Here is a 113,795-nt window from a genome sequence, read left to right on the forward strand (position 1 = left end):
CACCCGCTGAGCGGGCTTGTCTGGCTGGCGATGGCGGTGATTTATCTGCCGATCCTGCCCGCCGGCGCCATGCTGCTTGCCCCGGCGTTTTCGGTGACAAACTGGCTGTGGCTGCTGAACGATCCGCAGCTACCTCAGGCGACCGTCGCCACGCTGGTCTCAACGCTCATCGCCACGCTGGGGGCGTTGCTGATTGCCCTTTTCCTCGTCAGCCTTCTGTGGCCTGGTAAGCGCTGGCGACGTCTCACGACCCGCCTGCCGTGGCTACTCGCGATCCCCCATGTGGCGTTCGCCACCGGCGCGTTACTGCTGTTTGCCGAGGGCGGTCTGTATTATCAGATCTGCACCGTCTGTTCTCCGCCGTTTGACCGCTACGGCGTCGGTCTGGGCCTGACGCTCGCGGTCAAAGAGAGTACGTTTGTCCTGTGGGCCATTTACGCCGTCCTGCCGGAAAAACGGCTCGCACTGCAGAAGACCGTCCTGCAAACCTTTGGCTATGGGCGTTTTCAGACGCTCAGCTGGCTGATCCTTCCGGCGATTGCGCCCGTTCTCGGCGCGGTGATGCTGGCGGTGCTGGCGTGGTCGCTGTCGGTCGTGGACGTGGCGATCGTGCTCGGGCCCGGAAACCCGCCTACCCTGGCCGTGCTGGCCTGGCAGTGGCTGAGCCAGGGCGACGCGCAGCAGCAGGCAAAAGGGACGCTGCTGTGCCTGCTACTCCTCGTGCTGCTAGCCGCGCTTGCCGCACTTGGGTACGGTTTATGGAAGGCATGGCGCCGCAGGGTTCCTGTCCTCAGCGGGACACGCCGCAGGTCTGAGCGCGTTCTGCCTGTACGTACACTCAGCGGCTTTCTGCCCGCGTGTGGCATCCTGTGCGCCGCGGTGCTGCTGATGCTGGCGCAGCGGGACGACGTAGGTCCCGTGGGGACCAGCCTTTCCTTCGGGCTGCTTTCGAGCCTGATCGCCCTGCTCATCAGCGTTCTCTGGCTGGAATGGGGCCCGCAGCGCGGCACACTGTGGGTATGGTTACCGCTCGCCCTTCCGGCGCTGCCGCTCGTCACCGGCCAGTATGCCATTGCGCTGCATCTGGGACTCGACGGGCGCTACGCCGCCGTACTCTGGAGCCACCTCCTGTGGGTATTACCGTGGACGCTGCTGGTGCTGCAACCCGCCTGGCGGCGGATCGATCCCCGACTTGTTCTTACCGCCAGAACGCTCGGCTGGCGACGGGAAAAAATATTCTTGCTGCTGAAATGCCCCCTGCTGGTGCGCCCTGCGCTGCTGGCCTTTGCCACCGGCTTTTCCGTCAGCATGGCACAATACATGCCGACGCTGTGGCTGGGCGCGGGGCGTTTCGCCACGCTGACCACCGAAACCGTCGCGCTCAGCAGCGGAGGCAGCATCCCGATTCTCGCTAACCGGGCGCTGGGATTACTGCTGGTCACGGGCACGGTGTTTGGTCTTGCCGCCCTGTTATCCCGGCTCGCGGGCCGCTACCGTCAAGGATTACGATAATGCTGAAGGTAAAAGATCTCACCATCGAACCGCTTTTCCGCGAGGTCAGTTTTTGCGTGCCCCGCGGGGAGATCGTCACCCTGATGGGGCCGTCCGGCAGCGGCAAATCGACCCTTTTTGCCTGGATGGTCGGCGCGCTGTCAGACGATTTCCAGGCGCGGGGCGAACTGTGGCTCGACGCGCGTCGCTGCGACGCTCTTCCCGTGGAGTCCCGCGGGCTGGGTATTCTCTTTCAGGACGCGCTGCTGTTCGACCAGTTCAGCGTCGGGCAAAATTTGCTGCTGGCGCTGCCTGAGCGGATCGCCGGCAGCGCGCGGCGGGAAGCGGTCGCGCAGGCACTGGATTCCGCCGGGCTGAGCGGCCATTACGCCAGCGATCCGGCCACCCTTTCCGGCGGGGAGCGCGCACGGGTCAGCCTGCTGCGGGCCCTGCTCGCGGAGCCGCAGGCGCTGCTGCTGGATGAACCGTTCAGCCGCCTCGATAAAGCGTTGCGGGCCTCATTTCGGGCATGGGTGTTTGACGCCGTCCGCGCGCGCAATATTCCGGTGGTGCTGGTCACGCACGATGAGGACGATATTCCACCCGGCGGCGAGCTGATTGAGATTTCTCGCTAGCAATAATGTGCTAACGCAATGTTTTCCGATTCGGGAGAGACGACAATGCCCCCCTGTTTTACTGACGTCAGGTTATTCGATGAAACGTGTTTCTCAACTGACCGCGCTGGCCCTGCTCTGCGGCCTCGCTTCTTTTTCCTCGCTGGCGGCTGATATGCCCAACGCCATCACGCTGTCTCAGCTTCAGGCACAGCACGGCACGCCTGTCGACACCCGCGCCAGCGCGTTTTACAACGGCTGGCCGCAGACGCTCAGCGGCCCCTCCGGGCATGAACCCGCCGCACTCAACCTTGCTGCCGCCTGGCTTAGCGCTATGAGCGACGAGCAGATTGCGCTTTGGGCAAAACAACATCAGCTTACCCCTGCAACGGCCATCGCCCTGTACGGCGACGAGAACGATAACCTGGCGGTAAAAGCCCGCCTGGAGAAAGCCGGTTACCGCCACGTTTCGCTGCTCAGTGACGCACTGCAGACCCCAGATCGCCTTCAGCGTCTGCCCCACTTTGAACAGCTGGTTTACCCGCAGTGGATCCACCGGCTCCAGCAGGGTAAACCCGTGACCGCCGCGTCGTCGGGTGACTGGAAAGTGATCGAAGCCGCCTGGGGTGCACCGAAGTTTTACCTGCTGAACCACATTCCCGGCGCGGGCTATATCGACACCAACGAGGTGGAAAGCGAACCGCTGTGGAATAAAGTATCCGACGACAAGCTGAAAGCGATGCTGGCGAAGCACGGGATCCGTCACGACACCACCGTCATCTTGTATGGCCGCGACGTCTACGCCGCCGCGCGCGTGGCGCAGATTATGCTGTATGCGGGCGTGAAGGATGTGCGTATTCTCGACGGCGGCTGGAAGGCGTGGTCAGATGCAGGCCTGCCGGTTGAGCGCGGCACGCCAGGTAAAGTAACGCCAGCCCCCGATTTTGGCGCGCCGATCCCCGGTCAGCCGCAGCTGATGGTGGATATGGAACAGGCGCGCGGCATGCTGCACCGTCAGGATGCCTCCCTGGTCAGCATCCGCTCGTGGCCGGAGTTCATCGGCGAAACCAGCGGCTACAGCTACATCAAGCCAAAAGGTGAAATTGCCGGTGCCCGCTGGGGTCACGCGGGCAGCGATGCTACCCACATGGAGGATTTCCATAATCCGGATGGCACCATGCGCAGCGCTATCGACATCGCCGCCCAGTGGAAGCGCTGGAATATTCTGCCGGAACAGCACGTCGCGTTTTACTGCGGCACCGGCTGGCGGGCGTCCGAAACCTTTATGTACGCCCGGGCGATGGGCTGGAAGAATATCGCCGTCTATGACGGCGGCTGGTACGAATGGAGCAGTCACCCGCAGAACCCGGTGACGACCGGTGAGCGCGGGCCTGAAAGTACGCTCTAAGGGTTGAGTGACTTCAGCGTCACGTAGCCGCTCCAGACGCGCGTTGTGGTGGTCAGCCAGCACAGCGCGCCGAATATCCACGCGAATAGCGTAAAGTGCGCCGGGAAGAGGCAGCACAGCACAAACAGCGCGATGGTCTCCGTCCCTTCCGTTAACCCGCCGATGTAATAAAACGACTTGTGCGCATAGCCGGGGTTGTCGATGTCGTGCTTCGCGGCCAGCGCCGCAAACGCCAGAAAACTGCTGCCGGTACCGATAAACGCAAACAGCAGCCATGCGGCCGCCAGCGCATTTTCCGCTGGAGCCGCGAGCGCAAAGCCAAACGGCACCAGGGCGTAGAACAGAAAATCGAGCGCGATATCGAGAAATCCTCCCGCATCGGTCAGCCCTCTGCGGCGCGCCAGCGCCCCGTCCAGACCGTCCAGCAGGCGGTTAAGCACGATGGCGACCAGCGCAGCAGGATACCAGCCGAGGGCCAGAAACGGCAGCGCCAGCACGCCAATGGCAAACCCGGTAAGGGTTAATCCGTCGGGCGTAATGCCCGGCCTGTCCAGCACGGAAACCAGACGATTCAGAACGGGCTTTACCCGCGGGTGCAGGTGACGGTCAAGCATGAGGCATCTCATTAAACGTGGCGCACAGCCCCTGAGCCGGAATATCCAGCGCGGCATTAAAGCGGGCGGAGAGATTCTGAAAGGCAATGAGCGCCGTCATCTCGGTGATGGCGTCATCCGTAAAGTGGCGCTTCAGCGCCGTTCTGATGGCCTCATCCGCCCGGGGCGGCGTGGCGGTCACCGCCTCGGCGTAGGCCAGCGCCGCGCGCTCCTGCTCGGTGAACAAGGCGGAACCCTGCCAGTCGCTCACGGCCTGCACCTTATCCAGCGCGCCGCAGCGCTCGGCCAGCCGCAGGCTGTTGGCATCAATACAGAAAGCGCAGTGGCAGAGCTGGGACACCCGCGTCATGAGCAGCGAACGAAGCACGGGCGTCAGGCGCGCGCGACGACGCTCCAGAAAACCGACAAACAGCGCCACCAGCCAGAACAGACGCGGCATGCGCCCCCACCAGCGCGTGGGATTCAGCACGGCGCCAAAATGCTTTTTCTGCATCACGGCAATGGGTTTAAGGCTGGCGGGAAGGGATTCGATAGGGGCAACCCAGGCGGTAGTCTCTTTCACCTGATTCTCCTGATAGGTGGACTCTGAGAAAGGGCACGATAATATGTCTTTTTTCGCTATCAATTATTGACGACCATGCTGAAAACACTCGATGTCGTTGCCGCCATCATCGAAAAAGACGACAAAATTTTACTGGCACAGCGCCCTGCCCACGCCGACCAGCCGGGCATGTGGGAATTTGCAGGCGGCAAAGTCGAGGCGGGTGAAACCCAGCCCGAGGCGCTTATCCGCGAGCTGCGTGAAGAGTTAGGTATTGAAGCACGCCCTGCGCAATACGTGGCCAGCCACCAGCGTGTAGTCTCGCAGCGCTTAATCAACCTGCACGCCTGGCACGTTCCTGCGTTTAGCGGCGAGCTCACGGCGCACTACCACAGCGCGCTGGCGTGGTGTACGCCGGAAGAGGCGTTTGGCTACGCCTTAGCCCCTGCGGATATTCCCCTTCTGGAAGCGTTTATTGTTTTACGCGACGCCAGACCAGCGGGTTCGTGCCAATAACGCGCTCGTCGCGCTGGCACTGCAGCAGAACGCCCTCCGCTTTCACCACGGCCCCTTCCGAGTAGTTCTGATTCTGATAGATGCAGCACTGATTACAGGGCTGCACCGTTTGATTCTCGCCGCTGGAGCTAAACACTTCCGGCGGCACATTCACTTCCACGTCCGGGCGAATGCGGTCAGCCTGCGCACCTGCGGTAAAGATCACACACAACGCGGTGAGTAGATAACGTTTCATAGACACATCTTCCTGTTGTTCCCTTGATAATGACTATAACGGTAAACCAGCGCGGAACCTTTAATATATCTCGTCATCGCTTTTAGTTATGACGCAGCTCATTTCATTAATTTCCCTTTCGCCCTGAATTTCTGCTTGCCAGACAAAGCAGTACGGGTGGTATAGTCAAAAAAACAACACAAAACGCATAAGTCATATACAAACATTATTATAAGAGGTTCTTATATCTATGGATCAGACACGCTCTCTGGAAAGTTTCCTTGCCCACGTTCAGCAGCGCGACCCGCACCAAAGCGAGTTCGCCCAGGCCGTGCGTGAAGTGATGACCACCCTGTGGCCCTTCCTTGAACAAAACCCGCGCTATCGCCAGATGTCTTTGCTTGAACGCCTTGTCGAGCCAGAGCGCGTGATCCAGTTCCGCGTGACGTGGGTGGACGATCGCAACCAGGTGCAGGTTAACCGCGCATGGCGCGTACAGTTTAACTCGGCCATCGGTCCGTTTAAGGGCGGCATGCGTTTCCATCCGTCCGTGAACCTGTCGATTCTGAAATTCCTCGGCTTCGAGCAGACCTTTAAAAACGCGCTGACCACGCTGCCCATGGGCGGCGGGAAAGGCGGCAGCGATTTCGACCCGAAAGGCAAAAGCGAAGGCGAAGTGATGCGTTTCTGCCAGGCGCTGATGACCGAACTCTATCGCCATCTTGGTCCTGACACCGACGTGCCTGCCGGTGATATCGGCGTGGGCGGGCGTGAAGTAGGCTTTATGGCCGGGATGATGAAAAAGCTCTCCAACAACAGCGCCTGCGTCTTTACCGGCAAAGGGCTATCGTTTGGCGGGAGCCTGATCCGCCCGGAAGCGACCGGGTACGGTCTGGTTTACTTCACCGAAGCTATGCTCAAGCGTCACGGCTTAGGCTTCGAAGGTATGCGCGTCGCGGTGTCCGGCTCCGGTAACGTGGCGCAGTACGCGATTGAGAAAGCGATGCAGTTTGGCGCTCGCGTAGTGACCGCCTCTGATTCCAGCGGAACGGTGGTGGATGAAGCGGGCTTCACGGCAGAGAAGCTGGCGCGCCTGTGTGAAATCAAAGCCAGCCGCGATGGACGCGTGGCGGATTACGCCCGGGAGTTTGGCCTGACCTACCAGGAAGGGAAACAGCCGTGGGGCGTGCCGGTGGATATCGCCCTGCCGTGCGCCACGCAGAACGAGCTGGATGCTGAAGCCGCGCGCACGTTGATTAGCAATGGCGTAAAAGCGGTGGCCGAAGGGGCGAACATGCCGACCACGATCGACGCGACGGACCTGTTCCTGGAGGCGGGCGTGCTGTTTGCACCAGGCAAAGCCGCTAACGCGGGTGGCGTGGCGACCTCCGGCCTCGAGATGGCGCAAAACGCCGCGCGTCTCGGCTGGAAGGCGGAAAAAGTCGACGCGCGCCTGCACCATATCATGTTGGATATTCACCATGCGTGCGTGGAGTACGGCGGTGAAGCATCGCAAACCAACTACGTGCGCGGGGCGAATATCGCCGGGTTCGTGAAGGTAGCGGATGCGATGATTGGGCAGGGTGTGATTTAAGGTTTATATCGTGCGGCCGGGTGCCCTCACCCCGGCCCTCTCCCACAGGGAGAGGGAGAAAACCGGGCGTATCAGGCCGCGCTCTTCTTCTTTTTAAACGGTTTCTTCGCACCCGCGCCTGGTGCAACCATCCCTCTGAAGCGCTTCACCGGCGTGCTGCGCGCCTGATCGATCAGCTGGTAAAGCGTCCCCACCAGCGGCTGCATAAAGTCCTGATAGCGGCACTGCTTCTCGCTGATCTGCGTCAGCACCGACTCCCAGTGCGCGGTCATGTCCGGCCTGGCGGCCAGCTCAGGCAGGGAGTGAATCAGCGCGCGGCCCGGCTCGGTCGAATGGATATAGCGCCCCTTTTTCTCAAGAAAACCGCGCTTAAAGAGCAGCTCGATGATCCCCGCGCGGGTTGCCTCCGTACCCAGACCGTCGGTGGCGCGCAGGATCTTCTTCAGATCTTTATCCTGCACGAACCGGGCGATGCCGGTCATCGCGGACAGCAGCGTCGCATCGGTAAAATGGCGCGGCGGCTGGGTCTGGCGTTCCACCACTTCCCCTTTTTCACACAGCAGCTCATCGTCTTTGGCAACGACGGGCAGCGGCGTGCCGTCGTTCTCCTCGTCACGCTCTTTATTCCCCAGTAGCGTGCGCCAGCCTGCTTCAGCAAGGAAACGGGCTTTCGCAATGAATTTCCCTTTCGCGATTTCCAGTTCGATCACGCATTTGCGGAACACCGCGTCCGGACAGAACTGCATCAGGTACTGGCGGGCGATCAGGTTATAGACCTTTGCTTCGTTGTCGGTCAGGTTGACGTTGCTGGCGCGCGCCGTCGGGATAATCGCGTGGTGGGCGTCCACCTTTTTGTCGTCCCAGCAGCGGTTATGGGTGTCCGAGTTCACCACCGGCTGCGGCAGCAGATCCGGCGCATGCACGCTAATGGCGTTCATCACAGAATGACGACCGGCAAAATGCTCTTCCGGCAGATAGCGGCTATCCGAACGCGGATAGGTGATCAGCTTGTGGGTTTCGTAGAGCTTCTGGCAGATATCCAGCACATTCTGCGCGCTCAGGCCGAAGCGCTTCGCGGCCTCAATCTGCAGGGCCGACAGCGAGAACGGCAGCGGCGCGGGTTCTGATTCCCGTTTATCGTTATAGCTGGTAACGATAGCCGGCTGTCCGGTAATGCGGTTAACCACATGATCCGCCAGCGGGCGGTGCAGCAAACGCCCCTCTTCATCCTGATACGACTCGCAGGCATCGCTCGGCTGCCAGACGGCGGTGAAGCGCTCGTCTTTAGGCGTGACGATATGCGCTTTCACCTCAAAGAAATCTTTAGCGACGAAGTTCTCAATCTCTTCGTCACGACGCACGACCAGCCCCAGCACCGGCGTCTGCACGCGCCCCACGGAGAGCACGCCCTGATAGCCCGCGTTGCGCCCGAGGATGGTGTAGGCGCGGGTCATGTTGATACCGTACAGCCAGTCGGCGCGGGCACGCGCGAGCGCCGAGACGCACAGCGGAATAAACTCGCTGTTGGCGCGCAGGCGCGAAATGGCTCGCTCGACCGCCTGTGGGTTGAGGTCGTTGATCAGACAGCGCTGCACCTGCTGGCGCTTTTCCGGCGCCAGCTCCAGATAGTCCAGCACCTCATCCACCAGCAGCTGCCCTTCCCTGTCCGGGTCACCCGCGTGCACGATTTCAGCCGCTTCATGCAGGAAGCGCTTGATCACGTTCAGCTGTTTGGTGACCGAAGGCCGGGGCTGCAGGCGCCATTTTTCCGGCACGATGGGCAGATCGTTTAAATTCCAGCGGGCGTAGCGGCTGTCATAGACATCCGGCTGCGCCTGCTCAAGCAGGTGACCGATACACCAGGTGACCACCTGCCCGTTACCGCATTCGATAAAGCCGTCGCCCTTGCGGTGCGGCTTGGGCAGCACATCGGCAATGGCACGGGCCAGGCTCGGCTTTTCGGCAATAAACAACCGCATCGAATTAACGGATCTCAATCATCGGTCGGCCACCGCGCGCGGTTACCAGCTCGCCGATCGCCGTCAGGGTAATGTCAAACTCGGCGGCCGTGGCCTGGACCTCGGCTTCGGATTCCGGCGTCACCGCCAGCAGCAGGCCGCCGGAGGTTTGCGGATCGCACAGCAGGTTGCGCCATTCTTCTGGCATTTCGCCCATCAGGTGACCGTAGCTGGCGAAGTTACGCTGGGTACCGCCCGGGACCGCGCCCTGAGCAATGTACTCCTCCACGCCCGGCAGCTTCGGCACGTCCTGATACCAGACCTGCGCCTGCACGCCCGCGCCCTGACACACTTCGGAAAGGTGCCCCAGCAGACCAAAACCGGTCACGTCGGTCATCGCCTTCACGCCGTCGATATTGGCGAACGCCGCACCGGCGAGGTTCATCTGGCACATGACTTCGGTTGCCAGCCCTTTGTGCTCCGGTTTCAGCAGGGACTTTTTCTCGGCGGTGGTCAGCACGCCAATACCCAGCGGCTTGGTGAGGAACAGCTTGCAGCCCGCCTGTGCGGTGCTGTTGCGCTTCACGCGTTCGGTCGGCACCACACCGGTGACGGCCAGGCCGAAGATAGGCTCCGGCGCATCGATAGAGTGACCACCGGCCAGCGCAATTCCTGCCTGCTGGCAGGCGAAACGGCCGCCATCAATCACTTCACGGGCCACTTCCGGCGGGATGGTGTTGATCGGCCAGCCCAGAATGGCGATCGCCATAATCGGCTTACCGCCCATGGCAAAGATATCGCTGATGGCGTTGGTGGCCGCAATGCGCCCGAAATCGAACGGATTGTCGACAATCGGCATAAAGAAGTCGGTGGTACTGATAATGCTGGTGCCGTTACCTAAGTCATAAACTGCAGCATCGTCGCGCGTTTCATTGCCGACAAGCAGGTTCGGGTCGACAAACTTCGCCTGTTCACTGTGCAGGATGGTCTCCAGCACTTTCGGGGAAATTTTACAACCGCAACCGGCTCCGTGGCTGTACTGCGTTAAACGAATGGTTTGCTCGCTCATGGACGTCTCCTGTCATCTCAATCGCGCTATGGTAGCGCTCATTCCATAAAGAGGTAAGTATGACTGTCTGAATTCTGCGGCAGATGCTCAGAATCCAGACAGTTTAGCGTGCGTTATCAGAAGCGGCTGACGAAAGGCGTGGTGTCCGGCACGCTGATGGTGCTGGAGGCTTTAAGCTGCGGGGTGCCGAGGTAGAGGAAACCGACAATTTTGTCATGCTCACCGCAGCCAAAACCGTCACGGACCGCCGGGCTTTCGGTCAGCGCACCGGTGCGCCAGATACCGTTGAAGCCTTGCGCGACGGCGGCCATTTGCATCGCCATCACCGCACAGCCCGCAGACATTTCCTGTTCCCAGACCGGAACTTTATGATCCGCCTGGCATTTTGCCACGACAGCGATGATCATCGGGGCGCGGAACGGGGCATTACGCGCCTTGTCGATCCCCTTCTCATCCTGCCCTGCGGCCACCGCCCCCTGCTCCAGCAGCTGGCTGAAACGATCGCGTCCTTCGCCTTCAATTACAAAGAAGTGCCACGGCTGCAGTGTGCCATGATCGGGGGCACGCATGCCGGCACGCAGAATGTTCTCCAGCTGCTCGCCTGCCGGGGCAGGTTCGGCCAGACGGGAAGCGCTACGGCGGTTAACAAGCAGTTCGAGTGCGTCCATTGGTTAACTCCTTTCTTGAAATTTACTCACAAAATTAACACGGCGGCAGATTTTGTTACAGCCTGGCAGGCGATTCCTGCTGACAAGTGGCGGTTGGGTCATTACGATAACCCAACATTACCGTCCAGTGGCGACGGAAACAGTCATTTTCTGGTTAGGGAGAATACATGCGAACCCTTTGGCGAATCATTGCCGGTTTCTTTAAATGGACGTGGAGACTGCTCAACTTCGTCCGCAACCTGGTGATGAACATCTTCTTCATCTTCCTGGTTCTGGTTTGCGCGGGCATCTGGATGCATATCAGTAATGCGAATCAGGCGCAGCATTCAACGCGCGGCGCGCTATTACTCGATATCACCGGCGTTATCGTTGATAAGCCGTCCACCAGCAGTCGCCTGAGCGTGATTGGTCGCCAGCTGTTTGGCGCAACCTCAGATCGTCTGCAGGAAAACTCCCTGTTTGATATTGTCGATACCATCCGCCAGGCCAAAAACGACCGTAACATCACCGGGATCGTGCTGGATCTGAAAGATTTTGCCGGAGGCGATCAGCCTTCAATGCAGTACATCGGTAAAGCGCTGCGCGAATTCCGCGACAGCGGCAAGCCGGTGATTGCCGTGGGCGACAGCTACAGCCAGGGGCAATATTATCTGGCGAGCTTCGCCAATAAGATCTGGCTCTCCCCGCAGGGTACGGTGGATCTGCACGGCTTTGCCACCAACGGCCTGTACTACAAATCATTGCTCGACAAGCTAAAGGTCACCACCCACGTCTTCCGCGTCGGTACCTATAAATCCGCCGTTGAGCCGTTTATCCGCGACGATATGTCCCCTGCCGCCCGCGAAGCGGACAGCCGCTGGATTGGCGAGCTGTGGCAGAACTATCTGGGCACCGTTGCCGCGAACCGTCAGATTACGCCTGAGCAGGCGTTCCCTGGCGCGCAGGGCGTGCTGGAAGGCCTGCGTAAGGTTGACGGCGATACCGCGAAATATGCGCTGGATAACAAACTGGTTGATGCCCTGGGCACCAGCGCCGAGATTGAAAAATCCCTGAGCAAGCAGTTTGGCTGGAGCAAAGAGGATAAAAACTACAGCGCCATCAGCATGTATGATTACTCGACGAAAAAGCCGGATGACAGCGGTGACAGCGTCGCGGTGGTCTTTGCCAACGGTGCGATCATGGACGGTCAGGAGACCCCGGGGAACGTGGGCGGCGATACGACCGCGTCACAAATCCGCGATGCGCGCCTGGATCCGAAAGTGAAGGCGATTGTCCTGCGGGTCAACAGCCCTGGCGGCAGCGTGAGCGCCTCCGAGGTGATCCGCGCTGAACTGGCTGCGGCGCGCGCCGCCGGTAAGCCAGTCGTCGTCTCAATGGGCGGAATGGCCGCCTCCGGAGGTTACTGGATCTCAACGCCAGCCAACTACATCGTGGCTAACCCAAGCACGCTGACCGGTTCGATTGGTATCTTCGGGGTGATCAACACCGTAGAGAACAGCCTGGATTCCCTGGGCGTGCATACCGATGGCGTAGCGACCTCTCCGCTGGCGGATGTGTCGGTGACCAAATCTCTGCCGCCGGAAGTCTCTGAGATGATGCAGCTCAGCATTGAGAACGGCTATAAACGCTTTATCACCCTGGTCGCAGACTCGCGTAAAAAAACGCCTGAGCAGATCGACCAGATTGCGCAGGGCCACGTCTGGACCGGTCAGGATGCGAAGAGCAACGGACTGGTGGACAGCCTGGGTGACTTCGATGACGCGGTGAAGAAAGCCGCCGAACTGGCGAAGCTGAAGCAGTGGCATATCGAGTATTACCAGGACGAACCGTCGTTCTTCGATATGGTCATGGACAGCATGTCCGGCTCGGTACGCGCCATGCTGCCGGAGGCGCTGCAGGCTTACCTGCCTGCGCCAGTCGCCACGGCGGCAAAAGCGATGAAGGCGGAAAGCGATAAGCTTGCGGCCTTTAACGATCCACAGAGTCGTTACGCGTTTTGCCTGACCTGCGCGAACGTCCGTTAAAAACCGTCCCCTCTTCCCGCGAAGAGGGGATTTTTTTCTTTTGAAGAACAAGAACTCACTACCATGCAGAAGAAATCGATTTATGTAGCCTACACTGGCGGTACCATCGGTATGCAGCGTTCCGAAAACGGCTATATCCCCGTCTCCGGCCACCTTCAGCGTCAGCTTGCACTGATGCCAGAATTCCACCGTCCGGAAATGCCTGACTTTACTATCCACGAATACGAGCCGCTGATGGACTCCTCCGACATGACGCCGGAAGACTGGCAGCACATCGCGGATGACATTAAAGCCCATTACGACCAGTACGACGGCTTCGTGATCCTGCACGGCACCGACACCATGGCGTTTACCGCCTCGGCGCTCTCCTTCATGCTGGAGAACCTGAGCAAGCCGGTTATCGTCACCGGGTCGCAAATCCCGCTGGCGGAGCTGCGCTCCGACGGGCAGATCAACCTGCTGAACTCCCTGTACGTGGCGGCGAATTACCCGATCAACGAAGTGTCGCTGTTCTTTAATAATCGTCTGTATCGCGGCAACCGCACCACCAAAGCCCATGCCGACGGTTTTGACGCCTTCGCCTCCCCTAACCTGCAGCCGCTGCTGGAGGCCGGGATTCATATCCGTCGTCTGGGAACCCCTCCTGCGCCGAACACCGCCGGCGAGCTGATTGTGCATCCGATTACTCCGCAACCGATTGGCGTGGTCACCATCTATCCGGGTATCTCTGCGGACGTGGTGCGTAACTTCCTGCGCCAGCCGGTGAAAGCGCTGATCCTGCGCTCCTACGGCGTAGGCAATGCGCCGCAGAACGGTGAATTCCTGAAAGAGCTTCAGGAAGCCAGCGAGCGCGGAATTGTGGTGGTGAACCTGACCCAGTGCATGTCCGGTAAAGTGAATATGGGCGGCTATGCCACCGGCAACGCGCTGGCGCATGCGGGGGTCATCAGCGGCTTCGATATGACCGTTGAGGCAACGCTGACTAAACTTCACTATTTACTGAGTCAGGATCTGGACATTCAGTCCATTCGCAGCGCGATGATGCAAAACCTGCGCGGCGAGCTGACCCCGGACGAATAAGGAGTGCTCATGAAGCAACGCGCCCTGCTACTGGTCGATTTGCAAAATGATTTCTGCGCGGGCGGTGCGCTGGCCGTCGCTGAAGGTGACAGCACCGTTGACGTGGCCAACACGCTGATAGACTGGTGCAAAGCCCGCAGCGAAGCGGTTGTCGCAAGCCAGGACTGGCACCCGGCGAACCACGGCAGCTTTGCCAGCCAGCATAACGTCGAGCCTTTCACTCAGGGAGAGCTCGACGGGCTGGCGCAAACCTTCTGGCCGGATCACTGCGTACAGCAGACGGAAGGCGCGGCGCTGCATCCGCTCCTGAATCAGAGAGCCATCGACGCGGTGTTCCATAAAGGTGAAAACCCTGCTATCGACAGCTATAGCGCGTTTTTTGATAACGGGCATCGCCAGAAAACGGCGCTGGACGCGTGGTTACGTCATCACGAAATCACGGAGCTGATTGTGCTGGGGCTGGCGACGGACTACTGCGTGAAGTTCACCGTGCTGGATGCGCTCCAGCTAGGTTATACCGTCAGCGTCATCACCGACGGCTGCCGCGGGGTGAACATTCACCCGCAGGACAGCGCTCAGGCGTTTATGGATATGGCTGCGGAAGGCGCGACGCTGTATACGCTCGAAGACTGGCTGGAGACGCAGGCGTAAGCCTTTTAAGCCGGGTGGCGCTGACGCTTACCCGGCCTACCTTTCCCCGTAGGCCGGGTAAGCGTCAGCGCCACCCGGCAAAACTCCCCCTCCGATCCCTCATAAAGTGAACTCCCTCGCATCCTCAGCGAAGCGGCAATGCTATTCTCTTTAGGCTGTTTTTTCGCCACGCCTTTTCCGTGGCGTGGTTAATTTTATTAAGTCAAAGAGGAACTTGTATGAAACGTTTGCCCTTGCTGGCAGCATTACCCTTGCTTTGCGCGTCAGTTGCCTCCGCCAGTTCCATGATGTCCGTGGGCTACTTTAACGGGGGTGGCGATGTCACCGCCGGACCGGGTGGCGATATCAACAAACTGGACGTTCGCCAGATCACCCACCTGAACTACTCGTTTGGTCTGGTCTATAACGACGAAAAAGACGAAACCAACGCCGCGCTGAAAGATCCGGCTAAGCTGCATCAAATCTGGCTATCGCCAAAAGTGGCGTCCGATCTGGCCTTAATCCCCACTCTGCGTAAGCAAAACCCGAACCTCAAAGTGCTGCTTTCCGTCGGCGGCTGGGGCGCGCGCGGCTTCTCTGGCGCAGCGGCAACCCAAGAGAGTCGCGCGGTGTTCATCCGCTCCGCGCAGGAGATTGTCGACAAATACGGCCTGGACGGGATCGATCTCGACTGGGAGTATCCGGTCAACGGCGCCTGGGGGCTGGTGGCAAGCCAGCCTGCCGACCGGGGTAACTTTACCGCCCTGCTGAAGGAGATGCGCGACGCGTTCGGGCATAAAAAGCTGGTCACCATTGCGGTAGGCGCGAATGCGGAAAGTCCGAAAAGCTGGGTGGATGTTAAAGCCATTGCGCCCCTGCTCGACTACATCAACCTGATGACCTACGACATGGCGTACGGCACGCAGTATTTTAACGCCAACCTGTATGACTCCAGCACCTGGCCGACGGTGGCCGCCGCGGACAAATACAGCGTGGACTTTGTGGTGAACAACTATCTGGCCGCCGGACTGAAGCCGCAGCAGATGAATCTCGGGATTGGTTTCTATGGCCGCGTGCCGAAACGCGCCGTAGAGCCGGGGATCGACTGGACCAAACCGGATGCGCAAAAAAATCCGGTTACCCAGCCCTACTTCGGGCCGCAGGAGCTCGGGTTGTTCAAGTCACTCGGCTATGACCTGACCAAAGATACCTACGTGAAGTACAACGATATCGTGAAAAAGCTGTTGAACGATCCGCAGAAGCGCTTTACCGGGCACTGGGACGACCAGGCAAAAGTGCCGTGGCTGTCGGTGAAGGGTGCCGATGGCAACGCGCTGTTTGCGATTTCCTATGAGAACCCACGATCCGTTGCGATCAAAGCGGACTACATCAAAGAGAAAGGTCTTGCCGGGGCGATGTTCTGGGAGTACGGGGCTGATGACAACAATCAGTTAGCGAAACAGCTGGCGGAGTCGCTCGGGATCCCGCATAAGTAGTAAGACAATCAAGCCCTCTCCCCGTGGGAGAGGGTTGGGTGAGGGCATCAACCCGCACCGTTATTGCATTTTCATCGTCGCAATCGGCTTCGGCGTGATGCCAAAGTCTTCTTTCAGCTCACGCTTGCTCTTCATCACCATCTGGCCACGGGTGTCGATCGTCATGTGCTGCGCGTCAGTGTTATTGCGCGCCTGCCACAGCATCACCAGCTGCAGGCTGTTCTCTTTTTGCTCCGGGGTCAGCGCGACGCCATCGGGCCATTTTCCCAGCTCTACGGCGGTCACCAGACGCTGATAAATCTCCGGCGTCATACCGCTAATCATGTCATCAATATTCACAATCCCGCCCTTTCAAAGGAATAATTTGCTGAATCGTTTTTTCAACCCTTCACCTGGTCGCCGTTTTCGTCGTCAGTGAAGCTCATTGAGGCTGAATTCACGCAGAAACGCTCGCCCGTGGGCTGAGGGCCATCCGGGAAGACGTGCCCAAGGTGCGCATCGCAGTTGCCGCAGCGAATTTCCGTGCGCACCATGCCGTGTGACGAGTCGGTCAGGTAGCGGATGGCCTCATCGCTCACCGGCTCGTAAAAGCTCGGCCAGCCGCAGCCAGAATCAAATTTCGTTTGTGAATTAAACAGCGGCGCGTCACAGACAAGGCAGTGGTAGACGCCGTCCCGCTTGTTGTGCAGTAAACGCCCGGTGAACGGCGGTTCCGTCCCGTGATTCTGCGTCACGTAAAACTGCATTTCTGTGAGGTTTTTTTTCAAATCTTCAGGGTTACGTTGGTTCGACATATGCTTACATCTCGCTGTAGAAACAGACATCTTTTAACCCGGATTCTAACAAAACATTAACACCCTTGCGTGCACTTTTGATCTAAACTTATGTGTCGCGAAAAGGCGGTCAGGCAATTGTGATCATGCTCACATTTTTATCCTGCGAGGCCTTTAAAATCCCGGCGCAGCCCCCATATGGGTGCAAGCTCAAAGGGAAAGTGAGGCGAGTCAGTCGCACAAACGTTAGTCACAGGATTGATTTGTCGCAATGATTGACACGATTCCGCTTGACGCTGCGTAAGGTTTTTGTAATTTTACAGGCAACCTTTTATTCACTAACAAATAGCTGGTGGAATATATGACTATCAAAGTAGGTATCAACGGTTTTGGCCGTATCGGCCGTATTGTTTTCCGTGCTGCTCAGAAACGTTCTGACATCGAAATCGTTGGTATCAACGATCTCCTGGACGCTGAATACATGGCGTACATGCTGAAGTACGACTCAACTCACGGTCGTTTCGACGGCACCGTTGAAGTGAAAGACGGCCACCTGGTTGTTAATGGCAAAACCATCCGCGTTACTGCTGAAAAAGACCCAGCTAACCTGAAATGGAACGAAATCGGTGTTGACGTTGTTGCTGAAGCAACCGGTATCTTCCTGACCGACGAAACTGCACGTAAACACATCACTGCGGGTGCGAAGAAAGTTGTTCTGACTGGTCCTTCCAAAGACAACACCCCAATGTTCGTTCGTGGTGCAAACTTCGAAACTTACGCTGGCCAGGATATCGTGTCTAACGCATCCTGCACCACCAACTGCCTGGCACCGCTGGCTAAAGTTATCAACGACAACTTCGGCATCATCGAAGGTCTGATGACTACCGTTCACGCAACCACCGCTACTCAGAAAACCGTTGATGGCCCGTCTCACAAAGACTGGCGCGGCGGCCGTGGCGCGGCTCAGAACATCATCCCATCCTCTACCGGTGCTGCTAAAGCTGTAGGTAAAGTACTGCCAGAACTGAATGGCAAACTGACTGGTATGGCGTTCCGCGTTCCAACTCCTAACGTTTCCGTTGTTGACCTGACCGTTCGTCTGGAAAAAGCTGCTTCTTATGAAGAAATTAAGAAAGCAATCAAAGCTGCTTCCGAAGGCGCAATGAAAGGCGTTCTGGGCTACACCGAAGACGACGTTGTATCTACCGATTTCAACGGCGAAGTGTGCACTTCCGTGTTCGATGCTAAAGCGGGTATCGCACTGAACGACAACTTCGTTAAACTGGTATCCTGGTACGACAACGAAACTGGCTACTCTAACAAAGTACTGGACCTGATCGCTCACATCTCTAAATAAGTTGAGATGAGTGCTTGATCCTAAAAGGCGACTTCGGTCGCCTTTTTTATTTATAAGACAGAGGATTGCTTAATGATTAATAAAATTTTTGCACTTCCGGTAGTCGAACAACTTACCCCTGTGCTTTCCCGCCGTCAGATTGACGGTGCCGACGTTATCGTCGTTGACCATCCACGCGTTAAAGCCTCCGTGGCGCTGAACGGCGCCCACCTGCTCTCCTGGAAACCGGAAGGTGAAGCCGAAGGCTTATGGCTGAGCGATGCGACCTCCTTCAAAAAAGGGGCGGCTATTCGCGGTGGCGTACCGATCTGCTGGCCGTGGTTCGGCCCGTCCGCCCAGCAGGGTTTGCCTTCTCACGGTTTTGCCCGTAACCAGCAGTGGACGCTGAAAGCGCACAACGAAGATGACAACGGCGCCGTGCTGACCTTTGAGCTGCAGGCTAATGATGAAACCCGCGCCCTCTGGCCGCATGATTTCACCCTGTATGCCCGCTTTAAGCTTGGTAAAACCTGTGAAATCGAACTGGAAGCCCACGGTGAGTTTGAAACCACCGCAGCCCTGCACACCTACTTCAACGTAGGTGATATCGGCGCAGTGAAGGTGAGCGGTCTTGGCGATACCTTTATCGACAAAGTGGATAACGCCAAAGAAGGTAAACTGAGCGACGGTATACAGACATTCCCTGACCGTACCGACCGCGTCTACCTGCACCCGGAAGCGTGCAGCGTGATCCACGACGGCGCGCTGAACCGCGGAATTGAAGTGGTCCATCATCATCACAGCGACGTGGTGGGCTGGAACCCGGGCCCGGCGCTGTCCGTCAGCATGGCCGACATGACGGATGAAGGGTATAAAACGTTTGTCTGCGTGGAAACCGCCTGCGTGAGCACCCCGCAAAAAGCGAGCGACGAAAAACCGTCTCGTTTAGGGCAGACGATCCGCATTGTTAAGCGATAATTTTTCTGCACCACATCAAAGCAAACGGGGCGCGCGCGCCCCGTTTTAATGCATCAATTGCACAATATTAGTGCGCAATCAGAACTTGTAGCTCACGCCGACAGAGAAAATACCTGCCCATGACTTGTCGACCATCGGGCTATCCTTCACTTCGTCGCTCAGACGCTCATAGCGGCCGGTACCGTACACGCTCCAGTCGCCGAGGAAGTTATAGCTCGCGGTCAGCTCCAGGTACGGATCCCAGCCGTCATCTGCGCTGTAGCTCTTCAGACCACTGCGGCGGGACTCGTTTTTAGACACGCCATAGTAATAGTCGTTGTAGTTCTCGCTGTTGTACTGCACACCAATACCCGGCGTCAGGGTCAGACCACCGTTGGTATAACGGTACAGCCACGCCAGATCCCAGATAAAGCCGTTGCTGTTATCCAGCGTATCGCCTGCCAGGGCCGTACGCAGGAAGCCATACTGGGTGTTATGCACGTATGAGAGGCCGGCCATCATCGAGCTTTTGCGCTTGTCGAGCTGGCGAAGCGCGTGGCTGTCGCTGTCACCCGGCTTGAAGTGCGTCGGATCATAGTAGGCCATGATGGAGAGCTTATCGGCCGTATCGTTCCAGAGATAGTAGCCGCCGCCGAGCCCGCGGAACCAGACGTTATCGCCTTCATAGGTGATAACGGGAACAGGATAAACGTCACGGTCATACTGTTTGTACGGGCTGTTAATGACGCCAACACCCGCGCCAACCGTCCACTGACTTTCCGCCTGTGCGGTGTTCACTGCGGTCGCGGCAAGGATGCCTAATGCCAGAAGTTTGAGTTTGGTCACAATCCATTCTTTCCTGTAGTCAAATAATCAGCGGATGAAGTGTAACCGCCATTCCCGTACATCCCAAAATTTTTTGCCTGCTAATCAGCCTGATTAACCCATTATTTTTAACTTATCAGATGACAGCCTGCTTTCATTTATATGACCGCTGAATGAAAAACGTGCATTTGTCTTATAACGACAGTGGAAATTTTTGGATGAGTTATTGATATGTCATTGAAAGTAGATTTTCTGGGCATGCAAGTTTTGCAAATGCCATCTACGCTTTAATTTAAGAAGAGTTTTCCTGAACACCTGCGGTTCTTAGCGTCTGACCTGGCACACAGGTTGCTGCTCTGGCAGTGAGGTGCGAGAGATTCTCTTCCGGGAGCCTCCACTACTCATACGAACGGCTCTTATCCTGTGCTAAAAAACGAAAGGACGGCATGCCATGAATATATTCGATCACTATCGCCAGCGCTATGAAGCTGCCAAGGACGAAGAGTTCACACTGCAGGAGTTTCTTACCATCTGTCGGCAAGATCGCAGTGCCTATGCCAATGCGGCAGAACGGCTATTGATGGCTATTGGTGAGCCAAACATGGTTGACACTGCCCTGGAGCCTCGGCTTTCCCGTCTCTTTTCGAATCGGGTGGTCGCCCGATACCCGGCGTTTGAAGAGTTCTATGGTATGGAAGATGCCATCGAACAGATTGTCTCCTATCTGAAGCATGCCGCTCAGGGTCTGGAAGAGAAGAAACAGATCCTCTATTTACTCGGCCCCGTGGGCGGCGGTAAATCCTCGCTGGCGGAACGCCTGAAGTCGCTGATGCAGCGCGTGCCTATCTATGTGCTGAGCGCCAACGGTGAACGCAGCCCGGTGAACGACCATCCGCTGTGCCTGTTCAATCCGCAGGAAGATGCGCAGATTCTGGACAAAGAGTATGGCATCCCGCGTCGCTATCTCGGCACCATCATGTCGCCGTGGGCGGCAAAACGCCTGCACGAGTTTGGTGGCGATATCACCAAATTCCGCGTGGTGAAAGTCTGGCCGTCTATCCTTGAACAGATCGCCATCGCCAAAACGGAACCTGGCGATGAGAACAACCAGGACATCTCGGCGCTGGTGGGTAAAGTCGACATCCGCAAGCTGGAAAACTTCGCGCAAAACGATCCGGATGCCTACGGTTACTCGGGCGCGCTGTGCCGCGCGAACCAGGGGATTATGGAGTTCGTCGAGATGTTTAAAGCACCAATCAAGGTGCTGCATCCGCTGCTGACGGCGACTCAGGAAGGCAACTACAACGGGACGGAAGGTATCTCCGCCCTGCCGTTTAACGGGATTATTCTCGCCCACTCGAACGAATCTGAATGGGTGACCTTCCGTAATAACAAAAACAATGAGGCCTTCCTTGACCGCGTGTACATCGTCAAGGTGCCTTATTGCCTGCGGATCTCCGAAGAGATCAAAATTTACGAGAAACTGCTTAACCACAGTGAGCTGGTGCATGCCCCCTGCGCGCCCGGCACGCTGGAAACGCTGTCACGCTTCTCCATCCTTTCGCGTCTGAAAGAGCCGGAAAACTCCAGCATCTATTCTAAAATGCGCGTCTATGACGGTGAAAGCCTGAAAGATACCGACCCGAAAGCGAAGTCGTATCAGGAATACCGCGACTATGCCGGGGTTGATGAGGGGATGAACGGTCTGTCCACGCGTTTCGCGTTTAAGATCCTCTCCCGCGTCTTTAACTTCGACCATGCGGAAGTGGCGGCCAACCCGGTTCATCTGTTCTACGTGCTGGAACAGCAAATCGAGCGCGAGCAGTTCCCGCAGGAGCAGGCTGAACGCTACCTTGAGTTCCTCAAAGGTTACCTGATCCCGAAATACGCCGAGTTCATTGGCAAAGAGATCCAGACGGCTTACCTGGAATCCTATTCAGAATACGGGCAGAACATTTTCGACCGCTATGTTACCTACGCTGACTTCTGGATCCAGGATCAGGAGTACCGCGACCCGGATACCGGCCAGCTGTTTGACCGTGAATCCCTGAACGCGGAGCTGGAAAAAATCGAGAAGCCTGCCGGGATCAGCAACCCGAAAGACTTCCGTAACGAGATTGTGAACTTCGTCCTGCGCGCCAGAGCGCATAACAACGGGCGCAATCCGAACTGGACCAGCTACGAGAAACTGCGCACGGTCATTGAGAAGAAAATGTTCTCCAATACCGAAGAGCTGCTGCCGGTGATCTCGTTTAACGCCAAAACCTCAACCGATGAACAGAAAAAACACGACGATTTTGTCGACCGTATGATGGAAAAAGGCTACACCCGCAAACAGGTCCGCCTGCTCTGCGAATGGTACCTGCGCGTGCGTAAATCGTCTTAAAACAAGTGCCCGGCAGCGTTTAGCGCCTGCCGGGCCTACAAAATGCAAGTTGGCAAATGCAGTACGGGGGGTATATGACCTGGTTTATTGACCGGCGTCTTAACGGCAAAAACAAGAGCACGGTGAACCGCCAGCGCTTCTTGCGTCGTTATAAAGCGCAAATTAAACAGTCTATCTCCGAGGCCATCAACAAACGCTCGGTGACCGACGTCGACAGCGGCGAATCTGTCTCCATCCCCACCGATGACATCAGCGAACCGATGTTTCATCAGGGGCGAGGCGGCCTGCGCCATCGCGTACACCCAGGTAATGACCACTTCGTTCAGAACGACAGAATTGAGCGCCCTCAGGGCGGCGGCGGTGGTTCAGGAAGCGGTCAGGGACAGGCCAGCCAGGACGGTGAAGGCCAGGACGAATTTGTCTTCCAGATTTCGAAAGATGAATATCTCGACCTGCTGTTTGAAGACCTGGCGCTGCCGAATCTGAAAAAGAATCAGCATCGTCAGCTTAATGAATATAAAACCCACCGCGCGGGCTATACCGCCAACGGCGTACCCGCCAACATCAGCGTCGTGCGTTCGTTGCAGAATTCGCTGGCGCGACGCACGGCCATGACGGCAGGCAAACGTCGCGAACTGCGCGAGCTGGAGAGTAGCCTGAAGGTGGTGGAAAATACGGAACCGGCGCAACTGCTGGAAGAGGAGCGCCTGCGTAAAGAGATTGCAGAACTGAGGGCGAAGATAGAACGGGTACCGTTTATCGACACCTTTGACCTGCGCTACAAGAACTACGAAAAACGCCCTGAGCCCTCCAGCCAGGCGGTGATGTTCTGTCTGATGGACGTGTCCGGCTCGATGGATCAGGCAACCAAGGATATGGCGAAGCGTTTTTATATTCTGCTCTATCTGTTCCTGAGCAGAACCTATAAGAACGTGGAGGTGGTCTATATCCGCCACCACACTCAGGCGAAAGAGGTGGATGAGCATGAGTTCTTCTACTCGCAGGAGACCGGCGGGACCATCGTCTCAAGCGCCCTGAAGCTGATGGATGAAGTGGTGAAAGAGCGTTACGACCCGTCGCAGTGGAATATTTATGCCGCGCAGGCGTCGGACGGCGATAACTGGGCCGACGACTCACCGCTGTGTCACGAAATCCTGGCGAAGAAAATTCTGCCGGTGGTGCGTTACTACAGCTATATCGAAATCACCCGCCGTGCACACCAGACCCTGTGGCGGGAGTATGAACATCTGCAATCGATGTTCGATAATTTTGCCATGCAGCATATCCGTGACCAGGATGATATTTATCCTGTGTTCAGGGAGCTGTTCCACAAGCAATCTTCTACCAGCAACGCATAATCAAACAGCCAGCGAAAGCGCTGGCTGTTTTCTTTCGACCCCGTTCATCCCGTGCTAATGTAGAACGCTGCATACTGGATTATCACCGGGAAATCGTTATGACTGACGACGTTATTGGGGCAGGAACCCACCAGCAACTGATTACCTTACTCACCGAGCAGGGCGCGCGGTTTCGCGTCATGGAGCACGAGGCGGTCGGGAAATGTGAAGCGGTAAGTGAAATTCGCGGAACCGATCTGCGGCAAGGCGCCAAAGCCCTGGTCTGTAAGGTGAAGGGAAACGGCGTAAAAAAACACGTTCTGGCGATCCTCGCCGCCGATCTACAGGCAGACCTGAGCCAGCTTGCCAGCCATTTTGGCGGGCTAAAGGCCTCCCTCGCCAGCCCGGCCGAGGTCGATACCCTGACCGCCTGCGTTTTCGGCGCTATCCCGCCCTTTAGCTTCCATCCTGATTTGGCCCTGGTTGCCGACCCGCTGCTGTTCGAGCGTTTTGACGAAATCGCGTTTAACGCTGGCCTGCTGGAGAAATCCGTGATTATGGATACCCAGGATTACCTGCGCATCGCCCGTCCTGAGCTGGTAACTTTCCATAAAGCGTAACTGCGATGGCTGACGCCCTGTCAGCCTTTTCTTTCCAGGAACAGCACGGAGGCGACGAGAATAACGGCAATAGCGAAAAACGATGAGGAGATAATCAGCGTTTCCACAAACATGTGATCGTTCATGATGGCGACCCCTTTTGCGATATCTGCCTCCGTTTTAAACCGCGTAAATGACAAGGTTATGACAACAATAAAATCTTTTTAAAACTGTCCTGCATCGCATTTGCGCGTACAGTAAGCAGGTTAATTATTCTGGCAAGGATTCCCTATGTTTGACCCTACTCTGCTCATTCTTCTGGCACTCGCCGCGCTCGGCTTTGTCAGCCATAACACCACCGTCGCCATCTCGATTCTGGTGCTTATTATTGTTCGCGTGACCCCGTTAAATACCTTTTTCCCGTGGATAGAAAAACAAGGCCTCACCATCGGGATAATCATTTTAACCATCGGGGTAATGGCGCCCATCGCCAGCGGTACGCTTCCTGCATCAACCCTGCTGCACTCGTTCGTAAACTGGAAATCGCTGGTGGCGATCGCGGTGGGGATTTTTGTGTCGTGGCTGGGCGGACGCGGCGTCACGCTAATGAGCAGCCAGCCCTCGCTGGTGGCGGGTCTGCTGGTGGGCACCGTGCTGGGCGTGGCGCTCTTCCGCGGCGTGCCGGTCGGCCCGCTGATTGCGGCAGGCCTTGTCTCTCTGTTTATCGGGAAGTCGTAGTCAGGCTGGCCATATAACGCGCTGGCGTCTGGCCCAGCCCCTTCCTGAACATGGTGATAAACGCGGTGGTCGAGTCATAGCCCAGTGACTGGGCCACCTGCTGTACCGATTTCCCGCCGATCAGGTGCTGTAACGCCACGATCAGCTGCAGCTGGTGACGCCAGCGGCGAAAGCTTAAACCGGTCTCTTTCACCACCAGCCGCGCCAGGCTGCGTTCGCTCATGGCAAAATGGCTCGCCCACTGCGCCAGCGTCTGCCAGGCGGCGGGCTCTTCCGCCATCTTCTCGCTCATCAGTCGAATTTTAGGATGGGGCGAGACGGGCAGCTGCAGGTGCTCCTGTCGCTGGAGCGGCAGCTCGTCAAACAGGACGTCCACCAGGCGCGACGTGGTCGCAAGAGGAAGCTGCTCACGCGATTTTTCCGCCAGGGATAAAATCAGCTCCCGCACCAGAGGAGAGATTTTCAGGGTACAGCAGCGTTCGGGCAAGCTTGCCGCCCCCGGCTCAATAAATAAAAAGCAGAGCTGCGCGCCCGGCGTGGCTCTGTTGCTGTGCGGCATCTGGCCGGGGATCCAGACGGCGTACTGGGGCGGAACCATCAGCATCGCATTTTCCACTTCGCAGGTGATTGCGCCGCCAAGGGCCAGAATCAGCTGCCCCTTACGGTGATGATGCCGGGGAATATATTGTTCCTCCGCCACCACCTGAATACGAAATGCGACGGCCGCATCGTACTGGCTATCAGGATCGTAGCCCTCCAGTCCCAGACCAATCATCAGTTTGTCCGATATTAGCGATAAACTGTCATTTTAGCCTGATTTCAACCGCTGAGAAAATCGGTATTGTGTGCCCTCGCTTGAACGTATGAGAACATAATGACTACTGCTATTCGCACCTCAGGAAAACACGGCGCGCTGTTGATTGCAGGCATCCTGATGATTGCCACTACGCTTCGCGTCACCTTTACCGGCGCAGCGCCGCTGCTCGACACTATTCGTCTTGATTATGGCTTAAGCACGGCGCAAACCGGTCTGCTGACCACCCTGCCTCTGCTGGCTTTCGCCCTTATCTCGCCGCTCGCCGCAGGCGTTGCCCGACGTATCGGCATGGAGCGCAGCCTGTTTATCGCCCTGCTGCTGATTTGCGCCGGAATTGCGGTTCGCTCTCTGCCTTCCGCCGCGCTGCTGTTCATCGGTACGGCGGTCATTGGCTGCGGTATTGCGCTCGGAAATGTGCTGTTACCCGGATTAATTAAGCGTGACTTTCCGGGGCAGGTGGCGAAGCTCACCGGTGCTTATTCCCTGACGATGGGCGTCTCGGCGGCGTTTGGATCAGCGATGATTGTTCCCCTGGCGCAGGGGAACGCGGGCTGGCATGGCGCCCTGCTGATGCTGATGGCGTTTCCGCTGGTCGCGCTGCTGCTCTGGTTACCCCAGTGGCGTCAGAAACACGTTGCAGCGGTGACGGGCGCTGGCGCGCTGCATAATCGCGCCATCTGGCGCTCGGCGCTCGCCTGGCAGGTGACGCTCTTTTTAGGGATTAACTCGCTGATTTACTACGTCATCATCGGCTGGCTGCCGGCGATACTGCTGAGCCACGGCTACAGCGAAGCGCAGGCCGGCTCGGTGCACGGTCTGCTGCAGCTGGCCACGGCCGTGCCGGGGCTTGCCGTTCCGCTGATCCTCCACCGTCTGAAAGATCAGCGGGCCATTGCAGGCGCAGTGGCGCTGCTGTGCGCGATAAGCGCGGCGGGATTATGGTTTATGCCAGGCATGGCGGTGATGTGGACGCTGGTGTTTGGCTTTGGCACAGGAGCAACGATGATCCTCGGCCTGACGTTCATCGGTCTGCGCGCCAGCTCCGCGCACCAGGCTGCGGCGCTGTCCGGCATGGCGCAGTCGATTGGCTATCTGCTCGCCGCCTGCGGCCCTCCGCTGATGGGGAAAATTCACGATAGCGCAGGAGACTGGCGGATCCCGCTTCTGGGCTGCGCCCTGGCCGCGGTGATAATGGCCCTCTGCGGCATCTTAGCCGGGCGAGACCGGGAGATCGCGCCCCGTTAAACAGTGTGGCAGACCCTCGGGTCTGCCTTTTTTAACCGCGGGCCGCGCGCAGCATCGCCTGCACCAGCACGACCGGACGTCCTTCCAGCGCACCACGCTCGTGCTGGAATAAGGTGATCACGAAGAACGGGTGCGTGACCAGTTCTGCGGCGCGAATTTCTCCCTGGTCGTCCCAGCCCGTAACATGCATATCACCGCTTTCCAGCGCCTGCGCAAACGCCGGCGACACGCCATAGTTACAGTGATATCCCTCTTCAATTTCCGGCTTGCCGTACGCTTTGGCGATCAGCGTATTTTTGCGCAGTTCAATCGCATCGGTTTTTTCCACCAGCGAGCAGGTCAGCGGCGCAATCACCATGGTGCCTTCGGTATCCGTCTCAGCGTGTGCCGCATCAGCCCAGCCCAGCACGTTTCGGGCATACTCAATCAGCGCATGCTGGAACCCGCCGCAGGTGCCCAGGAACGGGATGCTGTTTTCACGGGCATAGCGCGCGGCGATAAAAGCGGCCTCGGTGTTTTTATAGGGGCTGGCGGGTACCAGCCAGATGGCATCGTAGCCCACCAGATCTTCAGGGCTTGTCAGCTCCGTGGTGGCAAGCCAGTCGTAATCGGCGGTGAGGTCAAGCACTGCGGCGGCGTCGTCGATGGCCAGCGGGATCGCCTGATGCGCAATTACACTGGGATTGTAATCGCCAACCAGCGCAATGCGCAGCGTCGTTTTAACCGGGAGGTGTTCCATGAAAGGTTCCTTATGCCAGAGTATTATCAGATAACATAAGGAACCTCAGACTACCGATCTTTTGCAATTATCACAATACCTTAAATTGGGAGGGTGGAATCATGATTCAATGCAAACGCGTGTACGAACAGGCAGGCCCTGACGACGGCTATCGGGTACTGGTGGACAGGCTGTGGCCGCGCGGTGTTAAGAAAACGGACCTCGCGTATGACGAATGGTGTAAAGCGCTCACGCCCTCAACTGAACTACGCAAGGCCTTTCATAGCGAAACCATTGATTTCGCCGCCTTCAGTCAGGCCTATCGGGAAGAGCTGGCGCAGCATGCTGACGAGGGCGTGCGTCTGGCAACGCTGGCGCACAGGCAGACCGTCACCCTGCTCTTTGCTGCCAAAAACACGGAGCAAAATCACGCCCTGGTCTTAGCCGACTGGCTGCGCCACCTGTGATCAGCCGATCGCCAGCTCATCGAGGATTTGCGGCGCTTCATCGGGGGTGAGCGGCATCAGATGTTCGGCGCGGACAAACGCAAAGCCGTGCTGATTGTCAAAGGCGTAGACATCCCCCGTCACCAGCCAGAGCGCACGATCTGCGGTGGTCGGTAATTGCGTCATCACGCCGTTGACCGGGTTAACGAAGCGCAGGCCAGGCTGGCACAGGCCAAACAGCTCAACAGATTTACCAATATTTCGACGGCCTGACGCCGTGCGGGCACCCACGATCATCGCCATGCTGCCCGGTTTTAGCTGAAACATACTTCTCTCGCGGAAACGAACGCCAGAAACTGGCTAAGATTAATCCTAAAGAGAAGTGTATCGCAGGCGGTATCCGTCTGTCACCTGGTGGGTTGTGGATGATCGCGACGATAGAGCGTCCATTCATCGATCACTTCGCCGCCCGGTAATTTGCACTCGGTGCGAACGCCCTGCGGACTTTGAACCGGGATCTGTTCCCCGCCTTTCTCCAGGCAGTAGACGGAGGCCGGGTTCGCCATACCGATAACGTGCGGCGGTTTCGGTGCATCGGGTGGCGTGGTTTTTGCGGTGCAGGCGGCCAGGGGAAGCGCCAGCGCCAGAAGCAGAAATCTCATCTCATTGATCCTTGTGACATCATGACAGTCTAAGGGTAACGGGTCATCGCCGCGTTCTCCATGATTTCTCCATTTTAACTGCACTTTTCAGCACTATAGTGTGGCATGTTCTCGATATGACCAGAGAACATCATTCCGTAATCAAGATGTCTTTGCCCCGGTCTCAACAACGGGGCTTTTTTTCTATCCTGCTGCCCGCTCCCTGCATATATTAAATTTTCTGTATTCATGTTTTACTATGCCAGAAGCCTAAAAACTCAGCATAACATGCAGATGCAGACGTCTTCTGCCTGGGAGTCATTCTACGTCATGTCGGATCTTATCCTCGCTCGCGTTTCAGAAACCCTTGCCACCGAGCAATCCCTTGAAAGCCTCGTTCGCCAACTGCTGGAGATGCTGGAGATTGTCACCGACATGGAGTCGACCTACCTGACGAAGGTGGATATCGAGGCGCGGCTGCAGCACATCCTCTATGCCCGCAACAGCAAACAGATGACGATCCCGGAGGGGTTGAGCGTCCCATGGGATGAGACGCTGTGCAAACGCGCGCTGGACAGTGACACGATGTTCAGCAACGACGTGCCCGAACGCTGGCCCGAGTGTGAAGCTGCAAAAGCGCTTGGCATTACCACCTACATGAGTATTCCAGTCCATCTTGCGGATGGTTCACTTTACGGAACGCTCTGCGCCACCAGCACGGCCAGAAAGCCGCTGAGCGAGCGCGGTGAACAGGTTCTGAAGCTCTTCGCCGGGCTGATTGCCCAGTCGATTCAGAAAGAGTCGCTGGTGACCCAGCTTCGCGAAGCCAATGCGGCCCTCATCGCGCACTCCTATACGGATGCCCTTACCGGTTTACCCAACCGTCGCGCCATTTTTGAAGATCTGACCACCCTCTTTTCTCTGGCCCGACACCTGAAGCGTAATGCCATCATCGCATTTATCGATCTGGATGATTTCAAGCTGATTAACGATCGTTACGGCCACGAGGCTGGCGACCAGTTCCTGATAGAAGTGGGCAAGCGTTTGACCGAAGAGAAACAGCAGGACGATATTATCGGTCGTCTGGGGGGTGATGAATTTCTGGTCGCGTCGCTGAGCCAGCCCCACCAGGACGGGGATAACGCGCAACTTACGTTGCTCAAAACGCGCCTCAGCGCCTGCATCGCCGGCGAATACTGGCTGGGCAGCGTTCATATTATTTATCCGGGAGCCAGCTTCGGCGTTATCGAAGTGGACCCTGCCGCAACCGATCCTGACAGCGCGTTACGCGCCGCGGATGTGGCGATGTATCAGGATAAGAAAGGAAAAAGCAAAACACGCTTTCTCACCATGGATTAACCCCGTACACTCTACGGCGTTATTGAAACCGAAACAGGTGATGGTATGAGAATAGGGATCCTTTTCCCGGTCGTTATATTTATAACGGCGGTGGTTTTTTTAGCGTGGTTTTTTGTCGGCGGCTACGCGGCTCCGGGGGCATAAATGCGGAAGACAACCGTCATTATGCTGATCGTTGCCATTGCGGCGTTTGCCGGCACGCAGCTTGGCTGGTGGTAAACCCGATACGTAAAAAGGCCGCCATCCGGCAGCCTTTTTCATCGCTTTCAGAACTTAGCTTTTGATCTTTCTGTAGATAAACAGAACAACCAGCGCACCGATCACCGCGACGGCGAAACTGCCGAAGTTAAAGCCATCGACCTTGCCAAAACCGAACAGCGTACTGATCCAGCCGCCGACTACCGCACCGACAATACCCAGTATTACGGTGACGATAAACCCACCGCCATCTTTGCCCGGCATGATCCACTTCGCCAGAATACCCGCAATAAGCCCAAAGATAATCCAGGATAAAATTCCCATAACTTTCCTCTCTGTATGGTTTTTGTCATTAAATCAACGACACAAAAAGAATAGCACAGGATCTGAGAAAGGAAATTTGTGATATGCATCACTCTATGTGGTTTTTCTCCTGTCATACCCCAACAAACGCGTACCGGTTACGTCCCGCGCGTTTTGCCTGATAGAGCGCCTGGTCAGCGGCGATAATGATATTCTGCTGGCTGCCCGCGATGTCGACGGCACGTGCGGTAGAAATTCCGACGCTGACCGTTACCCGCCCAAAGGGGCTAAAGGCATGGGCGATTTGCAGCGAGAACACGTTACGAATAATCGTCTGGGCCAGACGAAGCGCTTCCTGGATGTCCGTATCAGGTAATATCAGCGCAAACTCCTCTCCGCCGTAGCGCGCCACGATCTGATTACCACGAGTAAGACTCTCCCTGAGACTGTTTCCCAGCAGCGCCAGACAGCGGTCCCCTTCCGGATGGCCGTAGTTATCGTTGTATTTTTTGAAGAAGTCCACGTCCACAATCAGTATCGAAATCGGTGCATCATGCGCGGCACAAAGCGCGATTTCCGAGAGGATTTTTTCATCAAAAATGCGACGGTTGTAAAGCCCGGTCAGCGCATCCTCAGAGGCGATAATCTTCAGCGCCTTGTTATCTCTGGTTTTTCTGGATAAGTCGGAATACAGGAAGTATGACGCGACGATGAGTATCGCCGTGAACACGAAAATGAGTACCGCCAGCTGAATCGCCTGCTTGCGCCAGGGCGCAAGGGCCTCATCAATGCTGACAGCCACGGTGGTGACCAGCCCGTAGCGTCTGTTTTTCTCATAGGCATAAATGCGTTCGATTTTATCAAACCGCGAAATGGAACTGGCTATCCCGGTATTTTGTACCTTGAGGTATTTCCTGAAGAGCGGTGAATCGGAAACAATCGTGCCAATATAGGTATTTTTAAAAGGATAACGGACCAGCAGCACGCCTGACTCTGTTGTTAAGCCAATGACGCCCGCGTGACCAATATTAATCTGCCCGTAGAGCGCGAGAAAATTTTCGATACCCAGGGTCACCACCACAACACCGTTAAATGCCCCGGTGTGGGTTTCAAGGCGCCGACTAATGGTGATGACCCATTTACCATTGGTTCTGCTGACTACGGGCTCGCCAATAAAAATCTGCTGATTTTTATTTTCCTTGTGATAGATAAAAAATGACCTGTCCGATCCTTTGCGTGGGCCCGTAAAAGTTTCGTGCAACGCGGTAAAGATATCGCCCTGAGCATCGTAAACAACCACATTATTAATCTGGGTAAGGAGATTATCCTGATTATTTATCATCCGCTGAATATGGATCGCCTGCTGCGGGGTCATACCATAAATTTCGATTATGTCGGAAACGGTAGTAATTAACATTTCACTCTGGCGCATGATCCCCTCGGTGTAGACATCAAGGGTATGGCTCAGGTTAGCGACGCTGGTATTAATTTGCTGGATTGACTGCTGTCTGGACGTGGCAATTTGGACGGCAAGCGACAGCGAGATGATCAATGAGACAATGATGACGGTAATGGTTGTTGTGTAAAAAGTATTTTTCACATGCACGAGCTTTTCCACCTTATCACGCCTGACATCCCTGGCTGACAACTCTTGTCACTGTAACAAAGCTCAGGATAAGAGGAAAATGAATTGCACTTAAGCATGCAACAGAAGCTCGTCGTAATTTCGTTTTACAAACTTACCGTCTCCCGGGGCTTAGATAAAATGACTTTAATAAAATCGATATAGGAGACGGGCTTACCAAAATAATAACCCTGTAACAGCGTAATCTCATTACGGTTGAGATACTCCAGCTGCGCTTTCGTTTCTACGCCTTCAGCCACAATGCGTAATGAGAGTTTTTTCGCCAGGTCAATGACGCAGTCCAGCAGGATCGTTGAGTCTTTTTCATCTGAAACCCGGTTCACAAAGCTTTTATCAATTTTAATATAATCAATGGCAAGCGCATTAAGGCATGAAAGACCTGAATAGCCGGTACCAAAATCATCCAGTGCAATGACAAAACCGGCGTTATGCAGCATGTTAAGGTTTTCCACCAGGTGAGGATTATCGATCAGCGGCTCACGCTCGGTCACCTCGAGAACCAGTTTGACTTCTTTACCCTGAAACCCCTTCCCGAATACACGACAGTCACCGATGAAGGATGGCGCATTGATGTGTCTGGCGCTGATGTTCACCCCAATATGAAACCCGTCCGGGAGCTTAGGCAAAAGCGGCTTAAGCTGCATCACCACTTTCGCCATCAACCCTTTGGTTAGCGGAATAATCAAACCGCTACGTTCAGCAATCGGAATAAAGACATCCGGTGGAATAAAGCCTGACTTTGGATGCTTCCATCTTGCCAGGACTTCAACGCCATACAGCCCGCCGGTATCACCGTTCACGATCGGCTGGTAATACGGCACGATCTCCCCCTGCAAAATGGCCTTACGTAAGTCGTCTTCAAATGAGGTGCTTTTCCCCTTGTAACGGCGGATCAAAATGCCCACCGCCACCGATAGCACGAGAATCAGTAGTATCAGGCTCCATCCCTGTTGCAGCAGCCGCGTCAGGCTAAAAAAGACAGGCTGTTGCCAGGCCAGACTAAAGGGGAATTGTGTAGATGCCGTAAGTGACCCCGTCCACGAGGCCGCTTTCCAGCCGGTCACATCACCGTTGCGCCCAAGCATGCTATTGCCGACAACCAACCCCAGGTCAACGCCGTTTGATGCGTTCGCGATGACGTCCTGCAAATGCGCATCGCTGACGCTGACGATGACACGCCCTCCCGCGATGGGCATCTGGAAGACAAGCACCGGGACGCCGTTCACCAGTCGATTGCCGGGCAGCAGCATTAATTTATGTTCAGGTAACGTCTCCGGATGCACAATCAATACGCCATTCCCGGGAAGGGAAGTACAGATGATTTTACCCTGCTGCTGGATCATGATGGCGCGCAGATGCGGTTTTAGCGCGGCTTCTGTCCCCAGCGCCAGCTGTCCGCTGCTGGTACACCCCTGCTCCGCAACGCGCTTCGCCGTGCTGGCCGCACTGACGGCTTCCGCCAGGATATTTTCTATTTTCTGGGTACTTGCCATGGCGGTATGACTATTATTAGCCTTCGCCATCTGCCATAGCTGCCAGTTAATAATCAGAATGCCGCTCAGAAAAAGAAACAAGGCACTCAGAATAGGGATCATCACGTTGCGCACGATGTTTTCCTTAATAGAAAAAACAAGCATCGATGTTCTGGAAGAAGAGCCTGTACTTACCCGGTATTGCTTATAACAATGAAAATAGCTTAGCTGAGAATTGTCTTAAAAAACTGATACTTTCGTATGAGTTCACCTGCCCGAATTTGCTCACCTGACGTGATTATCAGGCTTGTGCCTTGCCCTGGCTGTGTTAAGATTTGTCAAATCAGGGAGCGGACAGGATAACTGGAAAATGAAAAAACTCGTTGCCGTTGCGATCGTTTCAACGCTCCTGGTCATCCTGTCTCTTTATGCGGTCAATGCTGTTATCGTGGGGCAGCAGAAGAGCAAACAGCGTGAGATATCCCTTACCCTATTACATTATTCGGAAGACCTGTCCCAAAGCATAGCGCTGGCCCTTAAAAGCATTACTACGCAGGGATGTGATAAAACCAGTCTTGATAGTTACAGACAAATAACGCTGAATAACTATTATTTCGACGATATTGGTTTTATCGAGAAGGGAAAAATAGTCTGTACTGCTTTTTGGGGTAAACTTGCAACGCCCGTAGCGCTTCCTGCGGAACTGCATAAAACGCCGAGAGGCTTTCTTCTGGCGCAGTTTTCCAGAAAAGATTTTTTCACGGGCAATGCGGCAATTTATAATAATATTATTATCTTCACCACTCGCTATGCTTACGATAAATTCACCCCGGTTACGGCAAGCTATTCTCTGAGTACCACCACCAAAGACTTCGGCAGAACCTTTTTTACGACCTCCCCTGAGCTAACACAGCAGAGCTGGCTGCATTCGTCGTTGTTTACCCTGACCCTGACGCAGTGCAGCGCCTTCTGGGACCTGTGCGTCATCGTGAAGCATCACGATGCAGGGCTGGCCTCGTTACCCCTGTTTATCTTTTCGTTTCTCACGGTCATACTCTTTTTTATCTGGGTCGCGATAACGTTATTTATCTTCCGTATCTATGAAGATCGTTTTTCTCTGGAACGTACGCTGATCAAGGCCGTCCTGACCAATACCATCAGCGTTAACTACCAGCCTATTATCCGCATTCACGATCAAAAAATCGTGGGTGTAGAAGTTCTGTCGCGATGGCGCGACCAAAAGCATGGGGACGTCTCTCCGGAGCTGTTTATCCCATTAATAAAAAAAATCGGTCTGTATAAAAAATATTATAATAATATTATCGAAAAATCCCTCTCAGAAATTGCCCCGCTGGCGATTAAACATCAGCTGATCGTCTCCATTAACGTTGGGCGGAAGGAAATTGAAGATGGGCAGTTCATTAACATTTTGCGTCGTGCGTGTTTAGCCAATCACTTTCCCCTTTCTCTGATGAAGGTCGAACTTTCTGAGAAAGCCGTTTCCACGGCAGATATCCTCGAGGGGTTCTGTCAGGAGCTCAAGTCGCTCGGCGTTAAAATATCAATAGATGATTTTGGCGTGCAAAATTCAAACCTCGCCCGCCTGTCGCTGCTTGAATATGATGAGATTAAAATCGATAAGTCACTGGTGGATGGCATCAGCGAACATTATAAGCAAAACATCTTTGCTATCTTCAGCGATGCCCTCGCGAAGTTGAATAAAACGCTTGTTTTCGAGGGCGTGGAAAATGAAGTTCAGTATCGCTTTATTGCGAGCCGATATCCCGATGCGCTGATTCAGGGATGGTATTTTTCAAAAGCACTCACCCGGAGCGAGCTGGCGAAACGACTCACCGGTGTTGCACCGTAACCAGAAGCCTGGCATGACCTTTTTCAGATTTGGCGTTTCCATTTTTTACGCAAAAACATATAGTCGTCACAATCAGATGGTAGATTCCCCGGAAACACACTCTTATTTTGGTTAAAAACGTGAAATTATCCTTACTTTTTCCAGTGGTACTCTTTTTTCTGACCGTGATTTTCGTGCTGTTTATCGACAAACCTGCTTCGCATATTCTGCGGAAAAAATGCATGTGGTCCGATAGCGTGATGCTGAGCTGTATCGCAAAGCATCAGCATAACGGTTTTTAAAGCAGACTATTCATTTCCCCACTGATTGAGGAAATTCGCAATATCATCAATACGACCCGCACGGATCCCGGCCTCAGCGGCCATTTCCTGCTGAGCCTCCTCGCTGATCTCCTCATTATTCGATAAACGGGTGAGCAGCAGCTGGAAATAATGTGCCAGCGCGTCGAGTTCTGACTCCGCAACTTGCTCTGCGGCTTCCGTCGCATACTCCTCAGCAATGTCATAATATTTCAGTGGGATATCGTTATTCATAACAGTCTCGTCTCTGGCCTTTAAGGGTAACGTCACGAGTATATCGGACGCGTTATCTCAACCAAAGCATTGCTTCAGATAAGTAACGCAAGCAGCGCAGCGAGTGCGGGCACGGCCTGTACATACAAAATTTTTCGACTGGCGGTGGCCGCGCCAAAAAGTCCGGCAATCAACACGCAGGCCAGGAAGAAGATGGCCACCTGACTCCCCTTTTCGCCGAGCCAGAGGCTCCAGAGCAGGCCGGCCGCCAGAAAACCGTTATACAGCCCCTGATTTGCAGCCAGCACGCGGGTGTCGCGCGCAAAGTCGGGACGCAGATTAAAGGCCTTGTGCCCTGTTTTGGTATTCCACAGGAACATTTCCAGCACAAGAATGTAGAGATGGATGAGTGCAACGACAGCGATAAGGACGGTAGCTAGCATCGTGTTGTCTCCCGCAGGCAGAGGCAAAAAAAACGGGAACCCTCAGGCCCCCGCTCTTGTTTAACCCAGAATCTGGATTACATGTTCGCGATAATCGCGTCGCCAAACTCTGAACATTTCAGCAGTTTGGCGCCTTCCATCAGACGTTCGAAATCGTAAGTTACGGTTTTCGCGTTGATCGCACCTTCCATACCTTTAACGATCAGGTCTGCGGCTTCGAACCATTCCATATGACGCAGCATCATCTCTGCGGACAGGATGATAGAGCCTGGGTTCACTTTGTCCTGACCTGCGTATTTTGGTGCAGTACCGTGGGTCGCTTCGAACAGGGCGCACTCGTCACCAATGTTCGCGCCAGGGGCGATACCGATACCGCCAACCTGTGCTGCCAGGGCGTCAGAGATGTAGTCACCGTTCAGGTTCATACAGGCAATCACGTCGTATTCTGCAGGACGCAGCAGGATCTGCTGCAGGAACGCATCGGCGATCACATCTTTAATGATGATCTCTTTGCCGGTGTTCGGGTTCTTGATCTTCTGCCATGGGCCGCCGTCGATCAGTTCACCGCCGAACTCTTCTTTCGCCAACTGGTAACCCCAGTCTTTGAACGCGCCTTCGGTGAACTTCATGATGTTGCCTTTGTGAACCAGGGTCACAGAGTCACGGTCGTTAGTGATTGCATATTCGATGGCTGCACGCACCAGACGCTTGGTCCCTTCTTCGGAGCACGGCTTAATGCCGATACCGCAATGCTCAGGGAAGCGAATTTTCTTCACGCCCATCTCTTCGCGCAGGAATTTAATCACTTTTTCTGCGTCAGCAGAGTCCGCTTTCCATTCGATACCCGCGTAGATGTCTTCTGAGTTTTCGCGGAAGATAACCATATCGGTCAGTTCAGGGTGCTTAACCGGGCTAGGGGTGCCCTGATAGTAACGAACCGGACGCAGACACACGTACAGGTCCAGCTCCTGACGCAGTGCCACGTTCAGGGAACGGATACCGCCGCCAACTGGCGTCGTCAGTGGGCCTTTAATAGCAACGCGGTAGTCGCGGATCAGGTCCAGCGTTTCTGCTGGCAGCCAGACGTCCTGGCCATAAACTTGAGTAGATTTCTCACCGGTGTAAATTTCCATCCAGGAAATTTTACGCTCGCCTTTGTAGGCTTTCTCAACAGCGGCATCAACCACTTTCAGCATTGCCGGGGTAACGTCTACACCGATACCGTCACCTTCGATGAACGGGATAATCGGATTGTGAGGAACGTTAATCTTGCCGTTTTGCAGGGTGATCTTTTTACCTTCCGCCGGAACAACTACTTTGCTTTCCATTAACCTCTCCTTCGAGCGCTTCTGGTTGTTACTGATCTTATGTTAATAAATTGTAATGAGCCCTTCGATAGTACCTGATTGTCCTGCGCCATGAAAGGTCTTCGTTATTAGGCTATAATGCGGCAATTGATAACGCCTGAAAATACCATGAAGAAAACTTCTTTTACAAAACACCGGGTTGAGCGATTCAGCTCGCGACAAGCCGCCAGAAGACCGCAGGAAACCCAGCCTAAGCGGGTTATTTTGTTCAATAAACCCTACGATGTTTTGCCGCAGTTTACCGATGAAGCCGGGCGCAGCACGCTGAAGGACTATATACCTGTTCAGGGCGTCTACGCCGCGGGCCGTCTGGACCGCGACAGCGAAGGCCTTCTGGTCTTAACCAACGACGGCGCCTTGCAGGCGAAGCTCACGCAGCCCGGGAAACGCACCGGTAAAATTTACTTCGTACAGGTCGAAGGCGAGCCGGACGAAGAAACGCTGGAAAAATTACGCAGCGGCGTAACGCTGAACGACGGCCCCACCCTGCCCGCAGGTATTGAACGCGTGAATGAACCGGAGTGGCTGTGGCCGCGCAACCCGCCGATTCGCGAACGCAAATCCATTCCGACAAGCTGGCTCAAAATTACCCTTTATGAAGGCCGCAACCGCCAGGTTCGCCGCATGACCGCGCACGTCGGCTTCCCTACCCTGCGTCTGATTCGCTACGCTATGGGCAGCTACACGCTGGAAACGCTGGCAAACGGCGAATGGCGCGACGTCACCCCTTAAGGAGTCACTATGTTTAAACCTCATGTCACGGTTGCCTGCGTGGTCCACGCTAAGGGTAAATTCCTTGTTGTCGAAGAGAGCATTAACGGCAAAGCGCTGTGGAACCAGCCTGCCGGGCATCTTGAAGCCAATGAGACCCTACTGCAGGCAGCGAAACGCGAGCTGTGGGAAGAGACCGGCATTCACGCTGAACCCCAGCACTTCATCCGTATGCACCAGTGGATCGCGCCCGATCACACTCCGTTCCTGCGCTTTTTATTTGCCGTTGAGCTTAGCGAAACGTGCGCCACAGAGCCGCAGGATGACGATATCGACCGCTGTCTGTGGGTCACTGCCGACGAGATCCTGAACGCGCCAAACCTGCGCTCGCCGCTGGTTGCGGAAAGCATTCGCTGCTGGCAGTCTGCTGGCCGCTTACCGCTGGATGTCATCGGCGCATTTAACTGGCCGTTTACAGAGGGTGCCAATGGTGGGGGGGCGTGATAGAATACGCCGCCTTGAAGTTCAATGTCGTGAGTATTCCATGTCAGATAATAGCCAGAAAAAAGTGATCGTCGGCATGTCCGGCGGTGTCGATTCCTCCGTTTCCGCCTACCTGTTACAGCAACAGGGCTATAAGGTGGAGGGCCTGTTCATGAAGAACTGGGAGGAAGATGATGGCGAGGAATACTGCACTGCCGCTGCGGATCTCGCCGATGCGCAGGCCGTATGCGATAAGCTCGGCATTGAACTGCACACCGTTAACTTTGCTGCAGAATACTGGGACAACGTGTTTGAACTGTTCCTCGAAGAGTACAAAGCGGGCCGCACGCCGAACCCGGATATTCTGTGTAATAAAGAGATCAAATTTAAAGCCTTCCTGGAATTCGCCGCGGAAGATCTGGGCGCAGACTACATTGCGACCGGTCACTACGTGCGTCGCGCTGACGTGAATGGCAAAAGCCAGCTGCTGCGCGGTCTGGACGGCAACAAAGATCAAAGCTACTTCCTCTATACGCTGAGCCACGAGCAAATCGCCCAGAGCCTGTTCCCTGTCGGCGAGCTGGAAAAGCCGCAGGTGCGTAAAATCGCCGAAGAGCTGGACCTGATCACCGCGAAGAAAAAAGACTCTACCGGTATCTGCTTCATCGGCGAGCGCAAATTCCGCGATTTCCTGGGACGTTACCTGCCCGCACAGCCGGGTAAAATTGTCACCGTCGACGGTGAAGAGATTGGCCAGCATCAGGGGCTGATGTACCACACGCTCGGCCAGCGTAAAGGCCTGGGTATCGGCGGGACCAAAGAAGGTAGCGAAGATCCGTGGTATGTTGTCGACAAAGACGTCGAAAACAATATTCTGGTTGTTGCCCAGGGTCACGATCATCCACGTCTGATGTCCGTTGGCCTTATCGCCCAGCAGCTGCACTGGGTCGATCGTGAGCCGCTGAAAGGCACGCTGCGCTGCACGGTGAAAACCCGCTACCGCCAGACCGATATTCCTTGCAACATTACCGCGCTTGATGACGATCGCATTGACGTGCGTTTCGACGAGCCGGTCGCCGCCGTCACCCCGGGTCAGTCTGCTGTCTTCTACAGCGGTGAGATCTGCCTGGGCGGCGGGATCATTGAACAGCGCCTGCCGCTGCCTGCTGTTTAATACGATTGCACACATAAAGGAGACCGTGTGGCGAAGAACTACTATGACATCACCCTGGCACTGGCGGGAATTTGCCAGTCAGCCCGTCTGGTGCAACAGCTGGCGCATCAGGGTCATTGCGATGCTGACGCCCTGCACGTTTCACTCAACAGCGTTATCGATCTCAACCCCGGCTCGACCCTGGGTGTGTTCGGCGGCAGTGAAACCAATCTTCGTCTCGGTCTTGAAACCCTGCTTGGCGTGCTTAACGCCAGCAGCCGTCAGGGATTAAACGCGGAGCTGACCCGCTACACGTTGAGTCTGATGGTGCTGGAGCGTAAGCTGAGCTCAGCAAAAGGCGCGCTCAATACCCTGGGCGATCGTATTGCCGGGCTACAGCGTCAGCTCGACCATTTTGATCTGCAGTCCGACACGCTGCTCAGCGCCATGGCCGGCATTTATGTTGACGTCATCAGCCCGCTGGGCCCGCGTATTCAGGTCACCGGATCCCCTGCCGTGCTGCAAAGTCCGCAGGTACAGGCAAAAGTGCGTGCGTCCCTGCTGGCTGGGATCCGCGCCGCTGTGCTGTGGCACCAGGTTGGCGGTGGCCGCCTGCAGTTAATGTTTTCTCGTAATCGCCTGACCACTCAGGCAAAACAAATTCTTGCTCATTGTTAACCTCCCGGAGTTGCGAATTATGGAATTATCCTCACTGACCGCCGTATCCCCTGTCGATGGACGCTACGGCGATAAAGTCAGCGCGCTGCGCGGGATCTTCAGCGAATATGGTTTGCTGAAGTTCCGTGTTCAGGTTGAAGTACGCTGGCTGCAAAAGCTGGCCGCCCAGGCAGCAATCAAGGAAGTTCCTGCTTTTGACGAAAAGGCAAACGATTACCTTGATAAAATCGTTGCTGAGTTTAGCGAACAAGACGCCGCGCGCATTAAAACCATTGAACGCACCACCAACCACGACGTGAAAGCGGTTGAGTACTTCCTGAAAGAAAAAGTGGAAAGCGTCCCTGCGCTGCACGCCGTGTCTGAGTTCATTCACTTCGCCTGTACCTCTGAAGACATCAACAACCTGTCTCATGCGCTGATGCTCTCCACCGCGCGCAAAGAGGTGGTGCTGCCTTACTGGCGTAAAATCATCGACGCGGTAAAAGCGCTGTCCGTGGAATACCGCGACATTCCGCTGCTCTCCCGTACCCACGGCCAGCCAGCCACCCCATCCACGATGGGTAAAGAGATGGCGAACGTCGCGTACCGTATGGAACGCCAGTACCGTCAGCTGGAGCAGGTTGAGATCCTCGGCAAAATCAACGGCGCGGTCGGTAACTATAACGCCCACATCGCCGCTTACCCGGAAGTGGACTGGCACCAGTTCAGCGAAGAGTTCGTGACCTCTCTGGGCATTCAGTGGAACCCGTACACCACCCAGATTGAGCCGCACGACTATATCGCCGAGCTGTTTGACTGCATCGCGCGCTTCAACACCATCCTGATCGACTTCGATCGTGACGTGTGGGGCTACATCGCCCTGAACCACTTCAAGCAGAAAACCATCGCCGGTGAAATCGGCTCTTCCACCATGCCGCACAAAGTAAACCCAATCGACTTCGAAAACTCCGAAGGCAACCTGGGCCTGGCGAACGCCGTGCTGCAGCATATGGCGAGCAAACTGCCGGTATCCCGCTGGCAGCGCGACCTGACCGACTCCACCGTACTGCGTAACCTGGGCGTAGGCATTGGCTACGCGCTGATCGCGTATCAGTCCACCCTGAAAGGCGTAAGCAAACTGGAAGTGAACCGTGACCGTCTGCTGGACGAGCTGGATCACAACTGGGAAGTGCTGGCGGAGCCAATCCAGACCGTGATGCGCCGTTACGGTATCGAAAAACCGTACGAGAAGCTGAAAGAGCTGACCCGCGGCAAACGCGTTGACGCCGAAGGCATGAAGCAGTTTATCGACGGTCTGGCGCTGCCGGAAGAAGAGAAAACGCGCCTGAAGGCAATGACCCCGGCGAACTACATTGGCCGCGCCATCACCATGGTCGACGAGCTGAAGTAACGCCCCTCTCCCCCTTTTCGCCCGAAAAGGGGGATGCTTTTCCCCGGTTTACTCAATGTTTATCCCCACAACAACATAATCAGCGTTAAACTATTCATACCAATTATTTAGGGAGAAGAGATGATGCGCGTACTGGTTGTTGAGGATAACGCATTGCTACGTCATCACCTGAAGGTTCAGCTTCAGGAGATGGGACATCAGGTGGACGATGCTGAAGATGCAAAAGAAGCCGATTATTATCTCAATGAACACCTGCCGGATATCGCCATTGTCGATTTAGGGTTGCCTGACGAAGACGGTCTGTCGTTAATTCGCCGCTGGCGCAGCCACGATGTCTCCCTGCCGGTTCTGGTGCTGACCGCCCGTGAAGGCTGGCAGGATAAGGTCGAAGTGCTCAGCGCGGGTGCGGATGACTACGTCACCAAGCCGTTTCATATTGAAGAGGTGGCGGCCCGCATGCAGGCACTGCTTCGTCGCAACAGCGGGCTGGCGTCTCAGGTTATCTCCATCCCGCCTTTCCAGGTCGACCTCTCCCGCCGGGAATTATCCATCAATGATGAAGTGATCAAGCTCACCGCCTTCGAATACACCATCATGGAGACGCTGATCCGTAACAACGGCAAGGTAGTGAGCAAAGACTCCTTGATGCTCCAGCTCTATCCTGATGCTGAACTGCGCGAGAGCCATACTATTGACGTGCTGATGGGACGTTTACGTAAGAAAATTCAGGCGCAATATCCGCAGGATGTGATTACTACCGTCCGTGGCCAGGGCTACCTGTTCGAATTACGCTAAATGAGACGGATCTTGCGCCATATTTTGCCCCTCTCGCTGCGGGTGCGCTTTTTACTGGCAACGGCAGCCGTCGTGCTGGTGCTGTCGCTCTCCTACGGCATGGTGGCCCTGGTGGGCTACAGCGTCAGCTTTGATAAAACCACCTTTCGCCTGCTGCGTGGCGAAAGCAACCTGTTTTATACCCTGGCGAAGTGGGAAAACAATAAAATCACCGTCGAAATGCCGGAAAACCTCAATCAGCAGAGTCCCACGCTGGCCCTGATTTATAACGAAAAGGGGAAGCTACTGTGGGCGCAGCGGGACATCCCGTGGCTGGTCAAAAGCATTCGTCCGGACTGGCTCAAAACCAACGGTTTTCATGAAATTGAAGCCGATCTCAACACCACCAGCTCGCTGATCCGTGAAGATCGCTCCCTGCAGCAAAAGCTGAACGAGATCCGCGCCGACAACGCCGAAACGGAGATGACGCACTCCGTCGCGATTAACCTCTACCCGGCGACGCTGAACATGCCGCAGCTGACCATCGTGGTGATCGACACCATCCCGGTCGAGCTGAAGCGCTCTTATATGGTCTGGAGCTGGTTCATCTACGTTCTGGCTGCGAATCTCCTGCTGGTGATCCCGCTGCTGTGGGTAGCGGCGTGGTGGAGCTTGCGCCCCATTGAATCACTGGCGAAAGAGGTTCGCGAGCTGGAAGAACATCATCGCGAGAAGCTGAACCCGGAAACCACGCGTGAGCTCACCAGCCTGGTGCGTAACCTCAACCGCCTGCTGAAAAGTGAACGCGAACGCTACGATAAATACCGTACCACCCTTACCGACCTGACCCACAGCCTGAAAACCCCGCTGGCCGTGATGCAAAGTACCCTGCGTTCAATGCGCAGTTCGAAGCTGAGCGTTGATGATGCCGAGCCGGTGATGCTGGAACAAATCAGCCGTATTTCCCAGCAAATTGGCTATTATCTGCATCGCGCCAGCATGCGTTCCGGCAGCGCGCTGCTGAGCCGCGAGCTGCATCCGGTAGCGCCGCTTCTGGATAACCTCACGTCCGCCCTCAACAAGGTGTATCAGCGTAAAGGGGTGAACATCAGCCTCGATATCTCGCCAGAGATAAGCTTTGTGGGTGAAAAAAATGACTTCATGGAAGTCATGGGTAACCTGCTGGATAACGCCTGCAAATACTGTCTGGAGTTCGTGGAAGTGTCTGCACGTCAGACGGAAACCGAGCTGCATATCATCGTTGAGGATGATGGCCCGGGGATCCCGCGCAATAAACGTGACGTGGTGTTCGATCGCGGTCAGCGCGCCGATACGCTACGTCCAGGCCAGGGCGTAGGATTAGCCGTCGCGCGCGAGATTGTCGATCAGTACGACGGAAAAATCGAAACCAGCGAAAGCCTGCTGGGCGGCGCCAGAATGGAGGTCATTTTTGGTCGCCAGCAGCCCACATCGAACGATAGTTAACCCGTTATGTGAAAAATGCGAGGATCTCGCAGCCGGGGGGCTGAGCTTCCGTTATAATCCGAGTCAGTAAGAGCCTGCGGAATAAAAAAATTATGGATTATCACTTAACACTTAACTGGCCCGAGTTTATTGAACGTTACTGGCAGAAACGCCCGGTGGTTCTGAAGCGCGGGTTCAGCAACTTTGTCGACCCCATCTCGCCTGACGAACTGGCCGGCCTGGCCATGGAAAACGAAGTCGACAGCCGTCTGGTCAGCCACCAGGACGGGAAATGGCAGGTTAGCCACGGTCCTTTCGAAAGCTACGATCACCTCGGTGAAAACAACTGGTCTCTGCTGGTGCAGGCGGTCAACCACTGGCACGAGCCAACGGCCGCCTTAATGCGTCCGTTCCGCGCCCTGCCCGACTGGCGCATGGACGATCTGATGATCTCCTTCTCCGTTCCTGGCGGTGGCGTCGGTCCGCATCTGGACCAGTACGACGTGTTTATTATTCAGGGTACGGGCCGCCGCCGCTGGCGCGTGGGCGAAAAAGTGCCAATGAAGCAGCACTGCCCACATCCGGACCTGCTTCAGGTTGACCCGTTTGAAGGGATTATCGACGAAGAGCTGGAGCCGGGTGACATTCTCTACATTCCGCCCGGATTCCCTCACGAGGGCTACTCGCTGGAAAACTCACTCAACTACTCCGTAGGGTTCCGCGCGCCAAGCGGCCGCGAGATGATCAGCGGATTTGCCGACTACGTTCTGCAACGCGAGCTGGGCAGCTATCGTTACAGCGACCCTGATGTGCCTGCGCGCGAGCATCCGGCCGATATCCTGCCCGCAGAGCTGGATAAGCTGCGCGGCATGATGCTGGATCTGATTAACGAGCCGGAGCACTTCAAACAGTGGTTTGGCGAGTTTATCAGCCAGTCGCGTCACGAGCTGGACGTTGCGCCGCCGGAGCCGCCGTATCAGGCTGACGAGATTTATGATGCGCTCCAGCAGGGCGATAAGCTGGTACGTCTGGGCGGATTACGCGTGCTGCGCATTGGTGAGGACGTGTTCGTCAACGGCGAGAAGCTGGACTCACCGCACCGTCCGGCGCTGGAAGCCATTGCCAGCCATCTGGTGCTGACTGCCGACACCTTTGGTGATGCGCTGGAAGACCCATCCTTCCTCGCGATGCTTGCCGCGCTGGTCAACAGCGGGTACTGGTTCTTTGAGGACTGAGTCGCTGTAATGCCCGGTGGCGCTTCGCCACCGGGCTTTTTCTTACCGCTTCGCGGTCAACTCCGCTATCCGCACAATCACCTTCACCGCCTTTTCCATCCCTTCGAGCGTCACAAACTCATGCTTGCCGTGGTAGTTATAGCCACCGGTAAACAGGTTCGGGCACGGCAGCCCCATAAACGACAGCTGAGAACCGTCGGTGCCGCCGCGAATCGGCTTCAGCTGCGGTTCAATATCGCAGTCGCGCATCGCCTGCTGGGCGATATCGAGAATATGCGGATGCGCCATCACCTTCTCGCGCATGTTGTAATAGCTGTCTTCGATGATGAGTTCAATGTAGCAATCAGGGTGTAATCCTTTACCCACCTTCTTGGCGATCTCCATCATCTTACGCTTGCGCGCCTCAAAGGCTTTGCGGTCGAAATCGCGGATGATGTAGTGCATCTGCGCGCTGTCCACGGTGCCTTTGATGCTGGTCAGGTGATAGAAACCTTCATACCCTTCGGTCTGTTCAGGGCTCTCTTCCGCCGGGACTTCCGCATGAATTCTGGATGCCAGCGACAGCGCGTTCACCATGACGCCTTTCGCCGAACCGGGGTGAACGTTATTGCCGACAATTTTGATCGTGACGGACGCGGCATTGAAGTTTTCATACTCCAGTTCACCGACGCCGCCGCCGTCAACGGTATAGGCCCACTGCGCGTTAAAGGCCTCCACGTCGAAGTGCTTCGCCCCCTTGCCGACCTCTTCGTCCGGCGTAAAGGCCACGCGGATATCCCCGTGCGGAATGTTTTTATCCTTCAGCACCGCCAGCGCGGTCATGATTTCGGCAATGCCCGCTTTATCATCCGCCCCCAGCAGCGTTTTGCCGTCGGTGGTGATCAGCGTCTGGCCCAGCAGCTGGTGCAGCACCGGGAACATGACGGGCGAGAGCACTTCGTCGCCAATGCCCAGCGCAATGTCGCCGCCGCGGTAGTTTTCCACAATCTGCGGGTTCACATGTTTACCGCTAAAATCCGGAGAGGTGTCGACATGAGAGATAAAGCCAATCGCCGGAATGTCACCCGGGACATTCGCCGGCAGCGTTCCCATCACAGTGCCTTTCTCGCTTAACGTGACGTTGACCAGCCCCATGGCGTCAAGCTGCTCTTTGAGCAGATTTAATAACTTCCACTGGCCTTCGGTGCTCGGCACCTGGCGAACACCCGGCTTAGATTGGGTATCCAGCGAAACGTACTGTAAAAAACGCTCAAGTAATTTATCCATGCAGTCACCCTCACTTTTTGTGACAACATTATCAATAAGCATCAAAACGCAAATATTGCGTCAGGTCACTTTTATCCCGCAAACGAGAATATTTTCCGTTTATATCGTTATGCGTTAGTAAATGTAGCTTATGAATCAGTGACAAGGATTGGCGATTGCAGGGGATTGCCGTAGAATGTCCGCCCTCATTACGAGTCACCAAGGTGGTTACACACAAACCCCGCTTCAGTCTGCTGCCTGAGGCGTCTATATGGGACAGCGCAAAAATTGAATACACAAACCCGTTCACCGCTGGTGAAACTGGAACGAATTCGTAAAAGTTTTGATGGCAAGGACGTCATTTCCGACCTCACTCTCACCATCAATGACGGTGAGTTTCTGACACTGCTTGGCCCCTCCGGCTGCGGCAAAACAACCGTACTGCGCCTTATCGCCGGGCTGGAAAGCGTCGATAACGGCCATATCCATCTTGAGAACCAGGACATCACCCGGGTTCCTGCCGAAGATCGCCACGTCAATACTGTCTTTCAGAGCTATGCCCTCTTCCCGCACATGACCGTGTTTGAAAACGTGGCGTTCGGCCTGCGGATGCAAAAAACCCCGGCGAGCGAGATCGAACCGCGCGTTACCGACGCCCTGCGAATGGTGCAGCTTGAGACGTTTGCTCAGCGTAAACCCCATCAGCTTTCCGGCGGCCAGCAGCAGCGCGTGGCCATCGCCCGCGCCGTGGTCAACAAGCCGCGTCTGCTCCTGCTGGATGAATCCCTCTCGGCGCTGGATTACAAGCTGCGCAAGCAGATGCAGAACGAGCTCAAGGCCCTGCAGCGCAAGCTCGGCATTACCTTTGTCTTCGTCACCCACGATCAGGAAGAGGCCCTGACCATGTCCGACCGCATCGTGGTGATGCGTGACGGTAAAATCGAGCAGGACGGCACGCCGCGTGAAATCTACGAAGAGCCGAAGAATCTGTTTGTCGCCAGCTTTATTGGCGAGATCAATATCTTCGACGCCACGGTGATTGAGCGTCTGGACGACCAGCGCGTGCGCGCCAGCGTCGAAGGACGCGAGTGCAATATCACGGTAAATTTCCCCGTCGAAAAGGGACAAAAGCTCAACGTTCTGCTGCGCCCGGAAGATCTGCGCGTCGATGAAATTCACGGCAATACCGAGGCCGAAGGGTTAATCGGCTATATCCGCGAGCGCAACTACAAAGGGATGACGCTGGAGTCTGTCGTCGAGCTGGAGAACGGCAAAATGGTGATGGTCAGCGAATTCTTTAACGAAGACGACCCTGACTTCGACCACTCTCTCGACCAGAAAATGGTTATCAACTGGGTAGAAAGCTGGGAGGTTGTGCTGGCTGATGAAGAACACAAGTAAATTCCAGAATGTGGTGATTGCCACGATCGTCGGTTGGCTTGTGTTGTTTGTCTTTCTCCCCAACCTGATGATTATCGCCACCAGCTTCCTGACCCGCGACGATACCCATTTCGTTTCGCTGGTCTTTACGCTGGACAACTACGCGCGCCTGCTCGATCCGCTCTATTTTGACGTGCTGCTGCACTCGCTCAATATGGCGCTGATTGCCACGATTGCCTGCCTGGTACTGGGATATCCCTTCGCGTGGTTCCTCGCGGGCCTGCCGCAAAAGGTGCGCCCCCTGCTGCTGTTTTTACTGATTGTTCCCTTCTGGACGAACTCGCTCATCCGTATTTATGGTCTGAAGATTTTCCTCAGCACAAAGGGTTACCTGAACGAGTTTCTGCTGTGGCTAGGAGTGATTGATACGCCGATACGCATCATGTTTACCCCGAGCGCGGTGATTGTCGGCCTGGTCTATATCCTGCTGCCGTTTATGGTGATGCCGCTCTACTCCAGCATTGAGAAGCTGGATAAACCGCTGCTGGAAGCGGCAAAAGATCTGGGTGCCAACAGGCTGCAGACCTTTATCCGTATCATTATTCCGCTGACGATGCCCGGTATTATTGCGGGCTGTCTGCTGGTTATGCTCCCGGCGATGGGCTTGTTCTATGTGTCGGATCTGATGGGCGGTGCGAAAAACCTGCTGATCGGTAACGTGATCAAGAGCCAGTTCCTGAATATTCGCGACTGGCCGTTCGGGTCCGCCACCAGCATCACGCTGACGGTGGTGATGGGTCTGATGCTGCTGGTCTACTGGCGCGCCTCACGGCTGCTGAATAAGAAGGTGGAACTCGAATGATCGGTCGACTGCTTCGCGGCGGTTTTATGACCGCCATTTACGCTTACCTGTATATCCCGATCATAATTTTGATCGTGAACTCGTTTAACAGCTCGCGCTTTGGGATTAACTGGCAGGGCTTTACCACCGACTGGTACAGCCTGCTGATGAACAATGACAGCCTGCTGCAGGCCGCTCAGCACTCGCTGACGATGGCGATCTTCTCCGCCACCTTCGCCACGCTGATTGGCTCCCTGACCGCCGTGGCGCTCTATCGCTATCGCTTTCGCGGTAAGCCGTTCGTCAGCGGCATGTTGTTTGTGGTGATGATGTCGCCGGACATCGTGATGGCGATTTCGCTGCTGGTGCTGTTTATGCTGCTGGGCGTTCAGCTTGGCTTCTGGTCGCTGCTGTTTTCCCATATCACCTTCTGCCTGCCGTTTGTGGTGGTGACCGTCTTTGCGCGCCTGAAAGGGTTCGACGTGCGCATGCTGGAGGCGGCGAAAGATCTTGGCGCCAGCGAGATGATCATCCTGCGTAAAATCATCCTGCCGCTGGCGATGCCCGCCGTGGCGGCCGGATGGCTGCTTAGCTTCACCCTGTCGATGGATGACGTGGTCGTGTCCTCCTTCGTGACCGGGCCGAGCTATGAAATTCTGCCGTTGAAGATCTATTCGATGGTGAAAGTCGGCGTCTCACCGGAGGTGAACGCGCTGGCGACCATTCTGCTGGTGTTTTCGCTGGTTCTGGTGATCGCCAGCCAGGTTATTGCTCGTGATAAAACAAAATCTCAGGGGACAATGAAATGAAAAAAATGCTCGCCGCTGCGGCGCTGGTGCTTGGCATGGGTGCCGCGCACGCTGATGACAGCAAAACGCTCTACTTCTACAACTGGACCGAGTATGTGCCGCCGGGCCTGCTGGAACAGTTCACCAAAGAGACGGGCATCAAGGTGATCTACTCGACCTACGAGTCGAATGAAACCATGTATGCCAAGCTCAAAACCTACAAAGACGGCGCGTACGATCTGGTGGTTCCTTCCACCTACTTTGTCGACAAAATGCGCAAAGAGGGCATGATCCAGAAGATCGATAAAACAAAGCTAACTCATTTTTCAAACCTCGATCCGGAGATGCTCAACAAGCCGTTTGACCCGAACAACGACTACTCCATTCCGTATATCTGGGGGGCAACCGCGATTGGCGTTAACAGCGAGGCCGTCGATCCGAAAACGGTGACGAGCTGGGCCGACCTGTGGAAACCGGAGTACAAAGGCAGCCTGTTGTTAACCGACGACGCGCGTGAAGTGTTCCAGGTGGCGCTGCGCAAGCTGGGCTACTCGGGCAACACGACGGATCCAAAAGAGATTGAAGCGGCGTATACCGAGCTGAAAAAGCTGATGCCTAACGTGGCGGCGTTCAACTCTGATAACCCGGCTAATCCGTATATGGAAGGCGAAGTGAATCTGGGGATGGTGTGGAACGGCTCCGCGTATGTGGCCCGCCAGGCCGGTACGCCGCTGGAGGTGGTCTGGCCGAAAGAAGGTGGGATCTTCTGGATGGATAGTCTGTCGATTCCGGCCAACGCGAAAAACGTTGAAGGGGCGCTTAAGCTGATTAACTTCCTGCTGCGCCCGGACGTGGCGAAACAGGTTGCCGAGACGATTGGCTACCCGACGCCAAACCTCGCGGCACGCAAGCTGCTGAAGCCTGAAGTGGCTAACGATAAATCGCTCTACCCGGATGCCGAAACCATCAGCAAAGGTGAATGGCAGAACGATGTCGGCGACGCCAACCGCCTCTACGAAGAGTATTACCAGAAATTAAAAGCGGGCCGATAAACGGTAACGCCTTCTTCCTCGCGCCGTCTGTACGGCGTGGGGAAGGGTTAACTGACCGCATTCTCTCCTGCCCAGATCGTCGCCTTTCTCATCGCCTCCACCACCTCCTCATCCGACAGACCCAGCGCCTGACGAACCCGGGTCGCCTCGTCCCACTGCTGCTGTTCATAGTAACGGCAAAGGCTCACCATATCGGCTAGCCGTCCCTCCTGGTCGCACAGCGCGTTGCTCACGCTCTGCGGCACCGCAATTTGCTTCATTAACTCTGCCATCGGCAGCTCAAGGAGGGTATCGAGCAAAGAAAACAGGCCGCACATGAACGCATTTTCAGCCAGCGCCGGTTCTTTCATCGTCTCAGCTATCAGTTCACAGAACTTACCGCGCATCATACTCAACGGGTAAAGCTCGCTGACGGTATCATTGCCAGCGCTGGCGAGGACCACGACGGCAACAAACCGCCTCAGCTGGTTTTCCCCGAGGTATCTGAGCACCTCACTCAGGGTTAACTTGCTGAAATTACAGGCGCCCACATGCTTAAACGCCGTATGCTTCATGTAGCGCATGATTTTATAAGAGAGCGTGAGATCGGTTTTTATCAACGACTCGACGATCCGAAAATCAGGCTTATTGCGTCCGACCTCCATTTGCAGCCTAAAAATCGCCAGCTGATTTTGCGACAGCCGTTTATATTTAATGACCTCCGGACGGCAGAAAAAATAGCCCTGAAACAGAGAGAACCCCTCGTCCCTGTATTGGTTGAATTCCTCTTTAGTCTCAACTTTTTCAGCGAGATATTTAATATGACCGGTCAGATGTTTGCGTGCTTTCAGATACGCTTTAATTTGCGCTAAAGTATAATTTCTAACGTCGAATTTCAGGATCGAAATATAGGGTAAAAAAGCATCCCATTCAGGTGCAAGGGTGAAATCATCAAGCGCAAACTGGTAGCCATGCGCATTCATCTCCCTGACGGCCTGCAGCAGTTCGGCACCCGGCACAGCATCTTCAAGGATCTCAATCACCACGCTCTCTTTATCCAGCGCTTCACCACTGCGGTCAATGACCATTCGCGACGGGAAATTAATAAACGACGTATGCGCCCCGGCGATGCGCTGGGACGGCACGCATAAAAACTGATCGGATATCATTCTGGACGTGGCATATTCCGCCGACACATCCGGAAAACGATTTGTCATCCCGTCTCTGAAGAGCAGCTCATAGGCCACCGTATTCATTTCAGGGTTAAAAATGGGTTGTCGCGCAATAAATCCGTACATATCCCATCCTCCTCTACCACTTTATATTTATTAGCATCCTCTTTCTACACGACGATAACGAGCATTATCGAGCACTATTTTGATTGAATGCACAAAATAAAAGCATCCACACTAATTAACGGGATTTACTATTCTAGAATTTAAATTAAATATACCCGGCCCTCTACAGAAAGAAGGAAATATATCCGATAAGGAATATGTGCCTGCCCGACACGCACAACATTACGGGAGATGAGAATGAAAGACGCCATGGTCCGAAGATCTAAAATAAGAGTCAAGACGTTGATGCTATTGTCCATTTTCCTCACCGTGACGGTGGGCTTTACGGCAACGATCGGGTTTATGATGTGGCAGTGGATGGCGCAGCAGGAGGTGCTGGCCAAAAAACATATCCGCCAGATTGCCGAGGTGCAAGCTTTACAGGTCAGCAAACAGCTGGATTCTGCCCTGACTGCCGCCCGGGACATGGGCAACAGCGCGCTGGCGCTGCGCGAGGCGGGGGTATTCGATCGCCAGAGCCTGAACCAGCTGCTCATCCACTATCTGTCGGCTCATCCCCAGTTTCTCTCTATGTCGATGGCCTTTGAGCCCAACGCGTTTGACGATAAAGATGCCGCCTTTGCCGGTCAGAGCGGTGAAGATCCTGCCGGACGCTACGCCCGCTACGTCGACCGCGACGCTACCGGCAAACCGGCCTTACACCTGCTGACGGACATCGAAACGCCCGGCAGCGGTGATTATTATCTGCTGCCGAAACAGCGGCATAAAGATGTGATCATCGAACCCTATATTTACCCCTACAACGGCGTGGACGTGATGCTCACCTCGATTGCCGCCCCCATCATGCGTGACGGTCAGTTTCTGGGCTCGGTCACCTCTGACTTCTCGCTCGCCACGCTGCAATCGACGATCGGCGCGATTAAACCGTGGAACGGCACAGGCTACGCCCTGCTCCTCTCCGCGGGTAATAACGTGGTGTCCAGCCCGGACAAGCGCGCAGCAGGCAAGCCTTACGCCGGTCAGATTGCCGGTCATGACGTCACCCGGATAAACGATCCGCTGCTGAAGGAAGATGTGTTTATCACCTGGCAGGACATCGCCGTCGGTAATAGCCAGACGCCGTGGAAACTCGCCATTATCACCCCGGTCAGCGAAGTGATGGCCGAAGCGCGCGCATTTTTGCTGAAAGCCATCATCCTGATGGTGTTAAGCATCGTGGCGGTTAGCCTGGTGATGGCGCAGATCTTTACCCGCAAAGTTGACCGTCCGGTGGGGGGTGAACCTTCGGAAGCCGCCGGGATCGCCCTGGCCGTCGCCCGGGGGGAGCTGAACAGATCCATCCCGGTTCGCTCCGGAGATACCCACAGCATTTTTTATGCCCTGCACACCATGCAGATGCAGCTCAAGCGCATCGTCGATAATATCAGCGAAGCCAGCCATTCCGTGCACGGCGGGACCAGCGAAATTTCGGCGGGCAACCTTGATCTCGCCTCGCGAACCGAAGAACAGGCGGCGGCGATTGTTGAAACGGCAGCCAGCATGGAAGAGATTTCGGTCACGGTGAAGAATAACGCCGACAACGCCCACAAGGCGACGGCGCTGACCGATCGCGCCGCGAGCCTCGCCGGGCATGGCGAAACGCTGGTGAACGACGTAGTCGTGGTGATTGGGGAGATTGACGAGAGCGCGCGTAAGATCGGTGAGATTAACAGCATCGTCGATGGCATCGCCTTCCAGACCAATATCCTGGCGCTAAATGCGGCCGTTGAAGCGGCGCGTGCCGGCGAACAGGGGCGCGGTTTCGCGGTAGTCGCAGGTGAAGTGCGCAATCTTGCCCAGCGAAGCGCTAACGCGGCCAAAGAAATTTCCCAGCTGATTGCCGAGTCCTCAGGCCGCGTCAGCAAAGGCGTTGAACTGGTCAATGAGACCGGCGTAATGATGAAACAGGTGATTGAGGCGGTGTCGCACGTGCATCTGGTCATCAACGACATTGTTCAGGCGCTGGACGAGCAGAACCGCGGGATTAGCCAGGTCAGCACTGCCGTTAACCAGATGGACAGCACCACCCAGCAGAACGCCTCTCTGGTTCAGCAGATCTCAGCGGCGGCGCTCTCGCTGGACGAGCAGGCTAAATCGCTGGAGAAGACGCTGGCGTTCTTTCATTCTTAAATAAAAAGGCACCCGTCCAGCGGGTGCCTTTTCACGCGATTCGCGTTACAGACCTTTCAGCAGCTTGTCGACAAATTCCGGAACAACCGTGCTGGCCAGACCGTAGTGTTTCTCTTCAAACTCGCTGCCCACCTGGCTTGGCTCAAGGTTGAGTTCAACCGTATGCGCACCGTGCAGCCGCGCTTCGTGGACAAACCCCGCCGCCGGATAAACGTGGCCGGATGTGCCGACGGCGATAAACACGTCGGCCATCGCCAGCGCGCTGTAGATCTCATCCATTCCCAGCGGCATTTCGCCGAACCAGACCACGTGCGGTCGCAGGCGCGACGGGAACTGGCAGCAGTGGCACTTATCCTCCGGCAGCACGTCTTCTTTCCAGTCAAGCACCTGACCGCTCCAGGCGCAGCGAACCTTGAGCAGCTCACCGTGCATATGGATGATGTTCTTGTTGCCGGCCCGCTCGTGCAGGTTGTCGATATTCTGCGTTACCAGCAGAAAACGATCGCCCAGCGCCTCTTCCAGCTTCGCCAGCGCCAGATGCGCCGCATTAGGCGCAACGTCAGGCTGCTGAAGCTGACGACGGCGGGCGTTGTAAAACGCCTGCACGAGATCCGGGTCGCGGGCAAAACCTTCCGGCGTGGCGACATCCTCCACGCGGTGCTCTTCCCACAGCCCGTCCGCCGCGCGGAAGGTTCGAATTCCTGACTCGGCGGAGATCCCCGCCCCGGTCAGCACCACCACTCTGGGTTTATCCATCGCTTCTGGCATTATTCTGTCTCTGAAAAAGATCCGCTGGCGCAAGCGCTCACGTAAGCGGCGTTTGTTTTTGCGAAAACGGCTGAGTCGACCCTGGCGACGCGACAGCATAGAAACCTCGTAAACTAATCGGTGAGATGAAGGAATGCGGCTCCGCGCATGCCTCCTGCGTCCCCGTGTCGCGCGCGTTCAATACGCGGCACGCGGGCAACCGGCAATAAATGTCGGGGCAAACGCCCGGACAACCGTTCCGTAATCGCGGTAAAGTTTGAGAGCCCTCCCCCGATCACCAGCAGATCCGGGTCGACGATGGTGAGAATATTTCCCAGACACACCGCCAGCAGATCCAGATAGCGCTCGACGTGCTCACGCGCCTGCGCATCCCCTTGCTCCCACAGGGTAATGATTTGAGGGGCCTCAAGTTTCTGATGATAGAAGTGTTCGTAAAGCCATGCAAACCCGCGGCCGGAAAGGTAGTTCTCAATACAGCCGTGCTGGCCACAGCCGCAGCGGGTCAGCGGGAAATCACGCCCCACCACCTCGAGAGCATCCACCGGCAGGCGGATATGGCCAAACTCGCCGGTGATGTAGCTGCGGCCGGTGATGGGCTTACCGTTGACGACGATTCCCCCGCCGACGCCGGTACCGAGGATCAGTCCCATCACCAGCGGATAGCGACGGAATTCATCATCCCAGGCTTCAGAGAGCGCAAAGCAGTTGGCATCATTGTCTAAACGCACGTCGCGTTCAAGGAGGGCAGAGAGATCGGCGCGCAGCGGTTTACCGCTGGCGGCAGGCACGTTGGCCGCGTAAAGCGTACCGTCGTCGGTTTCGGGCATGCCCGGAATACCGATGCCGACGCTGCCTTTCACGCCGAAACGTTCATCCGCCTGCGCCACCAGCGCGGCAATGGCGGTTAAAAATTCGTCGTAGCTGTCGCGCGGCGTGGGAACGCGGGTTTCCCACTGCAGTTTGAGGTCTTTATCAAACGCGCCGAGCGCAATCTTGGTGCCGCCAATATCAAATCCATAATACATAACGCATTCCTCTTTCGATCTGGCGACCCGAAAGCCGCTAGATCATGACGTAATTACTGGCCACTTAATACCCTCGCCGGATCAATTCGGCTTGCGCGACGCGCCGGATACCAGCTTGCCAGCAGACTCAGTAAAAGTGCTGTAAGCAGCACATAAAAAACATCCAGCCAGTGCAGCTCAGACGGCAGGAAGTCAATAAAATAGATATCACCCGACAGGAACTGGTGACCAATAAGCTTTTCAATGCCGTTGATAATCGGCGTCAGCTGCAGGGAAACCACCACGCCAATCACCACGCCGCACAGGCTGCCGAACAGACCCGCCAGCAAACCGTACCAGACGAAGATGGCGCGAATAAGACCGTCTTTTGCTCCGAGGGTACGCAGCACGGCGATGTCGCCGCTCTTGTCCTTGACCGCCATGACCAGCGTCGAGACGATATTAAAGCACGCCACACCAATCACCAGCACCATCGCCAGATACATAATGGCGCGGATCATCTGGATATCACGGTACATATACCCGTAAGTGCCAATCCAGCTTTTGATGTAGACATAGTTATTGGTCACGCTGCCCGCATCGCGTACCAGCTTGTTGGCGTTAAAGACGTCGTTCACCTTAATGGCAATACCCGTCACGCTGTCGCCCATGTCGAGATACTGGCGCGCATCTTCCATCGGCACCATGGCGAAGCTGTGATCGAGCTGACCGCTCAATTGAAGAATACCGGTGACGTGCAGGCGCACGCGCTTAGGCTGCTGCAGTTTGTGATCGGCGCTGGCGTTGGGGATCATGATTGACACCCAGTCGCCCTGCTTCACCTTCAGGGCATCGGCCACGCCTTTACCCATGATGATCTGCTGCTCGCCCGCCTTGAAGTTGGCCCACGCGCCGTTCTGCACATAGTTCGGCAGCGCGCTGAGACGCGCTTCCTGGACGGGGTTGACTCCTTTCACCTGAATGGCGCGCAGGTTTACCCCGCTCTCCACCAGCCCGGTAAAGTTAATATAGGGCGCGGCCGCGGCGATGCCCGGCACTTTTTCAACTTTGGCGAGCGCATCGCTCCAGTTCGTCCATGGCTGGTTAACCGGCTCGATCTCCCCATGCGGCACGACCGCCAGAATGCGGTTATTCAGCTCGCGCTCAAAACCGTTCATCGCGCTTAAGCCGACAATCAGCACCGCCACACCCAGCGCAATACCGATGGTCGAGATGACGGAGATCAGCGACACCATGCCGCCGCGACGGCGGCCGCGGCTAAAACGTAAACCGATGAGTAACGATAACGGTGACGCCATTACTCTGCTCCCATCAGGGTCAGTTCCGCGTTCAGATGGCCGTCGCGCATCTCAAGCTGACGCCTCATGCGTTTTGCCAGCTGCAGATCGTGGGTCACCACCAGAAACGCGGTGCCCTGCGAGGCGTTCAGCTCGCCCAGAAGCTGGAAAATACTGTCCGCATTGCGGGCATCCAGGTTACCGGTAGGCTCATCCGCCAGCACCAGACGCGGGTTGTTGACCAGCGCACGGGCAATCGCCACGCGCTGGCGCTCGCCGCCGGAAAGCTCAGAGGGACGATGGTTGCCGCGATGGCCCAGCCCTACCGCTTTCAGCATGTCGCTGGCGCGGGCGTTAATTTCTGCCGGTTTCTTTTTGCCAATCAGCAGCGGCATCGCCACGTTTTCCAGCGCCGTGAAATCCGGCAGCAGGTGGTGGAACTGGTAGATAAAGCCCAGCTCGCGGTTGCGCAGCTCGGCCTTCGCCGCGGAGGACATTTTGCTCATCGGCTGGCCGGAGAAAATCACGTCGCCGTTGGTTGGCGTATCCAGCCCGCCCAGCAGATGCAGCAGCGTACTTTTGCCCGAGCCGGAGCTGCCGACAATCGCCATCATCTCGCCTTCACCCACGCTAAAGCTCACATTGTGCAGCACGTCGGTTTGCACAGTGCCTTCCTGATAGCGTTTGGACAGGTTGTCGCATTGCAACAGGATCTTATTCATAACGTAAAGCCTCAGCGGGTTGAGTGGCGGCGGCGCGCCAGGAAGGATAAAGCGTAGAAAGCAGCGCAATGGCCATCGCGGCCAGCGCAATACCGACCACCTGCAGCGGCTCGATAGCCACCGGCAGCGCCGCGCCGTCAAGCAGCGCGCCGATGATCGGCATTAAGTTATTGAGCTGGCTGGCAAGCAATGCCCCCAGCACGGCGCCGAGCAGCGCGCCGATGATACCGGCACTGGCCCCCTGCACCATAAACACCGCCATGATCTGGCGCGGCGTGAGCCCCTGGGTTTGCAGGATGGCGACTTCGCCCTGCTTCTCCATCACCATAAGGCCCAGCGAGGTAATGATGTTAAATGCGGCTACGGCCACGATCAGGCTCAGCAGCAGCCCCATCATGTTTTTTTCCATCCGCACGGCCTGGAACAATTCGCCTTTGCGCTCGCGCCAATCCTGCCATTTGGTGCCGTCCGGCAGTTTTTGCTGGCTGAGGGTATCGACCTTCAGCGGCGCGTCGAGCCACAGGCGCCAGCCGGTGATATTCCCCGCCGGGTAGCGCATCAGGCGTGAAGCATCCTGAATGTTCACCAGCATCTGGTAGCCATCGACTTCGCTGTTAGCGGCAAAGGTACCAATCACGTTGAACAGGCGCTGGCTTGGCAGGCGCCCCATCGGCGTAAACTGGCTGGCAGAAGGTACCATCACCCGCAGCTGGTCGCCACGGTTGACGCCAAGCTGGCCGGCAAGCTGTTCACCCAGAATCACGTTGTATTTTCCGGCTTCCAGATCGGTCTGCTTCACGTTAACCAGATACGGCGTCAGCGGATCGTTTTGCGCCGGGTCGATACCCAGCATCACGCCGACCGCCACGCTTCGGGCGCTTTGCAGCACCACGTCACCGGTGGTCAACGGCGCAACGCGCGTGACGCCCTGTAACTTCGCCGCGCTTTCCGGCAGCTGCTGTGGGTTAACCGAACCGTTAGTCGATGAGAGAACGGCCTGCGGCATCAGCCCCAGGATGTTGTTTTGCAGCTCGCGCTCAAAGCCATTCATGACGGAAAGCACCGTCACCAGTGCCATCACGCCAAGCGTAATGCCAATAGTCGAAAGCCAGGAGACAAAGCGACCGAAGCGGTCCGCGGCGCGCCCACGCATGTAGCGTAAGCCTATGAAGAGTGCGACAGGTTGATACATGAAATCCGTCTGTTTGCTGATAGCAGACCCACGAGTATATAAGCGAATCCGTTAAGCGTAAATGACTGAAACAGTAAGCTTTGGTAATCATTTTTCCGAAAAATTCAGATAAATCAGGGTGCTATTGTCTGAATACTCACCTCGCGACCTCCACCTTTTCCGAAAAACCTCCTGATACAGACTGTTACCCATTACATCCTGGTGTCGTTTTACAACAATTGCTCGTTCGTTTATGGCAATAAGGTAGTGGCGAACAATGAAGCAAAAAGCATTATGGATTAACCAGATAAAAGGGCTGTGTATCTGCCTGGTGGTTATCTATCATTCGGTTATCACGTTTTATCCGCATCTGATCGGGCTGCAACACCCGCTCTCCGGCCTTCTCGCCAAATGCTGGGTCTATTTTAACCTTTATCTCGCACCGTTTCGCATGCCGGTCTTCTTCTTTATCTCCGGCTACCTGATCCGTCGTTATATTGACGAGGTGGACTGGCGAACCAGTCTCGACAAACGGATCTGGAGCATTGTCTGGGTGCTGGCGCTGTGGGGCGTCCTGCAATGGCAGGCGTTGACCCACCTGAACGCCTGGCTGGCGCCCGAGCGTGAGCTTGCCACCTCGTCGAACGCGGCCTACGCCGACTCGCTCTCAGGATTTGTGCAAGGCATGCTCACCGCCAGCACCAGCCTGTGGTATCTGTATGCTCTGGTAGTCTACTTCACGCTGTGTAAACTGCTGAGCCGCTGGAAGCTGCCGGTACTGGGGCTGCTGGCGCTGGCAAGCATCGCGATCAACTTCCTTCCGCTGCCGTGGTGGGGAATGAACAGCGTGGTACGCAACATGATCTACTACAGCCTCGGGGCGTGGTATGGCGCAGCGCTGATGGCGTGGATGAAAAGCGTCAACCTGCGCCGCATCTGGCTGGCAACCGGCGCTTTCGCCGCCGTCTCCGTGGTGCTGTGGTTTGCTAACGTTCCGCTGCTGCTCTCATTGCTGTCGATTGTGTTGATCATGAAGCTGTTCTATAGCCTTGAGCAGCGCTATGCCGTTCACCCGAACAATCTGCTGAACGTGATTGGCTCAAACACCATTGCGATTTATACCACCCACCGCATCCTGATTGAGGCCTTTAGCCTGTTCCTGATCGGCGAGATGAATGCCGCTTACTGGCCGGTCTGGGCCGAGCTATCCCTAATTCTTGTCTATCCGTTTGCCAGCCTGCTGATCTGTACCCTGGCCGGACTCGGGGTGCGTAAGATCTCCACCGCGCTGTTTGGCGATGTTTTCTTCTCTCCTCCCGCTACGCTGACCCTGTCACCTTCAACGCGTTAATGCCCTCTCCGCCCCCGTTTCGGGGGCGTTTAGCCCTGCCGTGCGGTTACGATTTGCTTATGTAAAACGATCGAGGATAATAAAGACATTGCGTATCAGTGATATGCCCCAATACTGTTGGTATATCCATAAGAGACTCTGACATAGCCATGCCTGAACACTATCGTTATTCCTTACCTGTCAAAGCGGGCGACCAGCGCCAGCTGGGTGAACTCACGGGCGCGGCGTGCGCCACGCTGGTGGCGGAAATCGCCGAGCGTCATCCAGGCCCGGTGATTCTGGTTGCCCCGGATATGCAAAACGCCCTGCGCCTGCACGACGAAATTCGCCAGTTCACCGATAATCTGGTGTTCAGCCTGGCCGACTGGGAAACGCTGCCGTATGACAGCTTCTCTCCGCATCAGGAGATTATCTCCTCGCGCCTGTCGACGCTCTATCAACTCCCGACCATGCAGCGCGGCGTGCTGATTGTGCCGGTGAACACCCTGATGCAGCGCGTCTGTCCGCACAGCTATCTGCACGGTCACGCGCTGGTGATGAAAAAAGGCCAGCGCCTGTCCCGTGATGCCCTGCGGGCGCAGCTTGACGGGGCCGGCTATCGCCACGTCGACCAGGTGATGGAGCACGGGGAATACGCGACCCGCGGCGCGCTGCTCGACCTTTACCCGATGGGCAGCGACCAGCCGTATCGTCTGGACTTTTTCGATGATGAAATCGACAGCCTGCGCGTCTTCGACGCCGACACGCAGCGCACGCTGGAAGAAGTGGAGTTCATCAATTTACTGCCCGCGCATGAGTTCCCCACGGACAAAACCGCTATCGAACTGTTTCGCAGCCAGTGGCGCGATAAGTTCGAGGTGAAGCGCGACGCGGAACATATTTATCAGCAGGTCAGTAAAGGCACGCTGCCTGCCGGGATCGAATACTGGCAGCCGCTGTTCTTCAACGAGCCGCTCCCTGCCCTGTTCAGCTACTTCCCGGCGAATACGCTGATTGTTAATACCGGGGATATCGACGCCAGCGCCAGCCGCTTTGAAAGCGAAACCCGCGCGCGCTTCGAAAACCGGGGCGTTGACCCGATGCGCCCGCTGCTGCCGCCGGAAGCGCTGTGGCTGCGCACCGACGAGCTCAACGCCGAGCTGAAGCGCTGGCCGCGCATGCAGCTGAAAACTGATTCGCTTGCCGACAAGGCCGCCAACACCAACCTCGCCTTCCGAACGCTGCCGGACCTGGCCGTTCAGGCGCAGCAGAAATCCCCGCTGGATAGTCTGCGCAAGTTTCTGGAGTCCTTTACCGGCCCGGTGGTGTTCTCCGTTGAGAGTGAAGGCCGCCGCGAAGCGTTAGGTGAGCTGCTGGGACGCATTAAGGTGGCGCCGAAGCGCATCCTGCGCCTGAGCGAAGCGACCGGAAACGGTCGTTACCTGATGATTGGCGCCGCCGAGCACGGTTTTATCGACACGCTCAATAACCTGGCGCTGATTTGCGAAAGCGACCTGCTGGGCGAGCGCGTCGCACGCCGCCGTCAGGACAGCCGTCGGACCATCAACCCGGACACGCTGATCCGTAACCTGGCCGAGCTGCACCCGGGCCAGCCGATTGTTCACCTGGAGCATGGCGTTGGACGCTATCAGGGGATGACCACGCTGGAAGCGGGCGGCATTAAAGGTGAATACCTGATGCTGACCTACGCTAACGACGCCAAACTGTATGTTCCGGTGTCGTCCCTGCATCTGATCAGCCGCTACGCGGGCGGTGCCGAAGAGAACGCGCCGCTGCACAAGCTGGGCGGCGATGCCTGGGCGCGCGCGCGCCAGAAGGCCGCGGAAAAAGTGCGCGACGTGGCCGCCGAGCTGCTGGATATTTACGCCCAGCGCGCGGCCAAAGAGGGCTTCGCCTTTAAGCATGATAAGGAACAGTACCAACTGTTTTGTGACAGCTTCCCGTTTGAAACCACGCCGGATCAGGCTCAGGCCATCAACGCCGTGCTGAGCGACATGTGCCAGCCGCTGGCAATGGACCGCTTAGTCTGCGGCGACGTTGGCTTCGGCAAAACCGAAGTGGCGATGCGCGCCGCCTTCCTTGCGGTCGAAAACAACAAGCAGGTGGCGGTGCTGGTGCCGACCACCCTGCTCGCTCAGCAGCACTTCGACAACTTCCGCGACCGCTTCGCCAACTGGCCGGTTCGCATCGAGATGCTGTCGCGTTTTCGCAGCACCAAAGAGCAGACCCAGATTCTGGAACAGGCCAGCGAGGGTAAAATCGACATTCTGATCGGCACCCACAAGCTGCTGCAAAGCGACGTGAAGTGGAAAGATCTGGGGCTGCTGATCGTCGACGAAGAGCACCGCTTCGGGGTGCGTCATAAAGAGCGCATCAAAGCGATGCGCGCCGACGTCGACATCCTGACCCTGACCGCAACGCCGATCCCGCGAACCCTGAACATGGCGATGAGCGGCATGCGCGATCTGTCTATTATCGCCACGCCGCCGGCGCGCCGTCTGGCGGTGAAAACCTTCGTCCGCGAGTACGATAATCTGGTGGTGCGTGAGGCCATTCTGCGTGAAGTGCTTCGCGGGGGGCAGGTCTATTACCTCTACAACGACGTGGAAAATATCCAGAAAGCGGCGGACAGGCTGGCGGAGCTGGTACCGGAAGCGCGCATTGCTATCGGCCACGGGCAGATGCGCGAGCGCGAGCTGGAACGGGTGATGAACGACTTCCACCATCAGCGCTTTAACGTGCTGGTGTGCACCACCATTATCGAAACCGGGATCGACATTCCGACAGCGAACACCATCATCATTGAACGCGCGGATCACTTTGGTCTGGCGCAGCTTCACCAGCTGCGCGGCCGCGTCGGACGTTCGCACCATCAGGCCTACGCCTGGCTGCTGACGCCGCATCCGAAAGCGATGACCACCGACGCGCAAAAGCGTCTGGAAGCCATCGCCTCGCTGGAAGACCTCGGCGCAGGCTTTGCGCTGGCCACGCACGATCTCGAGATCCGCGGTGCCGGCGAACTGCTGGGTGAAGACCAGAGCGGCTCGATGGAAACCATCGGCTTCTCGCTCTATATGGAGCTGCTGGAGAACGCGGTTGATGCCCTGAAGGCCGGACGCGAGCCGTCGCTGGAAGACCTCACCAGCCAGCAGACCGAGGTCGAGCTGCGTATGCCTTCCCTGCTGCCGGATGATTTCATTCCGGACGTGAATACCCGACTCTCATTCTACAAACGCATCGCCAGCGCGAAGAAGGAGAACGAGCTGGAAGAGATCAAGGTTGAGCTTATCGATCGCTTTGGTCTGCTGCCCGATGCGGCGAGAAATTTGCTGGATATCGCGAGACTGCGCCAGCAGGCGCAGAAGCTGGGGATTCGCAAGCTCGAAGGCAATGAAAAAGGCGGCGTGATTGAATTCGCCGAGAAGAACCACGTCAACCCGATGTGGCTCATCGGTCTGCTGCAAAAACAGCCGCAGCATTTCCGTCTGGATGGCCCAACCCGTCTGAAATTTACCCAGGAGCTGACGGAGCGCAAAACCCGTATGGACTGGGTGCGTAACTTTATGCGTCAGCTGGAAGAGAACGCGATCGCATAACCTCCATTCCCCCTGTTAGCCCAGCGCTACAGGGGGACAATTTACAAACTCTTTGCACTTCACCCGATCTTCCCGACATACCCATTCGCCATAATTATGTTTAACGCCTTATAAAACAATAACCTTATCATTTACATGGATTATGGTGATGATGACCTCTTCGCGTTTTACTCGCTGGTTAACCCTGTTTGCGCTGGCAGCCACCGTCGCGGTGGCGCTTCCCGCTCGCGCAAACACCTGGCCCCTTCCCCCTCCCGGCAGCAAGGTGGTGGGTGAAAACCGCTTTCATGTGGTTGAAAATAATGGCGGTTCGCTGGAAGCGATTGCCAAAAAATATAACGTCGGTTTTCTGGCCCTGCTGCAGGCGAACCCCGGCGTCGATCCTTACGTCCCGCGCGCGGGCAGCGTGTTGACTATCCCGCTACAGACGATCCTGCCGGACGCTCCGCGCGAGGGGATGGTGATAAACCTGGCCGAGCTCCGTCTGTACTATTACCCGCCGGGTAAAAACGAAGTGACGGTCTACCCGATTGGTATTGGTCAGCTGGGCGGCGACACCCTGACGCCGACGATGGTCACCACCGTCTCGGATAAACGCGCGAATCCAACCTGGACCCCGACGGCCAATATTCGTGCCCGCTATAAAGCTCAGGGCATTGATCTTCCAGCCGTGGTGCCGGCAGGCCCGGATAACCCAATGGGACACCACGCGATCCGCCTGGCAGCCTACGGTGGTGTTTACCTGCTGCACGGCACGAATGCGGACTTTGGCATCGGCATGCGCGTCAGTTCCGGATGTATTCGTCTGCGCGATGACGATATCAAAACGCTGTTTAACGTCGTTACGCCGGGAACCAAAGTGAATATCATCAATACGCCGATTAAGGTTTCTGAGGAGCCGGGCGGCGTGCGGCTGGTCGAAATTCACCAGCCGCTATCGAAAAACATTGGCGATGATCCGCAGACGCTGCCCATTAACCTGAATGCCGCGATGGTAAGCTTCAAAACGAATGCGAATACCAACAGCGTGGTGATGGAGCGCGCAATGGAGGCCCGCTCAGGCATGCCGACCGATGTCACCCGGCATCATGATGTAATCCAGCAATCGATGTAAATCATAAATAAAAAAACGCCCTGCTCAGCAGGGCGTTTTTTATTGCAGTGGCATAAATGAGGGTTTATGCCCGGCTTATTTGTAGATGACGGCGGTGCCGTGCAGGGTGTTAGGACCGGTCACAGAGGTGATGCGGTAAGATTTAGCACCCATCTCTTCCGCTTTTTGTGCCAGCTGATCTTCCAGGGACCCCAGGTTAGTACCGGCAGACGCAGAGATCGTCCCGACTTTATGCTGATCGACCGGGGTGGACTGTACTTGTACAGCCGCAAAGCTTGCGAAAGAAAGTGAACTCAAAACAGCAGCAGCGATGAGGGTTTTTACGTTTTTCATGATGTTTACCTTTAGCAGATGAATTTGGAAGTCGTTATCTATTTAGTTAACGATCGATAGGTAAATCATAAATGTGATCCAGGTCACGCGTCAACATAATTTTATAATGACCATTAACTTAATTTTAAAGTCGTTATTTTTCATATAGATATGATTAATATATTTTTAAGCATTCAGCACTGGTGGTGGGTTGCGTTTATTTTTATAATGGTTATTCACCAAACCAACAGAGGACCAACGGCACATGACAACCGACGTCACGAGTTGTGCGAAGAAAAGCCGTGGCCGACCAAAAGTGTTTGACAGGGATGCAGCGCTTGATAAGGCCATGACTCTCTTCTGGCAACATGGGTATGAAGCAACCTCGCTTTCCGATCTGGTAGAAGCTACCGGAGCCAAAGCGCCGACGCTGTATGCCGAGTTTACCAATAAAGAGGGGCTGTTCAGGGCGGTGCTGGACAGATACATTTCGCGCTTTGCGGCGAAACATGAAGCCCAGCTATTTTGTGAAGAGAAAAGCGTCGAACAGGCGCTTCGGGATTACTTCACCGCCGTCGCGACCTGCTTCACCAGTAAAGAGACGCCTGCGGGCTGCTTTATGATTAACACCTCTGCCACCCTGGCGGCGTCCTCGAAAGAGATTGCCAATACGGTGAAATCGCGGCATGCCATGCAGGAGGAGACGCTCAGCGCCTTTCTGGCTCAGCGCCAGCAGCGCGGTGAAATCCCTGCGCAATGCAACCCTCAGCTGCTGGCGCAATACCTGAGCTGTATTTTGCAGGGGATGTCGATCAGCGCCCGTGAAGGGGCTACGCTGGAAAAACTGCAGAATATTAGCGAAACCACGCTGCGACTGTGGCCTGAGCTACTGAAAATCTGAAGCAAAAAAAAGCTCCTCAGCCTGAGCGCATGAGGAGCTAAATTCAGAGAACATCTTTTTTACACTTTGTTATTCAGAACCAGCTGGCCATTTCCATCCAGTGGAATTTGCGTGCCCGGGTCTTTATCCATGCGGATTTTGCCCTGCTGATCGCCAATTTTGTACGTCACGTCATAGCCCAGCATTTTTTCCGACTTGTCATAGACGGTTTTGCAGCGTTGCTGAGTCGTGGTGTAAGTATCGTTATCCTGCATCGCGCCCTGTACCTGGTTACCGGCATAGCCGCCACCCAGCGCGCCGACCACGGTCGCCACATCTTTACCCCGGCCGCCGCCGAACTGGTGACCAATCACGCCACCCGCTACCGCGCCCAGAACAGAACCGGCAATACGGTTTTCATCCTGCACCGGACGACGGTGCGTCACGGAGACGTTACGGCACTCCTGACGAGGCGTTTTTACCGTTTCTTTAATCGGTGTAGCAGAAACCACCTGCGCATACTGTGGGCCGCGATCTAATACGTTGAGACTGGCAACGGCAGCCACACCTAACGCAGCCGCGACGCCAATCCCTATACCCGCCAACATTGATTTATTCACGGGACTTCCTCCTTTGTTGCTATTGGTAACAATTTTGCAATGGAGGCATCGCTTCGCCAATAAGATAAAGGATCAAAAAAGGGGCGTTGAGAGGAGATATATTGTATTTAGGAGAACTCTTAAGCACTCAAAGTGTGATCTACAGCATGAAATGCTAAAAACTCCCTCCGGAGGACCCGGAGGGAGTGAAAGATTAGTGCAGCTTCAGACGCGGACGGATCACGCGGTTGATTCTGCCCACCAGCATCATCAGCCCGGTTTTGAAGTAGCCGTGCAGCGCAATCTGGTGCATGCGGTACAGGGAGATATACACGAAGCGGGCAATGCGCCCTTCTACCATCATTGAGCCGCGCATCAGGTTGCCCATCAGGCTGCCGACGGTAGAGAAGTTTGACAGAGACACCAGAGAACCATGGTCTTTGTAGACATAGGCCTTCATTGGCTTGCCTTTGTACTGCGCCAGAATGTTGTGCAGCACCAGGCTTGCCATCTGGTGAGCGGCCTGCGCGCGCGGCGGCACGAATCCACCTTCAGGACGCGCGCAGGAGGCACAGTCACCGATAGCAAAGATTTCAGGGTCACGCGTGGTTTGCAGCGTTGGCTCGGTGACCAGCTGGTTAATGCGGTTCGTTTCCAGACCGCCGATCTCTTTCATAAAGTCAGGCGCTTTGATACCTGCCGCCCAGACCATCAGATCCGCTTTGATATACTCGCCGTCTTTGGTGTGCAGGCCGCCTTCGTCGGCGCTGGTCACCATGGTCTGCGTCAGCACCCGCACGCCCAGTTTGGTGAGCTCATTGTGCGCCGCACCGGAAATACGCGGAGGCAGCGCAGGCAGAATGCGTTCACCCGCTTCGACCAGCGTGACGTTCAGCGCTTCGTTAGTTAACCCTTTGTAACCGTAGCTGTGCAGCTGTTTCACTGCATTGTGCAGCTCCGCAGACAGCTCAACGCCCGTCGCACCACCGCCGACAATGGCGATATTCACCTTACCGTTCGCACCCATATTGCTGGTGTACTTCAGGAACAGGTTCAGCATTTCCTGATGGAAACGACGCGCCTGGTGCGGGTTATCGAGGAAGATACAGTGCTCTTTCACGCCCGGCGTGTTGAAGTCGTTGGAGGTACTGCCCAGCGCCATGACCAGCGTGTCGTACGGCAGCTTGCGCTCAGGAACGAGCAGCTCCCCTTTTTCATCACGCAGTTCTGCCAGAGTGATGGTTTTGCTTTCACGGTTGATGTCCACCACCGAGCCCAGCTGGAACTGGAAATGGTGGTTGCGCGCGTGCGCCAGATAGCTGAGCGCGTCCACGCCCTCGTCCAGAGAACCGGTCGCCACTTCGTGCAGCAGCGGTTTCCACAGGTGGCTGTGGTTACGATCCACCAGCGTAATTTTGGCTTTTTTACCGCGACCCAGCTTCTTGCCCAGCTGTGTAGCCAGCTCCAGCCCGCCAGCACCACCGCCTACAATCACTATCTTTTTCAATGGCGTAGTCAACGTGACCCCCTCAAATTATTAACCAATTGTTAATTAAAAGTTATAAAAATAACCCTTAATTAACAACAGGTTACAGCACTGAAACCATTCAGGTGCATTGAGAATACCACGTCAGGCGCATTGGTCATACCAAAATTGATATGCATCAAGTTTTGATGGCTTAAAAGTAGACAATCTTGGTCAAAAAGAAAGCCCGGTACGCTTTCGCGGCCGGGCTTTGACGCCTGCGGATAAGGGATTAACCCAGCGTTTTAAACGCTTTGATACGCTGCAGATGCGGGGAGATGTTCTTGAACTTGTGGGTCTGTTCTTCGTCCCAGACGATCTCATAGTAATGATGCAGCAGTTCTGCTGCCCGATGGCTGTTGAGCGCTTCATCATTACGTGAAAGGATCACCAGGCAGCGGTCGCGGTTTTTCTCACGAAAATTGCTGACGCACTTGGTCGCAATATCGACATACTCTTCCGGGCGGTCAATTTTGCCTTCCATGTTCTCGTTCGGGAACAGGTTAGGATTGAACACCACCTGGCGAATGTCGCACAGGAAGCCAATCCGCTCCGCCCAGTAGCCGCCCAGCCCCACGCCGCAAATCAGCGGGCGATCGTCGACGTTGAGCTGCAACATCTTGTCCACCTCTTTGAGCAGATGCTGCATATCATGCTTCGGATGGCGCGTGCTGTAGCTGATCAACCGTACATCCGGATCGATAAACTGCAGCTGCAGCACCTTCTCATGATTACCAGGACTGTTTGAGTCAAAACCGTGTAAATAGATGATCATCGTCTTCTCACCACGCTACGCCTTCCGGGAGGGTTTACAGGCTGGCTTTATGTGCCTGCCAGCGCTCATTCAGGTCTTCAAGCCGGGCGTTGACCGTCTTCCAGCGCGCCGAATCCATCAGCTCCTGACGGCTAAATGAACCTTTATGATACAATTGTGTAACACGCTCTGCATTGATCGGCGACAGGTTATCCAGCACGCTCACGGCACCTTTACGATTATTGCAGACCAGGATCATATCGCAACCTGCATCCAGCGACGCCTGACCGCGTTCAGCGTAGCTGCCCATAATCGCCGCCCCTTCCATGGATAAATCGTCAGAGAAGATCACGCCATTGAAGCCCAGCTCCTGACGCAGAACGGTTTTCAGCCAGTGCGGAGAGCCGCTGGCAGGGCGCGGGTCAACGTCGCTGTAAATCACGTGCGCAGGCATAATGGCATCAAGCTTGTTGTCGGTGATAAGCGACCTGAACACCGACATATCTTTGGCGCGAATTTCCGCTTCCGGGCGCGGATCGCGCGGCGTCTCTTTGTGTGAATCCGCCGTCACCGCGCCGTGGCCCGGGAAGTGTTTACCGGTGGTTTTCATTCCGGCATCGTGCATACCGTCGATAAACCGGGTCGCCATGGCCAGCGCAATACGCGGATCTTCATGGTATGAACGCTCGCCAATGGCGGCGCTGATATGCCCCACGTCCAGAACCGGGGCAAAACTGATGTCGATATCCATGGCGATCATTTCGCTGGCCATCAGCCAGCCGGCCTCCTGCGCCAGTTTCCCCCCCTCTTCCGTGCCTAACAGCGCGGCAAAAGACTGGGCAGCCGGCAGGCGGGTAAACCCTTCGCGAAAACGCTGCACGCGGCCGCCTTCCTGATCGACGGCGACCACCAGATGATTGCGCGACGCGGCGCGGATCTGACGCACCAGCTCACGCAGCTGCGCCGGATCGTGATAGTTGCGGGTAAACAGGATCAGGCCACCCACCAGCGGATGCGCCAGAATTTCACGCTCCTCCGCATCCAGCTCAAACCCTTCTACATCCAACATGACTGGACCCACATCCACCTCTCTTATCCTTTCGTTTGTAACTGACGCCAGCCATCGTCTGCCAGCGCAATAAAGTGTTTGTCTCTTGACTGCCGATAGCGCATTTCAAACCAGCCAGCCATTAACATAACGACCCAGGGTCGCCAGCATCTGACCTGACGCCTCAGCGCCTCGGGGTCAATATGTGCCACCTGGGCGTAGTACCTGATGAGCATTTGCCGCACGGCGTCACTCTCCGTCCAGACTGCCGCCAGTTCCAGCGCCACATCGCCATCTCCGGCATACTCCCAGTCGATAAGCCTGATGCCCGCTGGCGTATGAACAATATTCCCGGCATGAACATCCATGTGCAGCGGCGCGAGCCGAATCGGCTGCGGCTCGCCCGTTTTACGCAGCCGCTTGAGATGTGCCAGCCACATTGGGGTGCGTCTGTCAGGCGCGGCCTGCTGCCAGTAGCGTTCCAGCAGCGGGTATAACGTGATTCGCCATCCCAGACGTGGCTGCCGATGCAGATGATACAGCATCGCCGCGAGCGCCGGCGTGTCCGGTAACGCGCTTTTAACGTCACCGTCCAGATAGTCGACGGCCATCCAGCCCTGTCTGAAAAAACGGGGGGCTGGCACGAGATCTGACGGAAGACGCCTCAGGGTGCGAAACTGACGACGGAAATGGGAGGCAGGCGCATAGGGGTCGTGATGTTGCCGCAAGACCAGACGGTGTTCGCCCTGCGCTATAATGCAACTCGCGCCGCCAAGCCCGGAGTGGGCCTGCGGCGCGATAAGGCGGTGCTGAGGAAAATAGCGCGTCAGAATCTCTTCACGCGTGCTGTCATTGTTGCGTAACCGCACCTTTACCTGACCAGATAATTTCGCCTGTCTGAACCAGCATCAGCTGCATCTGCAGGGCTGGGGTATTCACATTACCGGTGGCGTTAGAGTAAAGCACATACTGTGCGCCAACGTTACGGGCAATGCCGATCGCCTTGCTGCGTGTGCCGAGACTATCCTGCGGCGACAGGCCCAGCTGCTGTTTAGCTACCGCGAGCTGCTGAGCCGAGACCAGCGTAAACTTGCCGTTGTTAGCCAGAGCATTGCGCAGGGTTTCTGTCGCTTCGCCCGCGTTCAGTGAACCGTTGGTACGGTTGTTGACGCTGTCGACCAGCAATACGCTGCCCGCCGTCACGCCCTGCGCCTGCAGCATTTTACCGACCATCGGCTGCATTGCCCCATTCCAGTCGTAGTGGCGCACGCGCGGTGCAGGCTGCGACGTCTGGTCCGGATGCTCAATCGGGCCAGGCTGTGCCGGTATAGACGGTACGGACGGCACGGTTGGCTGCGGCTGCGTTGGCTGTGTCGGCTGTTCTGTGCCCGGTTTCGCCTCTTCCACAGGCGCAGGCTGTTCAGTTCGGGTCACACACCCCGCCAGGAACAGCGCGAAAGCTGTCACGAGCGCATAGCGGCTCAAGTTTTTAATCAAGGTTCACCCCTCAGAGATAAAGATAAAGTCTCACCTTATGCGCACCCAGATAGTTGGCGCTGCCATAGAGCGTTACCGACGACCTGGCCGGAATGGTGACGCTGCGCGGCGCCTCCAGCGGATGCATTTCGAGACCTCTTACGTCATACCAGAAAAAACGGTAGTGGACCGTCACGGGTTCGTGTCTTTCATTAAAGAGCGTAGAGGAGGCAGATGAGTTGATTTCACTGATGGTCAGCGCGGGCTGTTGCGCCGTGATGCCCGCGGCAAGCACGGAGGATTCCATGACCAGCGTCTGTTCATCGTTCACGGGGATCGCCGGGCGCGTGCTGCACCCCACAATCATCATCGTCACTACCAGCGCTGCAATACGCCCTTTACGCATGTCAAAGACCTTTATGTGCCAGCATCGGCCCCAGAGGACGTCCACCCAGCAGATGCATGTGAATATGATACACTTCCTGGCCACCATGACGATTGCAGTTCATGATCAGACGGTAACCGTCTTCTGCAATCCCTTCCTGTTCAGCGATTTTCGCGGCCACCGTCAGCATACGACCTAACGCCACTTCATGCTCGGTTTTTACGTCGTTTACAGTCGGAATCAGAATATTGGGAATGATAAGGATGTGCGTCGGGGCCTGAGGGGAAATGTCCCGGAAAGCCGTCACCAGTTCATCCTGATAGACGATATCCGACGGAATTTCGCGACGGATAATTTTACTGAAAATCGTTTCTTCAGCCATGACCTTTTCCTTTTTTGTTTAATCTGGCGCAATGCGTCCGCTGTAAACACACTCCCGGGATCGGTGTGTGACACAATTCAAGAGTATGAGCGAGTTTCTCCTGTCCTTTCAACCTCCTCCCTCGATTTCTTTCCTGAATGTTCATCAGCTGAGTGAAGAGTGACCGCTTGCGCGTCTCAGTGGCGTTTTTTACGACACAAATAAAAAAGGCAGCCATTCGGCTGCCTTAGTCTCCCCAGGTCACAACTTAGTTGCTGCGGATGTACTCATCCATTTCGGTTTTCAGGTTATCGGATTTGGTACCGAAGATTGCCTGTACACCAGAACCTGCAACAACTACGCCCGCTGCGCCCAGTTTTTTCAGACCCGGCTGGTCTACTTTCGCGACGTCGGCAACGCTCACACGCAGACGAGTGATGCACGCGTCCAGGTTAGTGATGTTCTCTTTACCACCGAACGCGGCAACCAGTGCAGGAGCCATTTCGCTGGTCGCGCCAGCTTTGCTGTCTTCTGTCGCATCTTCACGGCCTGGGGTTTTCAGGTCCAGTGCTTTAATCAGCACGCGGAAGATGGTGTAGTACACAACGGCGTAGCACGCACCGACGATTGGGAACAGCCACAGTTTGCTGCTGTTACCGGACAGAACGATGAAGTCGATCAGGCCGTGAGAGAAGGACGTACCGTCACGCATACCCAGCAGAATACAGATTGGGAACGCCAGGCCCGCCAGAATCGCGTGGATAACGTACAGGATCGGCGCAACGAACATGAAGGAGAACTCGATCGGCTCGGTGATACCGGTCAGGAACGAGGTCAACGCTGCGGAGATCATGATACCGCCCACTTTTGCACGGTTCTCTGGCTTCGCAGAGTGCCAGATAGCAATCGCCGCTGCTGGCAGACCGTACATTTTGAACAGGAAGCCACCAGACAGTTTACCTGCAGTTGGGTCACCCGCCATGTAACGTGGGATATCGCCGTGGAATACCTGGCCTGCTGCGTTGGTGAATTCACCAATCTGCATCTGGAATGGAACGTTCCAGATGTGGTGCAGACCGAATGGCACCAGGCAACGCTCGATGAAGCCGTAGATACCAAACGCCACAACCGGGTTCTGGTAAGCAGCCCACTGAGAGAAGGTCTGGATAGCGGAGCCGATTGGTGGCCAGATGAAGGACAGGATCACGCCAGTGAAAATCGCTGCCAGACCAGAGATGATCGGCACGAAACGCTTGCCCGCGAAGAAGCCCAGATACTCAGGCAGCTTGATGCGATAGAAGCGGTTGAACATATACGCTGCAATCGCACCGGAGATGATACCGCCCAGAACACCGGTGTCCGCCAGGTGTTTCGCGGCGATCTCTTCTGCCGGTAAATGCAGAACCAGCGGCGCAACCACAGCCATGGTTTTCACCATGATGCCGTAGGCAACCACTGCAGCCAGCGCAGAAACGCCGTCGTTATTGGTGAAGCCCAGAGCCACACCGATCGCGAAGATCAGCGGCATGTTAGCAAAGACAGAACCGCCTGCTTCGGCCATCACGTGGGACACTACGGCTGGCAGCCAGCTGAAGTTAGCAGAACCGACACCCAGCAGGATACCTGCAATAGGCAGTACGGATACTGGCAGCATCAGCGATTTACCGACCTTTTGCAGGTTAGCAAATGCATTCTTAAACATAATTGAGAGTGCTCCTGAGTATTTGTGCTTTTTTTACGCTTTCACGCATTGGCCCGGGGGGAGTACCGTGCCGTGGACAGGACATCTAAGCGCCCTTTATTTATTACACAGAGTAAAATAATTCCCTCTGAGTTTGTTTGACGGCTATCACGTTTCAGCTTAAGGCGGTCGAAAAACTTTCAGTTATTTACAAAAAGCATGTCCGGATGTGTCTAAAAACACCCTCACCGCCCCAAATGAGGCGGTGAACTTTACTCGCTTTACTTATTAATTACGAGCCTAAAAAAAACAGGTGTATCAGACAGATTGCAGGCGGGCGGGGTCTATATGGAACAGCGTGGAGAAGTTTTCCGTCGTCACGCGGGCCAGCTCATCAATGCTGACGCCCTTCAGTACGGCCATGTACTCAGCCACATCTCTCGTCATAGCGGGCTGGTTCTCTTTACCGCGATGCGGTACCGGTGCGAGATACGGAGAATCGGTCTCCACCAGAATACGATCGAGCGGAACATAACGTGCAGCATCACGCAGCTGCTCAGCGTTACGGAACGTCACGATCCCCGAAAACGAGATATAAAACCCCAAATCAAGCAGCTTACCCGCCGTTTCTCTGTCTTCTGTGAAACAGTGTAGTACGCCACCGCAATCCGTCACGTTTTCTTCCCGGAGGATCGCCAGGGTATCCGCACGCGCGTCGCGGGTGTGGACGATAACCGGCTTGTTCAGCTCCCGGCCAATGCGAATATGGTTGCGGAAGGACTCCTGCTGACGCGGTTTGGTTTCCGGCGTGTAAAAATAGTCCAGCCCGGTTTCCCCCATCGCCACCACGCCCTCTTCTGCTGCCAGTTGGCGCAGATCCTCAACGTCGTACGCCTCGTCCTGATTCAGCGGATGCACGCCGCAGGAGAACACCACGTTATCGCGAACGCCCACCAGCTCACGCATGGAGCGGTAGCCCGGCAGCGTGGTTGCCACCGCAAGACAGAATTTCACATCGCGGGCAGCGGCTTTTGCCAGCACGTCATCCACGTTTTTATGCAGGGATTGATAATCCAGGCCATCAAGATGGCAGTGTGAGTCGACTAAAAACATAATGTCTCTCTCAGAGATGGGAAACCGGCGGTGTGACGCCGGGTTGCAGGTAATGTTCGATACGCAGTAACTGGTCGGTCAGTAAAAGCTCGCGATTAAGGCCCGTCACGGTTAAAAGCTGTTCTCGGCTCTGGCAAATTTCATGAAGCATCGCATGAAGAATCGTCCCTGAGAGGCGGTTCGCCAGCGTATTCACCAGCGACCACGCATCCGGGTTGGTCAGCAGCGTTGCCCCTTGCTGAGTTTTGAGTGCATCCAGCAGCAACGAGGCCAGCCAGTGCAGACGCTCAACGGCCCGATCGCTGTTAAGCGCAGGCAATACGCTTAGCCAGTCGTGGTTATTCAGTGCCGTTTCAACAGCCCGGCAGAGCGTTTCTCGCTCTGACCATACGTCAGGCTGCAGTAATGCCAGCGCCGCCGCGGGCGCGCCGCTGCTCAGGCGCAAGGCGGTCAGCGCACTCTCAGGTGACGTTGTCACCTCGCGCTCAAGCCAGCTCAGCGCCCACGATTCCTGGGGCACCGCCAGGTGATGAAGACGACAGCGGCTGCGCAGCGTCGCCAGTAATCGTCCCGGGTCACGACACGAGAGGAAAAACCACGTTTTAACCGGCGGCTCTTCCAGGGTTTTCAGCAGGGCGTTAGCCGCCGCCTCGGTAAGCTGTGTGGCGTCTTTGAGCCAGACCACTTTAGCGCCGCCCAGTCGCGCGTGCTCGTACAATTTTTCACTGACTTCCCGCACGGCATCAATACCGAGCGCGCTTTTGCCCTTCTCAGGCTCGAGGGTGTAGTAGTCAGGATGCGTGCCCGCCTGCATCAGCTGACAGCCACGGCATTTACCACAGCTCTTGTGCCCTTCCGGCTGCTGACACATCAGAAAACGGGTGATGGCATAAATCAACGCATCATCACCCATCCCTGGCAATGCCTGAATCAGTAACGCATGATGCCCCCGACCCGCCTGATAGCTGCCGATCAGCTGTTCAAAGTGTGGGCGCAACCATGGATACCATTTCATGCCTGCTGCTCCTGCACCCACTGCGTAATGGTATGCTGAATGTCACGCGTGACGTCGTCCAGGGACTGCGTCGCATCGATGGTACAAATTGAGCTGTCCTGTGCGGCAAGTTCAAGATAGCGCGCACGGGTGCGGTTAAAGAAATCAAACGACTCTTGTTCAATGCGGTCCAGCTCACCGCGCGCGCGGGCACGCTTGAGGCCCACTTCCGGAGTCACATCCAGATAGAGCGTCAGGTCGGGGCGAAAATCCCCCAGTACGGCATTACGCAGCGTGGCCAGCATGGTCTGGTCGATACCGCGTCCTCCGCCCTGATATGCCTGAGTCGACAGATCGTGACGGTCACCAATCACCCACTTGCCGCCGGCCAGGGCAGGTTTGATAACCGTCTCAACCAGCTGAACGCGCGCCGCGTAGAACATCAGCACTTCGGCTTTGTCAGTGATAACTTCGTCGCCGACGGATTTAATATCCAGCACCAGGCTGCGCAGCTTTTCAGCCAGCTGCGTGCCGCCCGGCTCGCGGGTAAATACCATGTCCGCCACGCCAAGCGCTTTTAGCGTATCCACCACCACGTTGCGGGCGGTAGTTTTACCCGCTCCTTCGAGTCCCTCAATGACAATGTATTTACTGCGCATTTTTTTCCTTAAGTGCCTTCAGATAGTCCTGAACAGAGCGATTGTGGCTGGCAAGGTTGGTGTTAAAGGTGTGTCCCCCTTTTCCATCAGCCACAAAATAGAGATACGGTGTTTTTGCCGGATGCGCAGCGGCTTTAAGCGACGCTTCGCTCGGCGTGGCAATCGGACCTGGCGGTAATCCGCTAATCACGTAGGTATTATACGCCGTTGGCGTCTCCAGATCTTTTCTTGAGATCTTGCCGGCATAGCTCTCGCCCATGCCGTAGATAACGGTAGGGTCGGTTTGCAGACGCATGCCGATGCGCAGACGGTTGATAAATACTGACGCCACTCGATCGCGCTCGGCGGCAACGGCGGTCTCTTTCTCGATAATTGAGGCCATGGTGACAAACTGGTTTTGATCTTTATACGGCAGCCCGTCCATTCGCCCTTCCCAGGCGGCATCCACGGCGGCGACCATTTTTTTGTGCGCCCGCTTAAGAATCGCCACATCAGTCGTGCCTGCGGTATACATCCAGGTATCCGGCCAGAACCAGCCTTCCACCCACTCAGGATGCTCAAACTTGAGCACGTCGGCCACCGTCTGATAGCTGTCATCCTTCAGGGTATGCTTAATATACGGCGCATCGCGCAGCTGTTTGAGGTAATCGCTCAGGCGCATCCCTTCCACAAATCGCAGGGGGAACTGGGCTTCCTTGCCGCTTTCCAGCAGCTGCAGCATCTCTCTGACGGTCATTCCCGGCGTAAAGCGATAGGTACCGGCTTTGAAATGTGACAGCTCAGGCTCCACGCGCAATAACCACTGGAATACCCGTGGACGATTGATAATCTTGTCGCCATAGAGCTGTTCCCCAAGCGCCTGGCGGCCGGTTCCCGCTTTCAGGGTAAAGATCGTTTCGTCTTTAACCAGGATCTTGCTGTCAGCCAGCTGGCGAACTTTCCATACGCCAGCTCCGCCAGCGACGCCCAGCGCAACGATGAGGATAAGGACAAAGCGCAACATTTTTTTCATGACTATCTGGTTTGCTCACATATCGGGGCTAAAAACTGAAACAGCTCGCGCGAAGACCAGCGTTGTTGGCCATACGCACGGACGGGTACAACAGGCATCAGCGCATTGCAGATGATGACTTCATCGGCAGTCTGTAGCGCGGCTTCTCCTGCGCTAACTTCGACAACGCGATAGCCAGAGCGTGCCAGCTGTTGCAGACAAAACTGACGCATTAACCCATTTACGCCAGCGTGTTCCAGCGACGGAGTGAACACCTCTCCCCCCTGCCGCCAGAGTAAATTAGCCGCACAGCATTCCGTAATGAACCCTTCGCTGTCAAGAACCAGCGCCTCATCGGCGTCCGTCTGTTCAAGATGAGTACGAATGAGCACCTGCTCGAGGCGATTGAGATGCTTAATCCCGGCCAGCATCGGGTTCCGTCCCAGTCGAACCGGGCTCAGCGTCAGCGTGACGCCGTCCTCTCGCCAGCGAGAATAATGCGCAGGATAAGCAGAAACGGAGAGAATACGCGTTGGGTTGATACACGATGCGGCGCTGTAACCCCGGCCACCACTGCCGCGGCTGATGATGACCTTGAGCACGCCGTTGTCCTTCCCGGTTGCCAGCTGGCACATTTCCTGGCGCAATGTGTCCCAGTGCGTAAAGGGGATCATTAACTTTTCACAGCCATACTGCAGACGTCGAATGTGCGCCTCCAGAAGGCAGACATCGCCATCCAGAATGCGCGCCGTCGTAAAGCAACCATCACCGAACTGTATCGCCCTGTCGCTGGCAGGCAGCGTGTCCTGCTCAAGGCCATTGATTAAAAACATGGTGGCTCCTTATGCGTGGGCATTTAGTCTGGCAGGATGTCATGCAGCCGACAAGAAGATTAGGCTTAATAAAAAAGGCCCGGCAAGCGGACCTTTTTAAAAGCTATCGGGACGTCAGGATCAGATCTTTTTGAAGATCAGAGAACCGTTGGTGCCGCCGAAGCCGAAAGAGTTACACAGGGTGTACTCCATACCGCTAACCTGACGCGCTTCGTGAGGAACGAAGTCCAGATCGCAACCTTCATCCGGGTTATCCAGGTTGATGGTTGGTGGAACAGCCTGATCGCGCAGCGCAAGGATGGAGTAGATTGACTCTACTGCACCCGCCGCACCCAGCAGGTGACCGGTCATGGATTTCGTGGAGCTCACCATTACGCGGCTGGCAGATTCGCCGAAGATAGACTTAACCGCCTGAGCTTCAGCTTTATCGCCTGCTGGCGTAGAGGTGCCGTGCGCGTTCACATAGCCAATTTGTGCTGGGGTAATACCCGCATCACGGATCGCGTTTTCCATCGCCAGCGCAGCACCCGCGCCGTTCTCAGGAGGAGACGTCATGTGGTAAGCATCGCTGCTCATGCCGAAACCAACGATTTCAGCATAAATTTTCGCACCGCGTTTTTTCGCGTGTTCGTACTCTTCCAGTACGATCATGCCCGCCCCGTCGCCCAGCACGAAGCCGTCACGGTCTTTATCCCACGGACGGCTCGCCGCCTGCGGGTTATCATTACGGGTAGACAGCGCACGCGCCGCACCAAAACCGCCGACACCCAGTGGGGTACTGGCTTTTTCAGCACCGCCCGCAACCATAGCATCTGCATCGCCGTACGCAATAATGCGCGCGGCCTGGCCGATGTTATGTACGCCAGACGTACAGGCGGTGGCGATAGAAATGCTTGGCCCACGCAGGCCAAACATGATGGTCAGGTGACCTGCCACCATGTTAACAATCGTGGACGGAACGAAGAACGGGCTGATCTTACGCGGGCCGCCATTCATCAGAGATGTATGGTTTTCCTCGATCAGGCCAAGACCGCCAATCCCGGAGCCGATAGCGGCGCCGATACGGGTTGCGTTCTCTTCCGTAATCACAAGGCCAGAATCCTGCATGGCCTGAACGCCAGCGACAATTCCATATTGAATGAAGGCATCCATCTTGCGCTGTTCTTTGCGCGAGATGATCTCTTCACAGTTAAAATCCTTTACTAAGCCAGCAAATTTCGTTGCATAGGCGCTAGTATCGAAATGGTCGATTAGGCTGATGCCGCTCTGACCGGCAAGGAGAGCTTTCCAGGTGGACTCTACGGTATTGCCGACAGGAGACAACATGCCAAGTCCGGTCACAACTACACGACGCTTAGACACGTTTGTCCTCCAGGGAGGGATAAAAAAAGAGATTCGTGGGACTAAAAAAGATAAAACTCAGGCGGTCGAATGACCGCCTGGAGATGTTCACTTACGCCTGGTGACCGTTGATGTAATCAATGGCAGCCTGAACGGTGGTGATCTTCTCAGCTTCTTCGTCCGGAATCTCAGTATCAAACTCTTCTTCCAGAGCCATTACCAGCTCAACGGTGTCAAGAGAATCTGCGCCCAGGTCTTCAACGAAGGAAGCGGAGTTCACAACTTCTTCCTGCTTAACGCCCAGCTGTTCGCCGATAATTTTCTTAACGCGTTCTTCGATAGTGCTCATACTCTTAAATTTCCTATCAAAACTCGCTTTCGCGATGGTTTTCGTAGTGTATAAAATGTTGAAAAATTTGCAACTAAATCCCGGCAGTTCGTACCACGATTTTACGTTATTTTGAGGCCATTCGCCCTAATAACGCAAATATTTTTCATCGTGGTTAAACCATATACATCCCGCCGTTGACGTGGAGGGTCTCACCAGTGATGTAACCCGCTTCGTCAGAGGCTAAAAATGCAACCGCACTGGCGATTTCTTTAGGGTCGCCAAGACGACCCGCCGGAACTGCCGCCAGCGTACCCGCACGCTGCTCATCAGTCAGCGCACGCGTCATGTCCGTTTCAATAAAGCCCGGAGCAACAACGTTTACCGTAATACCGCGGGACGCAACTTCACGTGCCAGCGACTTACTGAAACCAATCAGACCTGCTTTCGCCGCAGCGTAGTTAGCCTGACCAGCATTTCCCATGGTACCAACCACAGAACCGACAGTGATAATACGACCATGACGCTTTTTCATCATAGCGCGCATTACCGCTTTTGACAGACGGAATACAGATGACAGGTTGGTTTCGATGATATCGTTCCACTCGTCGTCTTTCATTCGCATTAACAGGTTATCGCGAGTGATCCCGGCATTGTTTACCAGAATATCCACTTCGCCAAACTCTGCGCGAATATTTTCCAGAACAGATTCGATAGATGCAGGTTCAGTCACATTCAGTACCAGACCTTTACCGTTTGCACCCAGATACTCGCTGATGGCCTGAGCGCCATTCTCGCTGGTTGCTGTTCCAATCACCTTCGCGCCGCGCGCAACCAGTGTTTCAGCAATTGCACGCCCGATACCGCGGCTTGCGCCAGTGACCAGGGCGATTTTTCCTTCAAAACTCATGGTATTCCTCTTTTATTGCGAGAGTGCCGCTGACATCGCTTCCGGCTCGTTAATCGCCGAGGCTGTCAGGGTGTCAACAATACGTTTTGTCAGACCGGTGAGGACCTTACCTGGGCCGACTTCATACAGATGCTCAACGCCCTGAGAGGCCATAAACTCAACGGTTTTGGTCCACTGTACCGGGCTGTAGAGCTGGCGAACCAGCGCGTCGCGGATAGCTTCCGGCGTGGTTTCGCATTTCACATCGACGTTGTTCACAACGGAAATCGTCGGTGCGTTAAACGTAATTTTTTCCAGCTCAACCGCCAGTTTCTCGGCGGCAGGCTTCATCAACGCACAGTGAGACGGCACGCTGACCGGCAGCGGCAGCGCACGTTTAGCACCCGCCGCTTTACAGGCCGCACCTGCACGTTCAACCGCTTCTTTATGGCCGGCAATAACCACCTGGCCCGGCGAGTTGAAGTTAACCGGAGAGACCACCTGGCCTTCTGCAGATTCTTCACATGCTTTTGCAATTGCAGCGTCATCCAGACCGATGATGGCAGACATACCGCCCGTGCCTTCCGGCACAGCTTCCTGCATGAATTTGCCGCGCAGTTCCACCAGACGTACCGCGTCAGCAAACGCGATCACACCGGCACACACCAGCGCAGAGTATTCGCCCAGGCTGTGACCCGCGAGCAGCGCGGGTGCTTTACCGCCCTGCTGCTGCCAGACACGCCACAGCGCAACGGACGCGGTCAGCAGCGCGGGCTGGGTCTGCCAGGTTTTGTTCAGCTCTTCGGCCGGCCCCTGCTGGGTCAGCGCCCATAAATCATAACCCAGTGCATCAGAAGCTTCACGGAAAGTCTCTTCAATGACCGGATAGGTTGCTGCCATTTCAGACAACATCCCAACGGTTTGAGAGCCCTGGCCCGGGAACACAAAAGCAAATTGCGTCATTTTTTATTCCTTATCCTAGAAACGAACCAGCGCGGAACCCCAGGTGAACCCGCCACCGAAGGCTTCAAGCAAGACCAGCTGGCCCCGTTTGATTCGTCCATCGCGTACCGCTTCATCAAATGCGCACGGTACCGACGCCGCAGAGGTGTTGCCGTGACGATCCAGCGTCACCACAACGTTATCCATCGACATGCCCAGCTTTTTCGCGGTCGCGCTGATGATACGCAGGTTCGCCTGATGCGGCACCAGCCAGTCGAGCGCGGAGCGTTCAAGGTTATTCGCTTCCAGCGTTTCATCAACGATGTGCGCAAGCTCAGTCACCGCCACCTTGAACACCTCGTTCCCTGCCATCGTCAGGTAAATCGAGTTGTCCGGATTAACGCGATCGGCGTTAGGCAGGGTCAACAGTTCGCCGTAGCTGCCATCAGCATGCAGATGCGTCGAGATGATACCCGGCTCTTCGGACTGCCCCAGCAGCACCGCGCCCGCACCATCACCAAAAATAATGATCGTTCCACGATCGGTTGGATCGCAGGTGCGCGCCAGCACGTCAGCACCGATCACCAGCGCATATTTAACAGCACCGGACTTCACGTACTGATCGGCAACGCTCAGCGCATAGGTGAAACCTGCGCACGCGGCAGCGACGTCAAACGCCGGACAGCCTTTAATGCCGAGCATGTTTTGCACCTGGCACGCCGCGCTTGGGAAAGCATGCGTAGCAGACGTCGTGGCGACCACGATCAAACCAATCTGTTCTTTATCAATGCCCGCCATTTCGATAGCACGCTGTGCGGCTTCGTAACCCATGGTCGACACGGTTTCGTCTGGCGCGGCAATACGACGCTCACGGATACCTGTGCGCGTGACAATCCACTCGTCAGACGTATCTACCATTTTTTCCAGATCGGCGTTGGTACGCACCTGTTTTGGCAGGTAGCTGCCGGTACCTAAAATCTTCGTATACATGTACGCTCAGTCACTTTTAGCTAATACAGATTCCAGGCGAGCGGCAATCCGCTGAGGGACTTGTCGCTGCACCGCCTGCACTGCCTGTTCAATCGCGACAGCAAATGCTCGCTGATTGGCGGCGCCATGACTCTTAATCACGATGCCGCGCAATCCTAACAGACAGGCGCCATTATACTGGTCGGGGTTGAGGTGACTGAATCGCCGCGTCAGGCTCTTTTGTAACCAACGCTTCAATAAAATCAGCCACCAGGCGCTTTTTTTGCCTTCTCCCTGAGATTTCAGCAGAGAAAGAAACATGCGCACGACCCCTTCCATGGTCTTCAACGTTACGTTTCCGGTGAAGCCATCGCACACCAGAACATCCGTTTTCCCCGTCAACAACTCATTGGCTTCGAGATAACCAATATAGTTGATGGAGGGAACCTGTTTGAGCAATTCAGCCGCTTCGCGAATGCTGTCCAGGCCTTTGGTCTCTTCTTCACCAATGTTCAGTAACGCAACACGGGGAGTGTTGATCCCGACGACTTCTTCTGCCAGCACCGATCCCATCACGGCAAACTGAGCCAGCATAGTACTATCACAATCGACGTTAGCGCCCAAATCGAGCACTACCGTTTTGCCCTTCTGCTGATGCGGTAACACCGTCACCAGCGCCGGACGCTCAATACCTTCTATAGGTTTGAGCAGTAATTTCGACAGCCCCATCAGCGCGCCGGTATTCCCCGCGCTGACGCAAGCCTGAGCTCGCCCTTCTTTCACCAGCTCCAGCGCTACCCGCATAGAGCTGCCACGACTATTGCGAATAGCCTGCGAAGGTCGGGCATCACTGGCAATAACTGACTGCGCAGGAATAATCTGCAGACGCGAACGTTGTTCAAAGTCAGCTTTTGCGAGTAATGGCGTGATTGCGTCGGGATTGCCGACTAAAAGAAGTGTGAGTTGCGAATTAGAATTCAGTGCCTGCAATGCTGCAGGCACTGTCACGGAAGGGCCAAAATCTCCCCCCATGACATCTAACGCCAGGGTTAGACGTGTCAAGGTATCGTCGCAGCCTGGTTCGGTAAATTCCCCGTTTGCACGGGGAAATCCTCACTAAGCCTAATCACGCTTGCGCGTGATTACTTAGTGATAACCTTGCGGCCGCGGTAGAAACCGTCAGCGGTGATGTGGTGACGCAGGTGTTTCTCACCAGAAGTCTTGTCTACAGACAGGCTGGTAACTGCAGTCAGCGCGTCATGGGAACGACGCATGCCACGTTTGGAACGGGTTGGTTTATTCTGTTGTACGGCCATGGACCTTACTCCTCAATTACTTACGCTTTAAGCTGGCTAATACGGCAAATGGGTTTGGTTTTTGCGCTTCATCAGGCAGTTCCCCAAAGACCATGTCCGCCTCGGACACTTCACAGTGTTCAGAATCATGCACCGGAACCACTGGCAAGGTGAGGATGATTTCATCTTCAACCAGAGCCAGAAGATCGATTTCACCGAATTCGTTAACCTCAATCGGCTCATACGCTTCCGGGAGTGCTTCAGCCTGTTCGTCAGAACGAACCGGACTGAAACAATACGTTGTGTGAACATGCTGTACAAACGGTTTCCCGCAACGCTGACACTCGAGCGTTACCGTCACCTTTGCATCACCGGTTAAAACGGCGAGACGCTGGTTGTCGATAGCGAACGACATGGAGCATTCTACATCACTGTCCACACTGACTACGGATTCGGCAATACGCTCAGCCTGATCGGAAGTATAGATACCTTCGTAATCGAGGCGTTTTTGAGCCGTACGAACCGGATCAAGAGTCAGGGGTAATTTTACCTTTTGCATAGGGCGCGCATATTAACTTTGTAACGTCATAGAGTCAAAGAAAAAGGCAACCAGAGCTGCCTTTTGCCAATTATTCGCACACATTGCGGCCTGTAGTTTAAAATGGCTGGCATCGATACGCTATATCTGGTGATAAAAATATGCCAAATCTCGTCCTTGCTTCCACGTCTCCCTACCGCCGAATGCTGCTGGAAAAGCTCGGGATCCCGTTTGAATGCGCCGCGCCAGAGGTTGATGAGACGCCACAGCCGGGCGAGTCACCGCGCCATCTGGTAACGCGTCTTGCTAAAGAGAAAGCGCAGTCGCTGGCCGCACGCTATCCTTCGCATTTGATTATAGGCTCCGATCAGGTTTGCGTGCTGGACGGCGAAATCACCGGCAAGCCCCATACGGAGGAGAACGCCTGCCAGCAGCTTCTGCGCGCGCGAGGCACTATCGTGACCTTTTACACGGGCCTGGCGCTCTATAACTCCGCCACCGGTCATCTGCAAACGGAGTGTGAACCGTTCGACGTACACTTCCGCCATCTCAGCGAGCAAGAGATTGTGGATTATGTGCGTCGGGAACGTCCGCTGAACTGTGCGGGGAGCTTTAAAAGTGAAGGATTGGGGATTGCGCTGTTCGACAAGCTGGACGGTCGCGATCCCAACACGCTGGTGGGGTTACCGCTGATTGCCTTGTGTCAGATGTTAAGACGAGAAGAGTGTAATCCGTTGACGGTGTGACCTTCGCCGGGTGGCGCTGCGCTTGCATGGGCCTACTACACTGCGGCCTGCTGCCCTCACCCCGGCCCTCTCCCACAGGAAGAGGGCGCAAACATTAAAAACGGCAACATTCGTTGCCGTTTTACGTTTACCTTAGCCGCGCAGAACCTTAAGACAGCGTTTCAACTGCTCATCCAGCGGCGCTTCAATACGGATGACTTCACCGGTATTCGGATGGGTAAACTTCAGCGCTGCCGCATGCAGGAACAGACGCGACAGTCCCGTCCCCGCCAGCTGCTTATCAAACTCGCGGTCGCCATAGCGGTCATCAAAGGCGATGGGGTGCCCTGCAAACTGCGTATGCACGCGGATCTGGTGGGTACGACCGGTCACCGGACTGCAGCGCACCAGCGTGGCAAACTCATAGCGCTCTTCAACCTTAAAGCGCGTCTCAGACGGTTTCCCTTCCTGGCTCACGCGGACAATACGTTCACCGCTTTGCAGAATGTTCTTCAGCAGCGGCGCCTGCACCACTTTTACATGGGACTGCCACTGGCCGCGAACCAGCGCCAGGTAGTCTTTCTGCATCCCTTTTTCACGCAGCTGTTCATGCAGCGAACGCAGCGCGGAACGCTTTTTCGCCACCAGCAGTACGCCTGAAGTGTCACGGTCAAGACGGTGCACCAGCTCAAGGAAGCGCGCTTCCGGGCGCAGGGCACGCAGCCCTTCAATCACGCCGAAGCTCAGACCGCTACCGCCATGGACTGCCGTTCCTGACGGTTTATTGAGCACCAGAATGTGGTCATCTTCGTAAAGGATGACATCGCTCAGGGCCGCCACTTTCTGCAGCTTTGGTGAAACGGTCTCTTCTTCGCGCTCAGCCACGCGCACCGGCGGAATACGCACTTCGTCACCGGCTTCGAGTTTGTACTCGGGCTTCACGCGTTTTTTGTTAACCCGCACCTCGCCCTTACGCAGGATGCGATAAATCATACTCTTTGGCACACCTTTCAGCTGGGTGCGCAAAAAGTTATCGATACGTTGCCCCGCGTCATCTTCGGCGATGGCAACCATTTTTACGGCTGGAGTCTCTGTTTTCATGGTTGGCGATTCTAAATATCGACAGCCATTAGCGCCACTCATTTTTCTATGCTTATATTTACTTTTATCCGGCCTGTCCCCCGTTTCGCGCAACCGATTTGGTGGTTATTAAACCAATCGCCATTCTGAAGTGAAGAAACTGTGAGTAACCGGGTGATAATTGGTAAAAGTCATCTTGCTATAACCCGGCGAGCAGTGGAATAATGAGGCTGTTTTCCGTGTTAAATCCTGGTTAAGTAAGGATGTTGACGGAATGACCAATTTTGTCTGACCGATCATCCACGCAGCAATGGCGTAAGACGTATTGATCTTTCAGGCAGTTAGCGGGCTGCGGGTTGCAGTACTTCCCGGTATAAGGATTGTTCTCTGGAGAGTTCTACCCAGGCAATTCCCCTGATAATTGCGCTGTGTTTCCGTATGAAATACAGGCAACCGACACTCTGCGCCTCTTAAGCGAGCGACAACCGTGAGGTTGGCGACGTGAACAGACACGAGGCCATCGGTTCATACCCCGGAAAGCGTCACCTTGCCCGCAGCTTTGTCGTCAATGTAAGAATAACGAGTAAGTTACGATGAAAAGAATGTTAATCAACGCAACTCAGCAAGAAGAGTTGCGTGTCGCCCTTGTGGATGGGCAGCGCCTGTACGATCTGGATATCGAAAGTCCTGGACACGAACAGAAAAAAGCGAACATTTACAAAGGTAAAATCACCCGCATTGAACCAAGCCTTGAAGCTGCATTTGTCGATTACGGTGCTGAGCGTCATGGTTTCCTCCCTCTGAAAGAAATCGCCCGCGAATATTTCCCTGCAAACTACAACGCCCATGGCCGACCAAACATCAAAGATGTTCTGCGTGAAGGTCAGGAAGTTATCGTTCAGATTGATAAAGAAGAGCGTGGCAACAAAGGTGCCGCACTGACCACCTTTATCAGCCTGGCAGGGAGCTATCTGGTGTTGATGCCTAACAACCCGCGTGCGGGTGGCATCTCTCGCCGTATCGAAGGTGATGACCGTACCGAGCTGAAAGAAGCGCTGGCAAGCCTTGAACTGCCTGATGGTATGGGGCTTATCGTGCGTACCGCGGGCGTGGGCAAATCAGCCGAAGCGCTGCAGTGGGACCTGAGCTTCCGTCTGAAGCACTGGGAAGCCATCCAGAAAGCAGCGGAAAGCCGCCCTGCTCCGTTCCTGATCCACCAGGAAAGCAACGTGATCGTGCGTGCCTTCCGTGACTATCTGCGTCAGGACATCGGTGAGATTCTGATCGATAACCCGAAAGTGCTTGAGCTGGCGCGCCAGCACATCGCCGCGCTGGGTCGTCCGGATTTCACCAGCAAAATTAAACTGTACACCGGCGAAATCCCGCTGTTCAGCCACTATCAGATCGAATCCCAGATTGAATCCGCCTTCCAGCGTGAAGTGCGCCTGCCGTCCGGCGGTTCTATCGTTATCGATACCACTGAAGCGCTGACCGCTATCGACATCAACTCCGCGCGTGCAACTCGCGGCGGCGATATCGAAGAGACCGCCTTCAACACCAACCTTGAAGCCGCTGATGAAATCGCCCGCCAGCTCCGCCTGCGCGACCTGGGTGGTCTGATTGTTATCGACTTCATCGACATGACCCCTGTTCGCCACCAGCGTGCGGTAGAAAACCGTCTGCGTGAAGCGGTGCGTCAGGACAGGGCGCGTATCCAGATTAGCCATATCTCACGCTTTGGCCTGCTGGAGATGTCCCGTCAGCGCCTGAGCCCGTCGCTGGGTGAGTCCAGCCATCACGTTTGCCCTCGCTGCTCCGGCACCGGTACCGTGCGTGATAACGAATCGCTGTCCCTCTCTATTCTGCGTCTGATTGAAGAAGAAGCGCTGAAAGAGAATACCAAAGAGGTGCACGCGATTGTTCCTGTGCCAATCGCCTCCTACCTGCTGAACGAAAAACGTGCTGCGGTAAGTGCTATTGAAGCGCGTCAGGGCGGCGTTCGCTGCATCATCGTGCCAAACGACCAGATGGAAACTCCGCACTATCACGTGCTGCGTGTCCGTAAAGGTGAAGAGACGTCCACGCTCAGCTACCTGCTGCCGAAGCTGCACGAAGAAGAGATGGCCCTGCCTTCCGATGAAGAGCCAGCCGAGCGCAAACTGCCTGAGCAGCCTGCGTTAGCGACCTTTATCATGCCAGAAGCCCCACCGGAAGCGGCACTGGAAAAACCTGCGGCTAAACCTGAAGCGCAGAAACCAGCAGCAGCGAAAGCCCAGCCGGCGCAGCCGGGTCTGCTGAGCCGCTTCTTTGGCGCGCTGAAGAAGATGTTCGCTGAAGAAGAAGCTCAGCCAGAACAGCCGAAGGAAGAGCCAAAAGCGGCCAAGCCTGAACGCCAGCAGGACCGCCGTAAGCGTCAGAACAACCGCCGCGATCGTAACGACCGTAGCGATCGTAATGACCGCAGCGAGCGTCGTGACAACCGCGACAACCGTTCTGAAAATAACGAAGGTCGTGAGCAACGCGAAGACAACCGTCGCAACCGTCGCGAGAAACAGCAGCAGAATGTTGAAGATCGTGAAATTCGCCAGCAGGCGGGCGATGAGTCTGAGAAGAGCAAACAGCGTGACGACCAGCAGCCGCGCCGTGAACGCAACCGTCGTCGTAACGACGAGAAGCGTCAGGCACAGCAGGAAGTCAAAAACCTGAACCGCGAAGAGCCTGTTGAACAGCAGGACGGCGAGCAGGAAGAACGTACTCAGGTTATGCCGCGCCGTAAGCAGCGCCAGCTTGCTCAGAAAGTCCGCTTCGCCTCCGAAGCAACCGAAGAGTCAGCCGTTGTCGCAGTTGAAACCCGCGAGAACGCAACCGGCACTCAGCTGGCGAAAGTTGATCTGCCTGCGGTCGTTGAAAACAACGTTGAGCAGGATGAAAACGGTGAAAACCGTGATAACGCCGGTATGCCGCGCCGTTCACGCCGTTCCCCACGTCATCTGCGCGTCAGCGGCCAGCGCCGTCGTCGCTATCGTGACGAGCGTTACCCAACTCAGTCGCCAATGCCGCTGACCATTGCCTGTGCTTCGCCAGAAATGGCTTCCGGCAAAGTCTGGATCCGCTACCCGGTTGCTCGCCCGGAGCAGGTTGTTGAAGAGCAGCCTGTAACCGAAGAGGTGATTGCACCTGCGGCAGCGGTAGAAGACGTTGTGACTGAAGCGGCAACCGTGGTTGAACCTCAGGTTGTTGAAACGGAAGCACCTCAGGCAGTTGAAGTCGAAACCACTCATCCGGAAGTAATTGCCGCGCCGGTTGATGCCGCACCGCAGCTTATTGCTGAAGAAGATGTCGTGGTGGCTGAGGAAGTTGCTGAAGAAGCTGAACCTGTAGCCGCAGTGGAAGACACCGCTGAAGCTATCGTTGAAACCACCACTGAAGAAGTCGTTCAGGACGTTGAGATTGAGGTTGAACCGGTTGTTGAAGAACCGAAAGCGCCTGAAGTGAAACCTGAACCGGTTGTCTCTGCGCCAGCCGCTGCCCACGTGGCGACAGCACCGATGACCCGCGCTCCGGCGCCGGATTACGTGCCAGAAGCTCCGCGTCACAGTGACTGGGTACGCCCGGCATTCAGCTTTGATGGTAAAGGCGCTGCTGGCGGCCACAGTGCAACGCATCAGGCGACTGCACCGGCAACGCGCCCGCAGTCTGTCGAATAACGACGCTGAAAGTAAAAAGCCGACCTTAGGGTCGGCTTTTTTTATGGCTGCTGCACGGGCCTTCTCATCCCGGAGACCTCCGGCATGACCTGCCGCATCAGCTCCAGAAAACGCCGCAAGCGTGCCGGATAATAACGGGACCAGGGGTAAACCAGATGCACCGGCAGCGCCGCTGGCTGCCACTCCGGCAGCAAATGCACCAGCCGCCCTTCCCGAATATCATCCTGTACCGTCCAGCTGGATACCACCGCCACACCGAGACCGGTGAGCACCGTATTGCGTGCGACATACAGGCTGTCGGTGCTGAGGCGTGGCGTAATAGCAATCCGCGCGGTGGCGGGCGAGGCATCGTGAAAAAGCTCCACGTGGCGCTGGTAAAAAGAGCTGATCGCTATCCAGGGAAACTGCTGCAAATCTTCTGGCGTATTCACCGCCGGGAAGCGGGCCAGTAGTGCCGGAGAGGCGACTACCGAGCGCGGCACTTCCGCCAGCAGCACGGATACGGTCGCCGGATCGACCTCCACGCCCACCCGAATAGCGCAGTCAAGGTTGTCGCCGAGGAAGTCCGCCGACCGATCGTTGAGCATCCACTCAATCGAAAGCTGCGGATAGCGTTGCAAAAATTCGGTTACGGGTTTCAGAAGCTGATCCTGACCAAACGCGTGGGGTGCCCGCACCCGCAGCACGCCTACGGGCTCATCTTCCGTCTGCCCCACCTCATCTTCCAGCGCCAGCCAGCTGTCAATCACCCGACGAGCGTGCTGGTAGCAGCGTTCGCCATCATCCGTCAGCCGCGTCGTGTGGGTAGTGCGCAGTATCAGGCGCACGCCCAGCATGGTCTCCAGCGACTGTAGCCGTCTGCTCACCGTGGCCTGGGTGGTGGCCAGCTGCCGTGCCGCCGCAGAGAGGGAACCCGCCTCCACTATCCGGACAAACGTCCGCATTAGCTCCACCCTGTCTATACGCTCAGCTCTTTTCATTGCATTTTCACTTATACGTTAAACGTATAAGCGTTTTACCACCGGGCCCGCTACCGTCGCAAGGCGTACTGATAAAAAATAGCCGCACACGACGAATGAGGAACAACTTATGAACACAACAACGACTCCCCATGCTGTAAGCCGCTGGGTGATTTTTATGCTGGCTCTGGGGGCCGGTTTCAGCGTGGCATCAATCTATTACGCGCAGCCCCTGCTGCCGCTAATGGGTGCCGATCTGCATCTGAGCATTGAAGGTATGGGTCTGGTCCCAACGTTAACTCAGGCAGGCTATGCGCTCGGTATCCTGTTCCTGCTTCCCCTGGGCGATCGCCACGACCGCAGGACGTTAATTCTGATTAAAAGCGCAGCGCTGGCGCTGTTTCTTCTCGGCTGTAGCCTGACCGGGCAGATCCATTCTCTGCTGCTGGCAAGCCTGCTCATCGGCATGGCCGCCACCATGGCACAGGATATCGTCCCTGCTGCGGCGATTCTTGCACCAGAAGGTAAACAGGGGAAAACCGTGGGCACGGTAATGACCGGGCTGCTGATGGGTATCTTATTATCAAGAACCGTGAGCGGCGTAGTGGGCGAAGCGTTTGGCTGGCGCGTCATGTACCAGCTGGCGGCGGCGAGCATTGCGTTCATCGGGGTGATGATGTGGTTTGTGCTTCCCCGTTTTGCCATTCACTCCACGCTGAGCTATCCCGCGCTGATGCGTTCAATGGAACATCTGTGGCGTCGTTATCCGGCGCTGCGCCGCGCGGCGCTGGCTCAGGGTTTTCTGTCGATTGCCTTCAGCGCCTTCTGGTCAACGCTCGCGGTCATGCTGCTGGAACGCTATCACCTTGGCAGTGCCGTAGCGGGTGGGTTTGGTATTGCGGGTGCCGCCGGTGCATTAGCCGCCCCGCTGGCGGGGGGTCTGGCGGACAAACTGGGCGCAGGAAAAGTTACGCAGCTTGGTGCCGTCCTAGTGACCGTTTCATTCGCCCTGATGTTCCTGATGCCCGCGCTGAGCGTTCATGGACAGCTGATGCTGATCGCCGTCTCTGCCGTCGGGTTCGACCTGGGCCTGCAGTCCAGCCTGGTCGCTCACCAGAACCTGGTCTACAGCCTTGAACCGCAGGCGCGCGGTCGTCTCAATGCCCTGCTCTTTACGGTGGTCTTTATCGGGATGGCGCTGGGCTCCGCGTTAGGCAGCAATATCTACTCGCTGGCTGGCTGGACGGGTGTGGTCGCGCTGGCGACAGTCAGTGGCGCCATTGCGCTGGCCATCCGTCTGATAGAAAGCGCGCGTGTAGCCTCCGTACCGGCAGAAGCCGCATAAAAAAAATGCCCAATCCAGACGGATTGGGCAGTAAAACATGCCCAGTTTCAAGACATGTTCCAAGAGGTCAAGATGTTATTTGTTCAGCTGGAACAGAGACATGCCCTGCATATCGCTAAACGCTTTATAAGACGCCTGCAAGGCCGCCTGCTGCATGGTGTAAGAGGAAATCGCTTCGTTCCAGTCGACATCTACCAGATCACTCATCTGCTTAGTCTGACCCAGGGCACGGTCATCTCCCAGCGTATCGAGTTTTTCCAGTTCGTTCATCTTGGTTCCCACATCCGCAACGACCGTCAGGACGTTGTTCTGGGCGTTTTTGATGCCGATCTGCGCATTGGCAATCACCTGGTTTTGCGCCGTTGCGGCAGCCGGATCGTTCTCAATCGGTGTCTTCAGGGACGCAATGGCAGAATCCAGGATTTTGAACATGTTGGTCTGGCCATATCCACCGCCCGGCAGCTGTTCCGCATTACTGGTAATGCTTTCGAAAATTTGCTGTCCGGTATGGCTAATGGTCATATTTCGCGCCGTATCAACCTGCTGCGAGATGGCCTCTGCGCCGCCGTTATAATCCCCGGTCACGGCATCAAACGGTGCGCTCTCGGTTTTGTATCCCGCGAAGATAAAGCGACCATTGCCATCCGTCGTGTTGGCCAGGTTCATCAGCTGATCGCGGATCCCCTGGATATCGGTCGCCAGAGAAAGACGGTCGTCATCGCTTAATGTGCCGTTCGACGCGTAAACTAACTTCTCGCGCACGCTTGAGATTGCGGTGTTCACCTGGGTTAACACGTTATCTTCCAGCGAGACCTTCTGCGTTGCAAAGGTACGCGCAAGCGCGAACTGGCTGTTTTGCGACTGAGATTGCGACAGAACGATGGCCTGCGACGCGGCGATAGGATCGTCCGAAGGACGGTTAACGCGCTTACCGGTGGACATTTGCTCACCGTAGCTCAGCCATCTGCTCTGGGAATCAGTGATCCCGCGCATGTTCTGCTCATACATCATCTGGGTGCTAATACGCATTATTCACCTCAACCTTAACGAATGTTGATAATTGCATCGAAGAGCGTACTGGCAGTCTGGAGAACCTGGGCGTTCGCCAGGTAATACTGCTGATAACGCTGCAAATTGCCATACTCTTCGTCGAGGTTTACCCCAGAGATGGTCTGCTGCTGCTTGATTAACTGCGTTTCCACATTGGCTTTCGTCTGGCTGCTCACCTTCAGTGACGCCGTGGTGCTACCGACGGTACTGACGAGAGAGGCATACGCATCGTTGAAGGTTTTATTTCCACCCACCACTTTGCCGTTTTGCAGATCGAGCAGTTTCTGACCGTTACGGTTGTCACTTTCGCCGCCGTTCTGTACCGACGCCATCGCCAGTTTGGACTCGTCGCTGATCGCCAGATCCATGTTCATGATGACGTTGGAAACCGGCTTCACGGTGAAACTGTCTTTGGTATTTGCCGTACCGCTCACGTTGACGTTAAGGCCATCAAACGACAGATTACCGCTGGCATCCGGGCTCATCGTAAAGCTGGTTTTGTCTGATGTGCGGGTGACCGTCCAGTCAGTGCCGTTAAACTGCAGCTTATAGTCAGTCGCCTGGACCTGTTTGCTGTCCGCCACAGAGGCCGTAACAACCGCCGATCCGCCGTTCTTGCTGTTGGACAGCACCGCAGGCGAACCAAAGTTGAACAGCTTACCGCCCGCATCACCGTTTGCATCAAAACCGGCTTCATGCTGCGTGTTCATCGCATCGGCAAAGGCCAGCGCCATCTGGTTCAGAGTGTTACGCGCTTTATCCAGATCTTCATTACGGAAGGTCAGTAAACCGCCTAAAGAACCGGTGGTGATAAATTTCTCGGGGATCTCAATATTACCCGCCACGTCATCGACGTAGGCAATGGTCGTACGCGCCGGATCGGCGCTGGACTTCACGGCAGCCAGCTGGCTGGCTTTGCTGCCCTGCACCAGGCTGTAACCATTGCCGAGAGAGATATTAAACGTGCCGCTATCCTGTACGGAGACTTCCACGCCCACGATTTTGTTCAGTTCAGTCACGAGCTGATCGCGCTGGTCGAGCAGGTCGTTAGGCGATGCGCCCGCACCGACGCCAGTCAAACGAGAAATCTGATCGTTCAGGTTCGCAATCTGCGTCGCGTAGTTGTTGATCTGAGATACGCTGCTTGAGATGGCGGTATTCACCTGCGTATCCTGGTCACGAAGATACTGATCGTTGGTTTTAAACTGATTGACCAGACCGCCCGCTTTCCCCAGCACCGTCTGACGTGCAGCCGGATCTTCCGCATTGCTCACCAGCGTTTGCAGACTCTTGAAGAAATCCTGCAGCGTGGTGGAGAGCGAGTTGGTGGTATCGGAGAGCACATCGTCAATTTTTGACATCTGCTGATAGCGCGTCGTCAGACCGCTACTCTGCGTCTGCGCGGCGCGCAGCTGGTTGGTGATGAAGGCGTCATACTCACGCTGGACACCGGAGACATAGACCCCGTTACCCACCCAGCCACCGCCGGTCAGCGTGCTGTTAGATGCGCCCAGCACCGTGGTCTGGCGGGTGTAACCTGCCACGTTATAGCTTGAAATATTATTACTGACGGTATTGAGTGCCGACTGAGCAGCACTGAGGCCACTCATGGCACTGTTAATCAAACTGGACATGGGGGTTCCTTTTATACGTTCAGACACGAGTCCTGATGAAGGTTATCGGCAACCTCCACCGGGACTTGAGAACTTTCAGAACAGATTTTCGATATCTGTGCTATAGGCTTTGCTGACCTTCTCGCCCATGGATTTCAGCTGCTGGATCATGCTGGTGAGCTTGCGTGCATAGTTCGGGTCGGTCGCGTAGCCCGCGTTTTGCAGCGCCTGAGCCCCCTGCTCCGCCGTCGCCGCCTGCGTAACGGCGGTATAACGCGGATTTCGGCTCAGCAGGCCGACATAATCGGACAAGGCTTCCAGATAAGAGCTGTAGACGCGGAATTTGGCTTTGACCTTCACCGCCGCACCGTTCTCGTATTCGGTGGTCGTGATCTCCGTTGTCGGCCCCTTCCAGCTGGAGGTGGCCTTCACGCCGAAAATGTTGAAGCTCGGCTCGCCGTTTTCCTTGCGGATCTGACGCTGACCCCAGCCCGACTCCAGCGCGGCCTGCGCCAGAATCAGGTGATGCGGCACGCCGCTCTGTTCGCTGGCAAGGCGCGCAGGCAGAGAAAGCTGCGCCAGGAAGTCTTTGCTGTCACCGGAGAGCGGCTCATCGCCGCTGCCCGTGGCTTTTGGCATCGCTTTACGCACCAGCTGCGTCAGGGCCTGGTTCTGATAGCTGGTCACCGTTTCCAGGTCGAACTTCATCGGCACCTGCTGCGGCTGCTCCTGAGGCTGAATGCCCTGCGCGGCTTCGGTCTGTTTCACAATCATGTCAGCCAGACCGAGGCCTTTACCCGCAGTCATCTGCTGCGCAATCTGCTGGTCATACATGCTGGTGTAGAGACGCGTTGAATCACTGCTGAACATCCCGTCTTTCGGCAGGGTTTCGCGCATGCTTTTCAGCATCATCTGTACAAACATCCCTTCCACCTGGCGGGCGACCGGGCGGATATTCGCCGCCGGGTCTTTACCTGCTTTGGTTTTCAGCTCGTTGAGCGACTGGGCGTCCCAGGCTGCACTGGTCAACAGTTTGCTATCGGTCAGCATTAGATGATTTCCAGTTTGGCGCGCAGGCAGCCCGCGCTTTGCATCGATTGCAGGATGGACATCAGATCCATCGGCGTTGCCCCCAGGGCATTCAGGGCACGCACCACGCTGTTCAGGTTGGCGCTGGAGCGCACGCTTTGCAGTGACCCGCCGCTCTGACGCATATCAATTTGCGTTTGCGGCGTCACCACCGTCTGACCGCCACCAAATGGCGTATTCGGCTGGCTCACGTTCGCGGAGCGGTTTACCGTCACGGAGAGGTTACCCTGCGCCACGGCGCAGCTGTCGAGCGACACTTCCCGGTTCATGACCACCGAGCCGGTACGGGAGTTGATGATCACCTTCGCATCCTGGACCGGAACATTCACTTCCATATTCTGGATATCTGCCAGCATGCGCACCTGGTTGCTGCTGCCGGTAGAGGTACGGATCTGTACAGTGCGCGCATCGAGTGCCGTTGCATTACCGTAGCCGCGGCTGCGGTTGATGGTATCGGCAATCTGCTGCGCCATCGTGAAGTCTTCATTATTGAGCTGCAGGTTAATGGTATTGCCCGCGCCAAACTGGGTCGGCAGTTCACGCTCAATGATCGCCCCGTTGGTAATCCGTCCGCCGTTGAGCTGGTTCACCTGCACGCTGCTTCCGCCTGCGGATGCTCCCGCACCGCCGACCAGAATGTTCCCCTGCGCCAGCGCATAGACCTGGCTGTCGACGCCTTTCAGCGGGGTCATCAGCAGCGTACCGCCGCGCAGGCTTTTGGCGTTACCCATTGAGGAGACCACCACGTCAATGGTTTGTCCCTGGCGCGCAAACGCCGGGTAGGACGCGGTGACCATTACTGCCGCCACGTTTTTCAGCTGCATGTTGGTTCCCGCCGGCACGGTAATGCCGAGCTGGGAAAGCATGTTGTTCAGGCTTTGGGTGGTGAACGGCGTCTGGGTCGTCTGGTCACCGGTACCATCCAGACCCACCACCAGACCGTAGCCAATCAGGGAGTTTTCACGTACGCCCTGAACGCTGGTGAGGTCGCGAATACGGTCAGCCTGGGCAAACGTTGCCACCAGCGCAAGCGCCACGGCGAAGATCGATTTAAACATGGGTCACCTCGCTTACATCGGCGATAAATTAAGGAAGAAGCGCTGCAGCCAACCCATATTTTGCGCTTCATTGATATAGCCGTTACCGACGTACTCAATGCGCGCATCCGCCACCTGGGTGGACGGAACGGTGTTGGTGCCGCTGATGGTGCGAGGGTTAACCACGCCCGAGAAGCGAATGAATTCAGTGCCCTGGTTGATGGCGATCTGTTTTTCACCCACAACGTGTAAGTTGCCGTTAACCAGAACCTGGTCAACCGTGACCGTCAGCGTACCGCTGAAGGTGTTGCTGGCGTTCGCGCCGCCTTTGCCGTTAAAGGTGTTGCCGCCGGACGCGTTCACATCAGCACGCGCGTTGCCGAACAGCCCTTCGAGATAACGTGGCACGGTATCGAAGCCAAAATTGGTTTTGCCATCGCGGCTGGCATTCGCCGACGAGCTCTTGCTCGCGCTGACGTTTTCCTGCAGCACAATGGTCAATGTATCGCCGACGTTACGCGGGCGGCGATCTTCAAACAGCGGTTGATAGCCGTAATTAATCGGCTGCGCGGTCTGGAAAATGGAGCCGTTTACCACTGGCGCAGGGCCAGGAACGGGCTGGGCAGTCGTCGCACCCTGGACCAATGGTTTGGACGGGATCAAAGCACACCCGCTGAGGGTGACAGCCAGAACAGTCAGTATCGGATAACGAAACGCCGCGTTTTTTTGCATTGCCTTCATCTTCGAAAACAGGGAGCCGGCGCGGCGTTTACCGCACCGGGCTACACCTTAGAGTTGCGTCAGTTTCTGCAGCATCTGGTCGGTCGTCGACACTGCTTTACTGTTAATTTCATACGCGCGCTGAACCTGGATCATATTCACCAGCTCTTCCGCCACGTTCACGTTGGAGGTTTCAACATAGCCCTGGTACAGCAGGCCCGCACCGTTCAGGCCCGGGGTGCTCTCATTTGGCGTACCAGAGGATTGCGTTTCGGTGTAGAGGTTCTCACCAATGCTTTCCAGACCGGTATCGTTCATGAAGGTGGTCAGGTTGAGCTGCCCAACCTGAACCGGCGCGGCCTGTCCCTGCTGGGTCACGCTGACCACACCGTCACGTCCGATGGTGATGCTCAGGGCGTTGGCCGGGATGGTGATCGCAGGCTGGACCTGGAAACCGCCCGCCGTCACCAGCTGGCCGTTCTGATCGACCTGGAACGAACCGTCGCGGGTATAAGCAGAGGTGCCGTCAGGCAGCTGCACCTGGAAGAAGCCCTGCCCTTTGATTGCCACGTCTTTACTGTTGTTGGTCTGAGACAGGTTGCCCTGACTGTGCAGACGCTCGGTGGCCACCGGGCGAACACCGGTACCGATCTGCAGGCCCGAAGGCAGAGTCGTCTGTTCAGAAGACTGCGCCCCCGGCTGGCGGATGGTTTGATAAAGCAAATCTTCGAAAACGGCGCGCTGACGCTTGAAACCATTGGTGCTCACGTTTGCCAGGTTGTTGGCAATCACGTCCATATTGGTTTGCTGGGCGTCCAGGCCTGTTTTCGCGATCCATAAAGAACTGATCATAAGGAGTCCTGTTAACTCATAGCCAGAAGTTGGTTAGCCTTGCCCGCGTTTTCATCCACGCTGCTGATGATCTTCATCTGCATTTCAAAGCGGCGGGCGCTGGCGATCATGTCGGTCATGGCTTCAACCGGCTTGACGTTACTGCCTTCCAGAACGCCGGACATCACGCGGATGCTCGGATCGGCCTGTAACGTGGCACCCCGCGTCGCCTGCGCCGCCTGGGTCAGACGGAACATGCCGTCATCGCCACGCTGCACCTCTTTGCCTTCCGCCTTAACCAGCTTCAGACGTCCGACGGGCGCAACGGTGTTGGCCGGGTCGCCCGGGTTCAGCGCCGAAATGGTGCCGTCCGCGGCGATAGTCAGCTCAGAGCCTTCCGGCACGGTCAGCGGACCCGCTTCCCCCATCACCGGATGCCCCTGAATCGTCAGCTGGCCCGTCGCGCTCACCTGGATGTTCCCGTTACGGGTATAGCCTTCGCTGCCGTCGGCCGTTTGCACCGCCAGCCAGCCGTCCTGCTGCAGGGCAACATCCAGCGGGCGTGAGGTATAGTCCATCTGGCCTGGCGTCATATCTGCGCCAGGGGTCGATGCCGTCACCAGCGTACGGGTTGGCAGAGAAAGCCCTTCTACCGGCACCGCGCGCAGCGCATTAAGCTGCGCGCGAAAGCCCGGCGTTGAGGCGTTTGCCAGGTTGCTGGCGGTAACGGCCTGCTGATTGAGCGTCTGGCTTGCCGCGCCCATCGCGGTATATATTGCGTGATCCATTGCGCTTTCCTGTTAGCCGCTTAACGCAGGTTAACCAGCGTGTTGAGGATCTGATCTTGGGTTTTGATGGTCTGCGCGTTCGACTGATAGTTACGCTGCGCGACGATCATGTTCACCAGTTCTTTACTCATATCCACGTTGGAGGCTTCCAGCGCGCCGTTGGTCAGCTTGCCGAAGTTACCGGTGCCCGCGGTACCCAGCAGCGCCACGCCGGAGGACTGAGAGGCAGACCAGACGTTGTCGCCTTCTGATTTCAGACCTTCGTTGTTGGCGAAGTTTGCCAGCACGATCTGACCCAGAACCTGAGACTGTTCGTTAGAGTAGCTTCCCACCACGGTGCCATCGTCGTTGATCTGGTAGCTCACCAGATCGCCTGGCTTGTAGCCGTTCTGATTGGTTGCCACAACGCTGTTCGCACCGGTGTTCTGCTGCATGGAGTTCAGGAAGCTCAGGGAGAAGGTCGCCGCCGTCGCACCGCTGACAGAACCCGTGGTGATGTTAATGGCCGGCGTGGCGTTTGGCGTTGCGCTCAGTACACCCGCAGCGTCGTAGTTATAGACACCCGCCAGGTTGCCGTTCGCATCAAAGTTCATCTGCGCCGCTTTCGCTGCTGTAGAACCTGCAACGCTGCCGTCCTGAGTGTAAAGATCCCATTTATTGTTGGCCGTCTTCACGTAGTAGACGTACATGTTATGGGCGTTACCCTGGCTGTCGAATACGGTCACGGTCCCTTTTTTGTTATAGGTGTCCGGGTTGGTCGCATCGAAAGGGGCAGTTTGAACAGGGTCGGTTGAGTTCAGGTTGATCTGCTGCGTCGCGGTGGTGGTCGATTTTGCCGCCATCAGGGTATTCGGGATAGTAATCGCCTGAGGGTTCGCACCGGTCTGAACGGTAGGCGGCGTACCCGCTACCGGGTAGCCCGTCAGCTGCATGCCCTGCATGTTCACCAGCGTACGGTTTTCGTCCAGCTTGAACTGGCCGTTACGGCTGTAGAACACGGAACCGTTGGAATCGACCATACGGAAGAAACCGTTCTGGCTGATGGCAACGTCCAGACCACGACCGGTGTTGGTGGTGGTGCCGTCGCTAAAGTCCTGAGTGATGCCCGCAACTTTCACGCCCAGACCCACTTTGGAACCGGCAAACATGTCTGCAAATGATGCAGAACCGGATTTAAAACCATAGGTCGCGGAGTTGGCGATGTTGTTGCCAATGACGTCCAGGTTGGTGGCCGCAGCATTCAGGCCGCTGACCGCTTGAGAAAAGGCCATGACTTACTCCTGATAAGTGATAAGGCTTAGATAATCTGCCGAACTTCGTCGAGTGTGGTGGAACCCGAGGTTCCCAAATCCAGTTTGTTGCCGTCGCTTCCTTTAATCACGCCCTGGACCAGCGCGAACTGCAGCGGCTGCGCTACCAACTGGGTTGTCCCGTTGCTGGCGCTGATCGCTACTTTGTAGGAACCGTTTGGTGCTTTCGTGCCGTCGGTCAGGCTGCCATCCCACGTAAAGGTGTGAACGCCCGCCTTCAGCTCACCGATATCAATGGTGCGAACCACCACGTTATTGGCATCCATGATCGTTGCAGTCACCTTCTCAGCCGGCTGCTGGAGCTCAACGCCAAACGGCGTGGTCGTCGTGGTGGTATTGCCGTCGGTGGTGCTGGTGCCTGCCAGAATCGTGGTTCCCGGGATCATCACCCCGTGGCCAATCAGGCTTGCCGCCTGCAGAGACTGGGCGCTGTTAATCTGCCCAGAGACGGAACCGAGGGTGGTGTTCAGTTTCTCAATGCCGCTCACGGTACTGATCTGCGCAAGCTGCGTGGTCAGTTCGTTGTTCTGCATTGGGTTGGTGGGATCCTGGTTCTTAAGCTGCGCCACCAGCAGCGTCAGAAAGCTGCCCTGAAGATCGGCGGCGTTACTCCCCGTCAGGGAGTTAGAACCCGTCGTACTCTTGGTGTTGTTAACACCCGAGTTCGTAGGATCATTCACATTTACGGCGATGGACATGCATGTCTCCTTTACTGGCCGAGAGTGAGTGTTTTGAGCATCATGCTCTTCACGGTATTAAGCACTTCGACGTTGGCCTGGTAGCTACGGGAAGCCGACATGGAGTTCACCATCTCACCCACCACATCCACGTTTGGCATCTTCACGTATCCGCTGGCATCCGCGAGCGGGTTACCCGGCTCATACACCAGCCTGTCAGGCGCCTGGCTCTCTACCACATCAGACACCTTCACGCCGCCCGTCGCCGCGCCCGGCGCAGCATCGACCTGAAAGACAACCTGTTTGGCACGATAAGGCTGGCCGTCGGGTCCGGTGACGCTGTCGGCGTTTGCCAGGTTACTGGCAGCCACGTTCAGGCGTTTGGACTGCGCGGTTAACGCCGAACCGGCGATATCAAAAATATTCAACAAGGCCATCTATCAGTTCCCCCCCTGCAGGACGTTCATCATGCCTTTGATTTGTCCGCCGAGTACGGTCAGGCCCGTCTGGTATTTCAGGCTGTTATCGGCAAACTGCGTACGCTCCCGGTCCATATCCACGGTGTTACCGTCGAGTGAGGGCTGATCGGGAATGCGGTAAAGTAAATCGGTCGCTGGCGCGGTCATCGCCTGAGCAGGAATATGGCGAGAGGATGTCATGGCAAGTGCAACACCCGTTCCTTCGGCACGTCCACGCTCCATCACCTTTTTGAGTTCACTGGAAAAATCAATATCGCGCGCCTGAAACCCCGGGGTATCGGCGTTAGCGATGTTGGCGGCTAAAATCTCCTGCCGCTGGGCGCGTAAATTGAGCGCTTCCTGCTGAAAACGTAACGCGGCGTCGAGTTTATCGAGCATGTCTCCTCCGCTGATGGCAAAATTTCAGTTCACAGCTTAAATCTCACCCGGTCTCCCCTATCGACGGAATAAGCGCAAAATGCGTCGCTATTTATTGCGTTGATGCAAAACCACTGCAGGTAGAATTCATTCAACTCTGGAAACGGTGGAACTTGCGATGCAAACGTTAAAACGTGGCCTGATGGCAATTTTCTGGCTGTTTAGCCCGCTGGTGCAGGCTGAAGGCTTACAGGATCAGTTGACGGCTTTCTTTGCTGAGAAGCTGGCAGGCTTTAGCGATGACGTTACCGTTACCGTGCGCACGCCACCGAATCTGTACCCGACGTGTGACCAGCCTTCGTTCAGCGTGGTGGGGTTCACAAAGCTTTGGGGGAATGTGAACGTGCTGGCACGCTGCGCCAACGAAAAACGCTATTTACAGGTTGCAGTTCAGGCGACGGGCAATTATGTTGTCGCCGCCGTGCCCATTGCGCGCGGCAGCGTGCTGCAGACGAACAGCGTGACGTTAAAACGCGGTCGTCTGGATCAGCTGCCTCCACGCACCATGCTGGAAATAAACCAGGCACAGGACGCCGTCAGCCTGCGTGATGTTGCACCAGGCCAGCCGATACAGCTCTCAATGCTGCGCCAGGCATGGCGGATAAAAGCGGGCCAACAGGTGATGGTGGTGGCCAACGGAGAGGGCTTTAGTATCAACAGTGAAGGGAAAGCGTTAAATAATGCCGCGGTGGCGCAAAACATCCGCGTCAGAATGTCCTCAGGCCAGGTGGTGAGCGGAACCGTCGATTCTGATGGGAATATTCTGATTAACCTATAATCTTTTTAAAGATTTCGCGGCGCGTGCCGATAAATATTCCACTAATGATGATGTCAGGCGCAAACGCCGCGAACCCTCGATGAGGACAACACTATGAGCATTGATCGTACATCAGCCCTGAAGCCGGTAAGCGCTGTACAACCTCGCGAAACGAATGACACTCCTGCGCAAAAAACGCGTCTGGAAAAACCGTCAACGTCCAACAGCACCAGCGTGACCCTGAGCGATGCGCAGGCGAAACTGATGCAGCCAGGCACCAACGATATCAATATGGAACGTGTTGAAGCGCTGAAAACGGCTATTCGTAACGGTGAACTGAAAATGGATACCAGCAAGATCGCTGATGCCCTGATTCAGGAAGCACAGAGTTTCTTACAGAGTAACTAACCGTATGAGTCGACTGTCAGAAATACTGGATCAAATGACGGTTGTCCTGAACGACCTGAAAACGGTAATGGACGCTGAACAACAGCATCTCTCTTCCGGTCACATCAACGGCAGCGCGCTGCAGCGTATTACTGAAGATAAGAGTTCGCTTCTGGCGACGCTGGATTATCTGGAGCAACAACGCCGCGCTGAGCAGGATCCGAAGCGCAGCGCCAATGACGATATTATTGAGCGCTGGCAGACCATTACCGAAAAAACCCAGCACCTGCGCGATCTTAACCAGCATAACGGCTGGCTACTGGAAGGTCAGATTGAGCGTAATCAGCAGGCACTTGAGGTGTTGAAACCGCATAAAGAAACCGGACTGTACGGTGCGGATGGTCAGACAGCGACTGCGCGTATTGCGGGTGTGAAAAAGATTTCGATTTGACGCATCAGCGACAAATCATGCAGTGGGGAGCACCATAAGGTGAACTCCCCTTTTGGCGTTTATGCCGTCCGACGGGCAAACTCTTTCACTTTGAAGCCCAGCACCGCGAGCGTGGCAAAGTACGCCACCACCCCGACGCCCACCACGGCCATCAGCCGCATCAGACGGTAGGGCATGGTGCCCTGAGACCACTCCGGCATCACGTACATCATGCCGAGCAGCGCGGCAGACATCACCAGTACCGCCACGATCAGACGCACCAGGAAACTTCCCCAGCCCGGCTGCGGCGTAAAGATATCCTGCTTGCGCAGCTGCCAGTACAGCAGTCCGGCATTCAGACAGGCCGCCAGACCAATCGATAATGACAGGCCCGCATGCTTCAGCGGACCAATAAACGCCAGGTTCATCAGCTGCGTCATAATCAGCGTCACAATGGCAATTTTCACCGGCGTTTTGATGTCCTGACGCGAGTAGAACCCGGGCGCCAGCACCTTGACGACGATCAGCCCCATCAATCCGACCGAGTAGGCAATCAGCGCGCGCTGGGTCATGGCGGCATCAAAGGCGGTGAATTTCCCGTACTGGAAGAGCGACACCGTCAGCGGTTTGGCCAGAATACCCAGCGCCACCGCGCTTGGCAGGGCCAGCAGGAAGCAGAGACGTAACCCCCAGTCCATCAGGCGGCAATACTCATCATGATTACCGCTGGCAAAACTTTTCGACAGCGACGGCAGCAGGATGGTCCCCAGCGCCACGCCCAGCACTCCGGACGGGAACTCCATCAGACGGTCGGCGTAGTACATCCAGGAAACCGAGCCGGAAACGAGGAACGAGGCAAAGATGGTGTTGATAATCAGCGAGATCTGGCTGACGGAGACGCCGAGAATAGCGGGCCCCATCTGCTTGATGACGCGCATCGCCCCGGCATCTTTGAGATTGATGCGCGGCAGCACCAGCATGCCGATTTTTTTCAGATGCGGCAGCTGATACGCCAGCTGCAGCACGCCGCCCACGGTGACCGCCCAGGCCAGCGCCAGCACCGGCGGGTTGAAGTGCGGCGCAGCGAACAGGGCAAAGCCGATCATGCTGACGTTGAGAAACGTTGGCGCAAACGCCGGAACAGAGAAGCGGTTCCAGGTATTCAGGATCGCCCCCACCAGCGAGGCCAGCGAGATCAGCAGAATATAGGGGAAAGTAATGCGCAGCAGCTGCGAGGTGAGCGCAAACTTGTCGGCCGTATCGGCAAAACCTGGCGCGGTTACCATAATCACCCACGGCGCGGCCAGCATCCCGAGTACCGTCACCACCGCCAAAGCCAGCGTCAGCAGCCCGGAGACATAAGAAACAAAGACGCGCGTCGCGTCTTCACCCTGCTTGCTTTTATATTCCGCCAGGATAGGCACGAATGCCTGGGAAAACGCCCCTTCAGCAAAAATACGACGCAGCAGGTTCGGCAACTTGAACGCGACGAAAAAGGCGTCCGTGGCCATCCCTGCACCAAATACCCTTGCCACAATGGCGTCGCGCGCAAAACCCAGCACGCGGGAAAACATGGTCATCGAGCTGACGGCCGCCAGCGATTTTAATAAGTTCATTAACGTGAATTTCCAGAACCATACGGATTTGTAGGCCAGGTGAGCCTAAGCGCCACCCGGCAAAGCCAACAAGCGGCGCTTAGTCTAACCGGATTTCAACGAATTACTATCCGCAGATGTTACAGCGAGTTATTCGCTCATGGCCTCGCGCCAGAGCCTTTCCACAATGCGCTGCGCCATAATGGCCTGCTCGCCGGACGTTTCAGGAACCGTCTGATTTTGCACGCAGGTGATAAAGTGACGGACACAACCGGCAAAACCGCGCTGTTCAAGCGTGCTCTGCCAGCCAGGGGCAGGTAGCGTCACCACGCCGCTGCCCTTCTCTTCCCACCATTCACGCATGTCGGTTATGTCGTACAACGCGCCGTCTGTGACGGCCTGGACGGATTCACGCTGACTCCCCGCACGACGATGCATGCTGGTCGTGATCTGTAGATGGTCAATCGCGAAATGATGTTCGGCGTAGACCATTTCACCCTGCTCGTTCGTAAGTAGCGTGCCACTTTGCAGCTGTGCATTGCCGCTGGCGAGCCACAGCGCCGTATCCACAACGTGCAGATAATCATCCAGCAGCGTGAAGCGCAAATCGTTTGGCCCAATGCTGTCGGTACGGTGCTTATCCATCCGCAGCGAGGCGAGCGTGCCCGACTGCGCCTTCAGCTGTTGATAAAGCGGCGCAAAGCGGCGGTTGAAGCCCACCATCAGCGTCAGTTTTTTGCGCGCGGCCAGCTCAATCAGCCGTTCGGCATCCTGAACATTTTCAGCCAGCGGTTTATCCACGCAGACGTGAACCCCCAAATTGAGCAGCTCGCTCACCACCTGATAGTGGGTTGCCGTTGAGGTATGAACAAAAACCGCATCACACTCGCGGGCCAGATCCTGCAGGGAGGCAGCATACGGCATGCGCCAGGTTTCGCAGATACGTTCTGCCTTTTCTCGGGTGGGTGACCATGCCCCTTGCAGGGTCCAGTCCGTCGCCGCACCTAAAACAGGCAGCCAGGCTTTTTGCGCGATGCCGCCCAGCCCCACCACGCCTACGCGTAATTTTTTCACCGTCAGTCTCCTAAATGTGCCAGCAACGCATCCAGACGCTGTTTCAGCCCGGCGACCTCGTCTTCCAGCGCCTCTACGCGCGCGGCAAGGCTGTCATTGCTTGCTGAGGCTCCCGCGTCGCTCTCCATGGTAGCGACATCGACGTCACCGCTGAACAGATGCATATAGCGGCTTTCGCGTTTGCCCGGCTCGCGCGCCAGACGCACCACGTATGGACCGTCTTCGCGAGAAGCCAGCCCTTCCAGGGTCTGCTCGACCTCCTGCATATCGCTGAACTCATGCATACGGGAAGCGCGCGTGCGCAGTTCCCCCGGTGTCTGCGCCCCGCGCAGCAACAGCGTGGTGATGACCGCCACTTCCGCACTGCTCAGCTTCAGGTCCCCAAATTCGGAGTTACAAAAGCGCTGTTCGTATTTGGTCACGCGGTTGCCGAAGCCGCTGACGGTGCGCAGATAGTGGCGTTTTACCAATGCATCGAGCACGTCCTGAACCTCATGCTCGCTGAGGTTCATCACCGGCTCGCGGTTGGTCTTCTGGTTGCAGGCCATGGTCACGGCGTTGACAGAGAGCGGATACTGCTCCGGCGTGGTGACCTGTTTTTCGAGTAAGCACCCAATCACGCGCGCTTCTGTACCGTTTAGCTGATACTTCATCTTTTCTCCTTAACGACCTGCGGTCCAGTCCCGGGTGGTTAACGCCGTCAGAACGTGGTCGCGCCACTCTCCGTCTATCAACAGATAGTCTTTGGCGTAACCCTCTTTCTCGAACCCTAAACGCGCCAGCAAATTGCCGCTGCGCTGATTATGCGGCATATAGTTCGCCATGATGCGATGGATATGCTGCGTGCGTTGCATATAGCGGATCGCCACCGTTAACGCCTCGTACATCAGCCCCTGCCCCTGCCATTTCTGGCCGATGGAGTAGCCAAGGTAGCAGGCGTGAAACGATCCCCGCACCACGTTTGAAAAATTGGCGATCCCGATAATCTCTTTCTCTTCAGGATCCAGCAGCGCGAAATAAAACGCGCTGCCCTGCTTGTGAAATTCCGTAATCATGCTGAGGCGCGCCTGCCAGCCGGAAGGGTAACAATGGCTCTCATCCCGAACGGGTTCCCAGGGTTTTAAAAACTGGCGATTCTCGGCGTAATAATCCGCCAGACGCCAGGCATCACGCTCATGCACCAGACGAACGACCAGCCTGTCCGTTGTCAGACGCACTTTTGGCACATTACTGCGATAGCCAAACATCGTTACCACTCCTTCCCGTCACTTCTGCTTACCCATTAGCTTTACTATACCTGCGCCTGCGCCGTCTGTGAAAACAGTGACATACCATTTTGCCCTCTTTTCACACTTTTCGATGAGAACTCTCTATCAAAGCACCCTTTTGATAAAAAAATATTGTCGCGTTCAGGGGTGGGAAAAAACGCGGCGACACCGCAGAATGTTAGCGTGCTCACCATCTTATTTTCCCTGGAGGGAAAATGTCCCGCGTCTCACAGGCCAGGAGCCTGGGTAAATACTTCCTGCTCGTCGATAACATGCTGGTCGTGCTCGGCTTTTTTGTCGTTTTCCCGCTGATATCGATTCGCTTTGTCGATCAAATGGGCTGGGCGGCATTAATGGTCGGCATTGCTCTGGGGTTACGCCAGTTTGTCCAGCAGGGTCTGGGCGTCTTTGGTGGGGCCATTGCCGACCGCTTTGGCGCTAAACCGATGATCGTGACCGGTATGCTGCTGCGCGCGGCAGGCTTTGCCACGATGGCGGTCGCTCAGGAGCCGTGGCTGCTCTGGTTCTCCTGTTTCCTCTCCGGTATCGGGGGCACGCTGTTCGATCCGCCACGCACCGCGCTGGTGGTGAAGCTTATTCGCCCGCAGCACCGCGGCCGTTTCTTCTCGATTCTGATGATGCAGGACAGCGCCGGGGCGGTTGTCGGCGCCCTGCTGGGAAGCTGGCTGCTGCAGTATGACTTCCGTCTGGTCTGCGCGGCTGGGGCGGTGCTCTTTATTCTGTGCGCGCTGTTTAATGGCCTGTTCCTGCCCGCCTGGAAACTGTCGACGGTCAAAGCACCTGTCCGGGAAGGGCTTGGCCGCGTCATGCGCGACAAACGTTTTGTCACCTATGTGCTGACCCTGACGGGCTACTACATGCTGGCTGTGCAGGTCATGCTGATGCTGCCGATCATGGTTAACGACATTGCTGGTACGCCTGCTGCCGTTAAATGGATGTACGCCATCGAAGCCTGCCTGTCGTTAACGCTGCTTTATCCGATTGCCCGCTGGAGCGAACGACGTTTTCGTCTGGAGCATCGCCTGATGGCCGGGCTGTTCCTGATGACGCTGAGCATGATGCCGATCGGCCTGGTGAACTCTCTCCAGCAGCTGTTTACCCTGATTTGCACCTTCTATATAGGGTCGATCATCGCCGAGCCTGCGCGTGAAACGCTGAGCGCCTCCCTTGCGGATGCGCGTGCGCGCGGCAGCTATATGGGTTTCAGCCGGCTGGGGCTGGCGCTTGGCGGCGCCTTAGGTTACGCCGGGGGCGGCTGGTTGTTTGATGCCGGCAAAGCGTTAAACCAGCCCGAACTCCCGTGGATGATGCTCGGCGTGGTGGGCTTTATGACGCTCCTTGCCCTGTGGTGGCAGTTCAGCCAGAAACGCAGCGCGAGCGGCATGCTCGAGCCTGGCGCGTAGCCTTTCCCTCGGGCGGGAGTCCCTCCCGCCCCACTTCTCAGTTTTTTCTGCTGGTTTCTGCCCATTCACGCTGACATACTGGCGTAACAGGACAGAAGCGCCGATTTTTCGTTGAGGAACACTATGAAGAAAATTGTCTTTGCCGCTGCATTAGTTGTCAGCGGTCTGCTGGTTGGCTGTAACCAGCTCACGCAATATACCGTCAGTGAACAGGAAATTAATCAGGCGCTGGAAAAACATAACAATTTTTCTAAAGACATTGGCGTGCCGGGGCTGGCGGACGCGCATATCGTGCTCACGAATCTGACCAGCCAGATCGGACGTGAAGAGCCAAACAAAGTCACCCTGGCCGGTGACGCGGATCTTGATATGTCCTCCCTCTTTGGCAATCAGAAAGCCAACATCAAGCTCAAGCTGAAGGCACTCCCCGTTTTTAACAAAGAGAAAGGGGCGATTTTCCTCCAGGAGATGGAAGTCGTCGATGCGCAGGTGTCGCCGGACAAGATGGCGCCGGTTCTGCAAACCCTGATGCCCTATCTCAACCAGTCGCTGCGTAATTATTTCAACCAGCAGCCCGCGTACGTCTTAAGCGAAGATAAAAGCAAGGGCGAAGCCCTGGCGAAAAAATACGCAAAAGGAATAGAGGTTAAGCCGGGTGAAATCATCATTCCTTTCACCGATTAACCTGAAGGGCGCTGCGGCGCCCTTTTTTTTACGGAAAAGTGTGCAAACGAAAACGTTTCCGCTTATGATTTGTGTCCGGCAAAAACAGCCATCCTTATGACTGATTCCTGACAAGCCGGAGCTTCCATGACTGCACAACCCCAGGTTCTTAAAATCCGCCGCCCTGACGACTGGCATATCCATCTGCGTGATGGCGATATGCTGAAAACCGTCGTGCCTTATACCAGCGAAATTTATGGCCGCGCGATTGTCATGCCTAACCTGGTTCCACCAGTCACCACCGTCGATGCCGCGATAGCCTATCGTCAGCGCATCCTGGATGCCGTGCCTGCGGGACACGATTTTACCCCGTTGATGACCTGCTATCTGACCGACTCGCTGGACCCTAACGAAGTGGAGCGTGGGTTTAACGAAGGCGTATTTACGGCGGCGAAACTCTATCCGGCGAATGCCACCACCAACTCCAGCCACGGCGTCACCAGCATTGATGCCATCATGCCGGTTCTGGAGCGCATGCAGAAACTGGGCATGCCGCTGCTGGTCCATGGTGAAGTCACGCATGCCGAAATTGACATCTTTGACCGTGAAGCCCGGTTTATCGAGACCGTGATGGAGCCTCTGCGCCAGCGCCTGCCCGCGCTTAAAGTGGTCTTTGAGCATATCACCACCAAAGACGCGGCAGAGTACGTGCGCGACGGCAACGATCTTATCGCCGCCACCATTACGCCGCAGCACCTGATGTTTAACCGTAACCACATGCTGGTGGGCGGGGTGCGCCCTCACCTGTACTGCCTGCCGATTCTCAAGCGCAACATCCACCAGCAGGCGCTGCGCGAGCTGGTTGCCAGCGGGTTCTCCCGCGCGTTCCTCGGCACCGACTCCGCGCCTCACGCCCGCCACCGTAAAGAGGCAAGCTGCGGCTGCGCAGGCTGCTTCAACGCCCCAACGGCGCTTGCCAGCTACGCGACCGTATTTGAAGAGATGAACGCGCTGGAACATTTCGAAGCGTTCTGCTCCCTTAACGGCCCGCGCTTCTACGGCCTGCCGGTCAACGACAGCTTCATCGAACTGGAGCGTAAAGCGAGCCACGTTGAGGAGTCCATTGCACTCACGGATGATACGCTGATCCCCTTCCTGGCGGGCGAAACCGTTAACTGGACGGTAAAACGTTAAAAAATCAATGCCCCTTGTTGTCAAACCGATAATATACCTGTATAAATAAACAGTATATTACACAGGGGGCATTTATGCGTATTGAAGTCACCATAGCCAAAACAACTGTTCTGCCTGCCGGCGCGCTTGATGCACTGGCAGGCGAATTATCCCGCCGTATTAACAACACCTTTCCCGACAACGCGGGTGCCGTAACGGTGCGTTACGCCGCGGCGAACAACCTCTCCGTCATTGGTGCGGCGAAAGAAGATAAAGATCGCATCAGCGAAATCCTGCAGGAAACGTGGGAAAGCGCAGACGACTGGTTTATCACAGATTAATACTGCTCCCTCATTGTGTTTTTTTGCCGGGTCGCCCCGGCTTTTTTTTGTCTAAAAATACGGTAAGTTCAAATTAATTCGGCATCTTCTTTAAGAATCGTGAACAAGATGGTGTTTTATTGTTCGAACAATCCTAAAAAGCAGAAAAATGTGTTGCCACCTGTTTATTTTTCCCTTCGGAACCCTTATTACTTGGTATACTGAAGATGCTTTCAGAAAAACATGCATTGAACCTCAAAGCCGTTGTCTTCTAACACGCATTAAGGGGGTTATAATGGAAAAGAATAGTGAAGTGATCCAGACCCATCCACTTGTTGGCTGGGATATCAGTACCGTAGATAGCTACGATGCGCTGATGCTGCGTTTGCACTACCAGACCCCGAATCAACTCAACCGTGAAGAAGCGGAAGTTGGACAGACGCTGTGGCTAACAACAGACGTCGCCCGTCAGTTTATTTCTATTTTAGAGGCAGGTATTGCAAAAATAGAATCTGGCGACTATCAGGAAAATGAGTATAAACGGCACTAAGCTTATGCCCACTTTTCTCTCTACAGGCACCCTCGCGGTGCCTTATTTATTTCTCCCTTGTCTAACTCCGCGTTGTTAATTACTCTGCTAACAAAACGTCAGTTTATGAGATGCATATGAGATACGACTTAATCATTATTGGTAGCGGCTCCGTGGGTTCCGCTGCCGGTTATTACGCAACACAGGCAGGTCTGAAGGTCCTGATGATCGATGCCCACCGCCCTCCCCATGCGGAAGGCAGCCATCATGGCGATACCCGCCTCATGCGCCATGCATATGGAGAAGGCGAGCGCTATGTCCCGCTGGTGCTTCGCGCCCAGACGCTGTGGGATGAACTGGCGAAACAGACCGAAGAGCGTATTTTCGAGCGTACCGGGGTTATCAACCTTGGCCCGGCTCATTCGGAATTTCTTGCCGGCGTCGAGCGCAGCGCGAAAGCCTTTAATCTGGACGTTGAGAAGCTTGACGCAACGGGCATAACCGCGCGCTGGCCTGAAATTAGCGTCCCGGACGATTATATTGGCCTCTTTGAAGCCCACTCCGGCGTACTGCATTGTGAAACAGCGATCAAAACCTGGGTCGACCTTGCCGCGAAAGCTGGCTGTGCACAGCTGTTTAACTGTCCGGTGGAGGCCATCACCCATGACGAGAATGGCGTCACGGTAACGACCCTTGACGGTGAATATTCCGCGGTTCGCCTGCTCGTCAGCGCAGGAACCTGGGTCACTCGCCTGCTGCCGGACCTGCCGATCCAGCCGGTGCGCAAGGTCTTCTCCTGGTTCCAGTCGGATGGTCGCTACAGCGTGCAGAATAAATTCCCGGCCTTCACCGGGGAATTACCGAATG

Annotated in this window: 117 protein-coding genes (3 of these 117 running past the window's edge); 50 read left to right on the forward strand and 67 right to left on the reverse strand. The window is 56.0% G+C overall.

From position 1 onward, the window contains the following. Positions 1–10 carry the 3' end of an ABC transporter substrate-binding protein gene (locus BM007_RS03830; RefSeq protein ID WP_254780645.1) on the forward strand. The gene continues 1,151 nt to the left of window position 1, outside the view, so 10 of the gene's 1,161 nt are visible here — the last part of the coding sequence; its start codon lies beyond the left edge, outside the window; it ends in the stop codon at positions 8–10. Then, positions 1–1,512, forward strand: the 3' portion of a protein-coding gene (locus tag BM007_RS03835) for an ABC transporter permease family protein (protein WP_090417317.1). It extends 18 nt beyond the left edge of the window; only the last 1,512 of its 1,530 coding nucleotides appear in the window; its start codon lies off the left edge, out of view; it ends in the stop codon at positions 1,510–1,512. The genes BM007_RS03830 and BM007_RS03835 overlap by 28 nt, the downstream gene beginning before the upstream one ends. Further along, complete coding sequence (locus BM007_RS03840) at positions 1,512–2,126, forward strand: ATP-binding cassette domain-containing protein (protein ID WP_090417319.1); 615 nt, start codon at positions 1,512–1,514, stop codon at positions 2,124–2,126. Before BM007_RS03835 ends, BM007_RS03840 begins: the two co-directional genes overlap by 1 nt. A gap of 79 nt (positions 2,127–2,205) precedes the next feature. Next, positions 2,206–3,513: a sulfurtransferase gene (locus tag BM007_RS03845; RefSeq protein ID WP_090417321.1), complete on the forward strand. Its 1,308-nt coding sequence runs from the start codon at positions 2,206–2,208 to the stop codon at positions 3,511–3,513. Here BM007_RS03845 and BM007_RS03850 read toward each other — a convergent pair. Next, positions 3,510–4,127 carry a CDP-alcohol phosphatidyltransferase family protein gene (locus BM007_RS03850; protein ID WP_090417322.1) on the reverse strand — a complete coding sequence of 206 codons (618 nt, stop codon included), beginning with the start codon at positions 4,125–4,127 and terminating at the stop codon, positions 3,510–3,512. The genes BM007_RS03845 and BM007_RS03850 overlap by 4 nt on opposite strands. Continuing rightward, positions 4,120–4,689: a carboxymuconolactone decarboxylase family protein gene (locus BM007_RS03855; RefSeq protein ID WP_090417324.1), complete on the reverse strand. Its 570-nt coding sequence runs from the start codon at positions 4,687–4,689 to the stop codon at positions 4,120–4,122. The genes BM007_RS03850 and BM007_RS03855 overlap by 8 nt, the downstream gene beginning before the upstream one ends. 75 nt (positions 4,690–4,764) lie before the next feature. On the opposite strand from BM007_RS03855, the gene BM007_RS03860 reads away from it, so the two are divergent. Beyond that, positions 4,765–5,184 (forward strand): pyrimidine (deoxy)nucleoside triphosphate diphosphatase, encoded by a 420-nt coding sequence (locus tag BM007_RS03860; RefSeq protein ID WP_048027511.1) that lies wholly within the window; start codon positions 4,765–4,767, stop codon positions 5,182–5,184. On the opposite strand, the gene BM007_RS03865 is transcribed toward BM007_RS03860, so the two are convergent. Then, the gene (locus BM007_RS03865; protein WP_090417326.1) at positions 5,141–5,419 is read right to left on the reverse strand and encodes a YnjH family protein; all 279 of its coding nucleotides are present in this window, start codon (positions 5,417–5,419) and stop codon (positions 5,141–5,143) included. The genes BM007_RS03860 and BM007_RS03865 overlap by 44 nt on opposite strands. A gap of 229 nt (positions 5,420–5,648) precedes the next feature. On the opposite strand from BM007_RS03865, the gene gdhA reads away from it, so the two are divergent. Further along, positions 5,649–6,992, forward strand: coding sequence for an NADP-specific glutamate dehydrogenase (gdhA, locus tag BM007_RS03870; RefSeq protein WP_090417328.1), 1,344 nt, complete (start codon positions 5,649–5,651; stop codon positions 6,990–6,992). 71 nt (positions 6,993–7,063) lie between these two features. On the opposite strand, the gene BM007_RS03875 is transcribed toward gdhA, so the two are convergent. From BM007_RS03875 to BM007_RS03890, 3 genes are all read right to left on the reverse strand, one after another. Next, positions 7,064–8,971 carry a DNA topoisomerase III gene (locus tag BM007_RS03875; protein ID WP_061715467.1) on the reverse strand — a complete coding sequence of 636 codons (1,908 nt, stop codon included), beginning with the start codon at positions 8,969–8,971 and terminating at the stop codon, positions 7,064–7,066. Between the two features lie 4 nt (positions 8,972–8,975). Continuing rightward, a complete protein-coding gene (selD, locus tag BM007_RS03880) occupies positions 8,976–10,019 on the reverse strand; it encodes a selenide, water dikinase SelD (RefSeq protein WP_061715468.1) in 1,044 nt (347 codons plus the stop codon). Positions 10,020–10,135: 116 nt separating this feature from the next. Beyond that, entirely contained in the window at positions 10,136–10,687 is a 552-nt protein-coding gene (locus tag BM007_RS03890; protein ID WP_047648067.1) for an NAD(P)H nitroreductase, read from the reverse strand. Between the two features lie 167 nt (positions 10,688–10,854). Between BM007_RS03890 and sppA the strand changes: the two genes are divergently transcribed. The 4 genes from sppA (at position 10,855) to BM007_RS03910 (ending at position 15,917) form a co-directional block, all read left to right on the forward strand. Then, positions 10,855–12,711 carry a signal peptide peptidase SppA gene (gene sppA / locus BM007_RS03895; protein WP_024908569.1) on the forward strand — a complete coding sequence of 619 codons (1,857 nt, stop codon included), beginning with the start codon at positions 10,855–10,857 and terminating at the stop codon, positions 12,709–12,711. Between the two features lie 63 nt (positions 12,712–12,774). Then, positions 12,775–13,791, forward strand: coding sequence for an asparaginase (gene ansA, locus BM007_RS03900; RefSeq protein ID WP_008500705.1), 1,017 nt, complete (start codon positions 12,775–12,777; stop codon positions 13,789–13,791). Positions 13,792–13,800: 9 nt separating this feature from the next. Then, the gene (pncA, locus tag BM007_RS03905; RefSeq protein ID WP_061715469.1) at positions 13,801–14,442 is read left to right on the forward strand and encodes a bifunctional nicotinamidase/pyrazinamidase; all 642 of its coding nucleotides are present in this window, start codon (positions 13,801–13,803) and stop codon (positions 14,440–14,442) included. 218 nt (positions 14,443–14,660) lie between these two features. Beyond that, positions 14,661–15,917 carry a chitinase ChiD gene (locus BM007_RS03910; protein WP_061715470.1) on the forward strand — a complete coding sequence of 419 codons (1,257 nt, stop codon included), beginning with the start codon at positions 14,661–14,663 and terminating at the stop codon, positions 15,915–15,917. A 60-nt stretch (positions 15,918–15,977) separates the two neighbouring features. Here BM007_RS03910 and BM007_RS03915 read toward each other — a convergent pair whose 3' ends face one another. Then, on the reverse strand, positions 15,978–16,256 hold the full coding sequence (locus BM007_RS03915; protein WP_024908572.1) for a YeaC family protein: 279 nt from the start codon (positions 16,254–16,256) through the stop codon (positions 15,978–15,980). 41 nt (positions 16,257–16,297) lie between these two features. After that, positions 16,298–16,711, reverse strand: coding sequence for a peptide-methionine (R)-S-oxide reductase MsrB (gene msrB / locus BM007_RS03920; protein ID WP_024908573.1), 414 nt, complete (start codon positions 16,709–16,711; stop codon positions 16,298–16,300). A gap of 340 nt (positions 16,712–17,051) precedes the next feature. Here msrB and gapA point away from each other — a divergent pair, with 340 nt between their 5' ends. After that, on the forward strand, positions 17,052–18,047 hold the full coding sequence (gene gapA / locus BM007_RS03925; protein ID WP_014831506.1) for a glyceraldehyde-3-phosphate dehydrogenase: 996 nt from the start codon (positions 17,052–17,054) through the stop codon (positions 18,045–18,047). 72 nt (positions 18,048–18,119) lie between these two features. After that, complete coding sequence (locus BM007_RS03930) at positions 18,120–19,004, forward strand: D-hexose-6-phosphate mutarotase (RefSeq protein WP_024908574.1); 885 nt, start codon at positions 18,120–18,122, stop codon at positions 19,002–19,004. Between the two features lie 78 nt (positions 19,005–19,082). Here the strand turns inward: BM007_RS03930 and BM007_RS03935 are convergent, their stop codons facing one another. Beyond that, positions 19,083–19,829: a MipA/OmpV family protein gene (locus BM007_RS03935; RefSeq protein ID WP_024908575.1), complete on the reverse strand. Its 747-nt coding sequence runs from the start codon at positions 19,827–19,829 to the stop codon at positions 19,083–19,085. A gap of 430 nt (positions 19,830–20,259) precedes the next feature. Here BM007_RS03935 and yeaG point away from each other — a divergent pair, with 430 nt between their 5' ends. From yeaG to BM007_RS03950, 3 genes are all read left to right on the forward strand, one after another. After that, complete coding sequence (gene yeaG, locus BM007_RS03940) at positions 20,260–22,194, forward strand: protein kinase YeaG (RefSeq protein WP_008500713.1); 1,935 nt, start codon at positions 20,260–20,262, stop codon at positions 22,192–22,194. A gap of 74 nt (positions 22,195–22,268) precedes the next feature. Continuing rightward, positions 22,269–23,552, forward strand: coding sequence for a YeaH/YhbH family protein (locus BM007_RS03945; protein ID WP_024908577.1), 1,284 nt, complete (start codon positions 22,269–22,271; stop codon positions 23,550–23,552). Positions 23,553–23,650: 98 nt separating this feature from the next. Further along, a complete protein-coding gene (locus BM007_RS03950) occupies positions 23,651–24,151 on the forward strand; it encodes a YbaK/prolyl-tRNA synthetase associated domain-containing protein (protein ID WP_047651996.1) in 501 nt (166 codons plus the stop codon). Positions 24,152–24,171: 20 nt separating this feature from the next. Here BM007_RS03950 and yoaI read toward each other — a convergent pair whose 3' ends face one another. Next, positions 24,172–24,276, reverse strand: coding sequence for a small membrane protein YoaI (gene yoaI / locus BM007_RS03955; RefSeq protein WP_010430055.1), 105 nt, complete (start codon positions 24,274–24,276; stop codon positions 24,172–24,174). Between the two features lie 145 nt (positions 24,277–24,421). Between yoaI and BM007_RS03960 the strand changes: the two genes are divergently transcribed. Further along, positions 24,422–24,868: a DUF441 domain-containing protein gene (locus tag BM007_RS03960; protein ID WP_024908579.1), complete on the forward strand. Its 447-nt coding sequence runs from the start codon at positions 24,422–24,424 to the stop codon at positions 24,866–24,868. On the opposite strand, the gene BM007_RS03965 is transcribed toward BM007_RS03960, so the two are convergent. Continuing rightward, the gene (locus tag BM007_RS03965; RefSeq protein ID WP_032650905.1) at positions 24,852–25,643 is read right to left on the reverse strand and encodes an AraC family transcriptional regulator; all 792 of its coding nucleotides are present in this window, start codon (positions 25,641–25,643) and stop codon (positions 24,852–24,854) included. The genes BM007_RS03960 and BM007_RS03965 overlap by 17 nt on opposite strands. A 99-nt stretch (positions 25,644–25,742) precedes the next feature. On the opposite strand from BM007_RS03965, the gene BM007_RS03970 reads away from it, so the two are divergent. After that, positions 25,743–26,930 (forward strand): CynX/NimT family MFS transporter, encoded by a 1,188-nt coding sequence (locus BM007_RS03970; protein WP_061715517.1) that lies wholly within the window; start codon positions 25,743–25,745, stop codon positions 26,928–26,930. Positions 26,931–26,961: 31 nt separating this feature from the next. Here BM007_RS03970 and BM007_RS03975 read toward each other — a convergent pair whose 3' ends face one another. After that, positions 26,962–27,669, reverse strand: a complete 708-nt coding sequence (locus BM007_RS03975) for a CTP synthase C-terminal region-related (seleno)protein (protein WP_061715518.1) — start codon at positions 27,667–27,669, stop codon at positions 26,962–26,964. 101 nt (positions 27,670–27,770) lie between these two features. Here BM007_RS03975 and BM007_RS03980 point away from each other — a divergent pair, with 101 nt between their 5' ends. Next, positions 27,771–28,115 carry a DUF488 domain-containing protein gene (locus BM007_RS03980; protein ID WP_032650899.1) on the forward strand — a complete coding sequence of 115 codons (345 nt, stop codon included), beginning with the start codon at positions 27,771–27,773 and terminating at the stop codon, positions 28,113–28,115. Here the strand turns inward: BM007_RS03980 and BM007_RS03985 are convergent, their stop codons facing one another. Both BM007_RS03985 and BM007_RS03990 read right to left on the reverse strand, forming a co-directional pair. After that, positions 28,116–28,421 (reverse strand): nuclear transport factor 2 family protein, encoded by a 306-nt coding sequence (locus BM007_RS03985; protein WP_032650897.1) that lies wholly within the window; start codon positions 28,419–28,421, stop codon positions 28,116–28,118. 80 nt (positions 28,422–28,501) lie between these two features. Next, positions 28,502–28,756 carry a putative hemolysin gene (locus BM007_RS03990; protein ID WP_024908585.1) on the reverse strand — a complete coding sequence of 85 codons (255 nt, stop codon included), beginning with the start codon at positions 28,754–28,756 and terminating at the stop codon, positions 28,502–28,504. A 309-nt stretch (positions 28,757–29,065) separates the two neighbouring features. On the opposite strand from BM007_RS03990, the gene BM007_RS03995 reads away from it, so the two are divergent. Both BM007_RS03995 and BM007_RS04000 read left to right on the forward strand, forming a co-directional pair. Continuing rightward, complete coding sequence (locus BM007_RS03995) at positions 29,066–30,094, forward strand: sensor domain-containing diguanylate cyclase (protein ID WP_048990801.1); 1,029 nt, start codon at positions 29,066–29,068, stop codon at positions 30,092–30,094. A gap of 45 nt (positions 30,095–30,139) precedes the next feature. Beyond that, on the forward strand, positions 30,140–30,238 hold the full coding sequence (locus BM007_RS04000; RefSeq protein WP_014883431.1) for a YoaK family small membrane protein: 99 nt from the start codon (positions 30,140–30,142) through the stop codon (positions 30,236–30,238). A 129-nt stretch (positions 30,239–30,367) separates the two neighbouring features. Here the strand turns inward: BM007_RS04000 and BM007_RS04005 are convergent, their stop codons facing one another. The 3 genes from BM007_RS04005 to BM007_RS04015 form a co-directional block, all read right to left on the reverse strand. Further along, on the reverse strand, positions 30,368–30,616 hold the full coding sequence (locus BM007_RS04005) for a GlsB/YeaQ/YmgE family stress response membrane protein (protein ID WP_008500746.1): 249 nt from the start codon (positions 30,614–30,616) through the stop codon (positions 30,368–30,370). A gap of 112 nt (positions 30,617–30,728) precedes the next feature. Further along, a complete protein-coding gene (locus tag BM007_RS04010) occupies positions 30,729–32,201 on the reverse strand; it encodes a sensor domain-containing diguanylate cyclase (protein ID WP_048990803.1) in 1,473 nt (490 codons plus the stop codon). A 125-nt stretch (positions 32,202–32,326) separates the two neighbouring features. Further along, complete coding sequence (locus tag BM007_RS04015; RefSeq protein WP_090418216.1) at positions 32,327–33,847, reverse strand: EAL domain-containing protein; 1,521 nt, start codon at positions 33,845–33,847, stop codon at positions 32,327–32,329. A 235-nt stretch (positions 33,848–34,082) separates the two neighbouring features. Here BM007_RS04015 and BM007_RS04020 point away from each other — a divergent pair, with 235 nt between their 5' ends. Beyond that, positions 34,083–35,582: an EAL domain-containing protein gene (locus BM007_RS04020; RefSeq protein ID WP_024908589.1), complete on the forward strand. Its 1,500-nt coding sequence runs from the start codon at positions 34,083–34,085 to the stop codon at positions 35,580–35,582. A 287-nt stretch (positions 35,583–35,869) separates the two neighbouring features. On the opposite strand, the gene BM007_RS04025 is transcribed toward BM007_RS04020, so the two are convergent. From BM007_RS04025 to icd, 3 genes are all read right to left on the reverse strand, one after another. Further along, a complete protein-coding gene (locus BM007_RS04025; RefSeq protein WP_024908590.1) occupies positions 35,870–36,115 on the reverse strand; it encodes a DUF2543 family protein in 246 nt (81 codons plus the stop codon). 74 nt (positions 36,116–36,189) lie between these two features. Next, positions 36,190–36,537 carry a DUF1304 domain-containing protein gene (locus tag BM007_RS04030; protein WP_048990787.1) on the reverse strand — a complete coding sequence of 116 codons (348 nt, stop codon included), beginning with the start codon at positions 36,535–36,537 and terminating at the stop codon, positions 36,190–36,192. A gap of 77 nt (positions 36,538–36,614) precedes the next feature. Beyond that, positions 36,615–37,865 (reverse strand): NADP-dependent isocitrate dehydrogenase, encoded by a 1,251-nt coding sequence (gene icd / locus BM007_RS04035; RefSeq protein WP_008500752.1) that lies wholly within the window; start codon positions 37,863–37,865, stop codon positions 36,615–36,617. Between the two features lie 117 nt (positions 37,866–37,982). Here icd and rluE point away from each other — a divergent pair, with 117 nt between their 5' ends. The 8 genes from rluE to BM007_RS04075 all read left to right on the forward strand — a co-directional run bounded on the left by rluE (position 37,983) and on the right by BM007_RS04075 (position 45,792). Then, the gene (rluE, locus tag BM007_RS04040; protein ID WP_032650888.1) at positions 37,983–38,636 is read left to right on the forward strand and encodes a 23S rRNA pseudouridine(2457) synthase RluE; all 654 of its coding nucleotides are present in this window, start codon (positions 37,983–37,985) and stop codon (positions 38,634–38,636) included. A gap of 9 nt (positions 38,637–38,645) precedes the next feature. Continuing rightward, on the forward strand, positions 38,646–39,119 hold the full coding sequence (locus BM007_RS04045) for an NUDIX hydrolase (RefSeq protein ID WP_023292763.1): 474 nt from the start codon (positions 38,646–38,648) through the stop codon (positions 39,117–39,119). 40 nt (positions 39,120–39,159) lie between these two features. Then, the gene (gene mnmA / locus BM007_RS04050; RefSeq protein WP_090417330.1) at positions 39,160–40,272 is read left to right on the forward strand and encodes a tRNA 2-thiouridine(34) synthase MnmA; all 1,113 of its coding nucleotides are present in this window, start codon (positions 39,160–39,162) and stop codon (positions 40,270–40,272) included. Positions 40,273–40,299: 27 nt separating this feature from the next. Further along, positions 40,300–40,929, forward strand: a complete 630-nt coding sequence (gene hflD / locus BM007_RS04055; RefSeq protein ID WP_090417332.1) for a high frequency lysogenization protein HflD — start codon at positions 40,300–40,302, stop codon at positions 40,927–40,929. A 19-nt stretch (positions 40,930–40,948) separates the two neighbouring features. Further along, on the forward strand, positions 40,949–42,319 hold the full coding sequence (gene purB / locus BM007_RS04060) for an adenylosuccinate lyase (RefSeq protein ID WP_008500757.1): 1,371 nt from the start codon (positions 40,949–40,951) through the stop codon (positions 42,317–42,319). A gap of 123 nt (positions 42,320–42,442) precedes the next feature. After that, positions 42,443–43,114 carry a two-component system response regulator PhoP gene (gene phoP / locus BM007_RS04065; protein WP_024908594.1) on the forward strand — a complete coding sequence of 224 codons (672 nt, stop codon included), beginning with the start codon at positions 42,443–42,445 and terminating at the stop codon, positions 43,112–43,114. Then, positions 43,115–44,578: a two-component system sensor histidine kinase PhoQ gene (phoQ, locus tag BM007_RS04070; RefSeq protein WP_024908595.1), complete on the forward strand. Its 1,464-nt coding sequence runs from the start codon at positions 43,115–43,117 to the stop codon at positions 44,576–44,578. A 92-nt stretch (positions 44,579–44,670) separates the two neighbouring features. Further along, the gene (locus tag BM007_RS04075) at positions 44,671–45,792 is read left to right on the forward strand and encodes a ribosomal protein uL16 3-hydroxylase (RefSeq protein WP_024908596.1); all 1,122 of its coding nucleotides are present in this window, start codon (positions 44,671–44,673) and stop codon (positions 45,790–45,792) included. Between the two features lie 42 nt (positions 45,793–45,834). Here BM007_RS04075 and pepT read toward each other — a convergent pair whose 3' ends face one another. Then, entirely contained in the window at positions 45,835–47,058 is a 1,224-nt protein-coding gene (gene pepT, locus BM007_RS04080; RefSeq protein WP_024908598.1) for a peptidase T, read from the reverse strand. Between the two features lie 237 nt (positions 47,059–47,295). Here pepT and potA point away from each other — a divergent pair, with 237 nt between their 5' ends. From potA to potD, 4 genes are read left to right on the forward strand one after another with little or no spacing between them, the layout of a single operon-like run. Beyond that, positions 47,296–48,438 (forward strand): spermidine/putrescine ABC transporter ATP-binding protein PotA, encoded by a 1,143-nt coding sequence (potA, locus tag BM007_RS04085; protein ID WP_175557795.1) that lies wholly within the window; start codon positions 47,296–47,298, stop codon positions 48,436–48,438. Further along, positions 48,422–49,279 carry a spermidine/putrescine ABC transporter permease PotB gene (gene potB, locus BM007_RS04090; protein WP_090417334.1) on the forward strand — a complete coding sequence of 286 codons (858 nt, stop codon included), beginning with the start codon at positions 48,422–48,424 and terminating at the stop codon, positions 49,277–49,279. Before potA ends, potB begins: the two co-directional genes overlap by 17 nt. Beyond that, entirely contained in the window at positions 49,276–50,067 is a 792-nt protein-coding gene (potC, locus tag BM007_RS04095; protein WP_090417336.1) for a spermidine/putrescine ABC transporter permease PotC, read from the forward strand. Before potB ends, potC begins: the two co-directional genes overlap by 4 nt. Beyond that, complete coding sequence (potD, locus tag BM007_RS04100) at positions 50,064–51,098, forward strand: spermidine/putrescine ABC transporter substrate-binding protein PotD (RefSeq protein ID WP_090417337.1); 1,035 nt, start codon at positions 50,064–50,066, stop codon at positions 51,096–51,098. Before potC ends, potD begins: the two co-directional genes overlap by 4 nt. A gap of 47 nt (positions 51,099–51,145) precedes the next feature. Here the strand turns inward: potD and BM007_RS04105 are convergent, their stop codons facing one another. Next, positions 51,146–52,375, reverse strand: coding sequence for an EAL and HDOD domain-containing protein (locus BM007_RS04105; RefSeq protein WP_090417339.1), 1,230 nt, complete (start codon positions 52,373–52,375; stop codon positions 51,146–51,148). Positions 52,376–52,612: 237 nt separating this feature from the next. Here BM007_RS04105 and BM007_RS04110 point away from each other — a divergent pair, with 237 nt between their 5' ends. Continuing rightward, positions 52,613–54,544 (forward strand): methyl-accepting chemotaxis protein, encoded by a 1,932-nt coding sequence (locus BM007_RS04110; RefSeq protein ID WP_090417340.1) that lies wholly within the window; start codon positions 52,613–52,615, stop codon positions 54,542–54,544. 45 nt (positions 54,545–54,589) lie between these two features. Here the strand turns inward: BM007_RS04110 and cobB are convergent, their stop codons facing one another. Genes cobB through lolC form a run of 5 tightly spaced genes read right to left on the reverse strand, consistent with a single transcriptional unit; the run spans position 54,590 to position 59,528 of the window. Continuing rightward, positions 54,590–55,411 (reverse strand): Sir2 family NAD+-dependent deacetylase, encoded by an 822-nt coding sequence (gene cobB / locus BM007_RS04115; RefSeq protein ID WP_090417342.1) that lies wholly within the window; start codon positions 55,409–55,411, stop codon positions 54,590–54,592. Between the two features lie 14 nt (positions 55,412–55,425). Next, complete coding sequence (gene nagK / locus BM007_RS04120; RefSeq protein WP_090417344.1) at positions 55,426–56,337, reverse strand: N-acetylglucosamine kinase; 912 nt, start codon at positions 56,335–56,337, stop codon at positions 55,426–55,428. Between the two features lie 53 nt (positions 56,338–56,390). Continuing rightward, positions 56,391–57,635 (reverse strand): lipoprotein-releasing ABC transporter permease subunit LolE, encoded by a 1,245-nt coding sequence (lolE, locus tag BM007_RS04125; RefSeq protein WP_032650869.1) that lies wholly within the window; start codon positions 57,633–57,635, stop codon positions 56,391–56,393. Then, the gene (lolD, locus tag BM007_RS04130) at positions 57,635–58,336 is read right to left on the reverse strand and encodes a lipoprotein-releasing ABC transporter ATP-binding protein LolD (protein ID WP_090417346.1); all 702 of its coding nucleotides are present in this window, start codon (positions 58,334–58,336) and stop codon (positions 57,635–57,637) included. The genes lolE and lolD overlap by 1 nt, the downstream gene beginning before the upstream one ends. Continuing rightward, the gene (lolC, locus tag BM007_RS04135; RefSeq protein WP_024908607.1) at positions 58,329–59,528 is read right to left on the reverse strand and encodes a lipoprotein-releasing ABC transporter permease subunit LolC; all 1,200 of its coding nucleotides are present in this window, start codon (positions 59,526–59,528) and stop codon (positions 58,329–58,331) included. The genes lolD and lolC overlap by 8 nt, the downstream gene beginning before the upstream one ends. A 256-nt stretch (positions 59,529–59,784) precedes the next feature. Between lolC and BM007_RS04140 the strand changes: the two genes are divergently transcribed. The 3 genes from BM007_RS04140 to BM007_RS04150 all read left to right on the forward strand — a co-directional run bounded on the left by BM007_RS04140 (position 59,785) and on the right by BM007_RS04150 (position 65,568). After that, a complete protein-coding gene (locus tag BM007_RS04140; protein WP_090417349.1) occupies positions 59,785–60,858 on the forward strand; it encodes an acyltransferase family protein in 1,074 nt (357 codons plus the stop codon). 149 nt (positions 60,859–61,007) lie between these two features. Further along, positions 61,008–64,454 carry a transcription-repair coupling factor gene (gene mfd, locus BM007_RS04145; RefSeq protein WP_090417351.1) on the forward strand — a complete coding sequence of 1,149 codons (3,447 nt, stop codon included), beginning with the start codon at positions 61,008–61,010 and terminating at the stop codon, positions 64,452–64,454. A 148-nt stretch (positions 64,455–64,602) separates the two neighbouring features. Then, entirely contained in the window at positions 64,603–65,568 is a 966-nt protein-coding gene (locus BM007_RS04150; RefSeq protein ID WP_032650862.1) for a L,D-transpeptidase LdtC, read from the forward strand. Between the two features lie 75 nt (positions 65,569–65,643). Here BM007_RS04150 and bhsA read toward each other — a convergent pair whose 3' ends face one another. Next, the gene (bhsA, locus tag BM007_RS04155; protein WP_045910210.1) at positions 65,644–65,901 is read right to left on the reverse strand and encodes a multiple stress resistance protein BhsA; all 258 of its coding nucleotides are present in this window, start codon (positions 65,899–65,901) and stop codon (positions 65,644–65,646) included. A gap of 244 nt (positions 65,902–66,145) precedes the next feature. Here bhsA and BM007_RS04160 point away from each other — a divergent pair, with 244 nt between their 5' ends. Further along, positions 66,146–66,781, forward strand: coding sequence for a TetR/AcrR family transcriptional regulator (locus BM007_RS04160; protein ID WP_024909039.1), 636 nt, complete (start codon positions 66,146–66,148; stop codon positions 66,779–66,781). A 59-nt stretch (positions 66,782–66,840) separates the two neighbouring features. Here the strand turns inward: BM007_RS04160 and BM007_RS04165 are convergent, their stop codons facing one another. From BM007_RS04165 to yceD, 22 genes are all read right to left on the reverse strand, one after another. Further along, on the reverse strand, positions 66,841–67,380 hold the full coding sequence (locus BM007_RS04165; RefSeq protein WP_008500779.1) for a glycine zipper 2TM domain-containing protein: 540 nt from the start codon (positions 67,378–67,380) through the stop codon (positions 66,841–66,843). A gap of 193 nt (positions 67,381–67,573) precedes the next feature. Continuing rightward, positions 67,574–68,878, reverse strand: coding sequence for an NAD(P)/FAD-dependent oxidoreductase (locus BM007_RS04170; RefSeq protein ID WP_024909038.1), 1,305 nt, complete (start codon positions 68,876–68,878; stop codon positions 67,574–67,576). A gap of 238 nt (positions 68,879–69,116) precedes the next feature. Further along, positions 69,117–69,659: an alpha/beta hydrolase YcfP gene (gene ycfP, locus BM007_RS04175; protein WP_008500781.1), complete on the reverse strand. Its 543-nt coding sequence runs from the start codon at positions 69,657–69,659 to the stop codon at positions 69,117–69,119. 34 nt (positions 69,660–69,693) lie between these two features. Beyond that, a complete protein-coding gene (gene nagZ / locus BM007_RS04180) occupies positions 69,694–70,719 on the reverse strand; it encodes a beta-N-acetylhexosaminidase (protein WP_024909037.1) in 1,026 nt (341 codons plus the stop codon). A gap of 11 nt (positions 70,720–70,730) precedes the next feature. Beyond that, on the reverse strand, positions 70,731–71,555 hold the full coding sequence (gene thiK, locus BM007_RS04185) for a thiamine kinase (RefSeq protein ID WP_090417353.1): 825 nt from the start codon (positions 71,553–71,555) through the stop codon (positions 70,731–70,733). Beyond that, a complete protein-coding gene (gene lpoB, locus BM007_RS04190; protein WP_024909035.1) occupies positions 71,536–72,183 on the reverse strand; it encodes a penicillin-binding protein activator LpoB in 648 nt (215 codons plus the stop codon). The genes thiK and lpoB overlap by 20 nt, the downstream gene beginning before the upstream one ends. Positions 72,184–72,193: 10 nt before the next feature. Next, a complete protein-coding gene (locus tag BM007_RS04195; RefSeq protein WP_024909034.1) occupies positions 72,194–72,568 on the reverse strand; it encodes a YcfL family putative periplasmic lipoprotein in 375 nt (124 codons plus the stop codon). Between the two features lies 1 nt (position 72,569). Further along, the gene (gene hinT / locus BM007_RS04200; RefSeq protein ID WP_006809243.1) at positions 72,570–72,929 is read right to left on the reverse strand and encodes a purine nucleoside phosphoramidase; all 360 of its coding nucleotides are present in this window, start codon (positions 72,927–72,929) and stop codon (positions 72,570–72,572) included. Positions 72,930–73,176: 247 nt separating this feature from the next. After that, positions 73,177–74,610: a PTS glucose transporter subunit IIBC gene (ptsG, locus tag BM007_RS04205; protein WP_023311158.1), complete on the reverse strand. Its 1,434-nt coding sequence runs from the start codon at positions 74,608–74,610 to the stop codon at positions 73,177–73,179. Positions 74,611–74,907: 297 nt separating this feature from the next. Further along, positions 74,908–75,702, reverse strand: coding sequence for a metal-dependent hydrolase (locus tag BM007_RS04210; RefSeq protein WP_032650858.1), 795 nt, complete (start codon positions 75,700–75,702; stop codon positions 74,908–74,910). A 10-nt stretch (positions 75,703–75,712) separates the two neighbouring features. After that, a complete protein-coding gene (gene holB, locus BM007_RS04215; RefSeq protein ID WP_090417355.1) occupies positions 75,713–76,717 on the reverse strand; it encodes a DNA polymerase III subunit delta' in 1,005 nt (334 codons plus the stop codon). After that, the gene (gene tmk / locus BM007_RS04220) at positions 76,714–77,355 is read right to left on the reverse strand and encodes a dTMP kinase (protein WP_024909031.1); all 642 of its coding nucleotides are present in this window, start codon (positions 77,353–77,355) and stop codon (positions 76,714–76,716) included. The genes holB and tmk overlap by 4 nt, the downstream gene beginning before the upstream one ends. Then, positions 77,345–78,367, reverse strand: coding sequence for a cell division protein YceG (gene yceG / locus BM007_RS04225; protein ID WP_032650855.1), 1,023 nt, complete (start codon positions 78,365–78,367; stop codon positions 77,345–77,347). The genes tmk and yceG overlap by 11 nt, the downstream gene beginning before the upstream one ends. Positions 78,368–78,369: 2 nt before the next feature. Further along, positions 78,370–79,179, reverse strand: coding sequence for an aminodeoxychorismate lyase (gene pabC / locus BM007_RS04230; protein ID WP_090417357.1), 810 nt, complete (start codon positions 79,177–79,179; stop codon positions 78,370–78,372). A gap of 120 nt (positions 79,180–79,299) precedes the next feature. After that, the gene (gene fabF / locus BM007_RS04235) at positions 79,300–80,541 is read right to left on the reverse strand and encodes a beta-ketoacyl-ACP synthase II (RefSeq protein ID WP_024909028.1); all 1,242 of its coding nucleotides are present in this window, start codon (positions 80,539–80,541) and stop codon (positions 79,300–79,302) included. A gap of 91 nt (positions 80,542–80,632) precedes the next feature. Further along, positions 80,633–80,869, reverse strand: a complete 237-nt coding sequence (gene acpP, locus BM007_RS04240) for an acyl carrier protein (RefSeq protein ID WP_003857954.1) — start codon at positions 80,867–80,869, stop codon at positions 80,633–80,635. A gap of 154 nt (positions 80,870–81,023) precedes the next feature. Further along, positions 81,024–81,758, reverse strand: coding sequence for a 3-oxoacyl-ACP reductase FabG (gene fabG / locus BM007_RS04245; protein ID WP_008500795.1), 735 nt, complete (start codon positions 81,756–81,758; stop codon positions 81,024–81,026). A gap of 12 nt (positions 81,759–81,770) precedes the next feature. Next, entirely contained in the window at positions 81,771–82,700 is a 930-nt protein-coding gene (gene fabD, locus BM007_RS04250; protein ID WP_024909026.1) for an ACP S-malonyltransferase, read from the reverse strand. A gap of 15 nt (positions 82,701–82,715) precedes the next feature. Then, on the reverse strand, positions 82,716–83,669 hold the full coding sequence (locus tag BM007_RS04255; protein ID WP_008500797.1) for a beta-ketoacyl-ACP synthase III: 954 nt from the start codon (positions 83,667–83,669) through the stop codon (positions 82,716–82,718). 6 nt (positions 83,670–83,675) lie between these two features. Further along, positions 83,676–84,710, reverse strand: coding sequence for a phosphate acyltransferase PlsX (plsX, locus tag BM007_RS04260; protein ID WP_024909025.1), 1,035 nt, complete (start codon positions 84,708–84,710; stop codon positions 83,676–83,678). Positions 84,711–84,790: 80 nt separating this feature from the next. Continuing rightward, entirely contained in the window at positions 84,791–84,964 is a 174-nt protein-coding gene (gene rpmF / locus BM007_RS04265; RefSeq protein ID WP_003857964.1) for a 50S ribosomal protein L32, read from the reverse strand. Positions 84,965–84,980: 16 nt separating this feature from the next. Then, complete coding sequence (gene yceD, locus BM007_RS04270; protein WP_014883375.1) at positions 84,981–85,502, reverse strand: 23S rRNA accumulation protein YceD; 522 nt, start codon at positions 85,500–85,502, stop codon at positions 84,981–84,983. 140 nt (positions 85,503–85,642) lie between these two features. Here yceD and BM007_RS04275 point away from each other — a divergent pair, with 140 nt between their 5' ends. Next, positions 85,643–86,227 carry a Maf family protein gene (locus tag BM007_RS04275; RefSeq protein WP_024909024.1) on the forward strand — a complete coding sequence of 195 codons (585 nt, stop codon included), beginning with the start codon at positions 85,643–85,645 and terminating at the stop codon, positions 86,225–86,227. A gap of 132 nt (positions 86,228–86,359) precedes the next feature. Here BM007_RS04275 and rluC read toward each other — a convergent pair whose 3' ends face one another. Continuing rightward, entirely contained in the window at positions 86,360–87,307 is a 948-nt protein-coding gene (rluC, locus tag BM007_RS04280) for a 23S rRNA pseudouridine(955/2504/2580) synthase RluC (protein WP_024909023.1), read from the reverse strand. Positions 87,308–87,879: 572 nt separating this feature from the next. Between rluC and rne the strand changes: the two genes are divergently transcribed. Next, positions 87,880–90,993, forward strand: a complete 3,114-nt coding sequence (gene rne / locus BM007_RS04290; RefSeq protein ID WP_090417358.1) for a ribonuclease E — start codon at positions 87,880–87,882, stop codon at positions 90,991–90,993. A 41-nt stretch (positions 90,994–91,034) separates the two neighbouring features. Here the strand turns inward: rne and BM007_RS04295 are convergent, their stop codons facing one another. Continuing rightward, positions 91,035–91,973, reverse strand: coding sequence for a LysR family transcriptional regulator (locus BM007_RS04295; protein WP_024909021.1), 939 nt, complete (start codon positions 91,971–91,973; stop codon positions 91,035–91,037). 109 nt (positions 91,974–92,082) lie between these two features. Between BM007_RS04295 and BM007_RS04300 the strand changes: the two genes are divergently transcribed. Further along, positions 92,083–93,297, forward strand: coding sequence for an MFS transporter (locus BM007_RS04300; RefSeq protein WP_090417360.1), 1,215 nt, complete (start codon positions 92,083–92,085; stop codon positions 93,295–93,297). A 75-nt stretch (positions 93,298–93,372) separates the two neighbouring features. On the opposite strand, the gene flgL is transcribed toward BM007_RS04300, so the two are convergent. From flgL to flgB, 11 genes are all read right to left on the reverse strand, one after another. Then, positions 93,373–94,326: a flagellar hook-associated protein FlgL gene (gene flgL / locus BM007_RS04305; protein WP_024909019.1), complete on the reverse strand. Its 954-nt coding sequence runs from the start codon at positions 94,324–94,326 to the stop codon at positions 93,373–93,375. 14 nt (positions 94,327–94,340) lie between these two features. After that, positions 94,341–95,981 (reverse strand): flagellar hook-associated protein FlgK, encoded by a 1,641-nt coding sequence (flgK, locus tag BM007_RS04310; RefSeq protein WP_032650846.1) that lies wholly within the window; start codon positions 95,979–95,981, stop codon positions 94,341–94,343. 75 nt (positions 95,982–96,056) lie between these two features. Then, positions 96,057–97,010: a flagellar assembly peptidoglycan hydrolase FlgJ gene (gene flgJ, locus BM007_RS04315; RefSeq protein ID WP_024909017.1), complete on the reverse strand. Its 954-nt coding sequence runs from the start codon at positions 97,008–97,010 to the stop codon at positions 96,057–96,059. Continuing rightward, positions 97,010–98,107: a flagellar basal body P-ring protein FlgI gene (locus BM007_RS04320; protein ID WP_029740346.1), complete on the reverse strand. Its 1,098-nt coding sequence runs from the start codon at positions 98,105–98,107 to the stop codon at positions 97,010–97,012. The genes flgJ and BM007_RS04320 overlap by 1 nt, the downstream gene beginning before the upstream one ends. Positions 98,108–98,119: 12 nt before the next feature. Beyond that, the gene (gene flgH / locus BM007_RS04325) at positions 98,120–98,818 is read right to left on the reverse strand and encodes a flagellar basal body L-ring protein FlgH (RefSeq protein WP_024909015.1); all 699 of its coding nucleotides are present in this window, start codon (positions 98,816–98,818) and stop codon (positions 98,120–98,122) included. A gap of 57 nt (positions 98,819–98,875) precedes the next feature. Next, the gene (gene flgG, locus BM007_RS04330; protein WP_008500810.1) at positions 98,876–99,658 is read right to left on the reverse strand and encodes a flagellar basal-body rod protein FlgG; all 783 of its coding nucleotides are present in this window, start codon (positions 99,656–99,658) and stop codon (positions 98,876–98,878) included. A gap of 11 nt (positions 99,659–99,669) precedes the next feature. Then, complete coding sequence (locus BM007_RS04335) at positions 99,670–100,425, reverse strand: flagellar basal body rod protein FlgF (RefSeq protein ID WP_008500811.1); 756 nt, start codon at positions 100,423–100,425, stop codon at positions 99,670–99,672. Positions 100,426–100,445: 20 nt separating this feature from the next. After that, on the reverse strand, positions 100,446–101,696 hold the full coding sequence (gene flgE, locus BM007_RS04340) for a flagellar hook protein FlgE (protein WP_024909013.1): 1,251 nt from the start codon (positions 101,694–101,696) through the stop codon (positions 100,446–100,448). Between the two features lie 26 nt (positions 101,697–101,722). Further along, positions 101,723–102,433, reverse strand: a complete 711-nt coding sequence (gene flgD, locus BM007_RS04345; RefSeq protein WP_048990267.1) for a flagellar hook assembly protein FlgD — start codon at positions 102,431–102,433, stop codon at positions 101,723–101,725. 11 nt (positions 102,434–102,444) lie between these two features. Then, entirely contained in the window at positions 102,445–102,849 is a 405-nt protein-coding gene (gene flgC, locus BM007_RS04350) for a flagellar basal body rod protein FlgC (protein WP_008500814.1), read from the reverse strand. Positions 102,850–102,852: 3 nt separating this feature from the next. After that, positions 102,853–103,269: a flagellar basal body rod protein FlgB gene (gene flgB, locus BM007_RS04355; RefSeq protein WP_023311135.1), complete on the reverse strand. Its 417-nt coding sequence runs from the start codon at positions 103,267–103,269 to the stop codon at positions 102,853–102,855. Positions 103,270–103,426: 157 nt separating this feature from the next. On the opposite strand from flgB, the gene flgA reads away from it, so the two are divergent. The 3 genes from flgA (at position 103,427) to flgN (ending at position 104,903) form a co-directional block, all read left to right on the forward strand. Continuing rightward, positions 103,427–104,086, forward strand: a complete 660-nt coding sequence (flgA, locus tag BM007_RS04360; protein WP_024909011.1) for a flagellar basal body P-ring formation chaperone FlgA — start codon at positions 103,427–103,429, stop codon at positions 104,084–104,086. A 93-nt stretch (positions 104,087–104,179) separates the two neighbouring features. Further along, positions 104,180–104,473, forward strand: a complete 294-nt coding sequence (flgM, locus tag BM007_RS04365; protein WP_032650838.1) for a flagellar biosynthesis anti-sigma factor FlgM — start codon at positions 104,180–104,182, stop codon at positions 104,471–104,473. Between the two features lie 4 nt (positions 104,474–104,477). Beyond that, the gene (flgN, locus tag BM007_RS04370; protein WP_008500818.1) at positions 104,478–104,903 is read left to right on the forward strand and encodes a flagella biosynthesis chaperone FlgN; all 426 of its coding nucleotides are present in this window, start codon (positions 104,478–104,480) and stop codon (positions 104,901–104,903) included. Between the two features lie 59 nt (positions 104,904–104,962). Here the strand turns inward: flgN and murJ are convergent, their stop codons facing one another. The 4 genes from murJ to rimJ all read right to left on the reverse strand — a co-directional run bounded on the left by murJ (position 104,963) and on the right by rimJ (position 108,798). Then, positions 104,963–106,498 carry a murein biosynthesis integral membrane protein MurJ gene (gene murJ / locus BM007_RS04375; RefSeq protein WP_024909009.1) on the reverse strand — a complete coding sequence of 512 codons (1,536 nt, stop codon included), beginning with the start codon at positions 106,496–106,498 and terminating at the stop codon, positions 104,963–104,965. A gap of 129 nt (positions 106,499–106,627) precedes the next feature. Then, positions 106,628–107,551 (reverse strand): Gfo/Idh/MocA family protein, encoded by a 924-nt coding sequence (locus tag BM007_RS04380; RefSeq protein ID WP_090417362.1) that lies wholly within the window; start codon positions 107,549–107,551, stop codon positions 106,628–106,630. Positions 107,552–107,553: 2 nt separating this feature from the next. Then, positions 107,554–108,204, reverse strand: coding sequence for a YceH family protein (locus tag BM007_RS04385; protein ID WP_090417364.1), 651 nt, complete (start codon positions 108,202–108,204; stop codon positions 107,554–107,556). Between the two features lie 9 nt (positions 108,205–108,213). Further along, positions 108,214–108,798: a ribosomal protein S5-alanine N-acetyltransferase gene (gene rimJ / locus BM007_RS04390; RefSeq protein ID WP_008500822.1), complete on the reverse strand. Its 585-nt coding sequence runs from the start codon at positions 108,796–108,798 to the stop codon at positions 108,214–108,216. A 236-nt stretch (positions 108,799–109,034) separates the two neighbouring features. On the opposite strand from rimJ, the gene mdtH reads away from it, so the two are divergent. The 6 genes from mdtH to solA form a co-directional block, all read left to right on the forward strand. Then, entirely contained in the window at positions 109,035–110,243 is a 1,209-nt protein-coding gene (gene mdtH / locus BM007_RS04395; protein ID WP_090417366.1) for a multidrug efflux MFS transporter MdtH, read from the forward strand. Positions 110,244–110,366: 123 nt separating this feature from the next. Continuing rightward, entirely contained in the window at positions 110,367–110,927 is a 561-nt protein-coding gene (locus tag BM007_RS04400; protein ID WP_023311126.1) for a lipoprotein, read from the forward strand. Between the two features lie 126 nt (positions 110,928–111,053). Beyond that, positions 111,054–112,100, forward strand: a complete 1,047-nt coding sequence (pyrC, locus tag BM007_RS04410) for a dihydroorotase (RefSeq protein ID WP_032650832.1) — start codon at positions 111,054–111,056, stop codon at positions 112,098–112,100. 74 nt (positions 112,101–112,174) lie between these two features. Further along, positions 112,175–112,420 (forward strand): DNA damage-inducible protein I, encoded by a 246-nt coding sequence (gene dinI, locus BM007_RS04415; RefSeq protein WP_008500826.1) that lies wholly within the window; start codon positions 112,175–112,177, stop codon positions 112,418–112,420. Positions 112,421–112,694: 274 nt separating this feature from the next. After that, positions 112,695–112,949, forward strand: a complete 255-nt coding sequence (bssS, locus tag BM007_RS04420) for a biofilm formation regulator BssS (RefSeq protein ID WP_008500827.1) — start codon at positions 112,695–112,697, stop codon at positions 112,947–112,949. Positions 112,950–113,065: 116 nt separating this feature from the next. After that, positions 113,066–113,795 carry the 5' portion of an N-methyl-L-tryptophan oxidase gene (solA, locus tag BM007_RS04425; protein WP_090417368.1) on the forward strand. The gene runs 389 nt beyond the window's last position, so 730 of the gene's 1,119 nt are visible here — the first part of the coding sequence; the start codon lies at positions 113,066–113,068; the stop codon falls past the right edge of the window.

The sequence above is a fragment of the Enterobacter sp. NFIX59 genome (assembly GCF_900113755.1).
Lineage (GTDB): Bacteria > Pseudomonadota > Gammaproteobacteria > Enterobacterales > Enterobacteriaceae > Enterobacter > Enterobacter pseudoroggenkampii.

Bases quoted from the DNA above. Each gene is read 5' to 3' on its own strand.
- BM007_RS04385 (WP_090417364.1), bottom strand. From the start codon at position 108,204: ATGAAGTATCAGCTAAACGGTACAGAAGCGCGCGTGATTGGGTGCTTA.
- mdtH (WP_090417366.1), top strand. From the start codon at position 109,035: ATGTCCCGCGTCTCACAGGCCAGGAGCCTGGGTAAATACTTCCTGCTC.
- sppA (WP_024908569.1), top strand. From the start codon at position 10,855: ATGCGAACCCTTTGGCGAATCATTGCCGGTTTCTTTAAATGGACGTGG.
- rimJ (WP_008500822.1), bottom strand. From the start codon at position 108,798: ATGTTTGGCTATCGCAGTAATGTGCCAAAAGTGCGTCTGACAACGGAC.
- BM007_RS04400 (WP_023311126.1), top strand. From the start codon at position 110,367: ATGAAGAAAATTGTCTTTGCCGCTGCATTAGTTGTCAGCGGTCTGCTG.
- BM007_RS03980 (WP_032650899.1), top strand. From the start codon at position 27,771: ATGATTCAATGCAAACGCGTGTACGAACAGGCAGGCCCTGACGACGGC.
- BM007_RS03970 (WP_061715517.1), top strand. From the start codon at position 25,743: ATGACTACTGCTATTCGCACCTCAGGAAAACACGGCGCGCTGTTGATT.
- BM007_RS04025 (WP_024908590.1), bottom strand. From the start codon at position 36,115: ATGAATAACGATATCCCACTGAAATATTATGACATTGCTGAGGAGTAT.
- BM007_RS04255 (WP_008500797.1), bottom strand. From the start codon at position 83,669: ATGTATACGAAGATTTTAGGTACCGGCAGCTACCTGCCAAAACAGGTG.
- rluE (WP_032650888.1), top strand. From the start codon at position 37,983: ATGCGGCAATTGATAACGCCTGAAAATACCATGAAGAAAACTTCTTTT.
- phoP (WP_024908594.1), top strand. From the start codon at position 42,443: ATGCGCGTACTGGTTGTTGAGGATAACGCATTGCTACGTCATCACCTG.
- mnmA (WP_090417330.1), top strand. From the start codon at position 39,160: ATGTCAGATAATAGCCAGAAAAAAGTGATCGTCGGCATGTCCGGCGGT.
- pabC (WP_090417357.1), bottom strand. From the start codon at position 79,179: ATGTTTTTAATCAATGGCCTTGAGCAGGACACGCTGCCTGCCAGCGAC.
- hinT (WP_006809243.1), bottom strand. From the start codon at position 72,929: ATGGCTGAAGAAACGATTTTCAGTAAAATTATCCGTCGCGAAATTCCG.
- BM007_RS03890 (WP_047648067.1), bottom strand. From the start codon at position 10,687: ATGGACGCACTCGAACTGCTTGTTAACCGCCGTAGCGCTTCCCGTCTG.
- lolC (WP_024908607.1), bottom strand. From the start codon at position 59,528: ATGTATCAACCTGTCGCACTCTTCATAGGCTTACGCTACATGCGTGGG.
- BM007_RS03850 (WP_090417322.1), bottom strand. From the start codon at position 4,127: ATGCTTGACCGTCACCTGCACCCGCGGGTAAAGCCCGTTCTGAATCGT.
- BM007_RS04275 (WP_024909024.1), top strand. From the start codon at position 85,643: ATGCCAAATCTCGTCCTTGCTTCCACGTCTCCCTACCGCCGAATGCTG.
- rluC (WP_024909023.1), bottom strand. From the start codon at position 87,307: ATGAAAACAGAGACTCCAGCCGTAAAAATGGTTGCCATCGCCGAAGAT.
- pyrC (WP_032650832.1), top strand. From the start codon at position 111,054: ATGACTGCACAACCCCAGGTTCTTAAAATCCGCCGCCCTGACGACTGG.
- tmk (WP_024909031.1), bottom strand. From the start codon at position 77,355: ATGCGCAGTAAATACATTGTCATTGAGGGACTCGAAGGAGCGGGTAAA.
- BM007_RS04335 (WP_008500811.1), bottom strand. From the start codon at position 100,425: ATGGATCACGCAATATATACCGCGATGGGCGCGGCAAGCCAGACGCTC.
- ansA (WP_008500705.1), top strand. From the start codon at position 12,775: ATGCAGAAGAAATCGATTTATGTAGCCTACACTGGCGGTACCATCGGT.
- holB (WP_090417355.1), bottom strand. From the start codon at position 76,717: ATGAAATGGTATCCATGGTTGCGCCCACACTTTGAACAGCTGATCGGC.
- BM007_RS04000 (WP_014883431.1), top strand. From the start codon at position 30,140: ATGAGAATAGGGATCCTTTTCCCGGTCGTTATATTTATAACGGCGGTG.
- BM007_RS04110 (WP_090417340.1), top strand. From the start codon at position 52,613: ATGAAAGACGCCATGGTCCGAAGATCTAAAATAAGAGTCAAGACGTTG.
- cobB (WP_090417342.1), bottom strand. From the start codon at position 55,411: ATGCTGTCGCGTCGCCAGGGTCGACTCAGCCGTTTTCGCAAAAACAAA.
- potB (WP_090417334.1), top strand. From the start codon at position 48,422: ATGAAGAACACAAGTAAATTCCAGAATGTGGTGATTGCCACGATCGTC.
- flgH (WP_024909015.1), bottom strand. From the start codon at position 98,818: ATGCAAAAAAACGCGGCGTTTCGTTATCCGATACTGACTGTTCTGGCT.
- yceD (WP_014883375.1), bottom strand. From the start codon at position 85,502: ATGCAAAAGGTAAAATTACCCCTGACTCTTGATCCGGTTCGTACGGCT.
- BM007_RS04160 (WP_024909039.1), top strand. From the start codon at position 66,146: ATGACAACCGACGTCACGAGTTGTGCGAAGAAAAGCCGTGGCCGACCA.
- dinI (WP_008500826.1), top strand. From the start codon at position 112,175: ATGCGTATTGAAGTCACCATAGCCAAAACAACTGTTCTGCCTGCCGGC.
- ptsG (WP_023311158.1), bottom strand. From the start codon at position 74,610: ATGTTTAAGAATGCATTTGCTAACCTGCAAAAGGTCGGTAAATCGCTG.
- flgA (WP_024909011.1), top strand. From the start codon at position 103,427: ATGCAAACGTTAAAACGTGGCCTGATGGCAATTTTCTGGCTGTTTAGC.
- BM007_RS03975 (WP_061715518.1), bottom strand. From the start codon at position 27,669: ATGGAACACCTCCCGGTTAAAACGACGCTGCGCATTGCGCTGGTTGGC.
- BM007_RS04005 (WP_008500746.1), bottom strand. From the start codon at position 30,616: ATGGGAATTTTATCCTGGATTATCTTTGGGCTTATTGCGGGTATTCTG.
- BM007_RS03865 (WP_090417326.1), bottom strand. From the start codon at position 5,419: ATGAAACGTTATCTACTCACCGCGTTGTGTGTGATCTTTACCGCAGGT.
- flgM (WP_032650838.1), top strand. From the start codon at position 104,180: ATGAGCATTGATCGTACATCAGCCCTGAAGCCGGTAAGCGCTGTACAA.
- BM007_RS04140 (WP_090417349.1), top strand. From the start codon at position 59,785: ATGAAGCAAAAAGCATTATGGATTAACCAGATAAAAGGGCTGTGTATC.
- BM007_RS04045 (WP_023292763.1), top strand. From the start codon at position 38,646: ATGTTTAAACCTCATGTCACGGTTGCCTGCGTGGTCCACGCTAAGGGT.
- potC (WP_090417336.1), top strand. From the start codon at position 49,276: ATGATCGGTCGACTGCTTCGCGGCGGTTTTATGACCGCCATTTACGCT.
- BM007_RS03845 (WP_090417321.1), top strand. From the start codon at position 2,206: ATGAAACGTGTTTCTCAACTGACCGCGCTGGCCCTGCTCTGCGGCCTC.
- BM007_RS03945 (WP_024908577.1), top strand. From the start codon at position 22,269: ATGACCTGGTTTATTGACCGGCGTCTTAACGGCAAAAACAAGAGCACG.
- BM007_RS03860 (WP_048027511.1), top strand. From the start codon at position 4,765: ATGCTGAAAACACTCGATGTCGTTGCCGCCATCATCGAAAAAGACGAC.
- nagK (WP_090417344.1), bottom strand. From the start codon at position 56,337: ATGTATTATGGATTTGATATTGGCGGCACCAAGATTGCGCTCGGCGCG.
- gapA (WP_014831506.1), top strand. From the start codon at position 17,052: ATGACTATCAAAGTAGGTATCAACGGTTTTGGCCGTATCGGCCGTATT.
- BM007_RS04150 (WP_032650862.1), top strand. From the start codon at position 64,603: ATGATGACCTCTTCGCGTTTTACTCGCTGGTTAACCCTGTTTGCGCTG.
- phoQ (WP_024908595.1), top strand. From the start codon at position 43,115: ATGAGACGGATCTTGCGCCATATTTTGCCCCTCTCGCTGCGGGTGCGC.
- BM007_RS03840 (WP_090417319.1), top strand. From the start codon at position 1,512: ATGCTGAAGGTAAAAGATCTCACCATCGAACCGCTTTTCCGCGAGGTC.
- fabG (WP_008500795.1), bottom strand. From the start codon at position 81,758: ATGAGTTTTGAAGGAAAAATCGCCCTGGTCACTGGCGCAAGCCGCGGT.
- BM007_RS03985 (WP_032650897.1), bottom strand. From the start codon at position 28,421: ATGTTTCAGCTAAAACCGGGCAGCATGGCGATGATCGTGGGTGCCCGC.
- msrB (WP_024908573.1), bottom strand. From the start codon at position 16,711: ATGTCGAACCAACGTAACCCTGAAGATTTGAAAAAAAACCTCACAGAA.
- ycfP (WP_008500781.1), bottom strand. From the start codon at position 69,659: ATGATCATCTATTTACACGGTTTTGACTCAAACAGTCCTGGTAATCAT.
- BM007_RS04075 (WP_024908596.1), top strand. From the start codon at position 44,671: ATGGATTATCACTTAACACTTAACTGGCCCGAGTTTATTGAACGTTAC.
- BM007_RS04300 (WP_090417360.1), top strand. From the start codon at position 92,083: ATGAACACAACAACGACTCCCCATGCTGTAAGCCGCTGGGTGATTTTT.
- pepT (WP_024908598.1), bottom strand. From the start codon at position 47,058: ATGGATAAATTACTTGAGCGTTTTTTACAGTACGTTTCGCTGGATACC.
- fabD (WP_024909026.1), bottom strand. From the start codon at position 82,700: ATGACGCAATTTGCTTTTGTGTTCCCGGGCCAGGGCTCTCAAACCGTT.
- flgD (WP_048990267.1), bottom strand. From the start codon at position 102,433: ATGTCCATCGCCGTAAATGTGAATGATCCTACGAACTCGGGTGTTAAC.
- BM007_RS04210 (WP_032650858.1), bottom strand. From the start codon at position 75,702: ATGTTTTTAGTCGACTCACACTGCCATCTTGATGGCCTGGATTATCAA.
- BM007_RS03965 (WP_032650905.1), bottom strand. From the start codon at position 25,643: ATGATTGGTCTGGGACTGGAGGGCTACGATCCTGATAGCCAGTACGAT.
- gdhA (WP_090417328.1), top strand. From the start codon at position 5,649: ATGGATCAGACACGCTCTCTGGAAAGTTTCCTTGCCCACGTTCAGCAG.
- purB (WP_008500757.1), top strand. From the start codon at position 40,949: ATGGAATTATCCTCACTGACCGCCGTATCCCCTGTCGATGGACGCTAC.
- flgG (WP_008500810.1), bottom strand. From the start codon at position 99,658: ATGATCAGTTCTTTATGGATCGCGAAAACAGGCCTGGACGCCCAGCAA.
- lolE (WP_032650869.1), bottom strand. From the start codon at position 57,635: ATGGCGTCACCGTTATCGTTACTCATCGGTTTACGTTTTAGCCGCGGC.
- icd (WP_008500752.1), bottom strand. From the start codon at position 37,865: ATGGAAAGCAAAGTAGTTGTTCCGGCGGAAGGTAAAAAGATCACCCTG.
- selD (WP_061715468.1), bottom strand. From the start codon at position 10,019: ATGAGCGAGCAAACCATTCGTTTAACGCAGTACAGCCACGGAGCCGGT.
- flgE (WP_024909013.1), bottom strand. From the start codon at position 101,696: ATGGCCTTTTCTCAAGCGGTCAGCGGCCTGAATGCTGCGGCCACCAAC.
- BM007_RS04295 (WP_024909021.1), bottom strand. From the start codon at position 91,973: ATGAAAAGAGCTGAGCGTATAGACAGGGTGGAGCTAATGCGGACGTTT.
- BM007_RS03930 (WP_024908574.1), top strand. From the start codon at position 18,120: ATGATTAATAAAATTTTTGCACTTCCGGTAGTCGAACAACTTACCCCT.
- rne (WP_090417358.1), top strand. From the start codon at position 87,880: ATGAAAAGAATGTTAATCAACGCAACTCAGCAAGAAGAGTTGCGTGTC.
- BM007_RS03910 (WP_061715470.1), top strand. From the start codon at position 14,661: ATGAAACGTTTGCCCTTGCTGGCAGCATTACCCTTGCTTTGCGCGTCA.
- murJ (WP_024909009.1), bottom strand. From the start codon at position 106,498: ATGAACTTATTAAAATCGCTGGCGGCCGTCAGCTCGATGACCATGTTT.
- flgJ (WP_024909017.1), bottom strand. From the start codon at position 97,010: ATGCTGACCGATAGCAAACTGTTGACCAGTGCAGCCTGGGACGCCCAG.
- BM007_RS03995 (WP_048990801.1), top strand. From the start codon at position 29,066: ATGTCGGATCTTATCCTCGCTCGCGTTTCAGAAACCCTTGCCACCGAG.
- BM007_RS04020 (WP_024908589.1), top strand. From the start codon at position 34,083: ATGAAAAAACTCGTTGCCGTTGCGATCGTTTCAACGCTCCTGGTCATC.
- BM007_RS04030 (WP_048990787.1), bottom strand. From the start codon at position 36,537: ATGCTAGCTACCGTCCTTATCGCTGTCGTTGCACTCATCCATCTCTAC.
- potD (WP_090417337.1), top strand. From the start codon at position 50,064: ATGAAAAAAATGCTCGCCGCTGCGGCGCTGGTGCTTGGCATGGGTGCC.
- yceG (WP_032650855.1), bottom strand. From the start codon at position 78,367: ATGAAAAAAATGTTGCGCTTTGTCCTTATCCTCATCGTTGCGCTGGGC.
- BM007_RS03875 (WP_061715467.1), bottom strand. From the start codon at position 8,971: ATGCGGTTGTTTATTGCCGAAAAGCCGAGCCTGGCCCGTGCCATTGCC.
- mfd (WP_090417351.1), top strand. From the start codon at position 61,008: ATGCCTGAACACTATCGTTATTCCTTACCTGTCAAAGCGGGCGACCAG.
- flgB (WP_023311135.1), bottom strand. From the start codon at position 103,269: ATGCTCGATAAACTCGACGCCGCGTTACGTTTTCAGCAGGAAGCGCTC.
- rpmF (WP_003857964.1), bottom strand. From the start codon at position 84,964: ATGGCCGTACAACAGAATAAACCAACCCGTTCCAAACGTGGCATGCGT.
- BM007_RS03950 (WP_047651996.1), top strand. From the start codon at position 23,651: ATGACTGACGACGTTATTGGGGCAGGAACCCACCAGCAACTGATTACC.
- BM007_RS04195 (WP_024909034.1), bottom strand. From the start codon at position 72,568: ATGCGTAAAGGGCGTATTGCAGCGCTGGTAGTGACGATGATGATTGTG.
- BM007_RS04320 (WP_029740346.1), bottom strand. From the start codon at position 98,107: ATGTTTAAATCGATCTTCGCCGTGGCGCTTGCGCTGGTGGCAACGTTT.
- yoaI (WP_010430055.1), bottom strand. From the start codon at position 24,276: ATGAACGATCACATGTTTGTGGAAACGCTGATTATCTCCTCATCGTTT.
- bhsA (WP_045910210.1), bottom strand. From the start codon at position 65,901: ATGAAAAACGTAAAAACCCTCATCGCTGCTGCTGTTTTGAGTTCACTT.
- BM007_RS03960 (WP_024908579.1), top strand. From the start codon at position 24,422: ATGTTTGACCCTACTCTGCTCATTCTTCTGGCACTCGCCGCGCTCGGC.
- flgN (WP_008500818.1), top strand. From the start codon at position 104,478: ATGAGTCGACTGTCAGAAATACTGGATCAAATGACGGTTGTCCTGAAC.
- flgK (WP_032650846.1), bottom strand. From the start codon at position 95,981: ATGTCCAGTTTGATTAACAGTGCCATGAGTGGCCTCAGTGCTGCTCAG.
- acpP (WP_003857954.1), bottom strand. From the start codon at position 80,869: ATGAGCACTATCGAAGAACGCGTTAAGAAAATTATCGGCGAACAGCTG.
- flgC (WP_008500814.1), bottom strand. From the start codon at position 102,849: ATGGCCTTGTTGAATATTTTTGATATCGCCGGTTCGGCGTTAACCGCG.
- yeaG (WP_008500713.1), top strand. From the start codon at position 20,260: ATGAATATATTCGATCACTATCGCCAGCGCTATGAAGCTGCCAAGGAC.
- pncA (WP_061715469.1), top strand. From the start codon at position 13,801: ATGAAGCAACGCGCCCTGCTACTGGTCGATTTGCAAAATGATTTCTGC.
- bssS (WP_008500827.1), top strand. From the start codon at position 112,695: ATGGAAAAGAATAGTGAAGTGATCCAGACCCATCCACTTGTTGGCTGG.
- BM007_RS03990 (WP_024908585.1), bottom strand. From the start codon at position 28,756: ATGAGATTTCTGCTTCTGGCGCTGGCGCTTCCCCTGGCCGCCTGCACC.
- BM007_RS04105 (WP_090417339.1), bottom strand. From the start codon at position 52,375: ATGTACGGATTTATTGCGCGACAACCCATTTTTAACCCTGAAATGAAT.
- flgL (WP_024909019.1), bottom strand. From the start codon at position 94,326: ATGCGTATTAGCACCCAGATGATGTATGAGCAGAACATGCGCGGGATC.
- lolD (WP_090417346.1), bottom strand. From the start codon at position 58,336: ATGAATAAGATCCTGTTGCAATGCGACAACCTGTCCAAACGCTATCAG.